118 protein-coding genes (2 of these 118 cut by a window edge) are annotated in these 110,783 nt (G+C 58.3%); 63 read left to right on the forward strand and 55 right to left on the reverse strand.

Features of this window, described 5'->3' with window-relative positions:
- From AC2FLE_RS08575 to yddG, 10 genes are all read left to right on the forward strand, one after another.
- Positions 1-43, forward strand: partial view of a hypothetical protein gene (locus tag AC2FLE_RS08575; protein ID WP_496696463.1) — the 3' end only. 323 nt of this gene lie to the left of the window's left edge; the window shows 43 of its 366 coding nt (coding positions 324-366); the start codon falls outside the window, past its left edge; it ends in the stop codon at positions 41-43.
- A gap of 117 nt (positions 44-160) precedes the next feature.
- A complete protein-coding gene (locus tag AC2FLE_RS08580; RefSeq protein ID WP_281995234.1) occupies positions 161-547 on the forward strand; it encodes a hypothetical protein in 387 nt (128 codons plus the stop codon).
- The gene (locus AC2FLE_RS08585) at positions 544-1,515 is read left to right on the forward strand and encodes a sterol desaturase family protein (RefSeq protein ID WP_496696465.1); all 972 of its coding nucleotides are present in this window, start codon (positions 544-546) and stop codon (positions 1,513-1,515) included. The genes AC2FLE_RS08580 and AC2FLE_RS08585 overlap by 4 nt, the downstream gene beginning before the upstream one ends.
- A gap of 88 nt (positions 1,516-1,603) precedes the next feature.
- Positions 1,604-1,792, forward strand: a complete 189-nt coding sequence (locus tag AC2FLE_RS08590; RefSeq protein WP_496691815.1) for a hypothetical protein — start codon at positions 1,604-1,606, stop codon at positions 1,790-1,792.
- A gap of 85 nt (positions 1,793-1,877) precedes the next feature.
- The gene (locus tag AC2FLE_RS08595) at positions 1,878-2,711 is read left to right on the forward strand and encodes an EAL domain-containing protein (protein ID WP_496696467.1); all 834 of its coding nucleotides are present in this window, start codon (positions 1,878-1,880) and stop codon (positions 2,709-2,711) included.
- A 179-nt stretch (positions 2,712-2,890) separates the two neighbouring features.
- On the forward strand, positions 2,891-4,066 hold the full coding sequence (locus tag AC2FLE_RS08600; RefSeq protein ID WP_142635424.1) for an acetyl-CoA C-acetyltransferase: 1,176 nt from the start codon (positions 2,891-2,893) through the stop codon (positions 4,064-4,066).
- Positions 4,067-4,073: 7 nt separating this feature from the next.
- On the forward strand, positions 4,074-4,460 hold the full coding sequence (locus tag AC2FLE_RS08605; RefSeq protein ID WP_496696469.1) for a hypothetical protein: 387 nt from the start codon (positions 4,074-4,076) through the stop codon (positions 4,458-4,460).
- A gap of 113 nt (positions 4,461-4,573) precedes the next feature.
- On the forward strand, positions 4,574-5,296 hold the full coding sequence (gene phbB, locus AC2FLE_RS08610; protein ID WP_271948478.1) for an acetoacetyl-CoA reductase: 723 nt from the start codon (positions 4,574-4,576) through the stop codon (positions 5,294-5,296).
- Positions 5,297-5,597: 301 nt separating this feature from the next.
- Positions 5,598-6,545: a transcriptional regulator GcvA gene (locus tag AC2FLE_RS08615; RefSeq protein WP_496696594.1), complete on the forward strand. Its 948-nt coding sequence runs from the start codon at positions 5,598-5,600 to the stop codon at positions 6,543-6,545.
- Positions 6,542-7,408, forward strand: coding sequence for an aromatic amino acid exporter YddG (gene yddG / locus AC2FLE_RS08620; protein ID WP_496696471.1), 867 nt, complete (start codon positions 6,542-6,544; stop codon positions 7,406-7,408). The genes AC2FLE_RS08615 and yddG overlap by 4 nt, the downstream gene beginning before the upstream one ends.
- Here the strand turns inward: yddG and AC2FLE_RS08625 are convergent.
- The 3 genes from AC2FLE_RS08625 to AC2FLE_RS08635 all read right to left on the reverse strand — a co-directional run bounded on the left by AC2FLE_RS08625 (position 7,405) and on the right by AC2FLE_RS08635 (position 8,676).
- The gene (locus AC2FLE_RS08625) at positions 7,405-7,569 is read right to left on the reverse strand and encodes a YdcH family protein (RefSeq protein WP_142635414.1); all 165 of its coding nucleotides are present in this window, start codon (positions 7,567-7,569) and stop codon (positions 7,405-7,407) included. The two genes, yddG and AC2FLE_RS08625, sit on opposite strands and share 4 nt — an antisense overlap.
- A 121-nt stretch (positions 7,570-7,690) precedes the next feature.
- On the reverse strand, positions 7,691-8,464 hold the full coding sequence (locus AC2FLE_RS08630) for a tRNA1(Val) (adenine(37)-N6)-methyltransferase (protein ID WP_496696473.1): 774 nt from the start codon (positions 8,462-8,464) through the stop codon (positions 7,691-7,693).
- Positions 8,461-8,676, reverse strand: coding sequence for a putative signal transducing protein (locus AC2FLE_RS08635; protein WP_496696474.1), 216 nt, complete (start codon positions 8,674-8,676; stop codon positions 8,461-8,463). The genes AC2FLE_RS08630 and AC2FLE_RS08635 overlap by 4 nt, the downstream gene beginning before the upstream one ends.
- 56 nt (positions 8,677-8,732) lie before the next feature.
- On the opposite strand from AC2FLE_RS08635, the gene AC2FLE_RS08640 reads away from it, so the two are divergent.
- On the forward strand, positions 8,733-9,731 hold the full coding sequence (locus AC2FLE_RS08640) for a polyprenyl synthetase family protein (RefSeq protein ID WP_496696476.1): 999 nt from the start codon (positions 8,733-8,735) through the stop codon (positions 9,729-9,731).
- Here AC2FLE_RS08640 and AC2FLE_RS08645 read toward each other — a convergent pair.
- The 4 genes from AC2FLE_RS08645 to soxR form a co-directional block, all read right to left on the reverse strand.
- The gene (locus AC2FLE_RS08645) at positions 9,724-10,545 is read right to left on the reverse strand and encodes a 4-(cytidine 5'-diphospho)-2-C-methyl-D-erythritol kinase (RefSeq protein ID WP_496696478.1); all 822 of its coding nucleotides are present in this window, start codon (positions 10,543-10,545) and stop codon (positions 9,724-9,726) included. The genes AC2FLE_RS08640 and AC2FLE_RS08645 overlap by 8 nt on opposite strands.
- Complete coding sequence (locus AC2FLE_RS08650; RefSeq protein ID WP_496696595.1) at positions 10,535-12,343, reverse strand: tetratricopeptide repeat protein; 1,809 nt, start codon at positions 12,341-12,343, stop codon at positions 10,535-10,537. The genes AC2FLE_RS08645 and AC2FLE_RS08650 overlap by 11 nt, the downstream gene beginning before the upstream one ends.
- Positions 12,344-12,350: 7 nt before the next feature.
- Entirely contained in the window at positions 12,351-13,997 is a 1,647-nt protein-coding gene (locus tag AC2FLE_RS08655; protein WP_271948491.1) for an electron transfer flavoprotein-ubiquinone oxidoreductase, read from the reverse strand.
- A 136-nt stretch (positions 13,998-14,133) separates the two neighbouring features.
- On the reverse strand, positions 14,134-14,589 hold the full coding sequence (gene soxR / locus AC2FLE_RS08660) for a redox-sensitive transcriptional activator SoxR (protein ID WP_142635400.1): 456 nt from the start codon (positions 14,587-14,589) through the stop codon (positions 14,134-14,136).
- A gap of 86 nt (positions 14,590-14,675) precedes the next feature.
- On the opposite strand from soxR, the gene AC2FLE_RS08665 reads away from it, so the two are divergent.
- The 3 genes from AC2FLE_RS08665 to AC2FLE_RS08675 all read left to right on the forward strand — a co-directional run bounded on the left by AC2FLE_RS08665 (position 14,676) and on the right by AC2FLE_RS08675 (position 16,775).
- On the forward strand, positions 14,676-15,056 hold the full coding sequence (locus AC2FLE_RS08665; RefSeq protein WP_142635398.1) for a VOC family protein: 381 nt from the start codon (positions 14,676-14,678) through the stop codon (positions 15,054-15,056).
- A gap of 238 nt (positions 15,057-15,294) precedes the next feature.
- A complete protein-coding gene (gene greA, locus AC2FLE_RS08670) occupies positions 15,295-15,765 on the forward strand; it encodes a transcription elongation factor GreA (RefSeq protein WP_142635396.1) in 471 nt (156 codons plus the stop codon).
- Positions 15,766-15,782: 17 nt separating this feature from the next.
- The gene (locus AC2FLE_RS08675) at positions 15,783-16,775 is read left to right on the forward strand and encodes a hypothetical protein (protein WP_496696480.1); all 993 of its coding nucleotides are present in this window, start codon (positions 15,783-15,785) and stop codon (positions 16,773-16,775) included.
- Here the strand turns inward: AC2FLE_RS08675 and AC2FLE_RS08680 are convergent.
- From AC2FLE_RS08680 to AC2FLE_RS08700, 5 genes are read right to left on the reverse strand one after another with little or no spacing between them, the layout of a single operon-like run.
- Positions 16,772-18,037 (reverse strand): molybdenum cofactor synthesis domain-containing protein, encoded by a 1,266-nt coding sequence (locus AC2FLE_RS08680; RefSeq protein ID WP_496696482.1) that lies wholly within the window; start codon positions 18,035-18,037, stop codon positions 16,772-16,774. The two genes, AC2FLE_RS08675 and AC2FLE_RS08680, sit on opposite strands and share 4 nt — an antisense overlap.
- Entirely contained in the window at positions 18,034-18,525 is a 492-nt protein-coding gene (mobB, locus tag AC2FLE_RS08685; RefSeq protein WP_142635390.1) for a molybdopterin-guanine dinucleotide biosynthesis protein B, read from the reverse strand. Before mobB ends, AC2FLE_RS08680 begins: the two co-directional genes overlap by 4 nt.
- On the reverse strand, positions 18,522-19,166 hold the full coding sequence (gene mobA, locus AC2FLE_RS08690; protein ID WP_496696484.1) for a molybdenum cofactor guanylyltransferase MobA: 645 nt from the start codon (positions 19,164-19,166) through the stop codon (positions 18,522-18,524). Before mobA ends, mobB begins: the two co-directional genes overlap by 4 nt.
- Positions 19,163-19,699 carry a hypothetical protein gene (locus AC2FLE_RS08695; protein WP_496696486.1) on the reverse strand — a complete coding sequence of 179 codons (537 nt, stop codon included), beginning with the start codon at positions 19,697-19,699 and terminating at the stop codon, positions 19,163-19,165. Before AC2FLE_RS08695 ends, mobA begins: the two co-directional genes overlap by 4 nt.
- Positions 19,696-20,583, reverse strand: a complete 888-nt coding sequence (locus AC2FLE_RS08700; protein ID WP_496676784.1) for a formate dehydrogenase accessory sulfurtransferase FdhD — start codon at positions 20,581-20,583, stop codon at positions 19,696-19,698. The genes AC2FLE_RS08695 and AC2FLE_RS08700 overlap by 4 nt, the downstream gene beginning before the upstream one ends.
- A gap of 49 nt (positions 20,584-20,632) precedes the next feature.
- Between AC2FLE_RS08700 and AC2FLE_RS08705 the strand changes: the two genes are divergently transcribed.
- Positions 20,633-21,343 carry an AzlC family ABC transporter permease gene (locus AC2FLE_RS08705; protein WP_282021650.1) on the forward strand — a complete coding sequence of 237 codons (711 nt, stop codon included), beginning with the start codon at positions 20,633-20,635 and terminating at the stop codon, positions 21,341-21,343.
- Positions 21,340-21,672 (forward strand): AzlD domain-containing protein, encoded by a 333-nt coding sequence (locus AC2FLE_RS08710; RefSeq protein ID WP_142635382.1) that lies wholly within the window; start codon positions 21,340-21,342, stop codon positions 21,670-21,672. Before AC2FLE_RS08705 ends, AC2FLE_RS08710 begins: the two co-directional genes overlap by 4 nt.
- Here AC2FLE_RS08710 and AC2FLE_RS08715 read toward each other — a convergent pair.
- The 7 genes from AC2FLE_RS08715 to AC2FLE_RS08745 all read right to left on the reverse strand — a co-directional run bounded on the left by AC2FLE_RS08715 (position 21,661) and on the right by AC2FLE_RS08745 (position 28,174).
- Entirely contained in the window at positions 21,661-22,293 is a 633-nt protein-coding gene (locus AC2FLE_RS08715; protein ID WP_271948503.1) for a hypothetical protein, read from the reverse strand. The genes AC2FLE_RS08710 and AC2FLE_RS08715 overlap by 12 nt on opposite strands.
- 21 nt (positions 22,294-22,314) lie before the next feature.
- On the reverse strand, positions 22,315-22,449 hold the full coding sequence (locus AC2FLE_RS08720) for an aa3-type cytochrome c oxidase subunit IV (RefSeq protein WP_142635378.1): 135 nt from the start codon (positions 22,447-22,449) through the stop codon (positions 22,315-22,317).
- Positions 22,450-22,517: 68 nt separating this feature from the next.
- Positions 22,518-23,078, reverse strand: a complete 561-nt coding sequence (locus AC2FLE_RS08725; protein WP_496696489.1) for a hypothetical protein — start codon at positions 23,076-23,078, stop codon at positions 22,518-22,520.
- Positions 23,065-24,903, reverse strand: coding sequence for a glycerophosphodiester phosphodiesterase family protein (locus AC2FLE_RS08730; protein WP_496696491.1), 1,839 nt, complete (start codon positions 24,901-24,903; stop codon positions 23,065-23,067). Before AC2FLE_RS08730 ends, AC2FLE_RS08725 begins: the two co-directional genes overlap by 14 nt.
- Positions 24,904-24,966: 63 nt before the next feature.
- Positions 24,967-25,416, reverse strand: a complete 450-nt coding sequence (locus AC2FLE_RS08735; protein WP_142635374.1) for a DUF6173 family protein — start codon at positions 25,414-25,416, stop codon at positions 24,967-24,969.
- Between the two features lie 5 nt (positions 25,417-25,421).
- Entirely contained in the window at positions 25,422-26,468 is a 1,047-nt protein-coding gene (locus AC2FLE_RS08740) for an MBL fold metallo-hydrolase (RefSeq protein WP_142635372.1), read from the reverse strand.
- Positions 26,468-28,174 (reverse strand): acyl-CoA dehydrogenase, encoded by a 1,707-nt coding sequence (locus AC2FLE_RS08745; protein ID WP_271948509.1) that lies wholly within the window; start codon positions 28,172-28,174, stop codon positions 26,468-26,470. Before AC2FLE_RS08745 ends, AC2FLE_RS08740 begins: the two co-directional genes overlap by 1 nt.
- Before the next feature lie 138 nt (positions 28,175-28,312).
- Here AC2FLE_RS08745 and AC2FLE_RS08750 point away from each other — a divergent pair, with 138 nt between their 5' ends.
- The gene (locus AC2FLE_RS08750) at positions 28,313-29,263 is read left to right on the forward strand and encodes an L-threonylcarbamoyladenylate synthase (protein ID WP_496696493.1); all 951 of its coding nucleotides are present in this window, start codon (positions 28,313-28,315) and stop codon (positions 29,261-29,263) included.
- Here the strand turns inward: AC2FLE_RS08750 and AC2FLE_RS08755 are convergent, their stop codons facing one another.
- On the reverse strand, positions 29,264-29,818 hold the full coding sequence (locus AC2FLE_RS08755) for a YqgE/AlgH family protein (protein ID WP_142635367.1): 555 nt from the start codon (positions 29,816-29,818) through the stop codon (positions 29,264-29,266). It abuts the gene before it with no gap.
- Between the two features lie 145 nt (positions 29,819-29,963).
- Here AC2FLE_RS08755 and AC2FLE_RS08760 point away from each other — a divergent pair, with 145 nt between their 5' ends.
- Positions 29,964-30,776, forward strand: a complete 813-nt coding sequence (locus tag AC2FLE_RS08760) for a protein-disulfide reductase DsbD domain-containing protein (protein ID WP_496696495.1) — start codon at positions 29,964-29,966, stop codon at positions 30,774-30,776.
- Between the two features lie 7 nt (positions 30,777-30,783).
- Complete coding sequence (locus AC2FLE_RS08765; RefSeq protein WP_496696497.1) at positions 30,784-31,200, forward strand: NUDIX hydrolase; 417 nt, start codon at positions 30,784-30,786, stop codon at positions 31,198-31,200.
- On the opposite strand, the gene AC2FLE_RS08770 is transcribed toward AC2FLE_RS08765, so the two are convergent.
- The 6 genes from AC2FLE_RS08770 to AC2FLE_RS08795 form a co-directional block, all read right to left on the reverse strand.
- Entirely contained in the window at positions 31,197-34,595 is a 3,399-nt protein-coding gene (locus AC2FLE_RS08770; protein ID WP_496696499.1) for an efflux RND transporter permease subunit, read from the reverse strand. The genes AC2FLE_RS08765 and AC2FLE_RS08770 overlap by 4 nt on opposite strands.
- A gap of 5 nt (positions 34,596-34,600) precedes the next feature.
- Positions 34,601-36,055, reverse strand: coding sequence for an efflux RND transporter periplasmic adaptor subunit (locus AC2FLE_RS08775; RefSeq protein WP_496696501.1), 1,455 nt, complete (start codon positions 36,053-36,055; stop codon positions 34,601-34,603).
- A 104-nt stretch (positions 36,056-36,159) separates the two neighbouring features.
- Entirely contained in the window at positions 36,160-36,702 is a 543-nt protein-coding gene (gene moaB, locus AC2FLE_RS08780) for a molybdenum cofactor biosynthesis protein B (protein WP_496696503.1), read from the reverse strand.
- 6 nt (positions 36,703-36,708) lie between these two features.
- Positions 36,709-37,329, reverse strand: coding sequence for a LysE family translocator (locus tag AC2FLE_RS08785; RefSeq protein WP_496696504.1), 621 nt, complete (start codon positions 37,327-37,329; stop codon positions 36,709-36,711).
- The gene (locus AC2FLE_RS08790) at positions 37,329-37,925 is read right to left on the reverse strand and encodes a metallophosphoesterase family protein (protein WP_496696506.1); all 597 of its coding nucleotides are present in this window, start codon (positions 37,923-37,925) and stop codon (positions 37,329-37,331) included. Before AC2FLE_RS08790 ends, AC2FLE_RS08785 begins: the two co-directional genes overlap by 1 nt.
- Entirely contained in the window at positions 37,925-38,689 is a 765-nt protein-coding gene (locus AC2FLE_RS08795) for a uracil-DNA glycosylase (protein WP_496696597.1), read from the reverse strand. The genes AC2FLE_RS08790 and AC2FLE_RS08795 overlap by 1 nt, the downstream gene beginning before the upstream one ends.
- A gap of 40 nt (positions 38,690-38,729) precedes the next feature.
- Here AC2FLE_RS08795 and AC2FLE_RS08800 point away from each other — a divergent pair, with 40 nt between their 5' ends.
- The 10 genes from AC2FLE_RS08800 to AC2FLE_RS08845 all read left to right on the forward strand — a co-directional run bounded on the left by AC2FLE_RS08800 (position 38,730) and on the right by AC2FLE_RS08845 (position 46,184).
- On the forward strand, positions 38,730-39,389 hold the full coding sequence (locus tag AC2FLE_RS08800; protein ID WP_496693551.1) for a scavenger receptor class F, member 2: 660 nt from the start codon (positions 38,730-38,732) through the stop codon (positions 39,387-39,389).
- Between the two features lie 74 nt (positions 39,390-39,463).
- Positions 39,464-40,399 carry an aspartate carbamoyltransferase catalytic subunit gene (locus AC2FLE_RS08805; protein WP_496696508.1) on the forward strand — a complete coding sequence of 312 codons (936 nt, stop codon included), beginning with the start codon at positions 39,464-39,466 and terminating at the stop codon, positions 40,397-40,399.
- Positions 40,396-40,914 (forward strand): hypothetical protein, encoded by a 519-nt coding sequence (locus AC2FLE_RS08810; RefSeq protein ID WP_496696510.1) that lies wholly within the window; start codon positions 40,396-40,398, stop codon positions 40,912-40,914. The genes AC2FLE_RS08805 and AC2FLE_RS08810 overlap by 4 nt, the downstream gene beginning before the upstream one ends.
- Positions 40,899-41,285 carry a hypothetical protein gene (locus AC2FLE_RS08815; RefSeq protein ID WP_496696511.1) on the forward strand — a complete coding sequence of 129 codons (387 nt, stop codon included), beginning with the start codon at positions 40,899-40,901 and terminating at the stop codon, positions 41,283-41,285. Before AC2FLE_RS08810 ends, AC2FLE_RS08815 begins: the two co-directional genes overlap by 16 nt.
- Positions 41,282-42,562 carry a dihydroorotase gene (pyrC, locus tag AC2FLE_RS08820; protein ID WP_496696513.1) on the forward strand — a complete coding sequence of 427 codons (1,281 nt, stop codon included), beginning with the start codon at positions 41,282-41,284 and terminating at the stop codon, positions 42,560-42,562. Before AC2FLE_RS08815 ends, pyrC begins: the two co-directional genes overlap by 4 nt.
- Positions 42,562-43,170, forward strand: coding sequence for a glycerol-3-phosphate 1-O-acyltransferase PlsY (gene plsY / locus AC2FLE_RS08825; RefSeq protein ID WP_142635346.1), 609 nt, complete (start codon positions 42,562-42,564; stop codon positions 43,168-43,170). The genes pyrC and plsY overlap by 1 nt, the downstream gene beginning before the upstream one ends.
- A gap of 81 nt (positions 43,171-43,251) precedes the next feature.
- Positions 43,252-43,794, forward strand: a complete 543-nt coding sequence (locus AC2FLE_RS08830) for a GbsR/MarR family transcriptional regulator (RefSeq protein WP_496676669.1) — start codon at positions 43,252-43,254, stop codon at positions 43,792-43,794.
- Positions 43,795-43,859: 65 nt separating this feature from the next.
- Positions 43,860-44,696 carry a fatty acid desaturase gene (locus AC2FLE_RS08835; protein ID WP_496696516.1) on the forward strand — a complete coding sequence of 279 codons (837 nt, stop codon included), beginning with the start codon at positions 43,860-43,862 and terminating at the stop codon, positions 44,694-44,696.
- A 216-nt stretch (positions 44,697-44,912) separates the two neighbouring features.
- The gene (locus AC2FLE_RS08840; RefSeq protein ID WP_496693544.1) at positions 44,913-45,389 is read left to right on the forward strand and encodes a YHS domain-containing (seleno)protein; all 477 of its coding nucleotides are present in this window, start codon (positions 44,913-44,915) and stop codon (positions 45,387-45,389) included.
- A 261-nt stretch (positions 45,390-45,650) separates the two neighbouring features.
- Positions 45,651-46,184, forward strand: a complete 534-nt coding sequence (locus AC2FLE_RS08845; protein ID WP_271948532.1) for an outer membrane protein — start codon at positions 45,651-45,653, stop codon at positions 46,182-46,184.
- Positions 46,185-46,228: 44 nt separating this feature from the next.
- Here AC2FLE_RS08845 and AC2FLE_RS08850 read toward each other — a convergent pair whose 3' ends face one another.
- Positions 46,229-47,212 (reverse strand): quinone oxidoreductase family protein, encoded by a 984-nt coding sequence (locus tag AC2FLE_RS08850; protein ID WP_496676674.1) that lies wholly within the window; start codon positions 47,210-47,212, stop codon positions 46,229-46,231.
- Positions 47,213-47,407: 195 nt separating this feature from the next.
- Between AC2FLE_RS08850 and AC2FLE_RS08855 the strand changes: the two genes are divergently transcribed.
- Complete coding sequence (locus AC2FLE_RS08855; protein WP_496696518.1) at positions 47,408-48,265, forward strand: DUF2189 domain-containing protein; 858 nt, start codon at positions 47,408-47,410, stop codon at positions 48,263-48,265.
- A gap of 9 nt (positions 48,266-48,274) precedes the next feature.
- Here AC2FLE_RS08855 and AC2FLE_RS08860 read toward each other — a convergent pair whose 3' ends face one another.
- Together AC2FLE_RS08860 and AC2FLE_RS08865 are read right to left on the reverse strand one after the other, a co-directional pair.
- The gene (locus AC2FLE_RS08860; RefSeq protein WP_496691843.1) at positions 48,275-49,261 is read right to left on the reverse strand and encodes an NAD(P)H-quinone oxidoreductase; all 987 of its coding nucleotides are present in this window, start codon (positions 49,259-49,261) and stop codon (positions 48,275-48,277) included.
- A gap of 62 nt (positions 49,262-49,323) precedes the next feature.
- Complete coding sequence (locus tag AC2FLE_RS08865; RefSeq protein WP_496696520.1) at positions 49,324-50,016, reverse strand: COQ9 family protein; 693 nt, start codon at positions 50,014-50,016, stop codon at positions 49,324-49,326.
- Positions 50,017-50,127: 111 nt separating this feature from the next.
- On the opposite strand from AC2FLE_RS08865, the gene rpsU reads away from it, so the two are divergent.
- Together rpsU and AC2FLE_RS08875 are read left to right on the forward strand one after the other, a co-directional pair.
- Positions 50,128-50,334, forward strand: coding sequence for a 30S ribosomal protein S21 (gene rpsU / locus AC2FLE_RS08870; RefSeq protein ID WP_005614280.1), 207 nt, complete (start codon positions 50,128-50,130; stop codon positions 50,332-50,334).
- Between the two features lie 267 nt (positions 50,335-50,601).
- Positions 50,602-51,729, forward strand: coding sequence for a CAP domain-containing protein (locus AC2FLE_RS08875; protein WP_282021660.1), 1,128 nt, complete (start codon positions 50,602-50,604; stop codon positions 51,727-51,729).
- 58 nt (positions 51,730-51,787) lie between these two features.
- Here the strand turns inward: AC2FLE_RS08875 and ppk2 are convergent, their stop codons facing one another.
- Positions 51,788-52,705 carry a polyphosphate kinase 2 gene (gene ppk2 / locus AC2FLE_RS08880; RefSeq protein ID WP_496689073.1) on the reverse strand — a complete coding sequence of 306 codons (918 nt, stop codon included), beginning with the start codon at positions 52,703-52,705 and terminating at the stop codon, positions 51,788-51,790.
- A gap of 276 nt (positions 52,706-52,981) precedes the next feature.
- Here ppk2 and AC2FLE_RS08885 point away from each other — a divergent pair, with 276 nt between their 5' ends.
- Positions 52,982-53,821, forward strand: coding sequence for a CPBP family intramembrane glutamic endopeptidase (locus AC2FLE_RS08885; protein ID WP_496696522.1), 840 nt, complete (start codon positions 52,982-52,984; stop codon positions 53,819-53,821).
- A gap of 1 nt (position 53,822) precedes the next feature.
- Here the strand turns inward: AC2FLE_RS08885 and AC2FLE_RS08890 are convergent, their stop codons facing one another.
- Positions 53,823-54,281 carry an Lrp/AsnC family transcriptional regulator gene (locus AC2FLE_RS08890; protein WP_142635322.1) on the reverse strand — a complete coding sequence of 153 codons (459 nt, stop codon included), beginning with the start codon at positions 54,279-54,281 and terminating at the stop codon, positions 53,823-53,825.
- 136 nt (positions 54,282-54,417) lie between these two features.
- On the opposite strand from AC2FLE_RS08890, the gene ald reads away from it, so the two are divergent.
- The gene (ald, locus tag AC2FLE_RS08895) at positions 54,418-55,536 is read left to right on the forward strand and encodes an alanine dehydrogenase (protein ID WP_496696524.1); all 1,119 of its coding nucleotides are present in this window, start codon (positions 54,418-54,420) and stop codon (positions 55,534-55,536) included.
- 194 nt (positions 55,537-55,730) lie between these two features.
- Here the strand turns inward: ald and AC2FLE_RS08900 are convergent, their stop codons facing one another.
- Both AC2FLE_RS08900 and mscL read right to left on the reverse strand, forming a co-directional pair.
- The gene (locus AC2FLE_RS08900; protein ID WP_496696599.1) at positions 55,731-56,540 is read right to left on the reverse strand and encodes a mechanosensitive ion channel family protein; all 810 of its coding nucleotides are present in this window, start codon (positions 56,538-56,540) and stop codon (positions 55,731-55,733) included.
- 98 nt (positions 56,541-56,638) lie between these two features.
- Entirely contained in the window at positions 56,639-57,067 is a 429-nt protein-coding gene (mscL, locus tag AC2FLE_RS08905; protein ID WP_142635318.1) for a large conductance mechanosensitive channel protein MscL, read from the reverse strand.
- 134 nt (positions 57,068-57,201) lie between these two features.
- Here mscL and AC2FLE_RS08910 point away from each other — a divergent pair, with 134 nt between their 5' ends.
- The gene (locus AC2FLE_RS08910) at positions 57,202-57,900 is read left to right on the forward strand and encodes a glutathione S-transferase family protein (RefSeq protein ID WP_142635316.1); all 699 of its coding nucleotides are present in this window, start codon (positions 57,202-57,204) and stop codon (positions 57,898-57,900) included.
- Between the two features lie 36 nt (positions 57,901-57,936).
- On the opposite strand, the gene AC2FLE_RS08915 is transcribed toward AC2FLE_RS08910, so the two are convergent.
- From AC2FLE_RS08915 to AC2FLE_RS08960, 10 genes are all read right to left on the reverse strand, one after another.
- On the reverse strand, positions 57,937-58,386 hold the full coding sequence (locus AC2FLE_RS08915; RefSeq protein ID WP_271948554.1) for a YtoQ family protein: 450 nt from the start codon (positions 58,384-58,386) through the stop codon (positions 57,937-57,939).
- 63 nt (positions 58,387-58,449) lie between these two features.
- Positions 58,450-59,409 carry a hypothetical protein gene (locus AC2FLE_RS08920; protein WP_496696525.1) on the reverse strand — a complete coding sequence of 320 codons (960 nt, stop codon included), beginning with the start codon at positions 59,407-59,409 and terminating at the stop codon, positions 58,450-58,452.
- Positions 59,410-59,672: 263 nt separating this feature from the next.
- The gene (gene pheT / locus AC2FLE_RS08925) at positions 59,673-62,069 is read right to left on the reverse strand and encodes a phenylalanine--tRNA ligase subunit beta (RefSeq protein WP_496696526.1); all 2,397 of its coding nucleotides are present in this window, start codon (positions 62,067-62,069) and stop codon (positions 59,673-59,675) included.
- An 85-nt stretch (positions 62,070-62,154) separates the two neighbouring features.
- Complete coding sequence (locus tag AC2FLE_RS08930; protein WP_496696527.1) at positions 62,155-62,562, reverse strand: cupin domain-containing protein; 408 nt, start codon at positions 62,560-62,562, stop codon at positions 62,155-62,157.
- A gap of 66 nt (positions 62,563-62,628) precedes the next feature.
- A complete protein-coding gene (locus AC2FLE_RS08935; RefSeq protein ID WP_496696528.1) occupies positions 62,629-63,420 on the reverse strand; it encodes a CE1 family esterase in 792 nt (263 codons plus the stop codon).
- Positions 63,421-64,012: 592 nt separating this feature from the next.
- Positions 64,013-65,086: a phenylalanine--tRNA ligase subunit alpha gene (pheS, locus tag AC2FLE_RS08940; protein WP_496696529.1), complete on the reverse strand. Its 1,074-nt coding sequence runs from the start codon at positions 65,084-65,086 to the stop codon at positions 64,013-64,015.
- A 70-nt stretch (positions 65,087-65,156) separates the two neighbouring features.
- Positions 65,157-66,527: a glutamate--cysteine ligase gene (locus tag AC2FLE_RS08945; protein WP_496696530.1), complete on the reverse strand. Its 1,371-nt coding sequence runs from the start codon at positions 66,525-66,527 to the stop codon at positions 65,157-65,159.
- A 65-nt stretch (positions 66,528-66,592) separates the two neighbouring features.
- Positions 66,593-67,120, reverse strand: coding sequence for a hypothetical protein (locus AC2FLE_RS08950; RefSeq protein ID WP_142635298.1), 528 nt, complete (start codon positions 67,118-67,120; stop codon positions 66,593-66,595).
- A complete protein-coding gene (locus AC2FLE_RS08955; RefSeq protein ID WP_496696531.1) occupies positions 67,117-67,965 on the reverse strand; it encodes a GNAT family N-acetyltransferase in 849 nt (282 codons plus the stop codon). Before AC2FLE_RS08955 ends, AC2FLE_RS08950 begins: the two co-directional genes overlap by 4 nt.
- Positions 67,962-68,687, reverse strand: coding sequence for a 16S rRNA (uracil(1498)-N(3))-methyltransferase (locus AC2FLE_RS08960; RefSeq protein ID WP_496696533.1), 726 nt, complete (start codon positions 68,685-68,687; stop codon positions 67,962-67,964). The genes AC2FLE_RS08955 and AC2FLE_RS08960 overlap by 4 nt, the downstream gene beginning before the upstream one ends.
- 12 nt (positions 68,688-68,699) lie before the next feature.
- Here AC2FLE_RS08960 and ubiA point away from each other — a divergent pair, with 12 nt between their 5' ends.
- The 3 genes from ubiA to AC2FLE_RS08975 all read left to right on the forward strand — a co-directional run bounded on the left by ubiA (position 68,700) and on the right by AC2FLE_RS08975 (position 71,948).
- Positions 68,700-69,662 carry a 4-hydroxybenzoate octaprenyltransferase gene (gene ubiA / locus AC2FLE_RS08965; RefSeq protein WP_496691859.1) on the forward strand — a complete coding sequence of 321 codons (963 nt, stop codon included), beginning with the start codon at positions 68,700-68,702 and terminating at the stop codon, positions 69,660-69,662.
- A 65-nt stretch (positions 69,663-69,727) separates the two neighbouring features.
- Positions 69,728-71,626 (forward strand): OmpA family protein, encoded by a 1,899-nt coding sequence (locus tag AC2FLE_RS08970; protein WP_496696535.1) that lies wholly within the window; start codon positions 69,728-69,730, stop codon positions 71,624-71,626.
- Position 71,627: 1 nt separating this feature from the next.
- Positions 71,628-71,948 (forward strand): hypothetical protein, encoded by a 321-nt coding sequence (locus tag AC2FLE_RS08975; protein WP_142635291.1) that lies wholly within the window; start codon positions 71,628-71,630, stop codon positions 71,946-71,948.
- 130 nt (positions 71,949-72,078) lie between these two features.
- Here AC2FLE_RS08975 and AC2FLE_RS08980 read toward each other — a convergent pair whose 3' ends face one another.
- Positions 72,079-72,480, reverse strand: coding sequence for a carboxymuconolactone decarboxylase family protein (locus AC2FLE_RS08980; protein WP_496696537.1), 402 nt, complete (start codon positions 72,478-72,480; stop codon positions 72,079-72,081).
- A 469-nt stretch (positions 72,481-72,949) separates the two neighbouring features.
- Entirely contained in the window at positions 72,950-73,909 is a 960-nt protein-coding gene (hemC, locus tag AC2FLE_RS08985) for a hydroxymethylbilane synthase (protein WP_271948580.1), read from the reverse strand.
- Between the two features lie 107 nt (positions 73,910-74,016).
- On the opposite strand from hemC, the gene hemE reads away from it, so the two are divergent.
- A complete protein-coding gene (gene hemE / locus AC2FLE_RS08990) occupies positions 74,017-75,051 on the forward strand; it encodes a uroporphyrinogen decarboxylase (RefSeq protein WP_496696539.1) in 1,035 nt (344 codons plus the stop codon).
- Here hemE and AC2FLE_RS08995 read toward each other — a convergent pair.
- Positions 75,048-76,142 carry a CaiB/BaiF CoA transferase family protein gene (locus AC2FLE_RS08995; RefSeq protein WP_496696540.1) on the reverse strand — a complete coding sequence of 365 codons (1,095 nt, stop codon included), beginning with the start codon at positions 76,140-76,142 and terminating at the stop codon, positions 75,048-75,050. The two genes, hemE and AC2FLE_RS08995, sit on opposite strands and share 4 nt — an antisense overlap.
- A gap of 154 nt (positions 76,143-76,296) precedes the next feature.
- Between AC2FLE_RS08995 and AC2FLE_RS09000 the strand changes: the two genes are divergently transcribed.
- From AC2FLE_RS09000 to uvrC, 6 genes are all read left to right on the forward strand, one after another.
- Positions 76,297-77,226 carry an ABC transporter ATP-binding protein gene (locus tag AC2FLE_RS09000; RefSeq protein ID WP_496696542.1) on the forward strand — a complete coding sequence of 310 codons (930 nt, stop codon included), beginning with the start codon at positions 76,297-76,299 and terminating at the stop codon, positions 77,224-77,226.
- Complete coding sequence (locus tag AC2FLE_RS09005; protein WP_142635283.1) at positions 77,223-77,984, forward strand: ABC transporter permease; 762 nt, start codon at positions 77,223-77,225, stop codon at positions 77,982-77,984. Before AC2FLE_RS09000 ends, AC2FLE_RS09005 begins: the two co-directional genes overlap by 4 nt.
- Before the next feature lie 113 nt (positions 77,985-78,097).
- Positions 78,098-78,895: a S49 family peptidase gene (locus AC2FLE_RS09010; RefSeq protein WP_496696544.1), complete on the forward strand. Its 798-nt coding sequence runs from the start codon at positions 78,098-78,100 to the stop codon at positions 78,893-78,895.
- A 168-nt stretch (positions 78,896-79,063) separates the two neighbouring features.
- On the forward strand, positions 79,064-80,026 hold the full coding sequence (locus AC2FLE_RS09015) for a calcium/sodium antiporter (RefSeq protein WP_142635277.1): 963 nt from the start codon (positions 79,064-79,066) through the stop codon (positions 80,024-80,026).
- 16 nt (positions 80,027-80,042) lie between these two features.
- Positions 80,043-80,822 (forward strand): SDR family oxidoreductase, encoded by a 780-nt coding sequence (locus tag AC2FLE_RS09020; protein ID WP_271948592.1) that lies wholly within the window; start codon positions 80,043-80,045, stop codon positions 80,820-80,822.
- Positions 80,823-81,112: 290 nt separating this feature from the next.
- On the forward strand, positions 81,113-83,008 hold the full coding sequence (gene uvrC / locus AC2FLE_RS09025; RefSeq protein WP_496696601.1) for an excinuclease ABC subunit UvrC: 1,896 nt from the start codon (positions 81,113-81,115) through the stop codon (positions 83,006-83,008).
- Here uvrC and AC2FLE_RS09030 read toward each other — a convergent pair.
- On the reverse strand, positions 83,005-83,889 hold the full coding sequence (locus tag AC2FLE_RS09030; protein ID WP_281995276.1) for a DMT family transporter: 885 nt from the start codon (positions 83,887-83,889) through the stop codon (positions 83,005-83,007). The genes uvrC and AC2FLE_RS09030 overlap by 4 nt on opposite strands.
- A gap of 175 nt (positions 83,890-84,064) precedes the next feature.
- Between AC2FLE_RS09030 and pgsA the strand changes: the two genes are divergently transcribed.
- Genes pgsA through AC2FLE_RS09045 form a run of 3 tightly spaced genes read left to right on the forward strand, consistent with a single transcriptional unit; the run spans position 84,065 to position 85,430 of the window.
- The gene (pgsA, locus tag AC2FLE_RS09035) at positions 84,065-84,733 is read left to right on the forward strand and encodes a CDP-diacylglycerol--glycerol-3-phosphate 3-phosphatidyltransferase (protein WP_142635269.1); all 669 of its coding nucleotides are present in this window, start codon (positions 84,065-84,067) and stop codon (positions 84,731-84,733) included.
- A 3-nt stretch (positions 84,734-84,736) separates the two neighbouring features.
- Complete coding sequence (moaD, locus tag AC2FLE_RS09040; RefSeq protein ID WP_142635267.1) at positions 84,737-84,982, forward strand: molybdopterin converting factor subunit 1; 246 nt, start codon at positions 84,737-84,739, stop codon at positions 84,980-84,982.
- A gap of 4 nt (positions 84,983-84,986) precedes the next feature.
- A complete protein-coding gene (locus AC2FLE_RS09045; RefSeq protein ID WP_281995277.1) occupies positions 84,987-85,430 on the forward strand; it encodes a molybdenum cofactor biosynthesis protein MoaE in 444 nt (147 codons plus the stop codon).
- Between the two features lie 590 nt (positions 85,431-86,020).
- Here the strand turns inward: AC2FLE_RS09045 and AC2FLE_RS09050 are convergent.
- Positions 86,021-86,713, reverse strand: coding sequence for a Crp/Fnr family transcriptional regulator (locus tag AC2FLE_RS09050; RefSeq protein ID WP_271948599.1), 693 nt, complete (start codon positions 86,711-86,713; stop codon positions 86,021-86,023).
- A 179-nt stretch (positions 86,714-86,892) separates the two neighbouring features.
- On the opposite strand from AC2FLE_RS09050, the gene hemA reads away from it, so the two are divergent.
- On the forward strand, positions 86,893-88,116 hold the full coding sequence (hemA, locus tag AC2FLE_RS09055; RefSeq protein ID WP_496696550.1) for a 5-aminolevulinate synthase: 1,224 nt from the start codon (positions 86,893-86,895) through the stop codon (positions 88,114-88,116).
- 56 nt (positions 88,117-88,172) lie between these two features.
- Here hemA and AC2FLE_RS09060 read toward each other — a convergent pair whose 3' ends face one another.
- From AC2FLE_RS09060 to AC2FLE_RS09090, 7 genes are all read right to left on the reverse strand, one after another.
- The gene (locus AC2FLE_RS09060) at positions 88,173-88,460 is read right to left on the reverse strand and encodes a nitric oxide reductase F protein (RefSeq protein WP_496696551.1); all 288 of its coding nucleotides are present in this window, start codon (positions 88,458-88,460) and stop codon (positions 88,173-88,175) included.
- Positions 88,461-88,465: 5 nt separating this feature from the next.
- Positions 88,466-89,014 (reverse strand): cytochrome c oxidase subunit 3, encoded by a 549-nt coding sequence (locus tag AC2FLE_RS09065; RefSeq protein WP_496696553.1) that lies wholly within the window; start codon positions 89,012-89,014, stop codon positions 88,466-88,468.
- Positions 89,011-90,933, reverse strand: a complete 1,923-nt coding sequence (locus AC2FLE_RS09070; protein WP_496696555.1) for a nitric oxide reductase activation protein NorD — start codon at positions 90,931-90,933, stop codon at positions 89,011-89,013. The genes AC2FLE_RS09065 and AC2FLE_RS09070 overlap by 4 nt, the downstream gene beginning before the upstream one ends.
- A gap of 9 nt (positions 90,934-90,942) precedes the next feature.
- On the reverse strand, positions 90,943-91,752 hold the full coding sequence (locus AC2FLE_RS09075; RefSeq protein ID WP_416383916.1) for a CbbQ/NirQ/NorQ/GpvN family protein: 810 nt from the start codon (positions 91,750-91,752) through the stop codon (positions 90,943-90,945).
- Between the two features lie 5 nt (positions 91,753-91,757).
- Positions 91,758-93,125 carry a cbb3-type cytochrome c oxidase subunit I gene (locus AC2FLE_RS09080; RefSeq protein ID WP_496676741.1) on the reverse strand — a complete coding sequence of 456 codons (1,368 nt, stop codon included), beginning with the start codon at positions 93,123-93,125 and terminating at the stop codon, positions 91,758-91,760.
- 15 nt (positions 93,126-93,140) lie between these two features.
- Positions 93,141-93,590: a c-type cytochrome gene (locus tag AC2FLE_RS09085; protein ID WP_142635251.1), complete on the reverse strand. Its 450-nt coding sequence runs from the start codon at positions 93,588-93,590 to the stop codon at positions 93,141-93,143.
- Positions 93,591-93,688: 98 nt separating this feature from the next.
- Positions 93,689-94,870, reverse strand: coding sequence for an NnrS family protein (locus AC2FLE_RS09090; protein ID WP_496696558.1), 1,182 nt, complete (start codon positions 94,868-94,870; stop codon positions 93,689-93,691).
- Between the two features lie 232 nt (positions 94,871-95,102).
- On the opposite strand from AC2FLE_RS09090, the gene AC2FLE_RS09095 reads away from it, so the two are divergent.
- The 14 genes from AC2FLE_RS09095 to nosZ form a co-directional block, all read left to right on the forward strand.
- Complete coding sequence (locus tag AC2FLE_RS09095) at positions 95,103-96,779, forward strand: cytochrome D1 domain-containing protein (protein ID WP_496691871.1); 1,677 nt, start codon at positions 95,103-95,105, stop codon at positions 96,777-96,779.
- Between the two features lie 123 nt (positions 96,780-96,902).
- Positions 96,903-98,687, forward strand: coding sequence for a NapC/NirT family cytochrome c (locus AC2FLE_RS09100; RefSeq protein WP_496691872.1), 1,785 nt, complete (start codon positions 96,903-96,905; stop codon positions 98,685-98,687).
- Positions 98,688-98,740: 53 nt separating this feature from the next.
- A complete protein-coding gene (locus tag AC2FLE_RS09105; RefSeq protein ID WP_281972618.1) occupies positions 98,741-99,148 on the forward strand; it encodes a cupredoxin domain-containing protein in 408 nt (135 codons plus the stop codon).
- 189 nt (positions 99,149-99,337) lie between these two features.
- Positions 99,338-100,099: a uroporphyrinogen-III C-methyltransferase gene (gene cobA / locus AC2FLE_RS09110; RefSeq protein ID WP_271948622.1), complete on the forward strand. Its 762-nt coding sequence runs from the start codon at positions 99,338-99,340 to the stop codon at positions 100,097-100,099.
- On the forward strand, positions 100,092-100,442 hold the full coding sequence (locus AC2FLE_RS09115; protein ID WP_496691873.1) for a c-type cytochrome: 351 nt from the start codon (positions 100,092-100,094) through the stop codon (positions 100,440-100,442). Before cobA ends, AC2FLE_RS09115 begins: the two co-directional genes overlap by 8 nt.
- Positions 100,439-101,584, forward strand: a complete 1,146-nt coding sequence (locus AC2FLE_RS09120) for a cytochrome D1 domain-containing protein (protein WP_496696561.1) — start codon at positions 100,439-100,441, stop codon at positions 101,582-101,584. The genes AC2FLE_RS09115 and AC2FLE_RS09120 overlap by 4 nt, the downstream gene beginning before the upstream one ends.
- A 3-nt stretch (positions 101,585-101,587) precedes the next feature.
- Positions 101,588-102,577: a siroheme decarboxylase subunit beta gene (ahbB, locus tag AC2FLE_RS09125; protein ID WP_496696563.1), complete on the forward strand. Its 990-nt coding sequence runs from the start codon at positions 101,588-101,590 to the stop codon at positions 102,575-102,577.
- Positions 102,574-103,023: an Lrp/AsnC family transcriptional regulator gene (locus AC2FLE_RS09130; protein ID WP_496696565.1), complete on the forward strand. Its 450-nt coding sequence runs from the start codon at positions 102,574-102,576 to the stop codon at positions 103,021-103,023. The genes ahbB (AC2FLE_RS09125) and AC2FLE_RS09130 overlap by 4 nt, the downstream gene beginning before the upstream one ends.
- Positions 103,020-103,520: a siroheme decarboxylase subunit beta gene (gene ahbB, locus AC2FLE_RS09135; RefSeq protein ID WP_496691876.1), complete on the forward strand. Its 501-nt coding sequence runs from the start codon at positions 103,020-103,022 to the stop codon at positions 103,518-103,520. The genes AC2FLE_RS09130 and ahbB (AC2FLE_RS09135) overlap by 4 nt, the downstream gene beginning before the upstream one ends.
- Positions 103,508-104,722: a heme d1 biosynthesis radical SAM protein NirJ gene (nirJ, locus tag AC2FLE_RS09140; protein WP_496691877.1), complete on the forward strand. Its 1,215-nt coding sequence runs from the start codon at positions 103,508-103,510 to the stop codon at positions 104,720-104,722. The genes ahbB (AC2FLE_RS09135) and nirJ overlap by 13 nt, the downstream gene beginning before the upstream one ends.
- A complete protein-coding gene (locus tag AC2FLE_RS09145; RefSeq protein ID WP_496696567.1) occupies positions 104,697-106,250 on the forward strand; it encodes a cytochrome D1 domain-containing protein in 1,554 nt (517 codons plus the stop codon). The genes nirJ and AC2FLE_RS09145 overlap by 26 nt, the downstream gene beginning before the upstream one ends.
- Entirely contained in the window at positions 106,207-106,470 is a 264-nt protein-coding gene (locus tag AC2FLE_RS09150; protein WP_496696569.1) for a hypothetical protein, read from the forward strand. Before AC2FLE_RS09145 ends, AC2FLE_RS09150 begins: the two co-directional genes overlap by 44 nt.
- A gap of 598 nt (positions 106,471-107,068) precedes the next feature.
- On the forward strand, positions 107,069-109,192 hold the full coding sequence (locus AC2FLE_RS09155) for a 4Fe-4S binding protein (RefSeq protein ID WP_496691895.1): 2,124 nt from the start codon (positions 107,069-107,071) through the stop codon (positions 109,190-109,192).
- Between the two features lie 14 nt (positions 109,193-109,206).
- Positions 109,207-110,783, forward strand: partial view of a TAT-dependent nitrous-oxide reductase gene (gene nosZ / locus AC2FLE_RS09160; protein ID WP_496696570.1) — the 5' portion only. 331 nt of this gene lie beyond the right edge of the window; 1,577 of the gene's 1,908 nt are visible here — the first part of the coding sequence; its start codon is at positions 109,207-109,209; the stop codon falls past the right edge of the window.

Genomic DNA, 110,783 nt, shown 5'->3' on the forward strand with positions numbered 1-110,783 from the left:
AGGCAAGGGTGATTCCGGGGGGACCTATACGATTACCAACTGACCTCTTTGCACGGGCACCGTGATCCCCAACCGGTGCTTCAGGTCGAATTTCAGCTTACGCGACGCCACCTTTGACAGCCAAGCCTCCGCTTTGCAGTTTGTGGGTCAGGAGGATGTCATGCCGCTGGAGATATTGTTAGTTCTGGTCATCGGGGGGATAGGCGGAATTACTATTCTGCTGCATCTGACTGGCCGTTCGCGGCAGTTTGCCCTGACACTTGATCTGGCGCGCGCGCAATGGTCGCGCCATTTTCCAGATGACGTGATCGCAGATGTAACCGTAGCGCATGACCAACGTTCCGCGCTGATCCGAACCACAACCGGTTCGGGCCTTTTGTGGTCGTTCGGCGCGGATACCGTGGCCCGCCACCTGCAGGATTATGACTGGATCGAGCATCCGGACGGATTCGAAGTTCAGTTTCATGATTTCGGAACCCCCTCAACCCGCATCCACCTCGATGACATCGAACGCGCCCACTGGCGACACCTGATGGAGCCCGCATGACCGACCAGATTTCTTTTCCCGATGCCGTGCAATGGGCAGTCCCGTTCTTTATCGCCGCAATTCTGGCCGAGTTCGTCTGGATCGCATTCAAAGGCCGGGGCGGGCGCTATGAAACGCGGGATGCGGTCACCTCGCTGATCATGGGCGCGGGCAATATTGCCTCGGGGTTTCTGCTCGGTTTCATCGCCTACGGGTTCTTTATGTGGTTGTGGCAGATTACTCCGCTGAACCTGGGCACCTCGATCCCAGTGATTATCCTGTGCTTTTTGCTGGACGATTTGCGTTACTATTGGGTGCATCGGTTCGGGCATCGCATCCGTTGGGTCTGGGCCAGCCATGTGAACCATCATAGCTCTCAGCATTACAACCTGACCACGGCGTTGCGTCAGACCTGGACTTATACATTCACCTTCATGATGGTCGTGCGCGCGCCGCTGATCCTGCTGGGGTTTCATCCGGCAATGGTTCTGTTTGTCGGCGGTCTGAACCTGATCTATCAGTTCTGGATTCACACCGAGGCCATCGGCAAGATGCCCCGCTGGTTCGAGGCGGTTATGAACACCCCCAGCCACCACCGCGCCCATCATGGCCGCAACGCGCGCTATCTGGATTGCAACTATGCCGGCGTGTTCATCATCTGGGACAAGATGTTCGGCACCTTTGTGCCAGAGCAGGTCGATGACAAGGTCGACTATGGGTTGGTTCACAATATCGGAACCTTCAACCCGTTGCGCGTCGCCTTTCACGAATGGGTCGGAATCTGGCAGGATGCCACGCAATCGGGGCTAACTTTGCGCCAGCGGTTGGCCTATTGCTTTGCCCCACCCGGTTACAGCCATGACGGCAGCCGGGATAGCTCGGAGCAGATCAAAGCCAAGCATATCTCACGCAACCCCAAGGATCGAGGGACGCCTGGATTTGAGCATTTTGAGACCGAAACGCACAAATCCGAAGCAAAACAAGCTTGAATCCGCCGGTCACGTGCTGATTTTCTTGAAAATTAGCTCAGCCTGCACATATCCAAACGATGTGCATTACGAGTGACCGGAGATTATCATGACCCGTTGGACAACATTTTCCACAGTTTTAGGACTGATAGGACTGCTTCTCGCAATGCTGACAGCGCTGGCCGCCGGGACCGCAACGCTGATCGCATTTGGACTGGCCATGATGGTGCTGGGATTTACAGGCGCAGTTATTGGTGCCGCGAGATCTCTGGGACGTGTTCTGGACGCAGCCCGCTGACATTTTCATTTCCATTAACCGCAGATTCACATCTTTGCCCTGAAATTGGATCCTGACCGACGACGGTAGGGAAGCGATTTCGATCATGCGGGGCAGGAAACTGGCAGATTTACCCGAAGGATCAGACAGCCCGTTAAACGCGGCTGTGCTGTCGCGCGACAACTCAACGATCCAGATGGCTACGGATGCTGTCAAACACAAACAGTGCAAACTGGCCTTTCAACCGGTCATGCAGGCTAACGCGCCACATGGTATCGCCTTCTACGAGGGCTTCATCCGGGTGCTGGACGAAACCGGTCGTGTCATCCCGGCACGCGAGTTTATGCCTCAGCTTGAAAACACCCCGATTGGCCGCGAATTGGACTGCATCGCGCTTGAAATGGGCCTGCGCACATTGGCGCGCACCCCGGACATCCGCATGTCGATCAATATGTCCGCACGGTCGATCGGATATGGACGTTGGTCGCGTGTTCTTGACCGGTTCATGAAAAAAGACGCCAGTATCGGTGAAAGGCTGATCCTTGAAATATCCGAAAGTTCGGCCATGACCGTGCCGGAACTCGTGGTCGATTTCATGGACCGGTTGCAACCACGTGGCGTTGCATTTGCGCTGGATGATTTTGGTGCCAGCAACTTCTGCTTCCGCCATTTCCGCGAGTTTCTTTTTGATGCCGCCAAGATTGATGGCCAGTTCATCCGCGGCATCAGTGAAAACCCGGATAATCAGGCGCTGGTTCGTGCCCTGATCGCAGTTGCAAGGGAATTTGAGATTCTGGTCACGGCCGAATCGGTCGAAACCAAAGCGGATGCTGAGTTTTTGGTGGCCAATGGTGTCGATTGTCTGCAAGGATTTCTGTTCGGCGCACCTACGGTTTCTGCGCCCTGGAAAACGGAAAACGAACAGAAATCGGCGGGTTAACCCCAAAAAACCAGGGACCTTGGGTCCTGAGACAAGCTGCCCGTTGCTGCAAATGCAGCATTGCGCTATTGCAGTGATACTTGAGCGGGGGATTACGGGGCGCTCTTGTTGCGGGGGGAACCTCTCGACCTGCGCCGTCAGACATTCCGCCGGACCATGTCGGTAAAGGACTGATCATAATGACCAATGTAGTTATCGCATCCGCCGCACGTACAGGCGTCGGCAGCTTTGGTGGTTCGTTTGCGAACACCGCAGCCCATGATTTGGGCACAGCCGTTCTTGAAGCCGTTGTAGAACGCGCCGGAATCGAAAAAGGCGAAGTCAGCGAGACAATTTTGGGTCAGGTTCTGACCGCAGCCCAGGGTCAGAACCCGGCGCGTCAGGCGCATATCAACGCCGGTCTGCCGCAGGAAAGCGCGGCCTGGGGCATCAACCAGGTCTGCGGATCCGGCCTGCGCGCCGTGGCACTGGGCGCACAGCATATCCAACTGGGTGATGCTGATATCGTCGCTGCTGGCGGGCAAGAGAACATGACCCTGTCGCCCCATGCCGCCGCTCTGCGCGCCGGCCAAAAGATGGGCGACATGAAGTATATCGACACAATGATCCGCGATGGATTGTGGGATGCGTTCAACGGGTATCACATGGGTCAAACCGCCGAAAACGTTGCTGAAAAGTGGCAGATCAGCCGCGATATGCAGGATGAATTCGCCGTCGCAAGCCAGAACAAGGCCGAAGCTGCGCAGAAGGCAGGCAAATTCGCCGATGAGATCACCCCCTTTACCATCAAGACCCGCAAGGGTGACATCGTGATGGACAAGGACGAATACATCCGCCACGGCGCAACCATGGAAGCCATGGCCAAACTGCGCCCGGCTTTTGCTAAGGACGGATCGGTCACCGCCGCCAATGCCTCGGGCCTGAACGACGGCGCGGCTGCGACCCTGCTGATGTCGGCGGCAAATGCCGAAAAGCGCGGGATTGAGCCCCTGGCGCGGATTGCATCTTATGCCACCGCTGGTCTGGACCCGTCGATCATGGGCGTCGGCCCGATCTATGCCTCGCGCAAGGCGCTGGAAAAGGCGGGCTGGTCGGTTGACGATCTGGATCTGATCGAAGCCAACGAAGCCTTTGCCGCACAAGCTTGTGCCGTGAACAAAGACATGGGCTGGGACCCGTCCATCGTGAACGTCAATGGCGGCGCCATTGCTATCGGTCACCCGATCGGCGCCTCGGGCTGCCGCGTTCTGAACACTCTGTTGTTCGAAATGAAGCGGCGGGACGCGAAAAAAGGTCTTGCGACTCTGTGCATCGGTGGCGGCATGGGCGTTGCCCTATGTGTCGAGCGCGACTGATCTAACAATGCCTTCTCGGCCCACTCTTATTTCGGCCCTTGTGATTTGCTTTGCAGGGGCCGCAGACGCACAGAACCGTCAACCGCTTTCGACCAGCCTGACGGAGTGCAGCATCATCTTTACAGAGCTGGCCGAGCCGAGAGCACGCCGGAACAACAACCAAACAACCACAGACGCCGCGCTTGCCAGCGCGGCGTTATTCGTTGTGGAAGCTCGTGATCAGGCCGCAAAGGAAGGCATTAAGAACCCCTACAAACACATCCAGTCCGCGCAGGTTCGATTGTCCGAGACATGGCAGGATCGCTTTGGCAAATTGGCTCTGCTGAACGAAAATAATGACTGGATCGACTATTGCCGTGCATTGGGTAAAGATCGTGGCCTCACACTACCCTGAGGCGAAACCAAAAACCTCAGCGCTGCGTCAACTTGCCTGCGCAATATTGTTGCGCTGGTTGGTTCGGAATAGTAACAGCATTACCAAGACGACTTAAATTGGAGGATTCCTAAATGGCACGAACAGCACTCGTCACCGGCGGTTCCCGCGGCATTGGCGCAGCAATTTCCAAGGCGCTTAAGGCCGAAGGGTACAATGTTGCAGCCACCTACGCGGGGAACGACGAAGCCGCCGCGAATTTCACCGACGAGACCGGAATCGCCACCTACAAATGGAACGTTGCGGATTATGACGAATCCAAAGCGGGCATCGAAAAGGTCGAAGCCGAGATTGGCCCGATCGACATCGTTGTTGCCAATGCCGGCATCACCAAGGACGCCCCATTCCACAAAATGACACCCGAGCAGTGGCATCAGGTGATCGACACCAACCTAACCGGCGTATTCAACACCGTTCACCCGGTTTGGCCTGGCATGCGTGAGCGCAAGTTTGGCCGTGTCATAGTCATCAGCTCGATCAACGGTCAAAAGGGTCAGTTCGCTCAGGTGAACTATGCCGCAACCAAGGCGGGTGATCTGGGAATCGTGAAGTCGCTGGCGCAGGAAGGCGCGCGCGCGGGCATCACCGCCAACGCTATCTGCCCCGGCTATATCGCAACCGAAATGGTCATGGCTGTCCCCGAGAAGGTTCGTGATTCCATCATCAGCCAGATTCCAGCGGGCCGACTAGGCGAACCGGAAGAGATCGCACGCTGCGTTGCTTTCCTGGCCTCTGAAGACTCGCAATTCATCAATGGATCGACCATCTCGGCCAATGGTGCTCAGTTCTTCGCCTAAGTTGGCTGTCAAAATGCAAGCGGGCCGGTTCTAAGCAGAACCGGCCCTTCTTTTATCCCGTAAGACCGCGCGCGCTGCGATCAGCGGGAACCGAAAATCCACTTCAACACATTCAGAACCGCTTTGCCCCGCGCCTCATGCGCGCGCAGAATCGCCGATTGTGCAGCTGGATTTGTTGTCATCTCAATCATGGCAGCCTCTCAACTCAAAACAGTTTTACTTGACTTGCAGCCAATATGATCCCTACCTGAAAAAGCTACAAACGAGCTTTTTTGAAGGGTCAGTTAAGAATTTCTATACTATGAGCGATTACCTGCCCCCATTGACCGCTTTGCGCGCCTTTGATGCAGCCGCCCGGCACATGTCTTTCGCCAAGGCCGCAGCAGAGCTGCATGTAACACCCGCGGCGCTGTCGTTTCAGATCAAATCTCTTGAGGAACACCTGGGTCGCCCCCTGTTTCACCGCCTTAATCGAGCGGTGGAGCTAACCGAAGCTGGGCGAAAGCTCGCACCAGGAGCCGCCGAAGGGTTTAGCACTTTGCTAGCTGCATGGAGTGCGACACGCAGACTTCAGGATGAAACCACGCTTACCGTTGCGGCGGGGCCGGCCCTGACAGCGAAATGGCTTGCCCCGAGACTCTATGATTTCGCCAAGGCTTATCCTGAGATTAATCTGCGCATCTCAACATCGCTCCAGATGGTTGATCTGCACCGTAATGAAGCCGACGTCGCAATCCGTTTCGGTTATGGGGAATATGGTGATCTTTATGCTGTTCATGCTCGCAAGGAATGGTTGACCCCTGCAATGACCCCCGCCCTTGCCGAGCAGTTTCCGACTCCAGAGAGCCTTGTCGATGCCCCGCTGGTTATCAATGAATATGACAGTTTTCTTCAACCACCTTGTGATTGGCCCGCTTGGTTCAAAGCTGTCGGAATCAATGGGTTTGAGCCACATGGCATGCAATTTTCGAATGTAGAGCATTCGATCGATGCGGCCTGCGCCGGGATCGGTGTTCTCCTTGGTCGACGACCGCTGCTCATCAAAGATGTGCTTGAGGGCAGGCTTGTAACCCCGTTCAAGATTGCGATCGAAACCGATGCCCGATTTTCGTTTGTTTGCCTGCCCGGTCGGGAAAACCTTGCGCAGATTGCTGCATTTCGGGACTGGTATTTGGCAGAGATCGAAAGAACCTCAAATATCTGGGGTGAGTTCAAAATTATCCCTGTCAAAGAGGTGACCGTTGAATGAGTAAAATGACCGCGACAGCAATCGGTTTTGTCGCTGTTTTGCTTTGGTCCCTTCTAGCCCTGTTCACCGTCGGTTCAGCACCGGTTCCTGCGCTGTTGCTGAATACGATCTGCTTCTCGATCGGGGGTACGCTGGGGCTGGTCTGGGCCTGGGCCAATGGTGGGCTGGGGCAGTTGCGGTCCGTGCGTTGGACCACCTATCTGTTTGGCACCATCGGGTTGTTTGGCTATCACGCACTCTACTTCTCGGCCCTGCGCATGGCCCCTGCAGCCGAGGCCGGGCTGATTGCCTATCTCTGGCCCCTGTTGATTGTGCTGTTCTCAGGTTTGCTACCGGGCGAGCATCTGCGTGCAGGGCACCTGATCGGAGCCTGCCTGGGCTTTGCTGGGGCCGCTGTGATCATCGCCGGGGGTGGTGGCGCAGGATTTCAGGCCAGCCACCTACCCGGTTACGGGCTGGCGCTGCTGTGTGCTCTGACCTGGTCGGGCTATTCCGTTATGTCCCGTCGTCTTGGGGATACCCCCACAAGCTCTGTCGCTGTGTTCTGCATCTTTACCGCCATCGCCTCGGGTGGTCTGCATCTAGCCATCGAAGAAACCGTTTGGCCGGACACGGCCTTTGGCTGGGCCTCGATCGCGGCACTTGGGTTGGGGCCTGTCGGTCTGGCGTTCTATGTCTGGGATATCGGGGTCAAACAAGGCGACATTCAGATTCTTGGCACCGCGTCTTATGCAGCGCCCCTGTTGTCTACCGTCGTTTTGGTGGTTGCCAGGATCGCAGCCCCATCCTGGGGCCTGGCAATCGCAGCCGTCCTGGTCACCGGCGGCGCGGCCATCGCCGCGCGCGCCAGCCTTAAAAGTTAACTGGAAAGTCGCTCTATCTCTTCCTTAAGCCTCAGCTTCTGTTTCTTGAGTTGAGCGATATGGAGATCGTCGATGCCTGGCGCGCGCTGGGCTTGTTCTACTTCGAGACCGAGAGTTTCGTGCTTCTTCTTCAGTTCCGTCAGATGTGCGCTCACGCTCATGGCGATACTCCTTCATTGGTGTCTCTGAATAACGTAGGAAGTTGAGCACATCGTTTCCAGCCTGTCACGCTGCAGACGCACAGATTCTATAATAAATCTGACAAATTCGGCTGGTTGGCGCCTATTGATCCGAAAACCCGTTCAGCGCAGCACCGTCGCGCAAAACGGACGATATCTGAGAGGTATAACTTTCGCCGTCTTTTTCGTGGCGCACACCCTTGTGCAAAATCAGCGGGGCATGCAGTTGAAACGCAGACCGACCGCCTTTTCTGGCCCTAATGATCCCCAATTCAGCCTTCCGACCTGCCCGCGCGGCCAGGGGCAGAACTTCGACTGAGCCAAGCCGCCCCTCACAGGCTGACAGCATGTCGGGCAACCGATCGGCCTTTTGGATCATGTGCAGATAGCCCCGCGGTGCAAGGCGCTTTGCCGCACAATCGAACCAATCGCACAACGGGGTATCCTCGCCCAAGGCAATTCCGCGACCTGAGTCCGCCGCAGGGCTGTGGGCACCGGCCAAGTAATAGGGTGGATTCGCAATCACATGATCGAACTGCTGTTGTTTCAGCTCAGTTGGCAGTTTGCTCAGATCGGCCTGCACCACTGTCAGCGCCTGCGCATTCTGATCCGCGTTGCGGGTGGCCAGATCGGCATAGGGCGATTGCAGCTCAACACCCGTGGCGTTCAATCCCGGCACGCGCGCCATCAGGCACAAGATGGCGGCACCAGCGCCACATCCCAGCTCCAGCACGGATTGCCCAGCCTTGGCCGGTACCGCTGCCGCCAGCAAGACAGGATCGACCCCGGCGCGATAGCCGGACAGGGGCTGCCAAAGCCGAACGCGCCCATTAAGAAAGTCGTTCAAACTTAGCTCTGGGTCAGTGAATTGCGTCATCGGCCCAGCGGGATCTCATTGTCGCGCATCACCCGTTCCGCGCGGGTCAAATCATCTGCCCGCACCATAAGGCGACGCGGGAAAATACCGATGCCACCTTCTAGGATGCTCATATTTACGTCCATCTGAAAGCAGTCTATATCCTCGCCCTGAAGTAGGGCGGATGCAAAGGCCAGGATCGTCGGATCAGTGCTGCGCAAAAGTTCTTTCATGGGGATGGATGTAAGGGCAAGGTGAGGCGGAAGTCGAGCCTTGTATCAGGAGTGTGATGAACATCAGCACAGTCTCAAAACCGCATGAGCGGCTGGCCGAGATTCTTTCGGGTGAAATGGACGCGGTCAATGACCTGATACGCACGCGCATGGCCTCAGAACACGCGCCCCGCATTCCCGAAGTCACCGCACATTTGGTCGAAGCGGGTGGCAAGCGCCTGCGTCCGATGCTGACACTGGCCGCGGCGCGGCTGTTCGACTATGCCGGGGACCATCATTTGCGTCTGGCGGCAACGGTTGAGTTCATCCACACCGCGACCCTGTTGCATGACGATGTTGTCGACGAAAGCGCACAAAGGCGCGGACGGCCAACAGCGAATCTGCTTTGGGACAACAAATCCAGCGTTCTGGTTGGGGATTACCTGTTCTCACGCAGCTTCCAGCTTATGGTCGAGACCGGGTCTCTTAGGGTTCTGGACATCCTTGCCAATGCGTCTGCCACGATCGCCGAGGGCGAAGTGCTACAGATGACTGCTGCAACCGATCTGGGCACGGATGAGGCCATCTATCTTCAGGTTGTGCGCGGCAAGACCGCAGCCTTGTTCTCAGCCGCAACCGAGGTGGGCGGGGTCATCGCCCAAGCGTCAGAGGCCCAGGTCAAGGCGCTCTTCGATTATGGCGATGCGCTGGGGATTGCCTTCCAGATCGCTGATGACCTGCTGGATTATCAGGGCGACAGCAAAGCGACCGGTAAGAATGTCGGCGACGACTTTCGCGAGCGTAAGCTGACGCTGCCAGTGATCAAGGCGGTGGCGCAGGCCACCCTCGAAGAACGCGCCTTCTGGCAGCGCACCATAGGCCGGGGCCGTCAAGAGAGCGGTGACCTCGAAACCGCTCTTGGTCTCATGGGTAAATACGGCACGCTTGCGGCGACGCGAAAAGATGCGCTTGGCTGGGCCAACAAGGCTAAGGCGTCGCTAGGCATCCTGCCCGACCATGAGATCCGCACCCTGCTGAGCGATTTGGCAGACTTCGTTGTCGCGCGCCTTAGTTAAGCTGAACCGCACGGCACCACCAGTTGGGGTGGGCTGCGCCAATCTCATAGGCGGCGAAATGGGCAGCTTTCATCGTCGGGTACAGCGCGAAACAGGTCGATCCTGACCCTGACATGCGCGACAACAGCGTCTCTTTTGTATCCTTTAGTGCGTCCAGCACCTGCGCGACGTCGCGAGCCAGAGATGTGGCCGGACTTTCCAGGTCGTTTCGCTGTTTTCCCAACCATTCGGCGCAATCCTGAGGCCCCTCAAATACCGGGATATCCTCTGCCATGGGCGGGTTTTCCCTGCATTCCAAAGCCGCGAATATCGCAGGCGTTGGAACCTCTACACCCGGGTTGACCAGCAAGGCTGGTAGATGTGGGAGGGTGACCGGGTTCAGACACTCTCCGATCCCACGCATACGGCTTGATCTGGCTGCCATGCAGACAGGGACATCCGCACCCAGGCGCAGTGCTGTTTCTGGCGGGACGTGCCCACCCTGGCCCTCGATCATCCGCAAAGTTGCGGCGGCATCGGAAGAACCGCCACCGATCCCGCCTCCATGCGGCAGCACTTTGTTCAGGTCAATATGCCCAGTCCAGCCTGCAGCCTCGGCGGCTTTCCACACCAGATTGCGACTATCGCTTGGCACACCCGCCGCATGTTCGCCGGTGATAGAGATCGACAGCGCCTCACCTGCGGTGAAATGCAGCGTATCGCCCAGATCGGCAAACACCACGAGCGAATCCAACAGGTGATAGCCGTCCACGCGCTGGCCGGTGACGTGCAAGGTAAGGTTGATCTTGGCGGGCGCGAAAGCCTTAGCCTTCATTGGCGACCTTCAGCGGCGCGGCACCTTCCTCGATCAGAACCTCGTCCAGCCCGACCTCGATCTTGCGGCGAATACGCTCGGGGTCGGCCTCACCATCGGCGTCTTCGAGGTCAATGAAAGACAATGCCCGCTTCCACTGGAACTCGGCTTCGCGTGCGCGGCCCACGGCCCAGTAAACGTCACCCAGGTGATCATTCACCACTGGGTCTACCGGCATCAACTCGACGGCACGCTCCATATGTTCGACCGCCTCTTCATAGCGGCCCAGTCGAAACAGAACCCATCCCAAGCTGTCGACGATATAGCCGCTACCAGGGCGTGCGGCGACGGCGCGTTCGATCATGCCAAGCGCTTCGTCCAGATTTTCGCGCCGTTCTACAAGCGAATAACCCAGATAATTCAGGACCTGCGGTTGGTCGGGGTTAAGTTCTAGCGCACGGCGGAAATCGGCCTCAGCATTGTCCCACTGCTTTAGTCGCTCGTACGAGATACCACGGGCGTAGTGCAGGAACCAGTTGCCGCCACCATCAGCATCAATCAATTCAATCGCTGTGCTATAGGTTTCGACAGCCGCAGCATAGTTTTCTTCACGTCTTTGCAAATCAGCCAGCGCCACGTGAACACTTGGCAGATCCGGTCTCTGCGTCGCAAGGGTCTGCAAGACTTCTTCCGCCGCATCGGTTTTGCCTGCCGTGACAAGCACCTCGGCCCGGCCCAGTTCAGCAGCGTGATAGTCACTGCTGCTCGCGGGCACTTTGCGATAGGCTTCGACGGCAAGATCGTATTGCTCCAACTCGTCCAAAAGTTCGGCACTCAACAAGATTGCGTCCACGTGATCCGGGCGCAGAAAGGCTGCGACCTGCGCATAAAGCAGGACGTAATTCTCAGCCGCCTCACTGCTGAGCGCGGCTCCCACGGAAAAGAACACTTCTGCGATACCGTCCTGCGATGTGCGGACATGAGTAAAGGGCAGCGTTTCGCCAGCGCTCAGACGCGATTCGTACCCTTCAATCGAGGGATCAGAGCCCGACTCGAACACGTCATCCAGAAACTGCAGCGCATCCTCATTGCGGTCCAGCTGCGACAGAACCTCGGTCCGTGCCAGCGCTGCGCGGCGGGTAAATCGCGCCACAACACCATTATCGGCCGCAAAGACTGCCTCGGCACCTTCAAAGTCTCCGACCGAGGCCAGTGCCAAAGCTTTGTGGTAAAGCGCGAACTCGCGCAGACCTTCCTGCGCTGCAACTTGGTCAAACTGCTCCAGCGCGCTGGTCATCGCACCCTGGCCCATATGGGCCCAGCCCAATATTAACCCGTCAACCAGCGGCCCGACGCCTTGCGTTTCGGGGTCGCGGGCAAGCAGTTCATCCAGCTTGCCTTCAGCCACCAGATTAGCGGCAATCGCCATTTTCGCGGGCTGGTTGGGCAGGCCTAACTCTTCGATGGTTTGGGCAATCGGCAAAGCGCGCTTAACCTCGCCCAGCGACAAGCGCGCAACGACGACATTCTCCAGCAACCGGTCGTTTTGAGGATCTGCGCGCAATGCTTGCGCAAAATATTTCTCAGCCGCCGTATAGTCGTCCTGAAAAATCGCCTGACGCCCGGCAAGATACGCACCGAACCCAGTGTCGGCATAAGCCGGAATGGCGAATGACGTGGTAAACAGCACAGCCAGCGCTGTGCGACGAATGAGAAAAGTCACCAAATTCCTGCCTTGCGATTGTCGGTTGCGCAATAAGCTAGGGCTTTGACCAGAAAGAGGCAATGGCAGAGCCTTCACGACGCCGCCATTGCCCATTTTTCGCTTACATATTGGGATAGTTCGGACCATCCCCTCCCTGCGGCGTGGTCCAGGTGATATTCTGGCTGGGATCTTTGATGTCGCAGGTCTTGCAGTGAACGCAGTTCTGAAAGTTGATCACGAATCGCGGACCATTTTCATCCTCGACCATCTCATACACGCCCGCCGGGCAATAGCGCTGCGCCGGTTCGTCGAATTCGGGCAGATTGACACTGACCGGAATCGCCGGGTCCGACAGTTTTAGATGGCAAGGCTGACTTTCCTCGTGGTTCGTCATCGCGAACGAGACGTTGGTCAGGCGGTCGAAGGACAGCGTGCCATCCGGCTTTGGATAGTCGATCGGTTTATGTTTACTGGCTTCTTCAGTCGATTCCGCGTCGTTCTTGCCGTGGCCCAGAGTGCCAAACAGCGAAAAGCCCAGAGTGTTTGTCCACATGTCCAAACCGCCCAGCGCCAGCGAGGGCATCAGACCCCACTTCGACCACATCGGTTTGACGTTGCGCACTTTCTTGAGGTCTTTTCCGATGGCACCTTCGCGAACATCTGCTTCATAGACAGTCAATTCATCGCCCGAACGCTCGGCTTTGATGGCATCAAATGCCGCCTCGGCCGCAGCTTTGCCAGACAGCATCGCGTTGTGGTTGCCCTTGATGCGCGGCACATTGACCATGCCCGCCGAACAGCCCAGCAGCGCCACGCCTGGCGCGACCAGCTTGGGCATCGATTGATATCCACCCTCAGTAATCGCACGAGCGCCATAAGCCACGCGCTTGCCGCCTTTCAGCAGCTCGGCCACCATCGGATGATGCTTAAAGCGCTGGAATTCCATATAGGGGTACAGGTGCGGGTTCTTGTAATTCAGGTGAACCACAAACCCGACATAGACCTGATTGTTTTCCAGGTGATAGATGAACGACCCGCCGCCCGCGTTGCTGCCCAGGGGCCAGCCCATCGTATGGGTGACGGTGCCTTCCTTGTGCTTGGCCGGGTCGATCTCCCAGATCTCTTTCATGCCGACGCCGTATTTCTGGACTTCTTTTCCGGCTTGCAGATCGTATTTCGCGATCACTTCCTTGGACAGCGACCCGCGCACACCTTCGGACAAGAAGACATATTTGCCGTGCAGCTCCATACCCGGCTCGGTGTTCGGGCCGTAGGAGCCATCGGCCTCAAGGCCGAAGACACCGGCAACAACGCCTTTGACTTCGCCATTGTCGCCATAGACCAGCTCGGAACAGGCCATGCCGGGGAAGATTTCCACGCCCAGCTCTTCGGCCTGTTCAGCCATCCAGCGGCAGACATTGCCCATCGACACGATATAGTTGCCGTGGTTGTTCATCAGCGGCGGCATCGGGAAGTTCGGAATGCGGATTTTTCCGGCCTCACCCAGCATATAGAAGTTATCTTCGGTGACCGGCGTGTTCAGCGGTGCACCTTTTTCCTTCCAGTCCGGTATCAGCGCATCCAGGCCGCACGGGTCCAGCACCGCACCTGACAAGATATGCGCACCCACCTCCGAGCCCTTTTCCAGAACGACGACGTTCAGATCGGCATCCAGCTGTTTCAGACGGATGGCCGCCGACAGTCCCGCGGGGCCGGCGCCCACGATCACCACGTCATATTCCATCGCTTCGCGTTCAATCTCGGCCATTGCGGGCTCCTTCGCTAACTTTCCGAATTGGCGCATCTAACGCACGGTCGGCGCAATTTTGTTTCACGGCTGATTACATGCTGGGAAAGCCACAGGTCAATCGAAACACGGCGTAACTATGCCGCTATGCGGCAGATCACGTGTCCGGAGTGTCACCCATCAGGTATCTGGGGCCACTTCCCTTGGATTTGGCACGGTCATCAGGATTGTAAAGAGCACATTTGGGCAAACTAAGGCACCCACAGCCAATGCATCCGTCCAGATTGTCACGCAGGCGCATCAACGTATCGATTCGCTGATCCAGATGCGACCGCAGATCCTTGCTGATGTTTTTCCAATCCTGCGGCGTTGGTGTACGATTTCCGGGCAAGCCGGACAGGACTTCTCGGATTTCGGGCAGGGTTAGTCCGAATTGCTGCGCTATCATCACAAAACTCAACCGCCTTATGTCGGCGCGCTGATATCGCCGCTGCCCACCCGCATTGCGCCATGGGGCGATCAGACCCTGCGCCTCGTAATATCGGATCGCTGAAACCGCCAGCCCGGTGCGCTGGGCCAAAGCGCCTATTGCCAGCCCCTCTGAAATCGCCATCTCGCCCTCAAAAAGTTCCTTGACCTAAAGTTAGGTTTAGAAATTACGGTGAGTCGGGACAAGCCTCAAATTGAATAGGAGATCCCATGATGGCGACACTTGAACACACCAATTTCACCGTCCGCGACCCGCAGGCTTCAGCCAAATGGATGCAGGACGTCTTCGGTTGGAAAACCCGCTGGGAAGGCCCTGCAATCGCGGGTGGCTATACCGTGCATGTCGGTAGCGCACATACCTACTTGGCGCTTTATGCACCCAGCGATCCCAAACCCTCGGGTGAAAGCAGCTATGACATCATCGGGGGGTTGAATCATGTCGGCGTTCTGGTCGAAGACATCGACGCAACCGAAGACAAGGTGGTCAAAGCAGGTTTCACCCCCAAGTCGCATGCAGATTACGAGCCCGGCAGGCGGTTCTATTTCGATGATGAGAACGGCATCGAGTTTGAGGTGGTGCAATATGCTTGAAACACTCTGGATGGCCTCAACCACCTGGAAATGGCAGCGCGGTCAGCTGTTTGGACAGCGTAACAGGTGCCCACGGCGCCCAATTCAACGGCGTTAAGTCGCAAATCCAGCTTGCTGTCTTCTTTGACCTCTTGCATTTCACGCATCATTTGGGTCAGGTATTTGCCAACCCATCAAATCGCCCCGACGCTGGTTCCATGCGGCGGGGCGTTACAATTTCAGCGTGGACGACAAGAATATGGAAAAAATTCCCATGACGCCTGCGGGCAATGCTGCGCTTCAGGCCGAACTCAAGAACCTAAAATCCGTCGAGCGGCCAGCTATTATCGAAGCCATCGCCTCGGCCAGGGAACTGGGTGACCTGAAAGAAAACGCCGAATATCATTCGGCCCGGGAAAAGCAGGGTTTTATCGAAGGCCGCATCAAAGAGTTGGAAGGCATCCTTTCACTGACCGATGTGATCGACCCTGCCAAACTGTCCGGTGCTATCAAATTTGGCGCCAAGGTCACGCTTGTTGACGAAGACACTGACGAGGAAAAGACTTGGCAGATTGTAGGGGAATATGAGGCCAATATCGAAGCCGGCCTGCTGAACATCAAATCCCCTATTGCCCGCGCCCTGATTGGAAAGGACGAAGGCGACAGTGTCGAGGTACGCACACCTGGCGGCGTACGTTCTTATGAAGTCCTGAGTATCACCTACGCCTGAGCCCCGGAGCGTTCCCAATGTCCGAGCCTACGCCAGAGCAGGAAGCCAATCGGCCAACCTCACTGGGCATATATGATAGGCCAACCAAGCCTTCGATAACCGAGATCGAAATTGCAGCCGTCGCCCTCAGCGTGATCTGGCTGATCGTCTCGGTTGTTTTTCTGGTGCTGCCCGACGAGGTCGACGGCGGAGGCTTTGTCGTGACCTTGCTGGCGGTCTTCATGCCGGTAGCGATGATCTGGGTCGCGGCAATGGCCATGCGCGCCAGCCGGATCATGCGCGAGGAAAGCGCGCGACTACAAACCTCGATTGACGCCATCCGAAACTCATATATCGCTCAGCAACAGCGATCTTCCAGCACCTATGAGCCAGCCGTATCCAAAAAGCTGGATCAGATCGCGGAAACGGCCAAGAAAGCCGAAAGCGCGCTGGCCACGTTTTCAACCAAGCGCAGGGAACCTGCACAGCAACCAACAGCCGTTGGGAACGGCGATCAGACTTCGCTGGAGCTGGGTACACAAGCCGGGGATATCGTGCCCCCGCTTGGCACCGACATCTTTATCCGTGCGCTGAATTTTCCGGAAACACAGGAAGATACCGAAGGCTTTGATGCCCTACGGCTGGCGCTCAAGGACCGCAAGACAGCCAAGCTTGTACAGGCCTCTCAGGACGTGCTGACCCTGCTCAGCCAAGAGGGCATCTATATGGATGACCTGCGCCCTGACATGGCCCGCCCCGAGATCTGGCGGCAATTTGCGCAGGGTGGGCGCGGACGGGCTGTCGCGGCCTTGGGCGGCATTCGCGACCGCTCCTCGCTGGCGCTGACTTCGGCCCGGATGAAGCAGGATCCCATTTTCCGGGACGCCGCCCATCACTTTCTGCGCCGGTTCGATCACATGATCATCGAGTTTGAACCCCGTGCCAGCGATGCAGAGTTGACCGCTTTGGGTGATACAAGAACCGCGCGGGCCTTCATGTTGCTGGGGCGTGTGGCCGGAACCTTCGACTAGATTCCGAAACTTCCATAGGGGATGAACCGGACAAGATCACCCGGTTGGATGTGGCGCGCGCCGTCTTCGATCTCGACCAGCCCTTCGGCCCAGCTTAGCCCGCTGATCCGCCCGGACCCTTCCGAGTTGAAAACTTCGGCTTTTCCGTCTCGGATACGGGCCCGCAGATATTCCCGCCGCCCGGGTTTCTTGCGCTTATCAAAGGCGGCTGGCAGATCGAACCCCTGCGGGTCCCGCCAGCCCTCGCCAGCCATCAGGCCCAGCGCCGGGCGGGCAAAGATTAGGGTGCAGACCAATGCCGCTACTGGATTGCCGGGCAGTCCGAAAACCGGCACTCCGTCCCAAATCCCCAAAGCCAGAGGTCGCCCCGGTTTCAGGGCAATACGCCATTCCTGCATCGCTCCGGCCTGCCGCAACAGCGCGGAGACATGGTCTTCGTCCCCTGCCGACGCGCCGCCGCTAGTCAGAACAACATCCGCCTCTTTCGCAGCTTCGTTCAGCCGCTCGCGCAGGGTTTCACGATCATCGGCAACGCGGCCCATATCCAGTGGCTGGAATCCCATCCGCTGGATCAGAGCCAGCAACATTGGGCGATTGGCATCGTAGATTTGCCCTGGCTCAGCAACCTCGCCGGCCTCGACTAGCTCATCCCCCGTTGACAGGACGGCTACCCGCAGAGCTTTGCGAACCAGCAGATCACCAGCACCCGTCGCGGAGAGAAGAGCCAGATCGGCAGGTGTCATCCGGCGTCCAGCGGGCAAAGCCAGATCACCTCCAACCACATCTTCGCCCGCATTGCGGGTATTGGCACCCTGTTTCAGGGGGCCGCGAAAGGCGATATGCCCGTCCTGAACTGTCACGTCCTCTTCCAGAATAACGGTGTCCACCCCAACGGGCAGGGCCGCACCAGTCAGAATCCGTATGGCGTGGCCGGGCGCAAGCTGACCATCAAAGGGAACACCAGCCGCAGCACGCCCGTCTTGCAGCGGCATCACCTGAGGCCCATCCGGAACCGGACCGGCAAAGCCATAGCCATCTACCGCCGTATTTGCCTGCGGCGGGTTCGAACGTTGGGCATATACATCGGCGGCCAAAATCCGACCTGCGGCTTGTGCCAACGGAACGGTTTCAGCCCCCATCACGACCGAAAGGCGGTCGCGCAGCAGGGCCAACGCTTCGTCAACCGGCGTCCAGCTCACGCCCGCAGGCAAGGCAAAACAATCGTTGCGCAAGGGCGGTGGGGCAATGTCCGGTTTGCTCATAATCCTACCTCTTGCAGAATGAACCCTGCGATGGCTGCGGTGTCGTCCAGATCAAAAACCGGACGGTCGAAGTTCAGCTCTGTGTCACTGGCAACCGCGCGCACAGTTTCGTTCTCGGCCGCAATCAACGGATTTCCAGCGGCCACCCGATACGCCTCGACCTTGGGGTGGGCTTCGCGTTTGAACCCCTCGATCAGCACAAGATCAACTGGAGCCAAGCGTGCCAGCAGATCAGAGAGAGGCGGCTCGGGTGCGCCGCGCAGTTCCTGCATCATCGCAATGCGCTTGCCGGACGCCAACAGCACCTCGGACGCACCGGCTTCTCGATGGCGGAAACTGTCCGTGCCGGGCTGGTCGACATCGGCGGCGTGATGGGCATGTTTGACGGTCGAAACCGAAAAGCCGCGCGCGGTGATCTCGGCCACCAAACGCTCCATCAGGCCGGTCTTGCCCGCGTTTTTCCAACCGGTGACGCCATAGACCTTCATGCCTGCTCCAGCAGCTTTTGCGCCCGCGCCAGATCGTCGGGCGTGTTGACATTGAAGAAGGGATCAAACGGCTCCGCCGGAAACAACGCCTCACGCCCATCATGTTTATCTGTCCACAGCACAACCTTGCGCAGCCCGTCATTCAAGGCATCTCGCAAATCATCTCGCAACGCGACAGGCCAGAGGCCAAATGTCGGATGCCGGTCGACCAGTTTGCCGCCGCCGGATTTCAGTGCTTCATTCCCGGTTCGAGGCGTAGTCGCCAGCACCAGCGGATGGGTTTGCCCTTGAGCAGCATCCGTTAGGCGCGCCACAAGATCGCGCGGAAAAAACGGCGTGTCGGCAGCGGCGGTGACGATACTGTCGGCGCCCTGTTCTGCTGCCCAATCGAGCCCCGCCAGCACACCCGCCAGAGGCCCGGCGAAACCTTCAATCGTGTCGGGAAGAACCGGCAGGTTCAGGTCGGCGAACCGTTCGGGATCACCATTGGCATTCAGCGCCAGACCGACCACCTGCGGGCCAAACCGGTCAATGACATGAGACAGCAGGCTCTGCCCACCGACGGTCAGCAAGCCTTTGTCGCCACCACCCATCCGAGTGGCAAGGCCTCCTGCGAGGATGATGCCGAGGGGGCGGGTCATTTGATCTCCTCAAGCGCGGGCCATTTCCTGAATTTCTGGGTGGGCAGGAAAAGCAATGGACAGACGGCCAATCCGAATGCTGTAAACCAAATAATTGCAGGCCACCCCGTCAATTCGGCCGCCTTGTGACTCAGGCTATAGTGGGCTGGCAAAAACACTAAGACGGCTCCAACAGCAAAGATAAGACCAAAACAACACCGATACGTGCGCACCGCCTTTCTGACCTCATCTGGTATCCCGGCAAACTCAGGCAGACCGTGCATCAAAACCCGCTGAAGCACGTGTGCTTGTTTTTGAGACAACTCCCCCCATGCCTGCCAACCAAGCCGAAAGGGGGCAGCGATGTTCCAAATGCTGATGTATTCCTCTGGCGCCCACCCCAGACGGTTACGCAGGTTGACGTCCAATTGCGCCATACCCTCAATGATCGCGCGTTTCGACCGCTCAAGGAGCCAGAACACATAGACCATCAATGGCAGCAAGCCCAATGTCGCGACGAATAAAATAAATAAACCAAAGACTTCCAAAATCATTCCGCACTCTTCCGTCTATGCTTTTTATCTTCGACCGCCACTGTCGACGGGTCCACATCCCGCACCAGTCGATCCTCGCCCGCAAGGCACACGAACCGCTGCCCCCGCATACGACCGATCAGCGTCAGGCCAACCTCACGCGCGATTTCGACACCCCAAGCGGTGAACCCTGATCGTGACGCCAGAACCGGGATGCCCATCATTGCAGTCTTGATGACCATTTCCGAGGTCAGACGGCCTGTAGTGTAGAGGATCTTGTCCTCGGCCCCCACATTTTCGGACAGCATCCAGCCGGCGATCTTGTCGACCGCGTTGTGACGTCCCACGTCCTCCATGTAGACCAACGGTCGGTTTTCCCGACACAGGACCGTGCCGTGAATTGCACCAGCCTCAAGATACAATGAAGGGGTTCGGTTGATCTTGGCTGCCAGATCATACAGCCATGAGGTGCGGACCTGAACCTGCGGCAGGCGCACGTCCTCCAGCCCTTCCATCATGTCACCAAACACAGTGCCGACCGCGCAGCCGCTGGTTCGAGTCTTTTTCTTCAGCTTATCCTCATATGAGGTTTCGCGCGCGGTGCGCACCACCACGGTTTCCAGATCGTCATCGTAATCCACGCCGGTAATGTCATCATCGGCTAACAGCATCCCCTGATTGCGCAGGAACCCCAGCGCCAGATATTCAGGGTAATCGCCGATTGTCATTGCAGTCACGATTTCCTGCGCGTTGAGGAAAATTGTCAGGGGGCGTTCCTCGACAACCGAGATCCGGCTGACCGCGCCATTCTGGTCGATGCCTTCGACCGCACGGGTCAGGCGGACCGCGCCAGGATCAGGGGCGATGATGTAGTCGGTGGCATCCGGTTTCGTGGCCAATTGCAACCCTTTCCCAAGATCGCTACTGCTGTTGGCGATACCATAGGAATTTGCCATGGCTTACACCACATCCAAGTCATACTTCTGGAAGGGTTTTCGTGATGGAGCGCCGTTTATCTTTGTGGCAATTCCGTTCGGCACCCTTTTCGGCGTATTTGCGACCGAGGCTGGGCTGGATATTGTCCAGACAATCGCCTTTTCGGCGGCTGTCTTTGCCGGGGCGGCCCAGTTCACCGCCCTGCAGCTGTTGCAGGACAACACACCCAGCCTGATCGTTCTGGCATCGGCCCTGGCGGTAAACCTACGCGTGGCAATGTATTCGGCCTCACTGACACCTTATCTTGGGGCGGCCCCCCTGTGGCAACGGGCCTGCGCCGCCTATCTGACGGTCGATCAGTCCTATGCCTGCTCCATTGTACAGTTCGAAAAAGAGCCGGATATGACCGTGCCGCAGCGCATGGCCTATTTCTTTGGCTCGGTCACACCGATCACGCCGCTTTGGATTTTGGCAACTTATCTGGGCGCAGTTTTGGGCGCACAGATTCCAGAAAGCTGGGCGCTGGATTTTGCACTTCCGATCACATTCCTGGCAATGATCGGGCCGATGATGAGGACGCTTGCCCATGTCATCGCCGCCTTAGTCGCCATAACCGTTGCTCTGTTGACCGTAGGCGTGCCGTTCAACCTGGGCCTGCTGATCGCCGGGACCGCCGGGATGATCGCAGGGGCGCAGGCCGAATTGATGTTAGAGCGGAATAGGTCATGACACAGATTGATCCGGTGACCATGTGGAGCATTATCGTTGGCTTGGCGATCGGCAGCTTTGCCCTACGCTTTACCTTTATCGGCATCGTCGGAGACCGCCCGATGCCACCCTGGTTGTTACGCCACCTGCGCTATACCGCCGTAGCCATCGTTCCGGCCCTGATTGCGCCGCTGGTGGTCTGGCCAACCGCAACGGATGGTCAGCCCGACGTGCCGCGCATGGCCGCCGCAGCGGTTGCTTTGGCGGTTGGTGTCATCACAAAAAACGTGGTCATTGCCATCTTTGCCGGGGCGGGCACGCTCTATGGCTTGCTATACCTATTGGGTTGAAGCCGCTTCCAACTGGTTCAGGCGCGCATTGTTCGAGGCCAAACCGGCCTGCAGGTCAGCATCGTCATTCTCGCGGTATTCGGTGGTCACGACTCCGGGGAGTTCACCGAACTGATCGGACAGCTTGACCGGGTAGAAGGTCGTATTGATCTGCTCGAAACCCGGCACCTGCTGCAAAAGCTGCGAGGTCGAGTTGGCGCAAAAAGCTTCGGAGACAGGGCCCATCTGCTTGGCCAGTTGCAGGGCAATTTCGGCCTGCTGTGGTGTCACCTGAATCGTCTGGATACGCGCATAATGCGTTTCGCGCGCGTGGCTGCTGCGATAAGCGCGTTCGACATTCGGCGTGATGCCATACAGAACATCGTTCCGGATCGGCACTACATCGGCGCGAAACGAGCCTGCGGGGTCAAAGATCACCCTCTCGCTGCCGCTTATCATCAGCGAGGTATGCGCCCCCGAACCGGTCCGGGTGCTGATCATGGTATAGAGCGTCAGTGTTGATGGTCCCGGATCACGATAGGAACGGGCCACAACTTCGGTCTGATCGGCCTGCGGACGCTGCGAACCGGCACAGCCAGCCACTGTTGCTGCCAGCAGGCAGGCAATCACAAATCTGATCACGGCGGTCAGCCTCGCCCGGGATTAAGCGGCGAAAACCGCCAGAAACAGGCAAAGGAAAGCAATCGCCACCACGCACCATGTGGTCGCTTTTACGAAACCGTTGAAGGTTTTGGTTTGAACGGTGATGTCCATTTCGCCGTGCTTATGTTCAGCCATGATTTTCAGAATCCTAATTCGCGTGTTTGATACGTTGGATAATCGAAAATCCCGGGCCTGTCACCACGTCATTCGGGCGCAGGTGACACGGAATCAAAGACCGAACACCCGCGATATCCGAACCCCCACCGCCAGGGCAGGCCCGAACAGGGCGCCCCGCCCAATCGCACCGCGCCATACATGGCCTCGGCGGTTATGGCATGGGCGGATCGTATCTGATCCGAAGTCATGTCATAGCGTTCGGCGTAAATTTCGGCGTTCTCATCCCCGTGTTGCCGCACGCAGGCCCTCAGGCTGTCATCGGCTGACAGGCGCGCGTCATAACTGTCTTCGGGGCGCAGGCCTCCGCCCGCGTGGTGATAGGCCCGGTCATGGCTGACACAGCAACTCTCCCATGGGGGATGCGCCTCGAACAAGGCCTGAAAGCTGGGAAACCTGTCGGCCACAAAGCGCCAACTGGCTGACAACCCGCCCGAGCAGCCATCCGTTTCAAACGGCGTCAATTCCGCAGCGCCCCGCTGTGCGATCAGCGCGCGATGGGCGGGCATCTCAAGACTGCGCATAAAGTCCTGCGCGCCGACTGGCGCCGCGATCAGCGCCAGAGAAACGGCCAGTTTACGGGCTTTCATCGCGCATCGCATCGGTATCAACGGCCATGCCGAGCACCGTTGCCAGCCACAGCATCAGACGTTCAGCCGGCCCCATTTCAGCGCGGATACGCAAGACTTCTTTGGCCATTGCCGGTCGGTCCGTGATCAGCCCATCCACCTCCATCGAGGCCATGGCCGACATCTGCAACGGGTCATTCACCGTCCAGACATAGATATCCTTGCCCGCGGCCTGCACCGAACGTACCAGCCCCGGCGTGGCCATGGCGGCGCTGACAGCCACAAAATCCCCTTCGAGACCCGACAGATCACCCACAGCGGTTGCCGCCAAAACCCCCGCGCGCCATTCAGGGCGCAGTGCCTTCATCTTTTGCACGGCGGGGTATTTCAGCGACATGGTAGCGATGTCATCCTGCATGCCGAATTCCTCGACCAAGGCTACCACGCGGTTTTCCAGATCGACGTCATGACCGTAATATTTCAACTCGATGATCACCTTGGCCCTGTCTTTGGCCGCAGCCAGTACGTCGCGCAGTGTTGGCGTGCGTTCATCTGCGTATTCCGGGCCATACCAACTGCCGATATCGATCTCGGCCACGTCTTCCATCGTGGCATCCCAGACCTTAAGGTTCACCCCGGCCAGCTTCATGAAATCGCTATCATGGGCGACGATTATCTCATCATCCGCCGTTTCCTGCACGTCGATTTCAACCCAGTCCGCCCCGTCCTCAATCGCCTTCAGAACCGAGGCCATGGTGTTTTCCGGCCGCAAAGCAGCGGCACCACGGTGGCCGATCACCTCGGCCCTGTCAGGGGCCTGAACGCGTTCCAGCAGGGATTGACCAAACCAGAGCCCGACCAATACCGCCACCGCCGCAATGCCAACAGCACTCAGCAGACCAATGCGCAAATTGCCTGGCGCGGGATGTGGTGGTTCAGAGGTCCGGATCTCGAAAAAACCGTCCAGCAAAACCGCCAGTGCTCCCAGCGCGGTGGCTGCCAAAACCAGCCCAGCCAACGACCAGAGCCCGGCGACCAGAAGGCTGTAGACTAGCGCCAGCCGCAGATGCTCTGCCCCCTGCAGGGGCACCAACGCGAATAATGATCCCGCGCCCCAAGCGATCAGCGCGGCAAGAACTGCCCTCAGCCCCAGCCAAAACACCAGTGCGATCTTGAGCCGCCCGCGCTTGCCCTCCATCCGATCCGCGCTGACCTGGAAAGCATCAGCCGGTGGCAGGTTTTCGAACAGAACCAGATGCAGTCCCAGCGCCCATGCGGACAGCTTGCGGATCAGCACCCATGCCATGACCAGCACCACAACTCCGATCAGCGCAACGGCGATCCAGAAAGACGGCGGATGGAAGGTCAGGTAATAGTTGATGTCATACTCGGTCAGCGTCCACCAGGCGATCAGAGCAGCGATAGCGGCGAAAGGCAGGATCAACAGGATGATCCGCAGAACCAGGCGTGCAGCAAATCCAAACAGCGCAGGCAGGCGCGACAGGATCAACTTGATCGCCGCGCTCCCCGCGCGCCACGGATCGCTTTCACCCATCCTCAGCGACCCGGCCATGACCGAGAAGACAAAGACCTCGGCCAGCAGGAACAGGCTGAGCATTGCGATTGCGACCGCAAACCCCAGCGGAGACAGGATGAACGCGGCAATATCCTGATCCGTCAGGGCGGTCTGGCTGGAGAGCGAAACTGCTAGGTTCACCGCAATCGCCACGCCCGGCGCAATCAGCGCAATCAGCAACAGGCGCACGGCGACATAGATCGGCACAAAGACCCGGCGGCGTGCCCACGCGCCCTTGTATGCTTTTGTAACGGCAGAGAAAGTGGCCACGTTGCGCCCCCCAAATGATTGATTCATTCAAGGCTGCGCAGACGTGAATTGCAAGTCAGGCTATCAGTTTTCTTCCAGATCAGCCGCCAGCCGGAATCCGATGCGATTGGCGGGCTTATCCTCGACCGATTTGGGCAGCGCTCGCAGCATCACATTCAACTGGCTGACATGCTGCACGAGCTGGGTTCGCGCCCCGGACCCATCTGCACCGTAAAAAGTGATGATATCAGGGTCGAAATAGCCCATCCCTTCGATCCGCATTACCCCGGCATCACCGCCAGTAAATCCCATGGCGACCTCATGATCCGCATCCAGCGTATTCTCGAAATTCTGGATATACAGGATCAACCGTTCATAGGCCCATTGCGCCGAGCTTTTGGTGGCTACGGGCTTTTGCAACTGGCCGGGCAGGTCCTTGGCGCCGGATTTCGCATCCGGGTTGGCATGCACCTCGTAACATCGGGGCAATGCTGCTGATTCCGCTGCCTCGGCTGAGGTTTCGATCTTGTCCATGCCTTCTACCCTTTGCGCTGAAACTCCCACGCCCCGTCCGCGCGCCGCGTTCGGGTAACAGCACCAATGTGGTAGAGATGGTTCAGATGTGCAACTGCTTCGACCAGAGCAAGCCCATACTCTCCTTCACCGATCTGGCGTTTGAACAAGGGCACAAAGCACTCAGCAGCGGTTTTGGGCTGGTCCAGATAATTCTGCAGACGGTCCAGCGCGCTGTGGTGATTGTCGATCAACTGCCTCATCCTGACCGGCAGGCCGGTAAAGGGCAGTTTGTGCCCGCCCAGCGCCATATGATCCGGGCGCGCCAGGTCTTGCAGGCGCTCGCAGGCTTCCATCCACTCCGCCACGGGATCCGCCATGGGCTCGGTAACATAGACGCCCAGATTGGGGCTGATCGAGCTGAGAACCTGGTCGCCCGTGATCACCAGATTATCGTCACGGCTCCAAAAAGTTGCATGTTCGGGAGCGTGGCCATTGCCCATATGAACATCCCAGTCGCGCCCACCCATACGAATGACGCTGCCCTGTTTGATCCGGGTAAAGCCCAGCGGCATCGGATAGACCGTGTCGCAGAAATTGAAGGGCCGTTCTGTCATCCTTTTGGCAAGGAAATCGGCATCCATCCCGGCGCTTCGGTAGTAATCCAGCGTTTCCTGCGGCCAGTTTTCCTGCACATCCAGCGTCAGCATCCGTGCAAACAGCCATGCGGTACGCGACGTGACCAGCTCGGCCCCGTGTTCAGATTGAAACCAACCAGCATTGCCAACGTGATCGGGATGGTGATGTGTCACCACCACGCGCGTCACGGGTTTGCCCCCCAACGGTCCCGCCATCAGGTCCGCCCAAATACGGCGCGTCTTGTTCGAGGACATGCCAGTGTCGATCACCGTCCATCCGTCACCATCATCCAGCGCATAGATATTGACGTGATCCAGCGCCATAGGCAGCGGCAACCGCATCCAAAGCACGCCTTCGGCAATTTCAACGGCCTCGCCCAGGGCCGGAGCCTCGGGCCAAGGATAGCGGATCGTCAAATGTGTATCACCGTCCATCAGGCAGCTACCATTTCCTCGGCGCTGAGAGCAAAGACGTCATCTGCACCGTTCTGCGCCTGAACCAAAAGCCCCGAAAACTCAGGCAACAGCGCATTGATATAAAAGCGTGCCAGCTTGAAACGGGTGCCGTTTGGCTCGGCCAGGGCCGCCTTGAGGTGATAGTGACCGCCCAGAACGCGGGCGAATGCCTTCAGATAGGGCACGGCGCCGGCAAATCGCGTGTTCATGTCGGACTGCGATATCAGCCACTCGGTCGTTTCACGCAGGCTTTCCGTGGCCTCCCAGACAGGACCCGCCAGTTCCGGCATCGACCCACGCGCGCGTTCGGCGTGATCCTCGATTTCGTCCAGCAAACGGGACGCCGCTTCGCCGCCATCCATCATCTTGCGTGCGACAAGGTCCATGGCCTGAATGCCGTTGGTGCCCTCGTAAATCGCGGTCACACGGACGTCGCGATAGAACTGTGCCGCGCCGGTCTCCTCGATAAAGCCCATACCGCCATGGACCTGCACGCCTTCTTCCGAAACCCGCATACCGGTTTCGGTACCGAAGGCCTTGTTTATCGGCGTCAACAAGGCCGCGCGCGAAACCCAGTCCGCGTCGCCTGTTGCATTGGCCATATCAATCGCGGCTGCGTTTGCAAGCATGATCGCGCGCGCAGCAAAAGTATCCGCACGCATACTCATTAGCATCCGGCGTACATCGGCGTGATCGAGGATTGTGCCCGAAGGTGTCTTGCCTTGCTTCCGCTCAAGCGCATATTCCAGGGCCTGCTGATAGGCGCCTTCGGCGGCACCGATACCCTGTCCGCCGACGCCTAGTCGCGCGTTGTTCATCATGGTGAACATCGCAGCCATTCCGCCATGTTCCTTACCCACAAGCCAGCCTTTGGCACCATCATACTGCATCACGCAAGTTGGCGAACCATGCAGGCCCATCTTGTGCTCGAGCGAAACCACTTTCAGGTCATTTGCCACACCCGGATTGCCATTCTCGTCCGGCAAGTATTTGGGCACCAGAAACAGCGATATTCCCTTGGTTCCGGGAACAGCATCGGGCAGGCGTGCCAACACCAGATGGCACACGTTTTCAGCAAAATCGTTATCACCCCAGGAAATGAAGATCTTCTGACCAGACACCGAATAGGTGCCATCTCCATTCGGTTCTGCCTTCGACGTCAGCGCACCCACATCCGATCCCGCCTGCGGCTCGGTCAGGTTCATCGTGCCCGACCATTCACCAGCGATCATTTTGGGCAGGTACAGGTTTTTCAGCTCATCACTTGCGTGGTGCTCTAGTGCTTCGATCTGGCCCTGCGTCATGAGCGGCGCCAGTTGCAGTGACAGGCAGGCCGCAGACATCATCTCGTTGACGGCAGTGGTCAAGGTCATCGGCAGCCCCATACCGCCATACTCGGGATCGGCACTCATGCCGATCCAGCCCCCCTCGGCAATAGCGTTCCAACCGTCGCTAAATCCTGGCGAGGTACGCAACACGCCGTTTTCCAGACGCGCGGGCTCCAGGTCTCCGTTTCGCTGAAGCGGCGCCATAACCTCTTCGCAGAGCTTTCCAGCCTCGGTCAGGATCGCGCTTACGACGTCTTCGCTTGCTTCCGCGAACTTGTCGGTCGCTGCAATACGATCAAAATCAACCGCATGACGGAACAGAAATTCGTAATCTGCAACTGGTGCGCGATAGGGCATAATATTACCTCGGGGCTGTCTTGAACGGTCCGCGACGCCGGGGTTGGAAATCCGCTGACTCGCCGTTATTCATCTGGGTTTGAACGATTACGTACCCATCCTTATGCTACAAGCAATCAAAACGCGGCGTCACTCACAATGATCTCTAACGGTACACTCGAACTGTCAGCCGACCCGGCGGGAATTGCTCAGGCTGCGGATCTTTTGAGGCAGGGACAGCTGGTCGCTTTCCCGACTGAAACGGTCTATGGGCTGGGTGGGGATGCCCGCAACGGAGAGGCTGTCGCCAGCATCTATGCCGCCAAGGGCCGGCCCAGTTTCAACCCTCTGATTGCGCATGTCGCATCGGTAGAGTCCGCGCGCAGGTTTGTTGAATGGTCAGATCAGGCCGAGGCTTTGGCACATGCGTTCTGGCCCGGCCCGCTGACTCTGGTTCTGCCGCTGCGGGAAGGGCACGGTGTATCGTCGCTTGTCACTGCCGGGCTGGATACATTGGCGGTTCGGGTGCCTGCGCATCCTTCTGCCCGGGCTATTCTCGAGATGTTCGACGGGCCGGTCGCTGCGCCCTCGGCCAACCCTTCGGGACAGATCAGCCCGACAACAGCCGCGCATGTCCGCGCCGGTCTGGACGGGCGCATCGCTGCCATTCTGGATGACGGTCCCTGTGGTGTCGGGCTGGAATCCACCATTGTCGGCCTCGCTGGAGAACCTGCTCTGCTACGCCCCGGAGGGGTGGCTTTGGACCAGATCGAGGCAGCTCTCGGCTCGGCATTGCATCTACACCAATCGGGCGACACGCTAACAGCACCCGGACAGATGCTGTCGCATTACGCCCCGGACGTGGCGGTCCGGTTGCACGCGCAGACTACATATGGTGACGAGATTCTCTTGGGATTTGGGCCGGTCGAATGCGACCTCAACCTGTCCGCTGATGGCAACCTGACCGAGGCGGCGGCCAATCTGTTTGCGGCTTTGCACAAGCTCAACAGCACTGGACGCCCGATTGCCGTGTCCCCTATTCCGGACCACGGATTGGGTGCCGCTATCAACGACCGGTTGCGCCGGGCTGCAGCACCGCGTGACAGTTGATCAGGCGCGCCCTGCACTGGCCGACAGAGTCAGAGGATCGACGCCCAGCGTTGCCAGCGCCGCCTCCCATTTCTGATCATCGGGGACATCGAACACCAGCTTCGAATCCGCCTCGGTTGTGAGCCATCCGTTCATCGCGATCTCATCCTCAAGCTGCCCGGGTCCCCAGCCTGAATACCCTAGCGTCAGCATAGAATTCAGCGGCCCTTGCCCCGAGGCCAGGTCTTCAAGCACGTCCAACGTTGCTGTCATGCTGAAATCGTCCGAAATCTGCAGGGAATGGAGGTTCGCGTCATAATCGGCGCTGTGCAGGACGAATCCGCGCGACATCTCGACCGGGCCGCCGAAATGCACCAGACGCTCACCCACGATCGGGATACGGCAAGCGATGTTCAACTGACCCAGCAGCGTCTTTATGCGTAAATCCGAAGGTTTGTTGATGATCAGACCCATCGCGCCATCGTCGCCATGGCTGCAAATATAGACAACCGAATGATCGAAACGCGGATCGCCCATCCCAGGCATCGCAATCAACAGTTTACCGGTCAGATCCATAAGACGACATCTCTTGCTGAGCTCCCATCAACAATGCCCCCGCAGTCCCGGTATTGGCAAGGGACCAGCGGCGATTTCGCTAGATTTCATTCGAGTGACCCGAACGTGACTTGGAATTCGCCTCGAGACCACGCATTTATAGGGTATGAACATTCACAAGACATTTCTGGCAGCCGCCCTTGCCGTGACCGTTAGCGCGATTGGACCGGCATCTGCACAAGTGGTCGGCTCAGTGGCCGAATTGGATATCCTGGACGGCGGGCGCACAGCAAATGGAGCCTATCTTGGGGCGCTGCGGGTGACCCTGCAGGACGGCTGGAAGACCTATTGGCGGGCGCCGGGCGATGCGGGTATTCCGCCACAGTTCGACTGGAAAAGATCAACCAATGTCGGCAGCGTGTCGATCACATGGCCCGCGCCGGATGTCTTTGATCAGAATGGCCTGCAGTCGATTGGATACCAAAATCAAATGGTCCTCCCTGTCGAAATTTTGCCGAAGAATCCGACAAAACCGGTCCGGCTGAAAGGCACGGTGGACTTGGGGGTCTGCAAAGACGTCTGCATACCAGAACGTCTGGGGTTCGATCACATCCTGAACGCTGAGGCAGAGCGCAACCCGACGATCGCGGCGGCACTGGCCAAGCGTCCCTATTCCGCCAAAGAAGCCCGGGTCGCCAACGCGCGGTGCCACCTGACCCCGACGTCTGACGGAATGCAGATCGAGGCGCGCGTCACCATGCCTTCCGCCGGTGGCCGCGAGGTTGCCGTGATCGAGCCCGGCAACCCGGAGCTGTGGGCCTCGCAAACCGACGCCAAACGGCAGGGCGGTACTCTGGTCGCCACATCCGAGGTGATCAACGCCTCGGGCGGTCCGTTTGCGCTGGATCGCTCAAAGATCCGGATCACTGTTCTGGGTGCCAATCACGCGGTGGACATTCTGGGGTGCAGCGCTGGCTGACCCCATGATGCAAACTCCGAAAATCGGTGCGCTTGCGGTCGTCATTCATGACGGGCACGTCCTTCTGGTTCAGCGTAGCAAGCAACCGGATAAGGGGCTATGGGGCTTTCCCGGCGGCCATGTGGAATGGGGCGAAACCGTCCTGCAGGCAGCACAGCGGGAACTGCGCGAAGAAACCTCGGTGATTGCCGAGCCGTTGCGGTATCTGGACAATCTGGACCTGTTGCGCCGCGACGCTCATGGCGCGGTTCTGTCTCATTACCTGTTGGTTGGCGTGGCCTGCCAGTATCAGACCGGGCAACCGGTTGCGGGGGATGACGCAATGGATGCACGCTGGTTCCCACTGGACTTGATCCGACAAGGCGCACTGCCCATGAGTGACCGGGTCACAAACCTGTTGGAAACCGCACTACGTCAGGGCTAGGCGGTGCGTCCTTTGAGACGGGCGTACAACAGGCCCGACAAAACAATGCTCACCACCAGAATCACCGTGGCGCCGGCAGTAAAAGCTCCAAACCCCATCCGCAGGATTGAGGGGCCCTCTGGCCCGGCATAAAGCCCCGAAACAAGGCCCGGTGGAGACCCGGTCACCGCAGGCCAGATCATCGTCAACGCAAACCAGAGCATCAAGGCAAACCCGGTGACAACAAGCGCCCCCTGCACCACACGATCCGGCGCCCGAATTGCGCGACGCATGGCCGTCATTGGCCGCGACAGATCGTTCAGGATCCCCAGCAGGGCAGGAACGAGTAGCAATACCAGTACCATCCCAAACGCCAACCCATAGACCAGCGTGATCACAGTCGGTTTGAGGAACTGTGCCTGCTGCGATCCTTCGTACAACAGTGGTGTCAGGCCCAGAACCGTGGTCAGCGTCGTCAGCATCACTGGCCGCAATCTGTCCGATGTCCCCTCGACGATGGAGGGCATCAGCCCACGAGTCTGCTGATACTCGTCAATCGTCGTCACCAGAACAATCGAGTCGTTGATGATGATTCCGGTCATCCCAAGCAGGCCAACGACCGTGAACATGCTGAGCGGGACCTCCCAGATATAATGACCCCAAATGGTTCCGACCAAACCAAACGGAATGATCGCCATCACCACCAATGGTCGGGTCCAACTGGCAAAGACCCAGGCCAGCACCAGATAGATGCCCGTCAGGCACAGGATCAGACCGGTACGGGCTTCGGACAGAAACTCTTCTTCCTGCTCGCTCAGACCTGCCATGGTCCACTCGACCTGACGTGTGGCTGCGATATTGGGCAGAATTTCCTCGCTCATCGCACGGGCGATCTCGGCCGCGCGTGTTGGATCATCCTCGGAGATATCGCCATAGACCGAAATCACCCGCAGTCCGTTTTCCCGCCGCACGGTCGAGAATCCGGATTTGCGCTGAACCGAAACGATATCGGCCAACGGGACATAGACTCCATCGGGCGTGCGCATCAGTGTGCGTTCCAGGAAATCGGCGGTCAGTTCTCCTTCAGGCAATTCAACCCGGATCTCGGCACTGCGCGGGCCATCCGGGAAGGTCGCGGCCTCGATCCCGTTCAGACGGTCCCGCAGCACCCGGCCCAATGTCTCGATCCGAAAGCCCAGCGCCTGTCCCTGCGCGGTCAGATCCAAAATGTATTCTTCCTTGTCATAGGCCAGATTGTCTTCCAGCGCTGAAACCTCAGGGTATTTCGAAAGCGCGACCTGCAAGTCCTCGGAAGCCGTTTTAAGCGTGTTCACATCGGCGCCGTAGAGCTGCACGTCAATCGCATCTCCTCCCGGACCAGACCGCCAGCCCCTGAAGCTGAGCAGCTCAAGTTTGGGATGGCTTGGCGCCATTTCTTGCAACTCTCCGACAAACTCGAAGCTCGAATAGGGGCGCAGGTCGGCATCTATCAACTCGATCGAAATCCCGCCCAGCAAATCCGTGTCCTTGCCATCCGCGGCCGAAAGTGCACGGCCCGCGGATCCCCCAATCTCGGCCAGCACGTAATCAATGGGGTTGCGCCCGTGCCGCTCTTCATAGCGTTGGCCAAGCGCCTCTACCGAGGCCTGTAGTTGGTGCATCATGGCCAACGTATCCGCGCGGCCTGCGCCCTCGGCCATGATAAAATTGCCTGTAACCGATCCACGCTCGGGCGCATTGAAGAACCGCCAGTTCACGTCCCCGCGGATGAACAGGGAAATCTGGCTGGCCAGAATGACGATCATCGCCGACACCACCACATAGCGTGCCCAGATTACCCAGGCGATCAGCGGTCGGAACAGCGTATCGCGCACCCAGCGAAACCCCTTGTTCACCACACGGTTCGGCAGGTCATACCAATGTTCCTTGGCAGAGTGCGCAATCGCGTGGGCCATATGGTTGGGCAGGATCAGAAAGCATTCGATCAGCGAGGCGATCAGCACCGCAATCACGGTGAAGGGGATGTCGCGGATCAACTCTCCGAAACGGCCACCAATCACAGTCAGGCCGAAAAAGGCGATAACCGTGGTCAGCGTCGCAGCAAAGACCGGCATCGCCATGCGACGTGCGGCGCGTTCGGCGGCCACCATTGGTGGCTCACCCAGCCGTCGCGCGCGAAAATCGGCATGTTCACCCACAACGATGGCGTCATCCACGACGATACCCAGAGTGATAATCAAGCCGAACAACGACACCATGTTGATCGACAGGCCGCCAATATACATGAACGCAATCGCCGCCGACATTGCCACCGGGATACCCGCGGCAACCCAAAAGGCAATCCGCGCATTCAGAAACAGAAACAGAAGGCAGACCACAAGACCCAGCCCAACCAGCCCGTTATCGACCAGAATATCCAGCCGGTCGGTGATCGCTTGTGCCCGTGTCCGGATCAGCTCGGCCTTTACGCCCTCGGGCAGGCTGGCTTGCATCTGCGAGACGACATCTTCGACCGTGTGTTGAATTTCAATCGCGTCCCCCAGATTTGACCGGTCCACGCGGACGGACATTGCCGGGTTCTTGCCAACAAAATAGCTGCGGTTTCGGGTAACCCCCTCGATCCGGATCTGCGCCACATCACCGATCAGCAGTTTTGAGCCATCCGCGAAATTGCGCAGCGTGATCCCCTCGATCTCTTCCGGGCTGCGCTTTTCGGTGCCGGTGCGAATGCGCGCATTGGCCCCTGTCACATCCCCTGCCGGATTGGCGTTGACCTCGGCAGCGATGGCTAAGGCGATCTCGGATAGGGTGATGTCGTTGGCGATCAGCTGTGCTGTGGGCACCTCGACTACAACGCGCGGCGCGGCGAGGCCCCGGATCGTGGTGCGGGTCACGCCAACAGCGAACAAACGGTTGATCAGCTCATCGGTGAACTTGGCCAGCTGTTCAGGATCGACAGGGCCGGTGACGACAACATCCGTGACGCGATCGCGCCAGGCACCGCGTCGGATGGTCGGCTCATCAGCGTCGTCTGGCAGGTTGGTGACACTGTCGACCGCTGTTCTGACCTCTTCGACCGCGCGAGACATATCCCAGTTCGGCTCGAACTCCATCCGGATCTGGGCTGTGCCCTCGCGCGAGGTCGAAGAGGTGCTGGACACACCTTCAACGGCCAGAAGGGCCGGTTCCAACAACTGAACGATGCCATTATCGACATCTTCGGGGCCAGCTCCATCCCAGCTAACGCTGACATCCACCCGTTCAAGGATCACATCGGGAAAGAACTGCGCCCGCATATTCGGGATGGCCGCCGCGCCCAACACCAGCATAACTAGCAGCAGCAGGTTGGCGACCGTCCTGTGGCGCGTGAAATAGCTGAGTATCCCCCCAGCCGCGCCGGGAATTTCGCGCATCATCGCGCCTAACCTCCGGCTCGGTTTTCGATGCTGCGCACCAACGACGCGGGAACCTTGGCTTCGCCCAGTTGGCCCAGCACGCGGGCTTTGACGTCTTGAGGCAATGCATCACTGGCTTCGACCTGCGCCACCAGCTGGGCACGCTGTTCCTCGGACAGCTCGACCATATCCGTCTGGCCCCCTGCGTTGGCCTCATCCCGCAGCGGCCTGACCCGGACACCGGCCCCAAGCAGAGGCGTTCGACCAATGACAACCTCGCGACTTTCCAACCCCCGCCCGCGTAGCAGCACCTCATCCCCCTGACGGCGGATCAACTGCACTGGTAGAACCTCAAGCCGGTCATCCTTGCCCAGAATCAGAACCGTCCCTGCTGAATCCAGAACCGAAGACGGCAGGCGCACCACGTTCTCAAGCGGCTGTTCCTGAACCGAGACTGTCACGAAATCACCGGGCTTGAATCCCGAAGTATCCTCGAGCAAGGCATAAAGCAGGCGACCGGTTTGCCCTTCTCCGGCCGAGCCGCTATCGCGGCTTATGCGGCCCTGCGCCGCAAGATCTGCTCCTGTAACCTCTAGCGATACAGTGACCGGGGAATTGATCAGATCCCCTTCAGCATCCAGCAGGCGCACGAATTGCGCGGTCGAGACGCGAAAGGCCACCTCAAGTGCTTTGGGATCAACCAATTCGGCCAGTTTTTCGTTGGCTGACACCAGGCGACCCTCAACCAAAGTCACGTCGGTCAATGTTCCCCCAAACCGAGCATGGATGGTCATGTCTTCCAAATCACGTTCGGCAGCCGCAAGCGCGATACGGGCACGGGCCAGCAACGTCGTCGCCTGATCGACGCGCGATTCCGCCTGTGCCAGCGCGATCCTCCGGGCCAAAACAGATTGCTGTGCCGATGCCTCGGCCAGTTCCGCCTCTTCCACGGATGCCGCCGCGCCCACTCCCCGGCTTTTCAAGTCTTTTTGACGCTGCAGGGCACGGCCCCGCAATTCGGCCTGCGCCTCGGCCGAGTTCAGCTCATCCTGCGCCAGCAGCAGCGACCGTTCGGCATCGCGTTCCTCAAACTGGGCATCCAGCAGGTCCGACTTGGCGCGGTCCAGCGCCGATTGTGCATCCGCCGGATCAAGCTCGACCAGAACCTCTCCTGCAGTGACAGCACCGCCATCTTCGAAATCTTCGGACAAGGAAATCACACGGCCACCAAGCGCTGCACGCAGTTCCAGGCGGCGGCGGCTTTGCACCTCGCCAAATGCTTCAAGATAAGGCGTTACGGTTTCCACTTCGGCATGCCGGACAGTAACCGCAAAAATGCGCTCCCGCGCCTGCGGAGCGGCATCCTCGCGCGTCAGAACATCCTGCACTGCACCCGCGATCATCTGAACCGCCACAAACAAGAGTGCCAACGTCAAGGACGTCAGGAAAACTCCGGCAAGGCTCTGCCTCAGAAAGCGCATTTACTATCACCCCGTTCGCATCAGGCTGGCATTTCAGAAGGTAGCTTTGCCCCGAAAAATGCCAAGCCACAAAGCGGTAATACACATTTGAACGTGTAACCAGCTTACTTCCGTCGCAGATGTTCGTCCAATCTGGGCATAATTTCCACGAAATTGCAGGGCCGGTGACGATAATCGAACTGTTTTAGCAATATTCCATCCCAGGCATCCTTGCAGGCACCGGGGCTGCCGGGCAATGCAAACAGATAGGTGCCCCCGGCGACGCCACCTGTGGCACGCGACTGGACGGCAGAGGTGCCGATCTTTTGCATCGACAGGATTGTAAAAACCGTGCCGAATGCGTCGATTTCCTTCTCGTAGACATCCCGATGCGCCTCGACTGTAACGTCGCGCCCTGTCAGGCCGGTACCCCCGGTCGAGATGACGGCATCTATTTCAGGATCTGCGATCCACACGCGCAGCTGTTCTGCAATCTGGGCGCGCTCATCCGGAAGGATCTTGCGGTCCGCGACCAAATGGCCCGCCGCCTGAATCCGATCCACCAAAGTCTGTCCCGATCTGTCCTCGGGCAGCGTCCGCGTATCCGAGACAGTGAGGACGGCGATCCGAACTGGAATGAATTCTTTGCTTTCGTCGATGCGTGACATATGACGTCAGGCCCTTTCCATAATCGCAAGCCGAATGGCGAGCGCCGTAAAAATCCCTCCGGTCACCCAGCCCATGAAACGCGACGCACGCGGGTTCGAGACCAAGACTCGGCCCGTGCCACCGGCAAACATGCCGACCATCCCGTTCACCACAAAGCCGCCCAGCGCGATGATAAGGCCAAGGGTCAGGAACTGCGGCAAGATTGGCCCCAAGGCCGGGTCCACAAATTGCGGGATGAAGGCCAGCACGAACAGGATGACCTTTGGATTGGTGAGATTGACCAGCAGCCCATCACGAAACGCAAGTTTCCCGCTATGTGCCGGTGCCTCGGTCGGTGCAGCACCGTTTTTGATCGAACGCCAGGCCAGATACAGCAGATAGGCCACCCCCAACCAACGGATCACATCAAACAGCCAGGGCAGCGTGGATACCGCCGCGCCAAACCCAAGCCCAGCCAGCAGGACATGCACCATCGACCCTGCAGAAATACCGGCGCTGGCCGCGAGCGCGGGCCGTGCGCCTTTGCGCAGGCCCTGCCCAAAGCAGAACATCATATCAGCGCCTGGGGTAAGGTTCAGAGCGAGCGCAGCCGGGATAAACGCCAGAAGGGTTACAGTTTCGATCATCAATGCAGCTCAAACCAATTTGGTCTGGGCCCCAGATTGGCCACCTGGGTGCGCCCGATTGCCCCGCGATACCCCCAGCTGTCATGGATATGGCCATGCAGAGAAAGCTGCGGCTGCACCCGCTCGATCGCGTCGCGCACCGCGACCGAACCGACGGCGCCGCCCATCGACGTGACATCGCCATGCCCTTTGGGCGGAGAATGCGTAATCAGAATATCGGCAGCGTCGCACCGATCCAGCAACTCGGCGGCCTCGGCCTCGGTCAGATCGCAGGACCAACCGCCAAAAGGCGTCACGGGCACACCATATCCCAGACCAAACAGGCGCACCCCGTCCACAGTCATCCCGGTACCGTGCAGCACGTGGACACCTTCGGGCACAGCCACTGTCAGCTCTTGGACGCTTTCGGCATTGCCGGGGGTTAGGACCAGAGGGGCCGAAATGCCCGCAAGCATCTCCATCGCCTGATCCAGCCCTTGCCGCATATTGCAGAAATCACCAGCACCGATCACCAGATCCGCCTCGGCGCTGGCGGCAACCAATTCTACCGCCCGACTGCGCGCCATATGCAGGTCGGAAAAGGCCAGGATGCGCATCACTTGCCCTCCAGCCGGGCCTTCAACTCCAACAGATCTGCCCAGGCCTGCCGTTTCATTGGCGGTTGCCGCAGCAAGTAAGCAGGGTGAAACATCGGGATGACCGGCAGCCCCCAAGCCTGATCCCACTGGCCGCGCAACCGAGTTATACCGCGTTTGCCCAGCACCGCCTGACAGCTGATATTGCCCATCACGACCAGAACCTCGGGCTTGGCCAATGCGACGTGGCGCTCCAGAAACGGCTTCATCATGCCGATCTCTTCGGGCTTGGGATCCCGGTTCTGTGGGGGCCGCCAGGGCAGAACATTGGTGATATAGACGTTTTCGGCACGGTTCAGCTCAATCGCGGACAACATCCTGTCCAGCAACTGCCCGGCCCGGCCAACAAAGGGCTTGCCCTCGCGATCTTCATCCCGGCCCGGAGCCTCGCCTATAATCATCACCCGAGCACCCGGCGTCCCGTCGGCAAACACCAACTGGCGCGCACCACGTTTCAAATCGCAATGATCAAACGCATCCATCGCAGCGCGCAACTGGTCCAGCGATCCAGCAGTCTTGGCGACTGAATCGGCAATCGCCAACGCATCGACCGGCTTGGGCTTTTCCGGCGCCGTTTGTACCGCTGTGGGCTTTTTGGATTTCGGCGTAGTGTCTGGCAACGCATAGCGGTTCACCGGGATATCCCCGATCGCATCCGTCGCGCCCAGTTCAATCTGCCAGTCCAGCAGAGCCCGCGCTGTGTGAAAGTCCAAAGCCGATTCCATAACACTCAATCTAACCTCCTTTTGACCGAGGGAAAGCGAATTGGCCTTGATTGCGCGCTCGGTCGCACCGACCATTGGGGCAATCATGCTGATCCTGTTTCGAATCCTCTCAATTTGGGCGCTGCTGGCCTTGGCCAGTGGGCCGGTTTCGGCGCAGCTGTTTGACCGTAACGACCAGTGCCGCGCGGGGCAGTTCGCCTGTGGCAGTCGGTGCTGTTCCGGTGGGCAAAGATGCAGTTTCGACAATCATTGCATCCCGCTGGGCGGCACCTATTGCGGCGGCGGCCGCAGCTGCGGGCCGTTCGAGCGCTGCGTGGCAGGCGGGTTGCGCTGCGCACCCAAAGGGGCCAACGCATGCACCACGCGTCTGGACTGCCCCGGCGACAGCTTTTGCAACGCGCGCGGGGAATGCCAGCGAAACACCCCCGAATTCGACCCGGATTCAGCCACCAGCGGCAGCCCCATCACCTGTGACGACGGCTTGACCTGTGCGGCCGGATCATCCTGCCTGCCAGGCGGAGGATGCGCACAGCCCGGTTGGTTCTTGTGCGAGAAAACCGGATCACAATGCCGCCCTGGATTCAAATGTTCGAACCACCAAGGATGTGTGCCGGTTAAGGCGATCGACTGCGGCTATGGCAAATGGTGCAAACCCGGCGAACAGTGCTTGCCCGAGGGTGGGTGTGAGAAACTGCCCTAACGCCTTGATCCCAAGGTTGCCTTGCGCGGCGCGGCTTTCTATAAGCGGGCCGATTGTCAGACAGGAGTCCGCCCATGCGTTTCGCCCATCGTCACCTTCTTGGCATCGAGCACCTGTCCCAATCCGATATTACTGCCATTCTTGATCTGGCCGAGACCTATGTCGAGATGAACCGGCAACCGAACAAGCACTCGGATGTGCTGGCGGGGCTGACGCAAATCAACATGTTCTTTGAAAACTCGACCCGCACGCAGGCCAGTTTCGAACTGGCCGGCAAGCGGCTGGGTGCGGATGTGATGAATATGGCAATGCAGGCCAGCTCGATCAAAAAGGGTGAGACGCTGATCGACACGGCGATGACGCTGAACGCAATGCATCCCGACCTTCTGGTGGTGCGGCACCCGCATTCCGGCGCGGTTGATCTGTTGGCGCAGAAGGTGAATTGCGCCGTACTGAACGCAGGCGACGGGCGGCATGAGCACCCGACACAGGCGCTGCTGGATGCGTTGACCATTCGCCGCGCCAAGGGTCGCCTGCACCGGTTGAACATCGCGATCTGCGGCGACGTCGCCCATTCCCGCGTGGCGCGGTCGAACTTGATCCTGCTCGGCAAGATGGAAAACCGCATTCGCCTGATCGGCCCGCCAACGCTGGTCCCCAGCCAATTTGCCGAGTTTGGAGCCGAGATCTATGACGATATGAACGAAGGCCTTCAAGACGTCGATGTCGTGATGATGCTGCGCCTTCAGAGAGAGCGGATGGATGGCGGGTTCATCCCCTCGGAACGTGAATACTATCATCGCTACGGGCTGGATGCCGCCAAACTGGCGCAGGCCAAACCCAATGCCATTGTAATGCATCCCGGCCCAATGAACCGCGGGGTCGAGATTGACGGAACGCTAGCCGATGATATCAACCGCTCGGTCATTCAGGAGCAGGTTGAGATGGGTGTCGCCGTCCGCATGGCTGCGATGGAACTGCTGGCCCGCAATCTGCGCGAGGCCGCATGAGCAATCTGGCCGTCGCATCCCATGAACACGGCGTTATCCGCCTGTTCGCGCTCGACATGCGCCCGGAAGAGGCCAAGTTTCTGCGCGAACCCGGAGCCGTCGATCAGATTCTAGGGGTAGCGGGGCTGGATCCCGAACAGGTTGACATCTTTCCGGTCTCGGATCTCGAAGACCTTGGCCTCTATGGCTATCTGACCGAGGGCTGCGACGTGTCCGCAGATCAGCTGGACCACACAGCGCTGGATGCGATTGACGGCTGGGTTCTGGTGGTCCGCAGCGCCGCATTTCGCGGTCGTGCAGCCGCTTTGCGCCCCGACCGCAGGCTGCGCCTGATCGGCCTGTACACCGAAGAAGCAACAAGCTGGGCAGGTGGCCGAATTGAGACGGAAAGCGCGAAACCGTATTCGGCGCCGCAATCCGCACCGCAAAATGACAGACCGCGTCGCATGGGCTCTGCGGTTCTGGCGCTGCTGATCCTTCTGGTTATCGGAGGTGCCCTATGGCTGATCCTGTGACTTTCCCGCCCGACAGAGGGGCCTATATCCGCACCAACACGTGGATGGCAGCCGCGGCTATGGCAGGGGCCATGATCATCCTTTGGCTGATCGGTAATCCCTATGTGTGGACCGGCGCGCCAGCGGGCCTTGCTGCAATCGGCATTCGTGCGTGGTATCTGGCCTCAGAAGAGCTGACGGCCGCATGGGAAATGACAGACACTACTCTGACCGGCCCTGGCCCGCGCAAAGTGGCGCTGAACCAGATCGAGGCTGTTAAAACCATGGGTAGCTTTGTTCAAATCGTCACAAAAGGCGGGGACAAGCACCTGATCAAGTATCAGGCAGATCCCGCCGCTACCAAAGCCGCTATTGAAAGGGCCATGGCATGAGCAATCTGATCTTCACCAACGCCCGCCTGATCGACCCCGAAACTGGCGCGGACGCACCGGGATGGGTGCATGTGGCTGATGGCCGTATCGTGGCCAAGGGCGAAGGTGCGGCCCCGTCGATTGACGCGCAGGTCATCGACTGCGGCGGGCATTGCCTGGCACCGGGCATCGTCGATCTCGGCGTCAAGGTTTGCGAGCCGGGCGAGCGGCACAAGGAAAGCTATAAATCCGCAGGCCTGGCGGCGGCGGCAGGGGGTGTGACCACGATCGTGACGCGCCCCGATACCTTACCCGCCGTGGACACGCCGGAAACGCTGGAATTTGCGACCCGGCGCGCACAGGCGGATGCCCCGGTCAACGTGCTGCCCATGGCGGCCCTGACCAAAGGGCGCGAGGGGCGCGAGATGACCGAAATCGGATTTCTGCTGGATGCCGGTGCCGTCGCCTTTACCGACTGTGATCATGTCATTGCAGATACCAAAGTGTTCACCCGCGCGCTGACCTATGCGAAATCCTGTGGTGCGCTGGTGATCGCCCACCCTCAGGAACCGGGGCTGAGCGCTGGCGCCGCCGCCACCAGCGGCAAATTCGCCGCCTTGCGCGGATTGCCCGCCGTTTCCCCAATGGCCGAGCGTATGGGGCTGGACCGCGACATTGCGTTGCTGGAAATGACCGGTGCGGCCTATCACGCCGATCAGATTACCACCGCCCGCGCCCTGCCCGCGCTGGAGCGGGCCAAGCGGAACGGGCTGGACATCACTGCTGGAACCTCGATCCACCATCTGACGCTGAATGAGCTGGACGTGGCCGACTATCGCACCTTCTTCAAGGTCAAACCTCCGCTGCGGTCGGAAGATGACCGGCAGGCTGTCATCGAAGCGGTGCGGGCAGGTCTGATCGACACGATCAGTTCCATGCACACGCCACAGGACGAAGAAAGCAAACGCCTCCCGTTTGAAGAGGCGGCCTCGGGCGCGGTGGCGCTGGAGACGTTGCTGCCTGCGGCTTTGCGCCTGTACCATGCTGATCAACTGGACTTGCCGACTCTGTTCCGCGCGATGGCTCTGAACCCGGCTAAACGACTGGGCCTGGACAGCGGTCGCCTGTCTGAGGGCGCGCCGGCCGACCTGGTTCTGTTCGACCCGGATGTGCCCTTTGTGCTGGACCGGTTCACGCTTAGATCCAAATCGCAGAATACGCCATTTGACGGCCAGAGGATGCAAGGTAAGGTCACCGCAACCTATGTGGCAGGCCAAGAAGTTTACCGGAGACCCTGATGCCCCTGATCGACAGTACGATGACCCAGCTGATCCTCTGGGCCGCGATTGGATACCTGATGGGGTCGATCCCCTTTGGCATGATCATCGCCAAGGTGATGGGACTGGGAAATCTGCGCGATATCGGGTCGGGCAATATTGGGGCGACCAATGTACTTCGCACCGGCAACAAGGCCGCCGCCGCGCTGACTCTGATCTTTGACGCCGGGAAAGGGGCCGCTGCCGTCTTGCTCGCCCGTGCCATGGCCGGGGAAGACGCCGTACAGGTCGCCGCATTGGCCGCGTTTCTGGGCCACTGTTTTCCAGTTTGGTTGGGCTTCAAAGGTGGCAAGGGTGTCGCGACCTTTCTGGGCCTCTGGCTAGCGCTTGACTGGGGCGTGGGCATTGCCTGCTGCATAACTTGGCTGGTGGCCGCTGCCATCTGGCGGATTTCGTCGCTTGGGGCCCTTGCAGCAGCGTCCCTGTCTACAACCTGGGTCATGGTTTTGAGTGACGGGTCGACGTTTATTCTGGGAATCGTCCTGACATTGCTTGTGTACTGGCGCCATGCCGCCAATATCTCGCGCATCAAAGCTGGCACCGAACCCAGGATCGGGTCCAAGACCTGATATCCGCCCGAGTTAATTGGTTCTTGATCGAATCATTTCTATCTGTAATTTCTGTCATTACAGAAATTACTGGATACAATCATGCACCTTACTGAATCCATGCGCGACTTTATCCTCCATTGGGGGGAAATGGGTACCAAGTGGGGTGTGAACCGCTCGGTCGCGCAAATCCACGCGCTATTGCACATCTCGCCCGAACCGATGACTGCAGATGAGATCTGTGAAACGCTCGGGCTGGCCCGCTCGAACGTCTCGACCGGGCTGAAGGAACTGCAAGGCTGGAAGCTGATCAAAGCCAGCCGAAACCTGGGTGACCGGCGCGATCACTTTCATTCGATCCGGGACATGTTTGACCTGACCAAAGCTGTGGTCGAAGGCCGCCGCGAACGTGAATATGCGCCCACTCTGGCCGCGCTGCGTATCGTTGCCCAAGAGGCTCAGAATGACGGCACCTCGCCCAAAGTGCGCCAGCGGATTGATGAGACGCTAGAGACCATGCAAATGTTCGACGACTGGTATGTCGATGTGAACCGTCTACCTCGCCGCGTTCAACTGGCAATCGTCAAACTTGGCGGACGCATCGCCCGGCTGCTGCCCAAGGGACAAGGGGACAAGTCACCCTAAAAATTTTACCCTCAAAATTCTCTCAATACAGAAATCTCAGAATATGATGTAAGAAGGAGCATGACATGATCCAGCCCAAACGCCCGCCCGAACGCGCCCCGAAAGGCATCCAATGGGCCGACCTGGTTCCCCTGAACCGCTGGGACAAGATCAAGGAACTGATGCTGCCGCTGCCCTGGCTGCTGCTGTCTCTGACGCTCTACAGTACTGCCCTCTGGCCACTTGGTGCTATGGCCAGCTTTCTGTTCTTTCTGTGCGCCCTGCGCCTGAACCACGAAGCGATCCATGGCAATCTCGGGCTGTCGCGGCGGCAGGATTCCTTGGTGATGCATGTGCTCAGCGCGCTTATGTTGGGTTCTAATCACGCTTTCTGCCAATGCCACCTGCTGCATCACAAACACGCCATGGGTCCGGGCGATTGCGAGGGGAATTGCGGGCACATGACCCTGGCGCAGGTCTTGGTATACGGACCCCGGTTTCCCTTCGACATCAACCGTGCGGCCTGGCGGGTCGCCAACGTCAAGGCCCGTCGCCGCATCCTGATCGACTGGGGGCTGGTGCTTGCCGTGATCGCCACTGCTGTGCTGAGCGGATCGCAAACCTTGCTGCTGCACGTGGCTGCGATGAGCACAGCCCAATGCCTTGCCGCCCTGTTTGCGGTCTGGATAACCCATCAGGGCACGCATGACAGTGGCGTTGCCGCGCGCAGTCAGCGCGGGGTGCTGGCGCGGCTGGCCTATCTGATGTTCTACCACCGCGAACATCATCTGTTCCCGAAGGTTCCTGTCAGCCGGTTGCCCGTTCTTGCGGATCGGCTGGAACGTTCGGTTGCGGGATATGCCGCAAGTCGCAAGCCGGTCATCGGCTGGCTGGAACCCCGCCGGTTCCGGGTTGAACCCTAATCCTTGCTGGTACGCGCACCCAAGGATCCTGAGCGGAAACGCACAGGATCCGTTTGCCAGCACACAATCACCTTTAGTTGTTTTGAACGTGATCAATACGCTGCCCACTTCGGGGTCGTGGCGGCCAATTACCGACCGCACGGAACAAAACAATCAGGGTTGCCCAGACTCAATTACAGAATCCCCCGGCAGTCCGATTCACGAAAGGTGAAAACAATGAACAAGATCAAATCCCTTATCGGCGGCGTCGCGCTGTCTGTTGCCATCGCAAGCTCAACCCTCGCTGCAGGCGTCGAACTGAACGCAAGTTCGACCGGTCTGGCGCTGCAGGGCTATGACCCGGTCGCTTACTTCACCGCTGGCGAAGCCACCAAGGGCGATTACCGCATCACTGCGCTGCACAACGAAGCCTTGTACCGCTTTGCCTCGGAAGAAAACAAAGTCGCGTTTGAAGAAAACCCCGAAGCCTACCTGCCCGCCTATGGTGGCTATTGCGCATTCGGCACCGCGATGGGCTTCAAGTTTGACGGCGACCCGAACTACTGGAGAATCGTCGACAACAAGCTGTACCTGAATCTGTCCGCAGATATTCAGGAACGCTGGGAAGGCGACATCCCCGGCTTTAACAAGAGCGCCGACACCAACTGGAAAGATATCGCCGACAAGAGCCCGGCCGAGTTGCAGGCGCAATAATCCGCCTAAGAAAAACACCGGATCGGCGGCAGTTCACCCTGCCGCCGATTGTCATTTGAAACCGCCATTTTTCACCCTAGTTGTTCAAGCAGGAACGAGCCCAAAAAACGTGGGCCAGTGCCCCGAAGCGGCGGCACAGAAATCAGGTACGGAAACAGCCAAAAGACAGCGATCCGGTCGTCAGACCGGGCCCTGGCAATACCACGTACAAATGAGCAGCACAGGTTTGCTGAAGACCAATTCGAAAGAAAGGTTAACAGAATGACAGGTAGATTTTTTATTGCGGCCTTTATCGCCTCTATTGCGGCCGGAGGCGCCTCGGCGCAATCCTCGGGCAACTGGACGGGCTTTTACGGCGGCCTTCAGGTCGGCTATGCCGATATCGACACCAATGTTTCGGGCGTCGACGGTGATGGCGCGATTGGCGGTATCGTGTTGGGATATGATTATGATCTGGGGGATTGGGTTGTCGGTGGCGGCTTTGACTATGACTGGACCAGCATTGAACTGACCCCCGGCGTCGAGGTCGAAGACGTTTGGCGCCTGAAAGCACGCGCCGGATACAAAGTGACTCCGGTGGGGCTGCTATATGGTATCGGGGGCTATGCCGAGGCGAGCACGGACAATCTTGGCAGTGACGATGGTTGGTTCATCGGCGCTGGGTATGAACAGATTGTCGCCCCCAATGTCAGCGTTGGAGGCGAAATCCTGTATCACGAATTCAACGATTTCGATTCGACCGGAATTGATGTGGACGCGACCACAATCCAGGCCCGTGCAACCTACCGGTTCTAAGGAAACAGTGACGGAACCCGGCACAAACGCCGGGTTCCTTTCATTTACAGTTCAAGAACTGTGCTGCCTGTGGTTTGGCGCGCCTCAAGTGCGCGATGGGCCTCGGCCACCTGATCCAGCGGGAACCTCTGATCAATGTGGATTTTGACCTCGCCGCCTTCGACCTTGTTGAACAGGCGCCGCGCCATGGCCTGACAGACCGCGTGGTCCGAAATATGTGTGAAGAGCGTTGGCCGCGTTATCTTGAGCGATCCTTTCTTGGCCAGAATGCCAATGTCGATCAGAGGCACCGGGCCAGAGGCATTGCCGAACGAGATCATCATGCCAAGCGGTTTCAGGCTGTCGAGCGATCCGTCAAACGTGTCCGACCCGATGGAATCCATCACCGCGTCTACGCCTTTGCCCTTGGTGATCTGCGCGACGCGCTCGGCAAAGTTCTCGGTCCGGTAATTGATGCAATGCGCGGCACCATTGAACTGCGCCAAACTGCATTTTTCATCGGTTCCGGCAGTACCGATCAACGTGATCCCCTCGGATTTGGCCCATTGGCAGGCAATCAAGCCAACACCTCCGGCAGCTGCATGAAACAGCACGGTATCCCCGCGTTTCAGCGGTGTGGTGCGATGAAACAGATATTCGACTGTCATCCCCTTGAGCATCATCGCGGCCGCCGCATCAAAAGAAATTCCATCCGGAAGCGGGCACACCTGTGCGGCGGGCATGACCCGTGCCTCGCAATAGGCTCCGGGCGGAGAGGCAGCATAGGCCGCGCGCTGCCCGGGTTCCAGATGCGTTACACCTTCCCCGACGGCTTCGATCACGCCAGCGGCCTCCATGCCCAAAGCCTGAGGCAGATCCAGCGGATACAGCCCAGTGCGCTGATATACATCAATGAAATTCAGCCCGCAGGCATGATGACGAATACGAACCTCACCGGGGCCGGGTTCACCAAGTGGGCGATCTTCGATCTTCAGAACCTCGGGGCCGCCGTGTTCATGGATGACGACGGTTCGTGCCGTTTTCTGCATGTTGTCCTCCTCTAGCCTCAGGCCAAGCTAACATGCCTGTGACGCAGGGCAATCGACACGATTACGCGAGGCGCAACCCAAACGCGAAAATTTGTGCTATACTATGCCCAAGGCGTTGCTGGCTGGTCCGGCCAAAAGCAACAAGTCGCCGGATTGACCCCGCTGCGCAACATCGCAATGCAGGAGGGGACGGCAATGGACAAAACGATTGGCAATCCGATCACCTGGGCGGCACGGAACATAGGTGCAACCGGGGATCACCTAGCTGAAAATATCAGCCATATCGGCAGCGCGGATACACGACACCTGCCAGTGGTTCGTACGCTGACGATGGATGATCTTTGGGCCTGCCTGAGGGCAGGATACAGCGATTTTCTGGATACAAGGGCCGATGCGATATTCGTGGTGCTCATCTATCCGATCGCAGGTTTTCTGATGTTCGGAATTGGGCTGGACACAAACATGGTTCCACTGCTGGCACCGCTGGTTGGTGGTTTTGCGCTTGTGGGTCCGGTAGCCGCCCTTGGCCTGTACGAAATCAGCCGCAAACGAGAACAAGGTGGCGAGGCTGGATGGCTGGATGCGTTTGGCGTGTTCCGGTCCCCTTCCCTGGGTGCGATTCTGGCTTTGGCGTTTTACATGGTCATGCTGTTTCTGGTCTGGCTGATGGTCGCGCAGAGCATCTATGTTCAGACACTCGGCCCTGACCTGCCCGCGTCGCTGGGTGCCTTTCTAACCCAAGTGTTCACCACCGCCGCTGGATGGACCATGATCTTGTTCGGGAACGCTGTTGGGTTTCTGTTTGCCCTCGTCGCCCTGGCAATCAGCGTCGTCAGCTTTCCGCTGCTGCTGGACCGCAAAGTGGGCGTTCCGGTCGCCGTGGTGACATCCGTACGGGTGTTGCGTCGCAATCCGGGCGTCATCCTGAGCTGGGGATTCATCGTTGCCGCGCTGCTGGTCATCGGAGCGATCCCGATGTTGCTGGGCCTGATCGTCGTGATGCCGGTACTGGGCCACGCCACCTGGCATCTCTATCGGCGTGCTGTGGCCTGAAACATAGCTTTATCCCGCAACTTTCAGAACAATCTTGCCAATATGGCCAGAGCTTTCCATCCGGGCATGGGCCGCCGCCGCATCAGCCAGATCAAACTCACTATCCATGACAGGGGCAACTTTTCCCGCCTCGAGCAAAGGCCAGACCGCTTCGTGCAGATCCGAAGCGATTTTTGCCTTGGCCAGATCGCTTTGCGGGCGCAGGGTACTGCCAGTCAAGGTCAGGCGTTTGACCATCATAAGCGCAAAATTCAGCTCGACCACGGGCCCCTGAAGGAAGGCTATCTGCACCAGCCGCCCATCCTCGGCCAGCGCCTTGACGTTGCGTGGGATATAGTCGCCGCCCACCATGTCCAGTATCAGGTTCGCCCCGCCCTCGGCCCGCATCGCGGCTACGAAATCCGCGTCACGGTAGTTGATCGCCTGTTCGGCACCCAGCTTTTCACAGGCCTCACATTTTTCAGCCGAGCCTGCAGTGGCAAAAACCCGCGCTCCAAAGGCGTTCGCCAGCTGAATCGCCGTTGTGCCGATACCACTGGAACCACCATGCACCAGAAACCGCTCACCGGCCTTCAGGCTGCCGCGCATAAAGACGTTGGACCAGACGGTAAAGAAGGTCTCGGGCAGGCAGGCGGCTTCTTTCAGGCCCATCCCCGCTGGCACCGGCAAACAATGTGCCGCAGGTGTGGCCACATATTCGGCATAGCCGCCGCCCGGCAGCAAAGCACAGACCTGATCGCCAACGGATAGGTCTTCGACCCCCGTCCCGACGGCCACGACCTCACCCGCGGCCTCAAGACCCGGCAGATCACTGGCACCCGGAGGTGGATTATAGGCACCGGCGCGCTGCAGAGCATCCGGGCGGTTCACCCCCGCATAGGCGACTTTGAGGACCACTTGACCGGCCAAAGCTTGGGGCATCGGGCGTTCTGTCAGTTGCAGAACATCCGGACCGCCGGGTTCGGTGATTTCAACGGCGCGCATCATCTGAGTCATGGGTAGATCTCCTTTGGCCAATGCCTAGCAGGCTGAAACGTCAAGGCCCAGTAGCAAGAGGACTACTTGCGCGGTGTCAGGAATCCGGGAAGCGTGCCGTGGGTTTTAGCCGGAGCCTTAACCTGCCCGGCCAACCAATTCGGAACGGCAAGAAACGGTCTGAACAGAGGATTGTCCCTCACCTGCCCCTTAAGCTTTTCGAACTGCATGACATTGTCGATACGACGGTCCAGAAACTCCCACGTTTTCTGACTCCCGGGCGAATCGTCCCCCAACCAGAACAACAGGGTCGAGGAATAGACCCCCGACAATGTCGCCCGCTTGGTGTACCAGTTCACGTCGTCCGACGTATCTCCCAACGTGTCCCAGATCAGATCACAGGTTTGCCATACTGCCCTTGCGCCATCAGCCGCGTGGCTTGGCAGCGAAAACATGGTCATACCCCGGCGCACGAGTTCCTTATCCGGCACGGCCTGTAGCCGGAACCGGACGGCAGCGGCGATCCGGTCACGGAATTTGATATCGCCCAAATCCTCAGTTTTAAGGCGATCTGCCATCACTGCGTCCCCGCGCGCATGAAATGCCAACGCTAGGTCAACGGCACCACGCGGACAAATCGCCCGCACCAGAACGTCATCCATTCCACATTCTTCAATCGCCGCGCGAAAGCTGGTTTCCGACCAGCCATCGAAGGGAACATGTGTCAGCATCGCATCCAAAAGCTGCTGCTTGGCGTCTTCATAGGTGGTTGTCATGGCGGTTCTCCGGTTATCAGGACCAGTACTAGACAAGATAGAGGCGCTTTGCTATACGGCCAATTCCTGCAATTTCCTTGCAACTCTATCTAGAAAGGTGGTGACAACCACATGCAGGTTAGTGTTCGCGACAATAACGTCGATCAGGCGCTTCGGGCCCTGAAGAAAAAGCTGCAGCGCGAAGGCGTGTTCCGCGAAATGAAGCTTAAGCAACATTTCGAGAAACCGTCCGAGAAAAAAGCGCGCGAGAAAGCTGAAGCGATCCGCCGTGCCCGTAAACTGGCACGTAAGAAAGCACAGCGCGAAGGTTTGCTCTAAGCACCTTCCTCGTCCAGTTTTGGATGACACTATTTGACGACCCCCGAGGCATCGCCCGGGGGTTTGTCGTTTTCAGGGTGACGTTGCGCGCTTTTTCGCGACTGGCTGACGCAACCCAGCGTCAATGCGCGATAAATCGCGAACTCAGATTCAACTTCCGGTGGCGATCTGCCCACCAACCGCGAGCGGCACGATTGTGTCTTCTCGTCGCCAAGTTCTCGCCACTAATGTCCCGCCAAAATAACGCAATCTATTGGAGGCAGAATCATGTCAACGGCCAGCGATCTAGAACGGCAGATGCTCGCATTGATCAATGCAGAGCGGGCGAAGGCGGGCTTACAACCGGTCAAGCTTGAGCTGCGGCTGAACGCAGCGGCGGAAGATCACAGCGAGTGGATGCTGAACGTCGATAAGTTCAGCCATACCGGCGCCGGAGGTTCGCGACCATCGGACAGAATGGAAGATGCGGGCTTCGAATTCTCCGGAAGCTGGCGTGCGACTGAAAACATCGCATGGCAGAGTGTCCGCGGTGCGCCGGGGCTGTCGGATGACGTTCAGGATCTGCACAACAGCCTGATGAACAGTTCCGGCCATCGCGCGAATATTCTGGACGCCAACGTGACCGTTATCGGAATTGGGATTGAGGTCGGAAACTATGACGGCTGGAACGCCATCATGGTGACTCAGAACTTTGCACGGACCTCTGCGCCTTTGCAGCTTGATACCAGCAGTTCGGGTGGTTCCGGTGGTTCCACACCTCCACCGCCCTCGGGGCAGTTGGACGTCAGGGCTGGCAAGATCGGCACTGCTGCGGATGACTGGTTCGTTTTGAAATCCGGACAGGCTGGCCTTTTGGATGGGCGCGGCGGTGATGATATCCTGGTTGGCGGCGGCGGCCGAGATAAGCTGCTTGGCCGCTCCGGCGACGACACCCTGAACGGCGAAGGCGGAAATGACACTCTGGTTGGCGGTGCTGATAATGACGACCTGAATGGGGGGGATGGCAAAGACCTTCTGAAAGGCGGCTATGGCATTGACCAGCTGGACGGTGGCGGCGGAAAAGATGTGCTTAAAGGCGGAGGGGGCAACGACATTCTTGTCGGCGGCGCGGGCAACGACAAACTGATTGGCGGCAATGGCGCAGATGTCATGACCGGTGGCACCGGAGTGGATCAATTCTACTTCACCAAGGGCGCGGATACTGTAACGGATTTCACTGACGAGGATATCGTCAACCTCCGGCAGGCCAAGTCTATCGTTGGGTATAACGATCTGATGAAGAACCACATTTCGCAATCCGGAAATGACGTCATCATCGATGCCGGTAACGGCCACACCCTGACACTAGAAGATACCTTGTTATCAGACCTGGCCAGAGACGACTTTGTGTTCTGAAGGCCGGACAAGCGAAAACTAAAGCCACGCCCCCGGAATCCGGGGGCGTTTATCGTGATCAGTAAATCTTGGGCACGTACAGCTCGTCCGGCAAAACACGCCGTTCGTATTCCGGATTATACTTGCGATCCGGGAGGTCGACTTTTTCCTGCGGTACATCCGTATAGGGGATCTTGGTCAGAAGATGCTCAATACAGTTCAGGCGCTCACGCTTTTTGTCGTTGCCTTCGACGATGTACCAGGGCGCCTCGCGGATGTTGGTACGGAACAGCATGTCCTCTTTGGCTTTGGTATAGGCCTCCCAGCGGATACGGGATTCCAGATCCATGGGGGACAGTTTCCACTGTTTCATAGGATCGTGAATCCGCATAAGGAATCGCAGCTGCTGTTCCTCATCCGTGATCGAGAACCAGTATTTCAGCAAGATGATCCCGGATCGAACCAACATCCGTTCGAATTCGGGAACGTCCTGAAAGAACTGATCAACCTGATCTTTGCTGGCAAACCCCATCACCCTTTCGACCCCGGCACGGTTATACCAGGACCGATCGAACAGAACGATTTCACCGGCGGCGGGCAGATGCGGGACGTAACGCTGGAAATACCACTGGCTCTGCTCACGACGACTGGGCGCCGGCAGAGCAACCACCCGGGCAACACGCGGATTCAGGCGCTGCGTAATCCGCTTAATCACCCCACCCTTGCCAGCACTGTCCCGGCCTTCAAACAGGATACAGACCTTGGCACCGGTATGTTGCACCCAGTCCTGCACCTTGATCAGTTCAGCCTGAAGTCGCAGCAAGTTACGGAAATAGACCTTGCGATCCAGCATGTCGGGATGCTGATCCTTGTAGATCTTCCGCACTTCCACCGACAGCATGGGCTCGCTGAATTCGATCTCAAAATCTTCGTCCAGCGCGTCTTCCAACTCGGCTTCGAGCCAGTCTTTTGGTGCATGATTAAACTCGTCGGTCAAGGTCTGCTCCTTATCAATTATCGGGTCAGGACCCTATCAGGCGCGTGTAACCGCCTGATGTCATCACAGAGGTAGATGAAAGCCTTTTTCTAAGCTTATCTGCCGGGGTCAGCAAGATCACTGCCCCAGGAATTCGGAAACTTGGCATTTCCGCTCGGCTGGATCATTCAACCGCCAGAACCACCCCTACTTCAGTTTGTATGAAGCCTGTTAACACGACTTGCCAGCCCGAGTGTTCTGAGGGCATCAAAGCACAGGTCATTTCAGAGAGGGGCCGTGGCGCATTTCATATCTGTTCTGCCGGTTGTTTGGCCCTGGTTTATCCTGATCGCCGCACAGATATGCGCTGTTCCGGGGAAATGGTCTTTGGGGTTCGTTCTGCTGACCTGTTTTGGCCTGATTGCTCTGACCTTGGGTCTGGTCACGCCCTTTGCCGCAGCTATTGCGTCAGCAGGTCTTGCCGGAGCGTTGATGCTACGCGGTTTGAACGGTGCGTTTTCCTTTGTTGGACATATCGCCTTGATCCTGTGGTGCTTGGCCATGGGTGCACATCTGGTTCCGGGCTTTCATAACCTTCTGGTACTGGACCGGGTTCAAGCTGGACCGGGCAGCACCGATTTCACGATGTACCTGAACCTGGACAAGCCTCTGATCCTGTTCGCCGTCCTTCTGGCCTGGCCACGCATGAATGATGGGTTGGCGTATATACGCAAATCGCCGCTGGCGGTCGGGCTGGTCGCATTGCCGGCCCTGTTTCTACTGGGCCTCTCAGTTGGTGCCATCCGGCCAGAGTTCACCCTTCCCCATTGGTGGATGATCTTTGCACTTTCCAACCTGTTTCTGACCTGCCTCACGGAAGAGGCCTTTTTCCGTGGCTATCTGCAATCAGCACTTTCCAAACGCCTGGGGGCTGCTGCGGGGATTGCTGCGGCCAGCCTGCTTTTCGGGCTTGCACATTTTGCAGGTGGACCTGCATTGGTTTTCTTTGCAGCCCTTCTTGGCGCGGCATGTGGCCTGGGATATTACGCGACAGGACGTCTTTGGGTTCCGGTTCTGATGCATTTCGCCTTTAACGCGGCGCATCTGGTGATTTTCACCTATCCCGGCCCAGCCTAGGTTAAACCGGCAACGCCGTCGTCTTGAACACAGTCCGAAGCGCGAATGAGCTTTGCATCTGCGCCACGCCTGGAAGTCGAGACAGATATTGGCGATGGATGCGGGCGAAATCCTCGGTGTTTTCGGCAACGACCTTCAGTATGTAGTCCGCAGTTCCTGCCATCAGGTGGCATTCCAAAACATCCGGGATCCGCGCAACGGCTTTCTCAAAAGCCTCCAGTACTTCCTCGGCCTGGCCCTGCAAGGTGATCTCGACAAACACCGTTGTTGGCACATTCATCTTGCGCGCGTCCAACAAGGCAACGTAGTTGCGGATATAGCCATCGGCCTCAAGCCTCTGTACCCGCCTGTGGCAGGCCGAAGGCGACAAATTCACCTGCTCGGACAATTCGGCATTCGACATACGACCATTCCGCTGCAAGGCCGCCAGAATCTTTCTATCTGTCGTATCAAGGCTCATCCACGCAATTCCTTTGCGGGTTTTACCCATTGTAGCGAAGATTTTCCCGAAGAAAAGCCGGAATGCGGGCAGAGTTTCACAGAAATTGCACCCGAAACCGCCCATTATTTAGGCAGTTTAGGAACGGAGAGACCTAATGAAAATCGGTTGCCCCAAAGAAATCAAGCCGCAGGAATTCCGTGTCGGCATGACGCCCAACGCCGCACAAGAGGCGGTGTCTCGTGGCCATGAAGTGATAATCGAAAACGGAGCTGGCATTGGCGCCGGGTTTGACAACGATGATTACGTCGCCGCAGGTGCCCGCATCGTGGACAGTGCAGAAGAAGTTTTTGCCACCGCAGAGATGATTGTCAAAGTCAAAGAACCCCAGGCGGGCGAACGCAAGATGCTGCGTGAAGGGCAGCTTTTGTTCACCTACCTGCATCTGGCCCCGGATCCGGATCAGACCCATGACCTGCTGGAATCGGGCTGTACGGCTATCGCCTATGAGACAGTGACCGATGCAAATGGAGGTCTGCCCCTGCTTGCACCCATGTCCGAGGTTGCGGGCCGTCTGGCACCACAGGTCGGATCTTGGACGCTGCAAAAGGCCAATGGCGGCCGCGGAGTGCTGATGGGTGGCGTCCCCGGCGTTGGTCCAGCAAAAGTTGTGGTTATCGGTGGAGGCGTCGTCGGCACCCATGCCGCCAAGATCGCCGCAGGTATGGGCGCGGATGTGACGGTACTGGACCGGTCCCTGCCCCGGTTGCGTTATCTGGACGACGTGTTCGGCGGTCAGTTCAAGAACCAGTATTCAACTGCAGGTGCGACCGCGGAGCTGATCCAGACAGCCGACATGGTGATTGGCGCTGTGCTGATCCCGGGTGCGGCAGCGCCGAAACTGGTGACGCGCGCGCAGCTGTCCACCATGAAACCCGGCGCGGTTCTGGTGGATGTTGCCATCGACCAGGGCGGCTGTTTTGAAACCTCAAAGGCCACAACCCATGCGGACCCGATCTATGAAGTTGACGGCGTCATGCATTACTGCGTGGCCAACATGCCCGGCGCGGTTGCAAGAACGTCAACAATAGCACTGGGCAACGCCACAATGCCGTTCATGCTGGCGCTGGCGGATAAAGGATGGAAACAGGCCTGTCAGGATGATCCGCACCTGCTGGCTGGCTTGAACGTTCACGCCGGCCAACTCACCTATTATGCGGTTGGCAAAGCGCTTGGGATTGACGTGGTATCCCCCAACGTCGTCATCAAATCCTGACGAAAGCCTCCAGCCCCTGAAGCGCCCTCTCCCGAGGGCGTTTGCAGCGTTGGGCATAGCGCCGCCTTTTCGAAGCGGCGTGACCTGTTTACAGCGTTGAACGGGGCACCAAAAACAACGACGCCGCGCGATTAGCGCGGCGCCGGGCCCAACCGGAGGAGGGTATTTCAATGCCCGAGCGACGGGCGGGAGCATCATCCCTGTTTCTGGATCTCGACCGAATGCGGGTATGGAATCGAAACGCCTTTTGCATCAAACGCTTCTTTGACTGCTTTGGTCATTTCAAATTTGACATCCCAATAATCGACAGCAGCACACCACAAGCGCGCCGTCAGATCGACCGAGCTGTCCCCCAGATTTGTGACCCGCACCCAGGGCTCGGGATCGCCGTGGATGCGCCCATCAGCCATTGCGAGGTCCAGAATGATTTTCATCGCCGCATCCGCGCTATCGCCATAGTCGATACCAAACACCAAATCTACACGACGCGTCTCGTGTGCCGAGTAGTTGGTGATAACTGACCCCCAAGCCTGGCCATTGGGTACAATGATCTGCACATTGTCGGGGGTCACGAGTTCGGTCGTGAACAGATTCAGATCTTTGACAGTTCCGGCTGTTCCGCCGATGTCGACATATTGGCCAAGCTTATACGGCCGGAAGACAACCAACATCACGCCTGCCGCCAGATCACTAAGTGTACCCTGCAGCGCCAGGCCTATGGCCAGCGAAGCAGCACCCAAAATGGCAACGATACTGGTTGCTTCGATCCCGAAGATGCCCAGAACAGCCACAATTACCATGGCCAGAATGGCCCATTTGATCATGCTGGCGGCAAAATTGCCCAGCGTCGGATCAATATGGGGCGTTTTGTTGATACGGCGGCGAACAACCCCAGCGATCATACCTGCCGCAATCCAGCCCAATATCAGAACAATCAGAGCCTTGCCCGCACTCATCAAGATTGGCACATAGCCATTTGCCATATCCATGGCTTGATTTGCCATTTCCATCGTCTGCTCCAATTCGGGTTTCCTTCTGCTTTCAGATCGTTAATTGAATCCCACCTATCTGGTGGGGTCCTCTTCTGCCGTAACTGCAGGAGTCACTTTTTCAGTGCGTCGCGGATTTCCATCAGGATGTCCAGCTCGCTTGGCCCGGCTGGCGCTTCTTCTTCCGCCGGTGCTTCCTCTTCTGCCGCCTCTTTGACCCGGTTCACCATTTTGACCAGCATGAAAACCACCCAGGCGATGATCAGAAAGTTGATGATCGCCATGATGAACGCACCATATGCAAAAACAGAAGCACCGGTTTCCCGCGCCGCTTCCAAGCTCGCCCCTTCGGCGACATCACCGGCCAGAACGGAGTAGTTGTTGGTGAAATCAACCCCACCCGTGAACAGGCCAATCAATGGATTGATCAGATCGCCAACAAGAGACGTAACAATTGCGGTAAATGCGGCTCCAATGATGATACCCACCGCCATATCCATAACATTGCCTTTGGCAATGAATGTCTTGAACTCCTGGAACATAACTTCCCTCTTTCCCTGTTGTCATTTTTATGCGCCTAAACGCACGGCAACTGTGCGCTAATTGCACTATAAAATGTATGTTTTTATGGGAAATCGTGACTATTTTTCCCCAATCGGCTTATTCAGGAGACCCCATGACACATTTTGCGTCTTATTCCATTACAGACAAATGGCCCGCCAAAGACCCTTCGGTCATTCAGCTCTATTCTTATCCGACACCTAATGGCGTCAAAGCCTCGATCATGCTTGAGGAAACCGGCCTGCCCTACGAGGCGCATCTGGTCACGCTTGCGGATGCGGATGTCAAAAGCTCCGAGTTCCTGTCGCTGAACCCCAACAACAAAATCCCTGCAATCATTGACCCGAACGGTCCTGATGGACATCCCCTGGGCCTGTTCGAAAGCGGTGCGATCCTGTTGTATCTGGCCGAGAAGTCAGGGAAATTCATGGGCCAGACACAAAGCGACAGACATCGCATTACCCAATGGCTCATGTTCCAGATGGGTGGAATTGGTCCCATGCTTGGGCAACTTGGCTTTTTCCACAAATTCGCCGGGAAAGAGATCGAAGATCCGCGCCCACGTGAGCGTTATCTCAACGAGGCAAAGCGGCTGTTAAATGTCGTGAACAATCAACTTGATGGCCAGGAATGGATCGCCGGGGATTACTCGATCGCCGACATTGCAATCGTCCCCTGGCTGCGCGGGTTGGATTTTTATGGTGCCCGAGACATTGTTGGCTGGGATGAGTACGCAAATCTCCAACCTTATCTTGATCGGTTTCTTGCGCGTCCCGCCGTTCAGCGCGGGCTGCAGATTCCTTCCCCAGGTTAACACGTGTGGGGTGAGGCAATACCTCACCCCATCCATTTAACTTGGAAGCTTACCCGTCAGAACATACCGCAGCACATCCACCACCTGCGAGGGATGTTCAGCAACAGCCAGGGCGGCTGCATCAACCTCTTTCAACGCGTGCTGATGATCTGGCCCGTGCACTACGATGATCGACTTGCCCAAAGCCGCCGCATATCCCGCGTCAAAGGCTGCGTTCCATTGCTTGTATTGATCGCCAAAGCGGACGACCACGACATCCGCGTCTGAAATGCCCTTGCGGGTTCGGATCGCATTGACCATCGCACCCTTGTGGTCATGCCAATACTTGTTTGGCTCGGACCCCAAAATTGCAACGCCGCAATCGTCGCTGGCTTCGTGAACCGTGACAGGGCTGTTGAACGAAATGTCCAACCCTTTCGCCCCGTCAATGATCTGCTCGCGCCAGTCGGTGTGTATCTCTCCGGACAGGTAGACGTTCAGGCCCATTGATTTCTCCTTTGATTTTATTGGCGACCCTAAAGACAAAATGGACCTGACCCAAGGGGGAGCTCAGAAAGCCAGCCGCCAAAACACCGGCTGCCCGTTGGGAACTGCCTTACGGGCCGCGCTGCGCTGCTTGCTTCCCAGAAACCCCGGCATCTCGGATGTTGGCTCGAACCCGAAACTGCGGGGCAAACGGGTATAGATCGACCGAGGCGGCAACCGCCCCCAGGTGATCCCTTTCAGCTGCGCGCCCGGTTCTGGCTGGTGCATCCAGACTTCGCGAATGGCGAATTCGTCGCGCAGCAGCACCAACACTGCCAACATCATGACCTCGGCCCATATTTTCGCGTATTTCTGCTGCAGCGCCTGCTCGTATTCACGCGTCAAACGCAACTCACGCGACCGGGGCGCCCGGCATTGCAGTCGACGCCGGGCATGGCCGACAAAGCGCAACCAGTCGGACTGAATTTCTTCAATCAGACAATAGCCACTTGTTAAATCTATATCCAAGCGGCACCAGGCCAGAGTCGGACGGCCATGCGTGCGTACCGGGTGCCAACAGCTTTGGAACGCACCCACCGCCGCGCGCTGTTCGAATTTCCACAACAGCTCGGCGTGCTCGGTCGGGAAGCCCAACTGCACCACAATGTTATGCGCCTTGCGCGTGGATTGTTCACCAGACCAGCGCTCAAAGCTCAGGCAGAAATCCAGCCATTCGGACTGATAGACCGCTTCTAAACCATGGAACGCCGCAGGGCTTAGCCCCTTCAGACGCACGGCGCGATCCGCATGGGCCACGGCCAGCACATCGTGCCTCCGCAAAACCCCACCGCACCGCGCGATCATGGGTTTCAGCAAAGGACGCGCCAGCAAACGGGACAGCCCCGATTGCTTTAGATCCGAAACCGACATTTCGGCCTCCATTGACTGGCACAGCAACCAGGGGCTTTGCCGGTCGGTATAATAGTAGAATGGCATCTCTTCCGGCAGAATCTGCCGGATCATCGAGATGTCTTGGCGTTTCATGACAACTCTCCAACGGGAAACAGGCCCGCCGGTCAGTTGGCGGGCAATCAGGATTTGGGCATTGCTTTTGCGAGGCTGGGATCTGGCATTGGGCCGACTCCGGATTGTGATTGCGTTAGGGGGCTGGACTTACGGCCAGGGGGTGATTCCACTCAACCCCTGGATATTCAGGACGCAGGGACGTTGCAGCACGGCAACACTGGCGTCTGAGAAACGAGAAAAGCGCGCCGATTGGCGCGCTTTGCATTTGGATTACGGTCGCGTTAGCCGCGCAGAACGCCGCCCGTTGCCTTGGAAACCTTGGCGATGATCTTCTCGGCCACCGCTTCGATGTCTTTTTCTTTCAGGGTCACATCTGTTGGCTGCAGCCGAACGGTGATGGCCAGAGATTTCTTGCCCTCACCCAGGCTTCCGCCAATAAACTCATCAAAGACGCGCACATCTTCGATCAGCGCCTTGTCGGCACCGGCAGCGGCATTCACCAGCGTCAGTGCCTCGACGCCTTCATCGACGACAAAAGCAAAGTCACGCTCGACCGCCTGCAGATCGCGCAGCTCCAGCGCCGCGCGGGTCGCCCCGGATTTACGCGGTAGAGGCACCTCATCCGGCCAGATAGCGAAAGCCACCGCCGGGCCCTTGATGTCCATCGCCTGCAACACACGCGGATGCAACTCGCCGAAAACGCCCAGTACCTTTTTCGGACCCAGACAAATTTTGCCGTGCCGGCCCGGATGCCACCAGGCGTCGCCCTCGCGTAGGATCTGAACCTTGGCGGGTGCGCCGATGGCGGCCAAAACGGCCTCGGCATCTGCCTTGGCGTCGAACACATCCGCCGGGCGTGTGGCGCTATGCACATCCTTGGGGCCGTCGCGACCGACCAGCAGGCCGGTAATCTGGATTTTCTGATCGCCTGGCTCGCCGTCGTGAAAAACTGGGCCAACTTCAAACAGCGCCACATCCGCATAGCCGCGCGCCTGATTGCGGGCCGCCGCTTGCAACAGCCCCGGCAGCAGATCGGGGCGCATATGACTCATCTCGGACGAAATCGGGTTTTCCAACTGCGTCGCTTCATCGCCACCGCCAAACAGCGCTGCGGATGTCTGATCAATGAATGTATAGCTGACGCATTCGTTATAACCCAATGCGGCACAGGTGCGGCGCGCCATCGACTGGCGGCGCTGAGTGGCAGTCATAACCGGTTTCGGAATGCCATCAGTGACCCTCGGCAGCGGCTTGCCCTGAAGCTTGGTCAGGGAGGCAATTCGTGCGACCTCTTCCACCAGATCAGCCTCGCCCATGACATCGGGGCGCCAGCTGGGGACATGGGCCATCTCGCCTTCAAGGCGGAAACCCAGACGGGTCAGGGTCTGGCGCTGCTCGCTTTCGGGAATGACCATCCCGACCAGCGATTGCACCCGGGCCGAGTCCAACTTGTAGGATCGCGCATGGTTTGGTGCTTTGCCTGCCTCAACCACTTTAGAGACCTCGCCACCGCAGATATCCAGGATCATCTGCGTTGCATGTTCCAATCCTTCCAGCGTGTATTCCGGGTCGACGCCGCGCTCGAATCGGTACCGCGCATCCGAGTTGATTTTCAACGCCCGGCCTGTCAGTGCAATTTGCACATGATCCCAGAACGCGCTTTCGAGGAAGACGTTCACGGTATCCTCGGTACAGCCGGTTTCTTCGCCGCCCATGATCCCTGCAATGGATTCCGGGCCGTTGTCGTCCGAAATCACCATCATGCCGGGTTGCAGCGTGTATTCCTTTTCGTCCAGCGCCACCAGCTTTTCGCCGCCCTTGGCCCTATGTACGCGCAGGTTGCCCTGAACCTTGTCCGCATCAAAGACATGCAGCGGACGGTTCTGGTCGAAGGTCATATAGTTGGTGATATCCACCAAGGCCGAGATCGGACGCAGGCCGATCGCCTTCAACTGATTCTGCAGCCACTGCGGGCTGGGGCCGTTCTTGACACCCTTGATCAGACGCCCGGTGAAATGCGGTGCTCCGTCCAGCGTGTCATCATCAATCGTCACCTTGATCGGGCTGACGAAATCGCCCGGCACCGGCACATAGTCGCGCTCTTTCAGCGTGCCGACCCCGCGTGCCGCCAGATCGCGCGCGATCCCGGCGACGCCCAACGCATCGGGGCGGTTCGGGGTGATCGCAATCTCGATCATCGGATCGACCTTTGCGGGATCATTCTCGGCCAGCCAGTCAACGAACTGATCGCCGACCTCACCCGAGGGCAGCTCGATGATGCCGTCATGCTCTTCCGACAGCTCCAGCTCGCGCTCCGAGGCCATCATGCCAAAGCTTTCGACACCGCGGATCTTGCCGACGCTGATGGTGATGTCCAGGCCCGGAATATACATGCCCGGTTTGCAGACCACGACGGTGATGCCTTCGCGCGCATTGGGCGCGCCGCAGATGATCTGCAGATCTCCCTCATCCGTCGCAACCGTACAGACCCGCAGCTTGTCGGCATCAGGGTGCTGTTCGGCATGGGTCACTTTTCCCAGCGTAAAGCCCGCCAATCGGTCCGCCGGATTGACGATCTCTTCGACTTCGAGCCCCAGATCGGTCAGCGTTTCGGCGATCTCATCGACCGACGCGTCAGTGTCCAGGTGATCCTTGAGCCAGGAAAGGGTGAATTTCATCGGTCGTATTCCGCATAATCTTGGGTCAGCCCGCGTGTAACGGATATTCAGACAAGGGGAAAGAGGCCGTGTGCCACATGATCGCCTACTGTTCGGCAACTGTGTTGGCGACGCTATCCGATCCGGCAAACACCGCCAAAATCCGCGCGATGCTTTCGCCCGTATTCGCCCCCACATGCGGGGATCGGAACGCTTCGACAAAGGCATCACCGGTTTTGTAGGTCTTTGTCCCCGCCGCGCCGTAATCGACAGTGATTTCCCCTTCCAGCACATAGGCCATCAGCGGAGCATTATGCCGGTGACTACCGGTCACCTGACCCGGCTGCATGGTGATGATGGCCATGGTGATCTGCGGCGTGCCGTCCGGGTATTCCAGCGGCTCTCCGATCACGGACCTGTCCGTTTGCACCAACACATCAACAGGCGGATAGGCGTCGCGCGCCAGGGCAGAGGTTGCGGTCAGGATCGCGGCGGTCACCAGCAGGGGTTTCATCGGGCAAGGCTCCTTGGTCAGATGGCCTGCGCAGATGACCCCGGATGTAGGGGGCTGTCAAACGGGTCAGGGATAGACCGGCGCTCGTCCGGCCAGCTCATCCAACTGCCAGCCGATCCAGCCATGAGGGATGAAATGCCCGCCCGGATGCGTGTCCAACGTAACCTGCCCCTGCGCGCAATCGGTCCACTCCACACGGCTGAGGGTCAGGAAAGGCTTCACGCTCCAATCGCCACGCGGGGTTGCACCGTTGCAATCGAACTTCGCCTTCCACAACGCCACCGGATAGGTCGTGTCCCCGCCCGGACCCAAGGGAAATTCCATCACCGTGTCGTCCAACCCATGCACATGGCGCACCTGGCGCGGAGCCTGCGGGCAATCTTCGGTCTGGCGAATGCTGCCAGCCACAGCCAGCAGGGCCGCAACGTCATCGCCGGACTGACAGACATAGCGCCACGCCATCGCGCCGCCATAGGAATAGCCCGAGACATAGATGCGGTCCGGATCGATCGGATAGCGCGCCGCCACATCCTCTAGCACGCGATCTGCAAAGGGGACGTCATCAGTGTCGGACGTCCAGAAATCCCAGCTTTTGCCGCGCCCGTTCGGGGCCACCAGTAGCACGCCGCGCAGTTTCGTGGCCCCGGCGATCCGTTCGTGGTTGACCACCACATCCCCCTGCCGCGCCCAACCGTGGAAGTGCAGCAATACCGGCAGAGGGCTTTTTCCGTCCCAGCCATCAGGCTCCAGCACATGGTATGAGCGGTCGCCCAGCGGGCAGGCCGTGTCGCCATGGCAGCCATTTGCTGCAGCTTGGAGCGGGAGAAGGAAAAACAGGCAGGTCAGAATCCGGAACATAACTCGGAGCCTACCCGCCCCGCGCACGAAGTCACGTCACAACCCCGTGGGAGGCTGAAACAAGCCGCGCTATCGCCAGACCGTGGGGTGGCGATCCTTGGGCTGTGGAGGGCAGTATATGCTGGCCAAATCCGTGCACTGTTCGAGCGTTGCGCTAATGGAGACAAATCGCCAGCCCGTGCCGGCGGTCTGGCGATAGCGCGGCGGCCTATCGGCCTTTGCTCCGCGCAGTATTCGATCAATCCACTTTGTTTATGGACTTTATCGCGCGCACGATTATCGAAGACTATTTCGATCTATCTTTTGCATATTGATCGATTAGCTTTTTAACCATCGTTTGTCGGTCCTTCGCCTCTTTTCTTTGGTCTGCCCGATGTGAAAGAGCATCCATCGCCGCCCATAATCCTGGAATTACAGCGACTAACAGGAGAGGCCAAACCCAAACGACGGCAGATGCGAACAACGTTACCGTTAGAAACTGAATTGCTATCGTTGCTGAAAGAATACCGGTCAACCAAAGGAAAGGTGCCCTAGCCACACGGCGGCGCCACCAGTCGATGTATCGAGCCAGATATACAGCCAGCGAATACACTTACCGCGACAAACCACCATGCAGGTTCGGCATATCCAGCGCCGCAAACCCGTAGTGGCGCAACCACCGCAGATCGGAATCAAAGAAGGCCCGCAGATCAGGAATGCCGTATTTCAGCATCGCCAGACGGTCGATGCCAATGCCAAAGGCAAAGCCCTGATAGACCTCGGGATCAATCCCACCGGCGGCGATCACTTTGGGGTGGACCATGCCCGAGCCCAGAATCTCCATCCAGTCGTCACCCTCGCCGATCTTCAGCTGGCCGTTATCCCAAGAACAACGGATATCGACCTCAGCCGAGGGCTCGGTGAAGGGGAAGTGCGAGGCGCGGAAGCGCAGTTCGACATTGTCGACCTCGAAGAACGCCTTCACGAACTCTTCCAGAACCCATTTCAGGTTCGCCATCGAGATGTCCTTGTCGATGGCAAGACCTTCGACCTGATGGAACATCGGCGTGTGGGTCTGATCATAATCAGCGCGATAAACGCCGCCCGGACAAATGATGCGGATCGGCGCGCCCTGCAGCTCCATTGAGCGGATCTGGACCGGCGAAGTATGGGTGCGCAGCACGTGCGGCGGGCGCTCGTCGCCCTCGGCACGGTGCATATAGAACGTGTCCATCTCGGCCCGCGCGGGGTGGTGGCCGGGGATGTTCAGCGCGTCGAAATTGTGCCAATCGGTCTCAATCCGCGGCCCTTCGGCCACCGAGAAACCCAGTTCGGCAAAGATCGCAGTCAATTCCTCGGTCGCCTGGCTGACCGGGTGGATCGAGCCCTGACGGCGCGCGCGGGTCGGCAGGGTAACGTCCAGCCATTCGGTGCGTAGACGTTCGTCCAGCGCGGCATCGGCAAGACCGGCTTTCTTGGCGGCTAGGGCCGAGTTGATCTCATCCTTCAGGGCGTTCAGCGCGGGGCCTGCGACCTGACGTTCCTCGGGGGTCATCTTGCCCAGCTCGCGCATCTTCAGCGCAACTTCACCTTTTTTGCCCACGGCGGCGACGCGGATCGCCTCAAGCGCGTTCTCATCGCCCGCCTCGGCGATCTGCCCCAGATATTTTGCCTTAAGATCGTCCATGACGCCCTCTGAATTTGGTCGCCAACCTGCTATCGGCCCCGCCCCGCGAATGCAAGCGGGACGCGGTGGGTCAATAGCTGTATTCGGGATAAATTCGGGTCAGATCGCCGTTCCAGTCACCATTGTAGTGTTCCAGCAACTCATCCGCCGGAACCTTGCCGGTATCGAGGCTTTCCTTCAGCGCGTTCAGGAAATGCGTCTCATCGGGAACCAGACCACCTGCGCCGGGATAGGCCCGGGCCTTGAGACCACTTTCCGAGATCGCAACCACTTCGCGGGCAAGATCATGCATGTTGATGTCGCCAACCCGCGCCTGCAGGCCATTGACGGCTGCCTGAACGCGCAGTTCCTCGCGCGTTTCGGCATCCCAGCCCTTGACCAGATCCCAGGCCGCATCCAGCGCGCCCTGATCATAGGTCAGGCCAACCCAGAAGGCAGGCAGCGCACACAGACGCCGCCACGGGCCACCATCCGCGCCGCGCATCTCCATGAATTTCTTGATCCGCGCCTCGGGGAAGGCGGTGGTCAGGTGATCGGCCCAATCAGACAGGGTAGGTGTTTCACCCGGCAGCGCGGGCAGTTTGCCCTGCAGGAAATCGCGGAAGGACATGCCCAGCGCGTTGATATACTGGCCATCGCGATAGACAAAGTACATCGGCACATCCAACGCGTATTGCACGTAGCGCTCGAACCCAAAGCCCTCTTCGAACACGAAGGGCAGCATGCCGGTGCGCGCATCGTCCAGGTGCCGCCAGATATGGCTGCGCCAGCTTTTCTGGCCGTTGGGCTTGCCCTCAAAGAAGGGCGAATTGGCAAACAGCGCGGTGGCCACCGGCTGCAAAGCCAGCGCGACGCGCAGTTTCTGCACCATGTCGGCCTCGGACCCAAAGTCGATATTGACCTGAACCGTGCAAGTGCGCCGCATCATGGCGCGGCCCATGGAGCCTACTTTTTCCATGTAATCGTTCATCAGCCGATAACGGCCTTTGGGCATCAGAGGCATCTGCTCATGGGTCCAGATCGGGGCCGCGCCCAGACCGATAAAGCCCACGCCGATTTCATCAGCGATATCCTTAACCTCGCGCAGGTGGGTGTTCACCTCGTCGCAGGTCTCGTGGATCGTCTCCAACGGCGCACCCGACAGCTCTAGTGCACCGCCCGGTTCAAGGCTGACATTGGCCCCGTCTTTTTCCAGACCGATCAGGTGGCCCGCTTCGCGCACCTCGGCCCAGCCGTGCCGGTCACGCAGCCCTTCAAGCACCGCCACAATCGACCGCGTGCCTTCGAATGGCAGCGGTTTCAGTGAGTCTTTACAATAGCCGAACTTTTCATGTTCGGTTCCGATGCGCCAATCGGCTTTGGGCTTGCAGCCCGCTTCCAGATATTCGGCAAGTTGCTCGTGGCGTTCGATCGGTCCGCCGCCGGACTGGGGGATGGACATGAACCGTGCTCCGATCCTGATGTGTCTGTCTTGTTGGTCAGTCGTGGTCGCAAACGACGGCGGTGTCAATGCAACCGCATATGCGCAGGGCGCATCGGCTGACGCTCCCAAATTACTACGGGATGGACGGCCCCACCGTTCAATTCCGACAACATATGTTCTGTTTTCAACCCCGGTAGCGCCGAGAACACGTCAAACAGCGCTTCGGCCCCTTCGGCATTCACAGGAATGTGAAGTGTCGGCTGGCCAGGCTGTTCCAACACCCAATGCGCCGGGTTCGAGGATGGGTCCAACGCCAACCGCTCGATTTCCCGTGTCGCGACCATGCCACCGTCCAGCGGGCCAAAATAGGATATCTGGCCTTCGTCGATGGTCACAACTCCGGGGCCACCGACGCCGGTGCGAAACCTGGCGCGCTGAACCCCGATCACGGCCAGTGCAAGCGACACCGCCACCAAAACCCAGCCCAACCAGCCCAGCAACCCACCCGGGCCGCTGATCCAGCTGAGGCCAACCAACAGAATGACACCGGCAACCAGCACTTCGCGCCAGCGCCACAGGGCCAGTTTCGCTTCGGGTCGGATGAAACTCATGCGGTATCCTCTGGGTTTATGAACAGGATGAGCGAGTACTGCCCCGCGGATTGAAAACCGATACCGATATAAGCACGCGCAGCGGAATCGGAAGCCGCAAACAAAACCGCGCGTTTCGCACCCGTACGGCGCGCCTCCTCCAGATGCAGCGCGACGGCCAGACGCGCATATCCACGGCCGCGCATTTCACGAGGTGTAAAGACCCCACCAATCTGCACGACTTCTTGCAAGCGCGCATTAAAACCAGTCATGGCGACAGGCCAATCGTCGACCAGCAACACACGATGAGAATCACGTGCGGTATAGGCGTCGCAATCCAAGCCAGCCTGTTTTTGCGCTCGTGACGAATTGAATTCCATTGCTTCGATCAGGTAGTCAGACCGCCACCTTTCGACGATTTCACGATCAAACGCACCCAAAGGCACCAATTCTGCGCTTGTAGCATCCGGAATAGTAAGCTGTTCCAAATCCAGCGTGAAACCCGGTTCATCGCTGTTCAGCGTTGCCGGCCGTTCCTCCCACCCCGCAAGACGCATGATCCGGCGGGCCTGTGTTGCCTCAGCCGCCATTCCAAACAAGGCACGCCCCCGGATCAGATCAATCGCAGCGGCCAATTCTTCATCTGTGCAATCGGGGCATTGCGGTAAAACCATGCCCTCATTCGTGATGGAGAACGCCGCACGGGGTTCGTCGCCCAACACCCAGATATTAACGGCACGTCGGTCCGTGCCCCGCAATCCAAAATCACGCAGATTGGCCAAGGGGAACATCGACGTCTGAATGTGGCGCATTAGAAACTGGTCGATCTTCGGTAGATCCGCCTCCTGCGCGAGACGCCAAATCATGACCAGTCCCCCAACGCCTGCTGCCACATGGTCAGAGCCGCAACGGCTGCTGTATCCGCGCGCAGGATACGCGGGCCAAGACTGACGACATGGGCATAGGGTAAGGCGGTCAGCCGGGCGCGTTCACGTTGGGAAAAGCCGCCCTCGGGTCCGATAAGGATCGCCCATGGCAACCCCTTTTCATTCGCCGCCAGGCGCAGGGCCGAGCCGACCTCGGCCTCGTTACAGAACATCAGTTGACGCCCCTCGGGCCAGCTATCCAGAACTCGGTCCAGCCGCTGCAGATCGGCGACCTCGGGCACAAAGGTACCGCCGCATTGCTCGGCGGCCTCGACCGCGTGGGCTTGCAAGCGGTCCTGGCGGATACGTTCGGAATTGGTGAATTCTGTCTGCACCGGCATGATCCGCGCCGCACCCATTTCCGCCGCCTTTTCAACGATGAAATCGGTGCGTGCCTTTTTGATCGGGGCGAACAGGAACCACAGGTCAGGTGGCCGTTGCAGCGGTTTGGTCTGTTCGACACAGGTCAGTACACCGCCACGCTTTCCCGCTTCGGCCACTTCGGCCTGCCATTCTCCGTCCTGTCCGTTAAACAAGGCAACCTGCCCCCCCACAGCCAGGCGCATGACACCGAACAGGTAATGTGCCTGCTCGCGCGTCAATTCTACCGATTGCCCCGGACCCAAAGGGTGCTCTACATACAGTCTGATCTTTGCACTCATGAGACCTTACATATGCAAGGCAATGCGCCAACACCAGACGGTCAGGTCGCTGATGCGGTCAGCGGCAACTGGGTCGACACCTATGCGCCGGAATTCTCGCGCCCTTACCTGCGGCTGAGCCGGGCCGATCGGCCTATCGGCACATGGCTGCTGCTGATCCCCTGCTGGTGGGGGCTGGCGCTGGCCATCCTCAGCGACGGCACCCCGCGGTGGGAGGACCTCTGGATCGCCATCGGTTGTGCCATCGGTGCCTTTTTGATGCGCGGCGCGGGCTGCACTTGGAATGACATTTCGGACCGCGACTTTGATGCAAAAGTGGAACGGACCCGGTCGCGCCCGATCCCTTCTGGGCAGGTCAGTGTTCGGCAGGCCGCGATCTGGATGGTGCTGCAATGCCTGCTGGCATTGTTGGTTCTGCTGAGCTTCAACCAGGCCGCCATCGCCATGGGCGTGCTGTCCCTGTTGCCCGTCGCTGTCTACCCCTTCGCCAAAAGGTTCACCTGGTGGCCACAGGTATTTCTGGGACTGGCCTTCAACTGGGGCATCCTGCTGACCTGGGCCGCGCATACCGGAACGGTCGGCGGCCCGGCTATCACTCTGTACCTGGCCGGCATCGCCTGGACGCTGTTCTACGACACGATCTATGCGCATCAGGACGCCGAGGATGACGAGCTGATCGGTATCAAATCCACCGCCCGCCTGTTCGGGACAAATACTGCGCATTGGTTAAAGTATTTCCTGGTCGCCACTGTATCCCTAATGGCGCTGGCCATTATAGACACCATGACGCGGCAGGCCCCAATTACAGCCATGTTCGTTGCACTTGCCGGACCTTGGGCGATGGGATGGCACATGACGTGGCAACTGCGTGGGCTGGACACTGAAGACAACGCCAAATTACTGCAGCTTTTCCGCGCCAATCGTGACACCGGCCTTATTCCGCTGATCTTCCTTTGCATTGCTGTGCTGCTCTGATTGCACCTCGGCGCGGGCCTCTGTAAGAGTCCTGCTCAATAACTTCAGGAGTCGTCTGCCCGCACATGCGCCTGCCCTATTTCCTAGCTGCCTCCCTGATATTCCTCGTTTCGGCCAGCCTGTCGCTTGTGGCCGCAGGATATGCGGTAACCAAAGTCGAAGAAGCGTCGGAACTCGCCGTGCGGCGTGCGCTTGACCTAAAAGGGCATGACTGGGCCGAAGTCGAATCCGATGGCCTGCGCGTTGTCCTGACCGGCACAGCCATTGACGAAGCAACGCGATTCAATGCGCTGACCGCAGCCGGGACCGAGGTTGATACCTCACGCGTTATTGACGACATGCAGGTCGCCCCCACCCGGCAACTGGCAGCACCGCGCTTTTCCGCTGAAATTTTGCGAAACGACAGCGGTATTTCGATTATTGGTCTGATACCCGCAAGCCAAGACCGCAGCGAGCTGATCGAAAGGTTGCGCCGGATGGACGGCGACACCGTTTCGGATCTGATGGAAACTGCGGATTACCCTATACCCGAAGGCTGGGACGACGCGTTGAACTATGCGCTCGAAGCGTTGACCCGCCTGCCGCGCGCCAAAATATCGGCCAGCCCCGGTTTGGTGAAAATCACCGCCATTGCAGACAGCCTGCGAGAAAAAGAACGACTGGAACAGAGCCTGACCCGCGCAGCACCTCCCAGTTTGCGAATCGGGTTGTCGATCTCGGCTCCGCGCCCCGTAATCACCCCCTTTACACTGCGCTACCTGATTGATGCCAACGGCGGCCAGTTCGATGCCTGCTCGGCCCAGAATGAAAAAGCGCGGGATGCCATCGTCGCTGCTGCCAAAGAGGCAGGCCTTGCCGGCCCGTTTAACTGTACAATCGGTTTGGGCGTGCCCTCACCCCGTTGGCCCGAAGCGGCAACGCTCAGCATTCGCGCCCTGTCCGAGATTGGTCAGGGTTCGGTCACGATTTCGGATGCGGATATCACGCTGGTGGCGGCGCAGGGAACAGAGGCTGGGGTCTTTGACCGTGTGGTGGGCGAGCTGGAAAATGCGCTGCCCGAGGTTTTCGCCCTGCACGCCGTCCTGCCCAAAGCCGAAACCGACGACTCCACCGGCCCCCCCGAGTTCTCGACCACGCGCAGCCCCGAAGGGCTGGTCCAAATGCGCGGTCGTCTGAGCAATGAGACATCGCGCGACATGGCCGACAGTTTTGCCCGCGCGGCATTTGGATCGGAACAGGTTTATACCGCCACCCGCATCGCCTCCGACTTACCCGCTGACTGGCCGGTGCGTGTTCTGGCGGGGCTGGAAGCGTTGTCTCTGCTGCATAACGGCGCTCTGACTGTTACCCCTGACGACGTTTCTCTCAGCGGGGTCAGCTACGACCCGGACGCCAAAGCCCGTATCGCCGGATTGCTGTCGGAAAAGCTTGGGGATGCCAAAGGTTTCACCCTTTCGATCACCTATCAAGAGCCGCCGAAACCCGCAGATAGCCTGCCCGACCCGGAGCTGTGCGAAGACCAGCTTGCCGAAGTTCAGGCCAGCAGCAAAATCGCATTCGAACCGGGATCGGCCACGGTTGCCGCGGATTCTCGCGATACAGTGAATCAGATCGCCGAGATTCTGCGCGAATGCGGCCCCATCCGGATCGAAATTCAAGGCCATACAGACAGTCAGGGCCGCGAAGAGATGAACCAGCAGCTTAGCCAGGCGCGGGCTCAGTCGATCCTGAACGAGCTGCGCGGACGCCGCATTCCGACCTCAAGCTATTCGGCCGTGGGATATGGCGAAACGGAACCGATCGCAGACAACGATACCGAGGCTGGCCGAGAAGAAAACCGTCGCATTGAATTCCGCCTGATCCGGCCCGAGCCCATTGCCAATTCCGAGACCGGGCTTGAGGCGCTGGAGGCCGAGACAGAGACGCCAGAAGACGCCGCAGATACCGGCGCAGAGGATCAGTAAGTTGAACAGAATAGAATTCATCATTGCCACCGCCATCATCCTGTTCGCAGCCTTCTGCATGGGGTGGTTCGCCAACTGGCTGGCCCATCGTCTGTCTCGTGTTCGCCAAAGCGACGTCGCCGATCTGGATCGCATGAGCCAGGAATTGCATGAGGCCGAAGAAACCCGCGATCAGGCCATCACCTATCTGCAACAGCGTGAGGCCGAGCTAACCAATCAGCTGACCCAGACCGAGGCAGAACTGGGCGCTGCCATGGACGGGTTGCGCGCCGCGCGGCAGGAGGCCGAAGAATTACGCGGCCGGATCAACAACGCGGACTAAGAGAACTAGAGGAATCGGCAACTTGCGACACCCGCAAATATAGGGCGCCGTTGTGTGTTTCAGACACCTGCCAAACCGGGCCCGAAAATCCCCTCAGCTTGATGAAGCTTGGGCACAGCTCAATTCATGATCATGTCTCAGAGGTTGTCTCTGCCTCGTCCAGAACCATGCGCGCGACACGAAAGCATTCCAGCGCCTGCGGCACGCCACAATAGATGCCGATCACGTGAATAATGGCCCGGATTTCTTCTTTGCTGACGCCGTTGCTGATGGCGCCGCGACAGTGGAGTTCCCATTCGTGCATCTTGCCCAGCGCGCCGATCATGGACAGGTTCATCATTGACCGGGTCTTGGCGTCAATCACATCGTCGCCCCAGCCGAAACCCCAGCACCAAGCGGTCATTGCCTCTTGAAACGGTCGGGTAAAATCGTCGGCGGCGGCCAGGTTTTTCTCAACATATTCCGCGCCCAGGGTGCTTTTGCGTTGCTCCAGCCCTCTGAGGAACAGATCTTCGTCGAAAGTCTCGGCCATTTTGGTCTCCGGTAATCGTCACAATGAAGCGGTGCGCTGAAACACTCTACGCCTCTTACAGGTACTATCAACGCTTGCACTTTACGCCGGTTAAGAAAATGTGACGAATTTTCTAGCCCCTTGGCACGAGGATCATTCCACTGCCCCGCGCATCCAGTCTTGAAGCCAGGCAATTATATGTACTGACATCGCTTCACCAGCGGGCTGCGATTGTGCAAGCGGTTCAAGACGTCGCGGCGATTTAAGACACCCAAAAGTAAACGGGCCGCCGTCTTAATGAGACAGCGGCCCTTACTGACTGAATGTCGGGGTTTGGTCTCGCCCCCTCGAATACCACTTAAAAATGGACAGACTAACAAAAACTTTCGACTTCTTCGAGACCAACCCGATTTCTCAATCGGTGTGCATCCTTAATGCCTGATCTTTGAAAGCGCGACAGTGAACTAGTTCACATTAAATAAATTTTTCTTCAATTCTTCCAATCAAAGAACCCGGGGCCGGCCTTTGTCAGTAGTTTTTCGGCCATTGCGCGCGCCATTTCTGCACCATCACCAATCACGCCAGTGGCGTCTTCGGCGATAGAATCAGACCCGTCCGGGCGCAGGACTTCTCCGCGCAGGCGCAGAATGCCACCGCTGATATCAGCCAGCCCGGCAATCGGAGTCTCGCAGGACCCGTCAAGCGCGGCCAGCAAGGCGCGCTCGGCCAAAAGTCGATACCCGGTTTCGCTATGATGAATTGCCTCCAACATCCCTGCAGCACGGGGATCGTCACTGCGGCGTTCGATACCGATTGTACCTTGTGCAATAGCGGGCAGCATATCCTCGGGCGAGATAGCAGTTGCGGGAACGTCGTCCATATTCAGCCGCCGGATACCTGCCATCGCCAGAAACGTGCAATCCGCTACGCCATCGGTCAGTTTCTTCAGGCGCGTTTGCACGTTGCCTCGGAACTCGACCACATTCAGGTCAGGGCGCCGGTTCAACAGCTGAGCCCGGCGGCGCAAAGACGAGGTGCCAACCACCGCGCCATTGGGCAGGTCATGAATAGAGTTCAGGCTGGGCGAAATAAAAGCGTCGCGCACATCTTCGCGCGGCAGGAACGTGTCCAACACAAGACCCGCGGGCTGTTCGACCGGCATGTCCTTGGTCGAATGCACAGCGATGTCGATATCACCTCGCAGCATCGCTTCTTCGATTTCCTTGGTGAACAGGCCTTTGTTGCCGATCTCTTTCAGCGGGCGGTCCGCGTCGATCATCGCGCGATTGTCGCCGGTGGTCTTGATCACCACGATTTCGAATGCATCTTCGGGCAGATCAAAGGCTGTGCCTAACCGCTGCCGGGTTTCATAGGCTTGCGCCAGCGCCAGGGGCGAACCACGGGTGCCGATTTTCAGCGGTGAGGCGGGTGAAGGCAGGGTCAATGTCATGGACACAGCTTTAGTCGCGTCACATTGCCCTGACAATGGGGGCAGAGCTTGACAAATTGCCGCCGAAGGAAGACCCGTTGCCACAAACCAGACGATTGGGGGCACAGATGGCCGAAACAAAGAAACTGCTGCGGGCATTGGCAGGACAGGTGCAGGATGTGCCTCCGATCTGGATGATGCGCCAGGCCGGGCGGTATCTGCCAGAATATCGTGCAACGCGCGCGCAGGCCGGGGATTTCCTGTCGCTGTGCTACAATCCCGAGCTTGCGGCCGAGGTCACATTGCAGCCGATCCGTCGCTATGGGTTCGATGCAGCTATCCTGTTTGCGGATATCCTGCTGGTACCACAGGCGCTGGGTGCGGACCTTTGGTTTGTCACCGGTGAAGGCCCGCGTTTGTCGACTATCACGCAGCAATCCGAGTTTGATGCGCTGAAATCGGTCGAGGATATCCACGAAACACTCTCGCCAGTCTATGAGACAGTGCGCATCCTGTCACAGGAGTTGCCGTCCGAGACAACCTTGATCGGTTTTGCTGGCGCGCCGTGGACAGTGGCGACCTACATGATCGCCGGACGCGGCACCCCGGATCAAGGCCCCGCCCATGCGCTGCGCGAGGTGAATACTGCGCTGTTCGAAGCGCTGCTGGACCGGATCACGCTGGCCACGATCGAATATCTTTCAGCCCAGATCGAGGCCGGCGCCGAGGTAGTCAAGATATTCGACAGCTGGGCCGGATCGCTGAAGGGTGAGGCGTTCCGCAAATATGCGGTCGAGCCGTGCCGCGTAATCACCCAGGCCATCAAGGAACGTCACCCCGGCATCCCGGTGATCGGATTCCCGCGAGAGGCCGGAGATGGCTATATCGGGTTCGCCAAAACCACGGGGGTTGATTGCGTCGCGCTGGACAATTCGGTCTCGCCGGAATGGGGCGCCGAGCATGTCCAGGTGGATGGTTGCGTACAGGGCAATCTGGCGTCGTCGCATATGGTGACCGGCGGTCAAGCGCTGGTGGACGAGACCCGGCGGATTGTCGATGCATTCTCCAAAGGGCCGCATATCTTCAATCTGGGTCATGGCATCACGCCCGATGCCGATCCCGACAATGTTCAGCGTATGATCGACGCAGTGCGCAACCGCTAGGCTTTGGGTCGGGCGTCCAGCTCGGCCAGTATGTCTTGTGTATGATCTCCGCGGCGCGGGCTGGGTCTGGGCTTCCACTCCCGCTCGGAAAACCGCGGCGCGGCGGCGGCCTGTAGCATACCGTCGGGGGCAAGCCAGGTCTGGCGTGCAGTGTTCATGGCATGGTTCTGCGCCTCGGACGGGTTGAGCACCGGTGCAACACAGGCGTCACTTGCTGCAAACAGCGCCGCCCAATGATCACGTGGTTTGCCAGCAAAGATTTCAGCCAGTCGCCGGGTCAGCGCGGACCAGGTGGAAGCATCATATTGCTGCCGAAATTCGGGATCGCCAGACAGGTCCAATATCTGCAGGAACTCGGCATAGAATTTCGGCTCCAGGCACTGCACCGCCACAAATCCACCATCAGAGCAGGCATAGGTTCGGCTCCAATGGGGACCGTCCAGAAGGCTGTGTCCGCGAGTATCTGACAGGTTTCCGGTTTGGCGCAGGCTCATCAGCAGGTTCATCATATGGGCCGAGCCATCATAGATGGCGGCGTCCACGACCGAGCCCTTTCCTGTGCGTGCCGCATTCAGCAATCCGGCCAGAATGCCCGCGACCAGATACATGGCACCGCCACCGATATCACCCACCAAAGTGGCCGGGGTTTGCGGCGGTTGGTCCGGTTGCGACGCGTACCAGAGCGCCCCGGACAGGGCGATGTAGTTCAGATCGTGCCCGGCATTCTTGGACAAGGAGCTGTTCTGTCCCCAACCCGTCATACGGCCATAAATCAGCTTTGGGTTCAGATCGCGACAGATATCAGGGCCAAGGCCCAGCTTTTCCATCACACCGGGTCGAAACCCTTCGATCAGTGCATCAGCCGTGGCGATCAGGCGCCGGGCCACATCCAGATCGGCCGGGTCTTTGAGGTTCAGGCTGATCGAGCGCTTACCCCGATCCAGAATTGACTGTTCGGGCATGCCCGGAGTCGCGGCCTGACCCTTGCGGTGGATGGTGATCACATCTGCACCAAGATCGGCCAACAGCATGGCGGCAAAGGGACCGGGGCCCAAGCCCTCGATTTCGATGATCCGAATTCCACTTAACATACCAGTCCTCCTGCCCGCGCAGGGTTTCGGGGCCAGCCAGGAAATGCAAGCCCGGACTGGAAAGGCCAATTGGAAAGCTGAGCAAAATGTGTGAATTGGGCCTGTTCTGTGGCTAACTCGCAGGGTAGTGTCGCCGCCAGAACGGGGGAGGCGCATGACAACAATTCTGTCCATCAGGGATTTGCGAAAGTCCTATGCCGGAGGTTTTGAGGCGCTAAAGGGCGTGTCTCTGGACATCGAGCAGGGAGAAATCCTGGCTCTTCTGGGTCCCAACGGTGCAGGCAAGACCACGCTGATTTCGACGGTGTGTGGAATAACGACGCCAACCTCAGGAAACGTGACCGTCGGCGGCCACGATATCCAGACTGATTTTCGCGCAGCCCGCCGGATGATCGGTTTGGTTCCGCAGGAAATCGCGCTCGAACCCTTTGAAAAGGTCTGGAACACTGTGCGATTGTCGCGCGGGCTGTTCGGGCTTGGGCAGAACAACGCACGTATCGAAGAAATTCTGCGCAAATTGTCTTTGTGGGAAAAACGCAAAAACGCGATCAAAGAACTATCGGGCGGTATGAAACGTCGGGTTCTGATCGCAAAAGCGCTGGCACACGAGCCGCGTGTTCTGTTTCTGGACGAGCCGACCGCAGGTGTTGATGTCGAACTGCGCAAAGACATGTGGGAAATCGTGGCCGAGTTGAAGCAGGCCGGTGTCACCATCATTCTAACCACCCACTATATCGAAGAGGCCGAGGCCATTGCCGACCGTGTCGGCGTCATCGACAAGGGTGAACTGCTACTGGTTCAGGACAAAGACACTTTGATGGCGCAGATGGGAAAGAAGCAGATCGAAGTCATGCTGACCCAGCCCATTCAAACCGTCCCCGACAGTCTGGCCGCACACAATCTCAAACTGAATGGCAAGGGTGACGCGCTGGTTTATACCTACGACACAAACGCCGACCGCACTGGCATCACCACCCTGTTGAACGATGTGGCCGAGGCCGGGCTGATTTTACGCGATGTACAAACGCGTCAGTCCAGCCTTGAAGAGATCTTTGTCAATATGGTGTCGGGAGAAGCCACATGAACTGGTCCGCCATTACTGCCATCTACCGGTTCGAAATGGCCCGGTTCTTCCGCACCCTTGCGCAAAGCTTCATATCTCCGGTCCTGTCGACATCGCTGTATTTCGTTGTCTTTGGCACGGCGATTGGCAGCCGCATACAAGAGGTCGAAGGCGTATCCTATGGGGCGTTCATCGTTCCGGGGCTGGTCATGTTATCTGTTGTGACGCTGTCGATCTCGAACGCCTCTTTCGGGATCTATTTCCCAAAGTTTCTGGGAACGATATATGAGCTTCTTTCGGCGCCGGTGAATTTCATCGAGATCGTCATCGGCTATGTCGGAGCGGCAGCGACAAAATCGCTGTTTGTGGGTGTCGTGATCCTTGTGACCTCTGCATTCTTTGTGGATTTGCGTATTGAACACCCGCTTGCCATGGCGACATTTCTAGTCCTGACCTGCCTCAGCTTTTCCTTGCTGGGCTTCATCATCGGCATCTGGGCCAGCAATTTCGAGCAGATGTCTTTGGTTCCGCAACTCGTGGTGACACCGCTGATCTTTCTGGGCGGTACCTTTTATTCGATTTCGATGCTGCCCCCGCTGTGGCAGACCATCACCCTGTTCAACCCGGTCGTCTATCTGATCTCAGGCTTTCGCTGGTCGTTTTACGGCCTGGCCGATGTGCCGATCATGTTCAGCCTTTTGGCCATACTGGCGTTTACCGGCGTGTGTCTGGGCATCATCGGATGGATCTTCAAAACTGGCTGGCGCATCCGGAGTTAGGCCATGGACGGCGTTGCATTTTTGCCCATCACCTTCAGTAAATACGTTCACGCGACCGATAACGGTCAGCCGCTCCCTTGTTTACCGCGTGGGCGCACTCTACATCGGCACCCATGAAGGTCAGCCTGCCGTTTCTCAAAAAACAACCAACCGTTTCGGTCGTGCGCTTGTCGGGTGCAATCGGCATGTCCGGGCGCGGGTCGATGTCTGACACAACTCTGGCACCGGTTCTCGAAAAAGCATTTCGCAAAGGCAAACCTGCCGCCGTCGCGCTTGAGGTCAACTCGCCCGGCGGATCCCCGGTCCAAAGTTCATTGATCGGTGCGCGCATTCAGCGTCTGTCGAAAGAACTGGATGTTCCCGTCTTCGCATTTGTCGAGGATGTGGCAGCTTCGGGTGGCTATTGGTTGGCAGCGGCAGCTGATGAGATTTACGCCGATGACAGTTCGGTACTGGGTTCGATTGGCGTGATCTCTTCGGGGTTCGGCGCACATCTTTTCCTTGAGAGGCAGGGTTTCGAACGGCGAGTGCACACGGCGGGTCATTCGAAATCCATGTTGGATCCCTTTGCCCCGGAAAAACCCGAAGATGTCGCAAGGCTTGAAGGCCTGCTACGCGATATCCACGAAAACTTCACTGCTCATGTCAAAGCACGACGCGGGGCAAAGCTTGAAACGGGTGCTGATCTGTTCACTGGCGAAGTCTGGCTGGCACGCCGCGCGCATGAACTTGGCCTGATCGACGGCATCGCGCATCTCAAACCCAAAATGCAGGACCGGTTTGGCGATAAAGTAAAATTCCGCCGTTACGGGCTGCGCAAGCCATTCTGGTCACGGTTAGGCGCCTCCTTGGCACAGGACGCGGTTGCCGGACTTGAGGAGCGTGCCGCATACGCACGTTTCGGTTTGTAACGTGATTATCAAGATCGTGACCCTCTTTTTGATTGCCATGGGCGTCCTGGCAATGTTCGGCAAACTGCGGTTCCCGGGGCAGAAAAAACTGCAATCCGCAAGATGCCCGCGCTGTCATCGGTTCAGGATCGGTAAAGGTCCCTGTGCCTGCGAAAAAGGAGGCCGCGCATGACGGCATGGCTGTTATCCGGTCTCGGTTTGTTGATCCTGTTGCTGGCGGGTGATGCGCTGGTACGCGGTGCCGTGAACCTCAGCCTGCGGATTGGAGTACCGGCGTTGATCGTTAGTTTGACGATCGTGGCATTCGGCACCTCGGCGCCAGAACTTCTGATTGCAATCAGTGCAATTAAGGAAAACGCACCAGGCATCGCCCTGGGTAACGTTGTGGGGTCGAACACGGCCAATATTCTGCTGGTGCTGGGCCTGCCTGCGCTGCTTGCCACGCTGCACACCAGCGAATGCGACAGCCGCAAGAACTATGTGTTCATGTTGCTGGCAACCGTTCTGTTCATCGGCCTTGCCTTCTGCGGCGTGTTCAACCTGTTCAGCGGCGCGATTTTGCTGGCTGCTCTCAGCTTTGTTCTATGGACCGCTTTCCGAGAAGCCCATGCCCATCGTAAGGCCTGTGGCAAAGCCTGCGCTGAGGATGACGATTTTGATGGCCTCGAAGAAGCCGATCCAGACATGCCCTATTGGAAGATTTCAGTCTACCTGGTGCTCGGACTGATAGGCCTGCCGATGGGCGCACATCTTCTGGTCGACAACGCTACAATCATTGCCCGCACTTACGGCGTCAGCGAGACTGTAATCGGACTGACACTTATAGCGGTGGGAACTTCCCTGCCGGAACTGGCGACCACAGTTATGGCAGCACTGCGCCGACAAGCCGATGTCGCATTGGGCAATGTTATCGGGTCCAACATGTTCAATCTGTTGGCCATCGTCGGCATTGCAACCCTGTTTGGGCGCATTCCTGTTGATCCAGAATTCCTGCGATTTGATCTTTGGGTCATGCTGGGCGCATCACTCCTTTTGGTCCCCTTTGTATTTTTCAAACGGGATATCACCCGCGGATGGGGAATTCTGTTGACAAGCCTTTACGCGGTTTACGTTATTTCCTTGTTGGTGTGACACAAAGAGAGGCCGCATGACCCGAGCCCTAGTTACCGGTGCCGGAATTCGCCTTGGTAGGGCAATGGCCCTTTATCTGGCCGGGCGTGGGTACGACGTGGCGGTCCATTACGCCTCCTCTGAACAAGAGGCATCTAAGGTTGTCGCTGAAATCAGGGCCCTAGGCCGCAATGCGGTAGCTCTGCAGGCCGACCTGTTAGAAGAAGCAAGCGTGGCTGCCCTGCTGCCACGCGCATCCGAGGCGCTGGGCGGACCCATTACCTGCCTGGTCAACAACGCTTCGATATTTGAATACGACAACATCCACACGGCCACACGGCAAAGCTGGGACCGCCACATGAACAGCAACCTGCGGGCGCCATTCGTTTTGACTCAGGCGATGGCTGAACAGGGTCTGGAACCTGAAACCGATGATGCAGGAGAGCCGCTGGCAACGGGCCTGATTGTTAATATGGTCGACATGCGGGTTCGCAAACTGACGCCCGAATTCATGTCCTACACCGTCGCCAAAATGGGGCTATGGGCGTTGACCCGTACTGCAGCTCAGGCGCTAACCCCGGCGATCCGCGTCAATGCCATCGGACCGGGACCGACGATGCAGGGTCACAGGCAATCCGAAGATCACTTCAAAGCACAGCGCGCCAACACCATTCTGGAACGTGGGTCAAACCCCTCTGACATCACCGCTGCACTTGGGTATTTCCTGGATGCTCATGCGGTCACCGGCCAGATTCTCTGCGTGGATGGCGGACAGCATTTGGGGTGGCAGACACCGGATGTTCTGGGCGTGGAATAACGTTTGGTGCTGGAAGTTTTGCACCGCTCTCATTTCTGTTATCAATCCGTTACAAAAATGTCTTTTTTTTCATACACTTGCCATGTGTAGAAATTTTTACTGTTTAAATTCAATAGATTACATATGTGCCTATTTTTTAAGCAAATCAAGGAATCCTTAATGAAACAAGGGAAAATTCAAGCCCCACAAAAGTTATCTGCACAGTTATCCACAGAATACGTGGATTTGTTTTCCCTTGATCTGAAGTGCTCAAGATTGCAGCCATGGTCAAAGAATCACATATTTTGGCCATGACCTCTCAAGACGACACCAACAGCTCTCAGAATGACGCCCATTCGACGGCCCAGTCGACAGGATACGCCTGCATCCAGCGATATGCGAAAACGCTCGACAGTTCACCTGGCGTGTACAGGATGCTGGATGCGGACAGCCGAGTTCTTTACGTCGGCAAGGCGCGCAATCTGAAGGCACGGGTGTCGAACTATACAAGACCGGGACACTCTGGCCGGATCGAGCGGATGATTGCGGCCACGGCCTCGATGATGTTCCTGACGACCCGGACCGAGACCGAGGCGCTGCTGCTTGAACAGAACCTGATTAAGCAGCTCAAACCGAAATACAACGTGCTGCTGCGCGACGACAAAAGCTTTCCCAATATTCTGGTGGCAAAGGACCATGTCTTTCCACAGATCAAAAAGCATCGGGGAGCAAAAAAGGAAAAGGGCGCGTATTTCGGCCCCTTCGCCAGCGCGGGTGCCGTGAACCGAACCCTGAACCAGCTGCAAAAGGCCTTCCTGCTGCGCAACTGTTCTGACTCGATGTTCGAAAGCCGCACCCGTCCCTGCCTGCTCTATCAGATCAAGCGGTGTTCTGGGCCTTGTGTCGGGTTGATCTCGGATCAGGATTACCGTGAAAGCGTCAAGGATGCGGAAAGATTCCTGTCAGGCCGGTCGACCAAAGTGCAAGAGGAGCTGGCCGAACAGATGATGGCCGCGTCTGAGGCGATGGAGTTTGAACGCGCCGCTGGCCTACGCGATCGCATCCGGGCGCTGACGCAGGTGCAGACCTCGCAAGGCATTAACCCGCGCGGTGTGGCCGAGGCGGATGTGATCGGCCTGTATATGGACAGTGGGCAGGCTTGCGTTCAGGTGTTCTTCATCCGCGCCAACCAGAACTGGGGCAACAAGGACTTCTATCCCCGCGTCGGGGCAGATGTGTCAGCCGCCGAGGTGATGGAGGCGTTTCTGGGTCAGTTCTACGACAACAAGGAACCACCCCGTCAGTTGATCCTGTCAGATGCCATTGAAAACGCCGATCTGATGCAGGAGGCGCTGACCGAAAAAGCCGGTCGCAAGGTAGAAATCCTTGTACCCCAGCGTGGTGAGAAACAAGAACTTGTCGCAGGGGCCATACGCAACGCGCGTGAATCCCTGGCCCGGCGGATGTCGGAAAGTGCCACCCAGGCCAAACTATTGCGCGGGATCGCCGAGGCATTTGATCTGGATGCCCCGCCAAACCGGATCGAAGTCTACGACAACTCCCATATTCAAGGCACCAATGCCGTGGGCGGCATGATCGTGGCCGGCCCCGACGGTTTCATGAAAAATGCCTACCGCAAGTTCAACATTCGTGGAGATGACCTGACCCCCGGTGACGACTTTGGCATGATGAAAGAGGTGCTGACCCGCCGCTTTACCCGCCTGCAAAAAGAAGATCCCGACCGTGACAAGGGAATGTGGCCCGATCTGCTGCTGATTGACGGTGGCGCCGGGCAAGTGAGCGCCGTCCATGAGATTATGGCGCAGCACGGGGTCGAGGAGATCCCCATGATAGGTGTCGCCAAAGGCGTTGACCGCGACCATGGTAAGGAAGAATTTCACCGCACTGGCCAAAGGCCCTTTGCGCTGAAACGCAACGACCCGGTGCTCTATTTCATTCAGCGCCTAAGAGACGAGGCCCACCGGTTTGCCATCGGCACCCATCGAGCCAAGCGTGCCAAGGCCGTGGGGGCCACACCGCTGGATGAAATCCCCGGCGTGGGGGCCGCGCGCAAACGTGCCCTGTTGGCTCATTTCGGCAGCGCCAAAGCAGTTGGCCGGGCCAACCTGGCCGATCTGAAAGCGGTCGAAGGGATTTCGGCCGGCTTGGCGCAAAAGGTCTATGATTTCTTCCACGACAAGGGCTAGGCCCGCCGCCCGCGCCACAGGATGTACAGCCCCGAGGCCACAATCAGCGCGCTGCCGATCCACATAGTCTGGTCTAGTTGCTCGCCGAACAGGAACACGCCCAGACCGATACCGAACAGCAGACGCGTATAGCGGAACGGCGTCACGGCCGAGACCTCTCCGATCCGCATCGCCTTCATAAGCGAGGCATATGCCATCACACCCATAAGCACCGCACCGGTCAGAAACAGACCGTTGTACAGATCGAGCGGGACGATTGGCACGTCCTCCCACAGGCGATAGGCCAAACCGGCAACGATGATGCTGAGGAAGCCGTAAAAGCCCAAAACCTCGGTCCCCAGTGTCGCCGGGGCTGCGCGGCTGGCCAGATCGCGACCGGCAAAGCCCAACATGCCCAGCACCGCCAGAATGGACAGCGCCGAAAAGCTGTCTCCGGTCGGTTGCAGGATGACTACAACGCCAATCAGACCGATCAGAATCGCGCTCCACCGTCGCCAGCCAACTGTTTCACCAAAGATCAGCGCAGCGCCAGCGACAACGACCAACGGAGTGGCCTGCAAAATCACAGTAGCTGAGGACAAAGGCGTCAACACAATGGCCAAGACATAGAATAACCGTCCGAATACCTCGAAGAGCACGCGCACTTTCATCGGGCGCGACAGGACATCCGGCTGAAACAGTTGCGTGCCGCGCGCCAGTGCAACCGCCGCAAAGACCAGCGCCCCACCCACCCCGAACAGAACCATCACCTGCCAGATCGGTACGGCACCCGAAGCCGCTTTCAACAGCGCGTCTTCCAGCGCAAACCCCGCCATTGCGGCGATCATCCACAGGCTGCCGGTCAGATTTGACCGGGCATCGGTTTGTATATGAGCTGTCATGATGTGCCTTCTGTCCCGGATACGTGCGGTGAACCTGACCGCAAAAAGAACAAACTCCAAGGGGCATGGACGCACCACGCCCTGCCTGCGGCGCTTTGACCAAGTTCATGGGACAAGTACGGTTTTTTGACTGTCTATCTTTTCTGTTGGATTTTAGCGATGTAGGGTCCGCTGCATGAAGTGGAACCTACCCAATATTCTGACCGTCCTGCGTCTGCTGGCAGCCCCGGGGCTGGCCGTGATGTTTTTATATTTCACCCGGCCCTATGCCGACTGGTTCGCGTTGATCCTGTTTCTGACAGCCGCCTTAACCGACTGGTTCGATGGCTATCTGGCACGAGCGTGGAAGCAGGAAACAAAAATTGGCGCCATGCTGGACCCGATTGCCGATAAGGCGATGGTGGTGATCGCGCTGATGATCTTGGTCGGGTATTCGGCCGAACACTGGACGCCGTGGCTGGTCCTGCCTGCCACTGTGATCCTGTTCCGAGAGGTCTTTGTGTCAGGCCTGCGCGAATATCTGGGTGATACGGCTGGGACGCTGAAAGTTACCAAACTTGCCAAATGGAAAACCACGGCCCAGATGGTGGCGATAGCCGTCTTGTTTTCACAGGGCATCTTCGAGCATTACTTTGTGATGGCCAGCTTCGGCATGGACCCAACGCTGATCGACCAGATTCTGACCGGGCAAGAAGACGACCTGAACGGCCTGCGCTGGCATCTTGAAGGGATGTTCTGGTCCAGTCGGATCGGCCTGTGGCTGCTGTGGATCGCAGCAGCGCTGACATTGATCACCGGCTATGACTACCTACGTAAAGCCATGCCACACCTGAAGGAGAACTAAGGGATGGATGTGCTGTATTTCGCATGGGTCCGCGAACGGATTGGCCTGCCGAAAGAACGGGTTGAAACCGAGGCCGCCACCGTATCCGATCTGGTCGCAGAACTTAGCGCGCGCGAGGATCGCTATGCAGCGGCCTTTGCGGATCTGTCGGCCTTACGTGTTGCGCTGGATCAGGAATTGTCGGATTTTGACGCCCCGTTGGCGGGCGTTCGTGAGGTTGCCTTTTTCCCACCAATGACAGGTGGCTGAGGTCATGCGCATCGTGGTGCAGGAAGACCCGTTTGACCTAGGTACCGAGGCAAATGACTTTGCGGCGGGCGATGCTGCAAATGGCGCAATCGTGACCTTTACCGGTGTTGTGCGTGATCTGGCCACGGGCGATTTGGACGTGATGGAGATTGAGCATTATCCGGGCATGACGGAACGGGCCTTGACCCAGATTGCGCAAGAAGCAATGGACCGCTGGTCGCTGGGCAATGTGCTGGTGATCCATCGGCATGGCAGGCTCGCTCCGGGGGATCGGATCATGATGGTGGCCACTGCCGCACCGCATCGCAAGGATGCGTTCGAGGCGGCCGAATATCTGATGGACTACCTAAAATCCCGCGCCCCCTTCTGGAAGAAAGAAATCACCACCGCTGGTGCGGAGTGGGTTTCGGCCAAGGACGAAGACGAAGATGCGCTGACCCGGTGGTAAACACGGGTCCCTGGATATAAGCCTTTGCACCATGCTGTTCGTATCCGGTGCTCACATGCTTATCATCGTGTGCTGCAAATTTGGATCCGCCAAAACTATGCTGGATAAAGGTGTTGGTTTCAGGCAGCCGCTCAGTTTCGATCAACTCTAGAACCGAAAGCAAAACATCCCGCATGTGGGCAAAGATGTTGAGACAATCTTCCTCCGCCGAAGCCGCAAAAGAAATGACTATCGACAGGAAAGCGATAGTCAGCTCTGTCAGAATGCCGGTTCCAATTAGATAGTCGTTGAACAGATTTCTGACATCGTAGTAGCCCCTAAAGGTTAGAGTTTCCCATTCGATTTCGACCCTAAGTACAGGCGGAAGATGCCGACTGGAACTTGACGGCATATCACTCAGCTGCGTGGATCCAGGAAGCACCAAAACCAGCTTGTTTTGGAGTTCTGGACTACCTGACGTTGCACAAGGCCCTTATCCGGAAACAGGGAATCGCGTTCACGGGATCGATGCGCATGTCCTAGCCTGAACAAAGAAGCACGTTCTCGGGGCTCTTTGGCGCACCCGGCAAAGCACCGGCCAATAAATTCGGTCACTTTTCGGAGGGGTCACTTTCTGCATAGTCTCGCAGTACTTGAATGTCCGAGAGCAGGGCATGTGTCCGGTCAATTTTAACGCCAAACGGCTTTAGCCGGGAAAAGGCGCGGCTCAGGCTTTCGGGCTTCATGCCCAGGCGCCCGGCAATCAACATCTTGTCATAGGGCAGCTCAACAATGCAGTCCCCCATCTCGGCTTCGCAGAGAGTCAGAAGAAATTCTGCCACCCGCTGTGCGCCGGTCTGGGCCTTAAGCTGCTCAAGCTGGGCGACCAGAGAATGCAGATGGGTAAAGGTAGCTGCCAGAATTGACACCCCAATTTCCGGGTCCTCTCGCATAAGGGACAAAAGGACCGGACTTGGAATGTGCATGATCTCACAGGCCGAAACTGCCTCGGCCGAAACCGGATAGGGAACGTTACGCAAGGCGACCGCTTCGCCAAAGCTTTCGCCGCGGGTGAAAACGCTGACAACTGCTTCGGCACCGGTAGGGGACATGCGAAACAGCTTTACCCAGCCCGACAGAACCACATGAATGGCCTGGGCTTTTTCTTCCTGTAGAAAAATCGTCTCTCCGCGATCATATTTCCGCCAGATCGCGTGGCTTAACAGCGTGTCGATATGATGCTCGGGAAAGCTCTTGAGCAATAGTGACTGCTTGGCGATCGCTTTTAGTGCCTCATGCGCCACGAAGCTTTCCCCTCTTTTCTAGTTGCGTACCCGATCAGTACGTCCATCCTCTTAAGGCTATGCCAAACCTTCGGCTTCCAAGCCAGCCTTTCCTTTCTGCGGCTTGACATTTGTCATGTTGCGTAGCGGGTCCGGCACATAGTCTTGCTGGAAAGCCAGTATTCTCAGGAGTGTTCGAGATGGACTACGAGCGTTTTTTCAGCGAAAGCCTTGAGCATCTGCGCGACGAAGGCAACTACCGCATCTTCATTGATCTACAGCGCCGCTGTGGCGCGTTCCCGAATGCACGCCAGACGGACGGCGCTTTACAGCGCGACGTACGAATTTGGTGTTCCAACGACTATCTGGGAATGGGCCAGCATCCTGATGTAGTCGGGGCAATGCACAATGCACTCGACCGTTGCGGCGCGGGCTCAGGGGGCACACGCAATATCTCGGGCACGACACATGACCACGTTTTGCTGGAACAGGAACTGGCCGACCTCCACGGGAAAGAAGCCGCCCTTCTGTTCACCTCGGGCTATGTGTCGAACTGGGCCGCACTTGGGACGCTGGCTGCGAAGATCCCAAGTCTGATCGTATTCTCGGACGCTTTGAACCATGCCTCCATGATTGAAGGCATCCGCCATTCGCGGGCACAAAAAGTGATCTGGAAGCACAATGATCTGGCGGACCTCGAGGCAAAGCTGGCCGCAGCCGATCCAGATGCGCCCAAGATGATCGCCTTCGAATCTGTCTATTCGATGGATGGGGATATCGCTCCGATCAAAGAGATTTGCGACCTGGCAGATAGATATGGTGCGATGACCTATCTGGACGAGGTCCACGCCGTTGGCCTTTATGGCTCGCGCGGTGGTGGCATCGCCGAACGCGAAGGGTTGATGGATCGCCTGACCGTCATAGAAGGGACGCTGGGCAAGGCCTTCGGCGTGGTTGGCGGTTACATCGCGGCATCCGCTGCCTTGTGTGACTTTGTCCGCAGCTTTGCCAGCGGGTTCATATTTACCACCGCCCTCCCACCCGCAATAGCAGCAGGCGCTGCCGCCTCGATCCGACACCTCAAGCAATCCAATACCGAGCGTGATCTGCAGAAAACCCGCGTTGCGCAGGTGCGCGCCAAACTGGACGCCGAAGGCATCCCGCATTTGCCCAATCCCAGCCACATCATCCCGGTGATGGTAGGTGACCCGGTGAAATGCAAATTCATCTCGGATACGCTGCTGGAAGAATTCGGGATCTATATTCAGCCGATCAACTATCCGACCGTTCCCAAAGGCACCGAACGCCTGAGAATTACCCCCTCTCCGGTTCATACAAACGAAGATATCGACCATCTGGTCGGTGCCTTATCGGCCCTGTGGCAACGGTGTCAGATCGCGAGAATGCCGATGGCCGCACAATAACCGAGGCGTCCCAGCGCTTGGAGAACTGCCGCCCCACGGGGGCGGCTTTTTTCATGTCAAAACAGTGAGAGGCCGAAGATCACCATCGCAAATCCGGTCAGCACCATGGTGAAACCGCTCAGCCAGGCCAGGCTGTGCGTCAGGTCCAGATATCGTGCAAGGATAATGCGGGCTTTAGACAGGGCCAGGATCAAAATGCCTGCGCTCAACACCGGTGCGGACAGAGGGAGTATCGTCAGCAGGGCCGAAGCGGTGCTCAGAACCAACAGGCTGAGCCATGCGCGGGTGAGCGGGTTTGAGAGCATCCAGCGGGAGCTTTTTGGATCCGATGAGGTTTGGGTCATGTCCGTCATCCCAACAGGTAGATCACGGGGAACAGCATGATCCAGACGAGATCGACCATGTGCCAAAACTGGGCGCCGGCCTCGATGTTGCGGGGATTGTCCCGCCAGGCGACCAGCAGCAGGATAACAACCCCAGCCAACACATGTGCCGCGTGGAAGCCGGTGAGCAGATAGTAGAACAGGAAGAACGGATGGGTCTCGTAGGTAATTCCTTGTGCAGCCTTGTCCGCGTATTCCATGCCTTTGATAATCAGGAATATAACGCCCAGCGCGGCAGCTGCGATTAACGCCAGGCGGGCAGCAGTCCGACGCGCAATCTGCCGCCAATGCAAGGCTTGCGCGGCCAGATAGCCGGAGGTGACCAGAACCGCAGTGTTCAGCGCGGCTCCGGTGCGGTGCAGATGCGATTGCGCCTCGGCAAAGCCCGCCGGATCGGTCAGGCGCACGCCCATGAAAGCGATCAGGCCCGCACCAAAGACCAGCAGTTCCGAAATGATCAGAACCCACATCAGTAATTCGCCGGGCAACTCGTCGATAAGGGACGCGTCGCTCATGCGCCGACCAGTTGGCGGTAGATTTGCGGCAGCGCCATAGTCAGGCGATGCGGGTCCGGGATGACGGCAAAGCCGCCCTGCCCGAACATCCGCGGGAACCAGCTTTTACCTGTCTTGTCGATGGTGACGCCAAAGACCGATTGCCCGGCTCGGCGCGCCTCGCGCACGGCCATGTGGGTGTCTTCGATTCCGTGGCGGCCTTCGTAGTGGTCAAGATCATTGGGTTTGCCATCGGTGATCACCAGTAACAACCGGCGCTTACGCGTTTGGGTGGCCAGATCGGCCGAGCAATGGCGGATCGCGGCACCCAGCCTTGTATAGTGCCCTGGGCGTAACGATGCGATGCGCTGTTCAACCTGGCTGCCCATCACCTCATCAAACCGTTTGCAGCGTTGCACATAGACCCGCTGTCGTTTCAGTGAACTGAAGGCGTGAATAGCGAAATCGTCACCACAGGCGTTCAGGCCCCAGGCCAGCGCTGCCAGCGCCTCGCGTTCGATGTCGATCACGGCGCGTCCAGTCACGGCACTTTCGGTCGAGCGGCTGACATCCAGCAGGATAGAAACCGCCAGATCGCGTGCCTCGGGGCGGGATTGTTGCCAGATGCGTTCGGTACCTTCCCCGTTTGCACAGTGGTCAACTTGCGCCCGAACGGCGGCCTCGATATCCAGCTGATCGCCGTCCAGATGGCCTCGGGTCATCACGCGGCCCGGGCGCAGCGCTTCGAACTGGCGTTTGACGGCGCGGATACGGCGGGCGGTGGCGAGGTCTTTTCCAAACTCGGCGGCATCCTCACGAATATCGGCGTCCGAGGTTAGAACGTTGACGTGATCGGGCAGGTATTGCCCGGTGCGCACGTCCCATTCCGGATAGAGAATACGGCCCGACAGACGTTCGCGATTCACATCCTCGGGTGCCAGGTCCAGATGCAATTTCAGCTTGGTCGGCGGCGCCTTGGAAATCTGGCCCAAACCGATCTCATCCTGATCATCGGCGGCCTTTTTGGCATTGTCGGGATCATCGTCATCAATGCGACGGTTGATGTTCAGAAACTCGGCCCAGCTGAGGATCGCTTCGAATTTATGAAGGATGAAACTGTCACTGCGTTCAGCCTGGTCGGATTTGCGCCGCCGGGCACGGTGGGTTTTTTCACCCGATTCCTCGGGCGGGCCTTCGGTATCGGGGTTTTCGACATCGTTATGCTCTGAAAAACCAACAGCGCGCAATTCAGGCCACAGAGGGACAGGGCGGAAATGTTGATATCCGCGTGGGGCAGTCAGGTCATCGTCAAATGACATGAATTGCCTGGCCTTCGGGGATAAAGACGCGGGGTCGCCCAGCCGATGGCGGATCAGTTCTTCAACCGCTGTTTCCACAGGCGGGAGGCCGAATTTGTTGCGGTCATGCAGAACACCTTTGCAAAGCTCGGTGTAAAGCGGTCGCAAGCCGGGGGCGTTGTCCAAGGTTGCATTAACCATCGTTTGTGCGGCGCTCAGCGCGTGCAGATCGGCGCGCAACGGATCATCTTCGACGATCCGGGTTCCCGCATGGGCCGCTGCGGCGGCCAGCCAAACATACAGCGCTCCGTTCGCCTCGCGCGCGGGAAACACCGCCAGACGGTCCGGGAGGCGCAGCACTTCGCCATCGAACGAAGCGCGCGGCATCAGTTCAACTTCGGTACCCAACCGACGGCGCCAGCTTAGGCGATGGTGTGAAACTTCGGGCGAGACCGGGCGCAATTCAACACCCGGACTGCCCCCAAGCCCGCGAAAAAGGACTGCCAGCCGCCCCGCGACCTCAGAAAGGTCGACCGCGGCTCCAACATGCACCTGGGGTGCATCGAGACGGCTGGCAAGGGAGTGCCACAGTTTCCCGATCGTTTCTTCGGGTTCCCATGGCTCAAAATCGATCCTGACCATCGGCCGGCCTCACCCAAAGACAGCCGTGACAAGATCGAGGAGCCCGCGTTTGATGTCCTCGTCATCTGTCAGAGGTTCGATCATGGCGGCAAGGATCGCGCGGTCGGTGGACATGCCCTGCGCGATCAGCGTGGCGGCATAGACGACCAGACGGGTGGAAACGCCCTCTTCAAGATCCTGCCCCCTGAGCCCGCGCAGTTTACCTGCCAAGCGGATCAGCGGTTTGCAGCGTTCCAGCGCCAGCCCGCTTTCTTTAGCGACCACCTTTGCCTCCATCTCGGGCGACGGAAAGTCGAACTCCAGTGAGATGAACCGCTGCCGGGTCGAGGGTTTCAAGGTTTTCAGGATATTCTGATATCCCGGGTTATATGAGGCGACCAGCATGAAACCGGGCGCGGCCACAAGCTCCTCACCGGTGCGGTCGATCGGTAGGATGCGCCTGTCGTCAGTCAGCGGGTGCAGCACGACGGTCACGTCCTTGCGCGCCTCGACCACTTCATCCAGATAGCAGATCGCGCCTTCGCGCACCGCGCGGGTCAGGGGCCCATCGACCCAGATCGTTTCCCCGCCTTTCAGCAGGTAGCGCCCGATCAGGTCCGCAGCGGCAAGGTCATCGTGACAGGCCACTGTGTAAAGCGGGCGGCCAAGACTGGCGGCCATATGCGCCACAAACCGGGTCTTGCCGCAACCTGTCGGGCCTTTCAGCAGGACCGGCAGGTTGTTGGTATAGGCAGCAGCGAACACGTCACATTCATCACCCTGTGGCAGGTAGAAGGGGGCGTCAGCCGCCCCCGTTCTCAGTTTCATGGAGCCATCCATATCCATCACTCCGCTGGGGTTTCGGCCGCGCCGGCTTCAATGATCTCTTTCCGGGGAACCCAGATCGAGTAGATGAACAGCAGCGCACCCAAGACCACGACGATGCCAGAGCCAAGGCGCATCCAATAGAAGATCGCGACCTGATCCTGCACATCCATGAAGTAGTCTCCGACCACCCGCTGCATGTGCGTCTGCACTGTTCCAGCAAAGGTCAGCACAAAGGTCATGAAAACCATACCGCTGGACATCAGCCAGAAGCTGCCCATGTTCAGAACCTGATTATAAGGATCGCGGTTCTTCAGGATCGGCATTGCATAGCTGAAGATTGCCAGGTTGAGGCAGACATACGCTCCATAGAACGCCAGGTGACCGTGAGCCGCAGTGATCTGCGTACCGTGGGTATAGTAGTTCACCCCGTGCAGCGTGTGCAGGAAGCCCCAGACACCGGCACCGAAGAAAGCCAATGTGGCACAGCCCAGCGACCACAGCAGCGCCGCTTTGTTCGGGTGGTCCCGACGGCCCTTCCAGACCATCACAAAGGCAAAGGCCATCATCGCAAAGAAGGGGATCACTTCGAGGCTTGAGAAGATCGAGCCGATCCACTGCCAGTACCCTGGTGTGCCTATCCAATAGTAATGGTGACCTGTACCAAGGATACCCGAAAACAACGCGGCGGCGACAATGACATAGAGCCATTTCTCGACAACCTCACGGTCTACCCCGGTCAGCTTCAGCATTAGATAGGCCAAGATCGAGGCCATGATCAGTTCCCAGACACCTTCGACCCACAGGTGGACAACATACCACCAGTATTGCTTGTCCAAGGACAGGTTGCCCGGGTTGTAGAAGGCAAACAGGAACAGCAGCGCCAGACCCCAAAGGCCCAGCAACAAGATGTTGGTGATCGCGGTCTTCTTGCCCTTCAGAACGGTCATCGACACGTTGTACAGGAAGATCAGTGCGGCCACGACGATGCCGGCCTTGACCCATTTGGGTTGCTCTAGGAACTCGCGCCCTTCTTTACCCAGCAGCCAGTTGCCTTCAAACAGGTTGAACGTATAGGTCAAGACCACGCCCAGTGTACCGACCACCAGAATGATCAGCTGCAGATAGGCCAGCATGGGCGAATGGATCTCACGCTCGGCCTCTTCCGGGATCAGAAAATAGGCCGCACCAAAGAACCCGAGGATCAGCCACACGATCAGCGAGTTGGTGTGCAGCATCCGCACGATGTTGAACGGCAAAAGCTCGCTCAGGAAATTAGGTGATACATAGATAAAGCCGGCCAGAAGGCCGCCCAGAACCTGTATCGCGAACAGGGCCATTGCCACCGCAAAGTAGGCATAGGCGATTTTTTGGGATTCGTATTTCATTGCTCCGTTCCCTTCTCAGCCCGCCTCGTTGGGCGGCCAGTCCTGAGCGTCGATATTGTCCGTCCAGATCAAAAAGTTGGTCAGATCACGGATGTCTTCGTCGCTGAGGTTGAAATTGGGCATCTGACGACGACCGGGAATGTCTGTCGGCTGCGCCTCCATCCAGCCTTTGAGGGCTTCAAAGGCCGATTCCGGGTCGTCCAGCACGCCCCAACGCGTCATCACATTGCCAACCTCGGGTGCAAAGTATGCACCTTCGCCAAGGATGGTATGACAGTTGATGCAGGCGTGTTTTTCCCAGACGTGCTTGCCCCTGATCACACTTTCATCGAGCTTTGCTGCGTTCTCAGAGTTCACGATATACCAGTGAGAATGGGCCGACAGAGCCAGAAAGATGAGGATAAAGAACAGTGACCCGCCATAGAATATATTGCGTGCCATGCTCTTGGTCATGACTTCTCGCATTGCGCTCTCCTTTGCGCAGATTAGCTAGTCTGGTTAAAATGACGGGATGGGCACGGTATATCCTTAACGAAAGTCAAGACTTGCAAAAGGAAATGAAATCACGCTGACCGTTGCACCTTGGGACCCGTCAGCGCAGGCCACATCGCGATCAAGAAAAGCGCAAAGGCGCTGACCCACAACCCGTCCGACAGCAGCATCGCAACCATGTAACCTGCATTCAGATCTGCCCCAATCCACCGCGACAGGGCCGCCACCGCCATCAGACCATAGGCCACCGCCATTGGGCCGGGTGCCACCAGCGCGCGACCACTGTGGCCAAGCGCGGCGCGGCTCATGACCGCCAGGGTCATGCCGCCGACGCATCCGATGCCCAGAATGTGTAGGGCTGCGATCTCGTTTCCGAAACCCAGCACTGACAGCCCCCAGAGGATCAGTCCCAGCGCCAGCATTGCAAGCCCAAGATACAGTGCCAATAGAATCGGCTCCCGCGCAGCCCAGCCCGCGCGCCAGCGGGCCATGCGCGAAACCTGCGCCACCCCTAGAACCAGCGCCATCGATCCAGCCACAGCACCTGACCCCAGCACCAGAACGATTGGTGGCAGGGTCAGGGCAACCGCCATCGCTGATTTGTCCAGAATTGGCACAGATATTGGCCAGTTCGCCTCGGGAACGCCCGCGCGTCTCATGGCGTTTCGGGTAAAGGCCGGGGTGATCCGTCCGCCAAGAATGGCAATCATCGCGCAGAGCGCCAGCAACCCCGCGCGCAGCCCGGTATGCAATGTGTCATCCGTCATCCCGGTCCATTCAAGATGCGTGAACAGATCAGCAATCCAGATAAAGCTGAGCAACAGCAGAAAGAGCATGTTCTGAGGTTTCGGCCTCCGGATGAGCTGGGTTGCAATCTTGGCCGCCAGAATCGGTATAAAGGCCAGGTCGACCACCGCCACAAGCGCCGCAGGCAGCATCCCCGAAAACCACATCGCCATCCGACCAGCCAACCACAATCCGGCGGCCAACGTTATGAACTGCGCACGCGCATCTGGTGCGCCGGTCCAATTTGGCACTGCGGTCAGAAAGAACCCGCCCAGCGCGGCTGTTGCATAGCCGAAGATCATCTCATGCGCGTGCCACATGGGCGGGGCCATGCCATAATCCGGCACTGCATATGGCACCGTCAGCCACAGCCCCCAAACCACTCCGACAAAGAGGCCATAGAGGCCGGCGGACAGAAAGAATACACGAAACCCTTCACCAAACACGCGGGTGATGATTGCGGGCATGGCTGCTCTCCTTGGTGTTTTCCAAGCCCTAGCAAGCCGCCCGGCTGCGCGACTTAACAAAAATCAAACCGGCCGAAAAAGTGTGCCAAAGATACAGATTTTCCCAGCCGGAAAATTGACGTTTTTCCCTGCCCGCCACCTGAATTGCGCGACTGGTGTTGACTTTCGTCAAGGAGCACCCTTGCGCGATGCCCCACGCTTGGACCGCCTCACCAGCAAATGGAGAGTGATCATGTCACTTGGAATCAGCTATACCAAAACGGGCCGCGTCTTCGGGGTCGGTTTGGCGATGTTGCTGGGCAGTGTCGCTGCACCAGCTTTCGCCGAAGAGCCAACTTTGAACGAAGAAGCGTTTGAAGCGTCCAAACAACTTTACTTTGAACAATGCGCGGGGTGCCACGGTGTCTTGCGTAAAGGCGCCACTGGCAAGAACCTTGAACCGCATTGGAAGAAAACCGCAGCTGACGGCGCCGTGACCGAAGGCGGTACACTTGCGCTTGGGCAAGAGCGGCTTGAGAAGATCATCGCCTGGGGCACCGAAGGCGGGATGAACAACTTCTCGGACATCATGTCCGAGCAGGAAATCAAAGACATGGCGACTTACATCATGATGGAGCCGCCCAAACCACCTGAAATGTCGCTGGACCAGATGATGGCGACCCGCAAGATATATGTTGAAGAAGAGGACTACCCAACCGAGCCGATGCATGGCCGCAACTGGGAAAACTTCTTTGTTGTTATCGAGCGCGACGTCGGCAAAGTCGCTGTTATCGATGGCGACACCAAAGAGGTGCTGACACATATTCCGACCGGCTATGCGGTGCACGTTCTGAAAGCATCCGAACACCATTCGCTGGAAGAGCCGGAACAGCCCGGTCGTTTCTGGTACACCATGGGCCGCGACGGCAAGATGACCAAGATCGACCTCTGGCAGACGCCGGACAAGATGTTGGTGTCTGAGGTAAAGATTGCCTATGATGCCCGCGACGTTGCTGTTTCCGGCGATGGCAAATACGTCATCGGCGGGGGCTATTGGCCGCCGCACTTTGCAATCGTTGACGCCCAAACGATGGAGCCGGTCAAGGTTGTATCGACCCGCGGCGTGAACGTGGACGGGGACTATGTGGAAGAGGCTCGCGTGGCCGCTATCTACACAACTCCAAATGAGCCGACCTGGATCGTTGCCGTCAAAGAGCTGGGGCAACTGTGGCAAGTAGATTATACTGATCTAGACAATCTGCGGATCGACAAGATCGACAGCGCCAAATTCCTGCATGACGGGTTCTTCGATCCGACGGGCCGGTATTTCCAGATCGCTGCAAACGCATCGAACAAGATGGTGGTTGTAGATACCGAGACCCACAAGCTTGAGGCGATGATCGACACGGCCGCGTTGCCGCATCCCGGTCCGGGCGCAAACTGGATTGACCCGAATTGCGGGCCGGTAGCTGGCACAACCCACCTCGGGGTTGGCACCGTGACGGTCTGGGGCAACGACCCCGAAAACCGACCCGATGACGCCTGGAAGATCTGCTACGAAGTGGAAACAGACGGCCCGGGCCTGTTCGTCCGTACGCATCCGGAATCGGACTATATTTGGGCTGACCAGACCAAACACCCGGAACCGGAAGTGCAGCAATCTGTGCAGGTCATCTCGAAAGAGACCGGCGAGATCGTGAAAACCATCCAGATCACCGAAGACGAAGGCAGCGCCGCTGTTCACTTTGAATTCAACGCGGATGGAACCGAGGTCTGGGTGTCCAAGTGGAACCTGTCGGATTCAAAAGAACCCAACGGTCAGATCGTGATCTTTGACGCCAAGACTTTGGAAGAGATCGGTCGCATCGAAGGGCTGTACGCCCCGACCGGCAAGTTCAACGTCTACAACCGGTCGAACCACGTCACCTGACGGGTTTCGATCAACTCGGAGCAGGGCGGGCCCCTCGCCCGCCCTGTCCTTGTTTCATCCATCAGCCGAATGCGCAGGCCTGACACGCCGCGCCAGTCAACACAGCCAAAACGGAGCCCGGACATGACCTCCGATCCAGATAAGAAACCACCGATCTGGCGTCGGTATTTCCTGTGGGGAATGCCTGTGGCCGGTATTGCCGCTGCCTTTGCCGCCGGGATCGTCTTTTGGGGTGGGTTCAACACCGCCATGGAAGCCACCAACACCAAAGAGTTCTGTATCTCGTGCCATGAGATGCGCGATTTCGTCTATGAAGAATACACCGGGACCATCCACGATGTGAACCGATCGGGGGTCGGGGCGGTCTGTTCCGACTGTCACGTACCCAAGGACTGGACCCACAAGATGATCCGCAAGATCAAGGCGTCCAAAGAACTGTATGGCAAGGTGGTTGGCTCGATCAGTACACCCGAGAAGTTCGAAGCTAAGCGTATCCATCTGGCGATGAATGAATGGGAAAGGATGAAGGCAACAGATTCGCGCGAGTGCCGCAACTGCCACGACTTTGAATCGATGATGCCCGAGTTCCAGCGCCCCCGCGCGCGCCAGCAACATTTGAACGCAATGGAGACAGGCCAGACCTGTATCGACTGCCACAAAGGGATTGCGCATTCGAACATCCGCGACAGGGCCACAGATGAATATCTGGAACAGATTGAAGCCCCGAATCCTGATTTCATTCGTGCAATTCCGCCAGAATACCTGGCCAGTCTCGACCGTGTAGAAGCCAAGGAGGCGGCTGAGGCCGAAGCCGAAAAATCGGCCAAGACAGCACAACAAGAGGCGGTGCAAGCCCAGATCGCAGCCGCTGTGGACGCTGCAGTCGCCGAAGAGCGCGCCAAATCAAGCGGTGAAGAATCTACAGCCCCGGCAGGCGGTGGCAGCGATATCGGAGGCGATATCGACTGGACCAGCATCGCAAGCGCGGATCTGAAGCTGTTTTATCCCGGTCAGGCTTCGTTTGAATGGGTTCAGAATGGCAAGTTCCACGGCGGCGCCCGGCCACTGACCAAAGGTGGCGACCAATGTTCGACTTGTCATGCCAAGGAATTGGACATGATTGGAAACAAGATCGTCGCAGGCGGCGAGCTGGAACCAACCCCGATCCCTGGAAAACGTGGTGTGATCGACGCAACTGTTCAGGCGGCCCATGATGCCGAAAACCTCTATATCCGCCTGCAATGGCCGGATGCAGGTCACAATCCTGCACCATTTGTGGATGGCGGGAAGATGGACCCGGACAACCAGATCAAGGTCGCCATGATGATCACCGGAACCGGGATCGAAATGGGGGATCAGGTGGGCTGCTGGGCCTCGTGCCACGCGGACAACACCTATATGCCGTTTGATCCGGGTGCAGATGCGATTGTCGCCAATGGCGATGTTGCAGGCCGCCTGGCCGCTCAGGACACTGTGACCAAATATATCAGCGAAAGCCGCACCGAGGTCGAAGTCAAAGGCCGGCGCGGGAAAGCTCTGGGTGGCTGGGACAAATTGCAGGCCGAAGCGCAGATCGCGCAATATCTGGATGACGGTACCTATCTGGATCTGATGCGCGTCTATGCCGATGGCAGCGCCAGCAACGGCTATCTTCTGGAACAACGCATAGTCAATGATGGCGAAATCGCCGCCTCGGCCAACTTGTCGGGTGGTATTTGGACCGTCACGTTCTCGCGGCCCCTAAACTCGGGCGCACCGGGTGATGTGCCATTGGAACCGGGCAAGACCTATACGGTCGGCTTTGCAATCCACGATGACTTTGCCGCGGCACGATTCCACCACGTAACGCTGAACACAAGCTTCGCGCTGGACGACGACAGTGCCAATATCAACGTGGTCGGGCAATGACTGATGGGGCCGGGTAAACCGGCCCCGAAGTATTAGGTATGGAGACTTGGACGATGAAGATCCGCCTACTTCTTCCTGCATTTCTGGCTTTGGCGTCACCTGCGGTGGCCGCTGACGAAGACACAGCTGAGATCTGCGCCGAGGCAGAAACCCGCTACGTGGACCTGTTCGGTCAGCCGTCTTCAGATGTGGAAGATGCAGAGGTTGTGCTGATGTACAAATACAATTTCTGCCCAGCCCAACTGACGGTCAAAGCGGGGACCACAGTGCGTTGGGTGAACGTAGACAAACGCACCAGCCATAGCGTCCTGCTGAAAGATGGCAGCAAAGCCGAGAGTGACCGCCTGTTCCCCGAGGAATTTGTTGATCTGACATTTCTCGTTCCCGGCGCCCAGGATTACCTGTGCGGACCACATTGGGAGACACAGAACATGTTCGGAATGGTCACCGTAGAGCCCTGATAAGCGGCAGGCTGAAAGATGCGCGGGCGCAATTCCCGTGCTCCTTAACTTAAGTCAAGGAGGTCGGTTTACCTGTGCGCCAACTTGTTTCCATGACACGCCCGGTTCCCCCAGCAACGTCCCATATTCGCGCATGGAAACGAGCAAAACACCGGGTTCCGAAGACATTCAGAACAAGCGAGTTTGCACATGAGCGGTAAGGTTTTTCTGATTGGTGCCGGCCCTGGTGATCCCGAACTGATCACCATGCGCGCCCTGCGTATGCTGCAGGAGGCGGACGTGGTGGTCTATGACCGCCTTGTTTCGGATGAAATTCTGGCCATGCACACCGAGGGCGCGCGGCTGATCGCCGTCGGCAAGGCCCCCAAGTGCCACACTGTTCCTCAGGATCGCATCAACGAAATCCTGCTGGAACACGCACGCGCAGGTCACGTTGTGGCCCGGCTGAAAGGCGGGGATCCGATGATCTTTGGTCGCGGCTCGGAAGAGGCCGCTTTTCTGATGGCACACGGTGTTACGGTCGAATACGCACCGGGCATCACGGCGGCACAAGGCGCATCCTGTTCGACCGGCGTGCCCCTGACCCATCGCGGACTGGCGACCTCGGTTCAATATGTCACCGGGCACAGGCAGTCCGACAAAGTTCTTGATCTGGATTGGAAACGACTGGCGGACCCGGATACGACGCTGGTCGTCTATATGGGCGTGGCCAACATCGGCCAGATCGCCATCGGCTTGATGACCGAGAACCTACCCGGATCCACCCCGGTCCTGGCTGTTGGGCAGGCCACCAGTGCCTCTGAACGCCGCCTTGTATCCCGACTGGACCAGATTGCCGCGGATGCGCGCAAGGCGGATCTGAAGGCCCCTACCTTATTCATTATCGGAAAGGTCGTTTCGCTTTATGCCAATCAGGCCCTGACCGAGATTTTGGAGCGGGCGCATGGGTAGCCTGGCGAATATGGACCGCAAGCAGCCGGGTTGGGCCGCGCATACTGTTCTGACTGCCGTCGTTCTGGTTGCCACTTCCGCTCTGGCCGCTGACGCCATCGACCCAACCGCCCTGAAACGGTTGGTCCACCAGGATTGCGGCTCGTGCCACGGATTGTCCCTGAAAGGCGGGCTTGGTCCTGATCTGCGACCGGAAACTCTGGAACATTACGAGGCGGACGTCCTGACGGGGGTCATACTGGACGGCATCCCCGACACGGCTATGCCCCCCTGGCGCCCCCTGATCAGCGAAGAAGAGGCCGAATGGATCGCCCGATACCTGCTGGAACAGGAGGCAAAATGAAACAACTTGCCCTTGGCATCGTTGCCCTAATGATGATGACACCTGCCAATGCAGACCCCACCGCCACCGGAGATCTGGGCCTTGTGATCGAACGGGCAAAAGGGTCGGTCTTATTGGTGGACCAGTCGGACCGGGCCGCATTGGCACGGATCGAAGGGTTGGGCGATCTGTCCCACGCCTCCCTGGTCTATTCACCCGACGAACGCTTTGCCTATGTTTTTGGCCGCGATGGCGGGCTGACCAAGGTTGATATAGTGACCCGTCAGATTGCAAATCGGGTCGTGCAGGCTGGCAATGCCATTGGCGGCGCGATTTCGGATGACGGCCAACTGGTTGCGGTGTCGAACTATGAGCCGGGTGGCGTACGCGTGTTCGACGCGGATACGCTGGAACTGGTTGCCGACATTCCCACCGACAGCAAAACCATAGGTCTTGTCGATGCGCCGGGCCGTCGGTTCGTGTTTTCCATGTGGGACACGGGCGAGACCTGGATTGCTGATTTCGCAAATGGCACGCCCGAGATCACCAAGATCACCGATATGGGTAAGAACCCCTATGACGCGCTGATCACCGCCAATGGTCGCACTTATATCACCGGTCTGTTTGGTGAGGACGGGCTGACCGCGCTGGACCTATGGGCAGACAATCCAAAACCGATCCGCGTGCTTCCGGGCTATGGGCGCGGACAGGAAGAGATGCCGGTATACAAGATGCCTCATCTTGAGGGCTGGGCACTGACGGATCGCGAATTTGTCCTGCCCGCGGTCGGCCACCATGAGGTTCTTTGGATTGACGCCGAAACCTTGACAGAAACAGGCCGCACCCAAACCCATGGTCAGCCGGTCTTTGCCATGGCGCGCCCTGACGGGCGACAGGTCTGGGTGAATTTTGCCCATCCATTGAACGATACAATTCAGGTCATCGACAGCGTCAGCAAACAGGTCATCCACGAATTCTCTCCGGGCCCTGCCGTCCTGCATATGGAGTTCACGGCACGCGGGCATGAGGTCTGGATCAGTGTCCGCGACGCCAACAAGGTCGTGGTCTACGACACGCATAGTTTTGAAAAGCTGCGCGAGATCGCGGCGGACAGCCCCTCGGGTATCTTTTTCACCGCCCGCGCGCACAGAACAGGGTTGTAACCCATGCAACATATCACTGACCCGATCGACCGTCGCCTGCTAGACGATTTTCAGCGCGAATTTCCGATTGTCGACCGCCCGTTTCAGCCAGTGGCCAAGGCGCTGGGGCTGGACGAAGCTGAAGTGCTGAACCGTCTGGCGCGAATGCGTTCGACCGGCCGGATCACCCGGGTCGGGGCCACTATCACTCCGGGCGCGGTGACGGCCAGTACTCTGGCCGCGGTGGCCGCACCCGAGGAGCATCTGGAGGACATTGCCGCCCTGATCGACGCAGAGCCCGGTGTGAACCACAATTATCAACGCGAGGACAAATGGAACCTCTGGTTTGTAGCGACCGGCCCTGATCGTGCGCATGTGGACGCCACTCTGGCCCGGATTGGCCTGCAAACCGGTTTGCAGGTTTTGGACTTGCGTCTGGTTCGGCCGTTCAATGTTGATTTGGGCTTTCGAATGACAGGCAAGCAACGCAACGTACCGGCACCGCGCAAGGTGGACTGTTCCGTTCTGCAAAAGGGTGATCGCTCATTGATGCAGGCGCTTAGTTCCGGCTTACCGCTGGTTTGCGAACCTTACGCAGCACTGGCCGCCTCTTTGGACCGTAAACCAGAGGACGCCATGACGCGGATCCGGATCTTACACGAGGCTGGAATTGTCTCGCGTCTTGGCGTGATCGTAAGACACCGGGCACTGGGCTGGTCGGCCAATGCGATGGTGGTCTGGGATATGCCAACTGATCAGGTCGATCGTGCCGGACCTGCGCTGGCAAAATACCCTGGCGTGACACTGTGTTATGAGCGTCGACCCGTTGAAAACATCTGGCCCTACCGCCTGTATTCCATGATCCACGCCCGCTCGCGCAGCGAAGCGCGAAACGTCCTGGCCGGGGCTGCGGCATTGCCTGAGCTGTTTGGCGCGCAGCACAAGGTGTTGTTTTCGACGCGCTGTTTCAAACAGACCGGCGCGCTGATCCAACCCAAGGAGACAGCGGCATGACCCTGGACGAAACTGATCGGGCAATCCTGAACCGAATGCAGGACGACTTACCTCTGACCTCACAACCCTATGCGATGGTGGCCCAAGAACTGGGGATTTCTGAACAGGATCTGTTGGTTCGCCTATCACGGATGAAGGATGAACGGGTCATCACGCGCTTTGGCCCGTTCTTTGACGCGGCCGCGATGGGCGGGGCTTTTTGCCTATGTGCCATGGCCATACCGACAGAGGCATTTGAATCCGTCCTGACCAAAGTCAATGCGCATCCCGAAGTTGCCCATAATTATGAACGTACGCACCGGCTGAACATGTGGTTCGTGTTGGCCACCGAAACGCCCCAAGGGATTGAGGCCTGCGCCGATGCGATCGAACAAGAGACGGGGATCGAAGTTCTCAGATTTCCCAAGTTGCAGGAATTCTTCATCGGCTTCCGGGTGGCGGCATGATCGACGCAAAAGACAGACTGATTATCGAGGTTCTGCAGGGCGGATTGCCCCTGGTGCCTTCGCCCTACGCTCGGGTCGCTGAAAGCCTTGGGATGGACGAACAAGCGCTGCTGTATCGCCTCGCAGAACTTAAGGCGCGCGGCGTTATACGTCGTATCGCCGCAGCCCCGAACCACTACAAACTGGGCATGACTTCGAACGGCATGACAGTCTGGGACGTCGATGACAGTCAAATCGCTGATTTGGGGGCACATATTGGCGGTCTGCCTTTTGTCACCCATTGCTATGAACGTCCACGTGCCCTGCCCGACTGGCCTTACAACCTGTTCGCCATGGTGCATGGCAAAGACAGGGGTGAAGTCGAAGAAAAACGGGCCGAGATTGCCGGTATTCTGGGCAGTGCCTGCCGGGCCAAGGACATCCTGTATTCAACGCGCATCCTGAAAAAGACCGGGCTGCGCCTGAAACCGAAAGGCCAAACGCCATGTTCCGCCTGACTGAATACATGCAGCAACTGGTCACCCCGACCCCCGTGCGCAAGCGCCGCCCCGGCCCGGTTAAGCCGGTGGTCATCTGGAATCTGACCCGGCGCTGCAACCTGAAATGCCGCCATTGCTATACTGTTTCGGCGGATGTCGCGTTCCCGGGTGAGCTCAGCCACGAGCAAGCCATGGTAACCCTTGAGGATCTCGGCCAATTTCGCGTCCCGGCCCTGATCCTCTCGGGGGGGGAACCGCTGGATCGGTTCGATTTCTTTGATATCGCCAACCGGGCGCGCAAGTTGGTGCCGATGCTGGCGCTGTCGACGAATGGCACGCGGATTTACGATGAAACCGCCGATATGATCGCTGATGTCGGCTTTAACTATGTCGGCATATCACTTGACGGAATCGGGGCCACAAACGACTGGTTCCGAGGTGTCGAGGGCGCCTTTTCAGATGCCCTGCGCGGCGTGCGCGAGTGCAAGAAACGCGGCATCAAGGTCGGTTTGCGATTCTGTTTGACCGAGGGCACGCAGCACCATCTGCCCGATCTCCTGCAGTTGTGTGATGATGAGGGGGTCGACAAATTCTACCTGTCTCATCTGGTTTACGCCGGTCGCGGCGACAAGAACAGGGGCGAAGATGCCGAACACCTGCGCACGCGCAAAGGTCTGGATCTGTTATTGGACCGTGCGTGGGAGGCAGCCTCGGGCGGGCGCCCGCTGGATATCGTCACCGGCAATAACGATGCCGACGCCGGATATTTTCTGAACTGGGTCAGGACGCATTTTGATGCCGAAAAGACCTCGCATATACGTGCGCATTTGGCGGCCTGGGGCGGGAACTCCAGCGGGTTGGGGGTGGCCAATATCGACAATCTTGGTCGGGTCCATCCCGACACCTACTGGTCAGATTACACGGTCGGGAATGTGAAAACGACGCCGTTTTCCGAGTTGTGGACCGGGGACGACAAGATGCTGGCCATGCTGCGCACTCGCCCGCGTCCGTTGAAAGGGCGCTGTGGAGTTTGTCAGCTCAGGGATGTTTGCGGTGGCAACACGCGCATCCGGGCCCTGCAACTGACGGGCGATCCCTGGGCCGAGGACCCGGCCTGTTACCTGTCAAACGATGAAATTGGCGTGGATAAAGCGGGCAAACGCCTGCAGGTCACACCTTTCCGGGGGAAAAGCCATGATCCGGCGCATCAGTTCTTTTAGGGCTCGGACGCTTGGAACACTGTGTGCGCTTCTGCTGACCAGCGCCGCATGGGCCGACGCCCAGTCCGACTATGCCGAACATTGCGCGTCCTGCCATGGTGACACCCGGCTGGGCGGAGTTGGTCCGGCCTTGATACCCGAAACGCTAAAACGCATGCGCGGGCCGCGGGTTGCCGCCGTGATCGCCGAAGGGCGCACCGCCACCCAGATGCCCGCCTTTGCGCATAATCTGAACACCCTGCAGATCGAGGAGTTGGCAGGTTGGTTGAAATCCCCGCTCGAGACCGTCCCGGACTGGGCCGAGGCGGACATCATGGCCAGCCGTACGCTGGACGCAGACTATGTCGAGATTGATGCGCCCGTTTGGTCCAGTGATCCGATGAACATCACGTTGGTGGTGGAAACCGGAGACCACCATGTCAGCGTTCTGGACGGTGACACATTTGAGGTTTTGGACAGATTTGAAACTCCTTTTGCCGTTCATGGCGGCCCAAAGTTCAGCCCCGATGGGCGTTACGTGTTCATCATGTCCCGCGATGGCTGGGTCCAGAAATATGACATCTGGGCGTTGCAACAAGTGGGTCGCGTGCGGGCGGGACTAAACAGCCGCAACATTGCCATGTCAGGCGATGGCAAATGGCTGGCGGTGGCGAATTACCTACCCAACAGCCTGACCCTTTTGTCCACCCGGGATCTTTCGGTGGCAAAAGTGATCGAGATTAAAAGCAGGAAAGGTAATCCCAGCCGCGTTTCGGCCGTTTATCAAGCTCCGCCACGGGAAAGCTTTGTCCTGGCCTTGAAGGATGTGCCAGAGATTTGGGAGGTCTTCTATGGCGCTAATCCACCCCAATCCGGGCTGGGACACGATTTTCGTATCGAAGGGCAGTTCAAGAACCCTAACCCTTTCCCAGTACGCAAGATCACTACGCCCGACTATCTGGACGATTTCTTTTTCGACCAGACTTATGAATACGTCATGGGCGCATCTCGCGACGGGAACGGCGGTCAGGTGATTGATCTGGTCATTGGCCAAAAAGTGGCTGACCTGGATCTGCCCGGCATGCCGCATCTGGGTTCCGGGATTACCTGGCGGCGCGGCGATACAACTGTGATGGCAACGCCGCACCTGACTGATGGCACCGTCTCGGTGATCGACATGGAGACATGGGAAACGGTCAAGCGGCTCAAGACCGAAGGGCCGGGGTTTTTCATGCGCAGCCATGAAAACTCGCCATATGTCTGGGCGGATGTTTTCTTTGGGCCCAACAAGGATGTGATGCATGTGATCGACAAGCAAAGCCTTGAGATCGTACGGACCCTGCGCCCAGCGCCGGGCAAAACCGTGGCCCATGTGGAATTCACCAAGGACGGAAGCCATGCGTTGGTTTCGATCTGGGAAGATGACGGCGCGGTGATCATCTATGATGCAAAAACACTGGAAGAGGTCCGCCGTCTGCCGATGCGCAAACCTTCGGGAAAGTACAATGTCTGGAACAAAATCACCTTCTCGGAAGGAACCAGCCACTGAGGGCAAGTGGCCAATCTGGAAGCTGGCCATATTGCTGTATCCAGCGTCTGCGCTGACCGTGGCCATAAACCTTTTTCTGGCTGGCCTGATCGCCAACAGCGCCGGATTCGGAGTGATTGAGCCTGTCACCGCCATCCTGTGGTCAATCCCATTGGGTGTACCTGCCTGCTGGTTTGCAGGGCGCTGGGTACGCAGTTTGATGGACGAAGCAGACGGCTAGGTCGGATTCTCCAAAGGCCTAACCGAAGTCAAGTATCTGCTTTCGGGAATCTCTTAGGACTTGGGAAAGATCACCGAGTTGGATTCTCCATGCCCGCCCATAATCCTTTGCACATTTCAGCTGTTTGCGCGTCCCGCGCAGCTTGTGCGGTGGCAGGTATAATCCTTCTGCTTTTGCAGTTGCTTAGCCCGGCGCTGGCGAGTCCCGGACAAAGCATGTGGGTTGAGATCTGCTCGGAGGGCGGCGCGGTCTGGGTCGAGGTTGATCTTGAAAAAGGCGATGCAGACCCGACCGCACCTTGCCCCAAATGCGCCGATTGCACGCTGTGCGCCGTGACCGGTGCCGCACCTCTGCCCATGCCGCTGGAAGTGACGCAACGGGGAAGGGTTCAATTCTTATCTTGCCAAAGCAACAGGTCCTTCGAGCTAAATGGCTCTGACCGGCTGTGGCCAGAAACCCGGGGTCCTCCCCCTGCACCAGAATTTAAAACCGAACGCGCACCGCGCGCGTCCATGGCGTCCACCCCAATCATTGGAGGTGCGCCGTGGTCGTAAGTCGCGCAATCCATTTCCTGCTGGCCTTTTTCCTGTCCTGCCTGATGGCGATCAGCGCACATGCCGACAGCCTTGCCAGCTTTCTGCCAGAACTTGAGCCCGCGGACCTGATCCCCGGCGCCGAGGCATTTGGCCCGATCAGAAAAGACATTCCGGTTGCGCCGATCCTGAAAGGGGGCAAAACGATTGCCTGGGCCTTTCTGACCTCGGATTTCGTAGGCACCACAGGCTATTCCGGCAAACCCATTCACGTCGTTGCAGCGATCGACAATGATGCGGTGCTTACTGGCGTTAAGTTGGTCAAGCATTCGGAACCCATCGTACTGATCGGGATTCCGAACGCGCGCATGGTCGAACTGACCGAAGGCTACGCCGGCCTGGACCTTAGGGTTGAGGCTGAAACAGGCGGTGAGGGCCATGACCTCGACATTATCTCGGGCGCGACTGTCACAATCATGGTGATCGACGACAGTCTCGTGCGTGGCGGCATCAAGGTAGCGCGGGCGCTGGGGCTGGGTGGCTTGTCACCGCTGCAGGCCGACGGGCCGAAGCGCGAAGTCGATATGGCACAAGACGCCACTTATGACTGGACAACGCTTTCGGGTGACGGCTCGGTCCGACGCCTGACACTGGATGTCGGTCAGGTCAACGCTGCGTTCGAGGCCACCGGCGACCAGCGCGCCATCAGGCGCCGTGAACGGGGCGCGCCCGACGACACCTTCATCGACATGCATCTGGCGTTGGTTTCAGTCCCGTCGATCGGCAAGTCGCTGCTGGGCGAGGCCGAGTATCAAAACCTGACCGAGTGGCTGGGCGAGGGCGAGCAAGCCATCCTGGTGCTGGGTCGTGGCGCCTATAGCTTCAAGGGGTCAGGCTATGTGCGTGGCGGGATTTTCGACCGTATTCAGCTGATTCAAGGTGATAATTCGGTACGCTTCTTTGATAAACAGCAAGAGCGTCTGGGCAGAGTTGCGGCCGCCGATGCGCCCAGTTTCACCGAGCTGGATATCTTCAAAATCCCCGCTGAGGCAGAGTTTGATCCGGCCGAACCGTTCCGCCTGCAACTGTTGGTGCAACGCGCCGTCGGTGCGGTTGAAAAGACGTTCCTGACCTTCGATTTGGGCTACAAACTGCCTGAGCAGTACCTGTTGCCAGTCGTAGCCCCCACCGTTGTGGATGACGCCACAGGTGAAGCGGCCGCCAAAGCCGCTCTTTGGAAACGTATCTGGAAGGATCGCACAGTCGAGATTGCCGGTCTGGGCGTCATGCTGCTGATACTGACGGCGACCTTCTTTTTCCAGTTCCATGCCACGATGAACGCGCGGGTCTTTTACTGGTTCCGCATCGGCTATCTGACAATGACCCTGTTCTTCATCGGCTGGTACGCGAATGCCCAGTTGAGCGTGGTGAACCTGATGGCGCTGGCGGGCAGTTTGCGCACGGGTTTCTCATGGGATGCCTTCCTACTGGACCCGCTGGTGTTCATCCAATGGTTCGCCGTGGCAGCCGCCCTGTTGTTCTGGGGACGTGGTGCCTATTGCGGCTGGCTGTGCCCGTTTGGTGCGCTGCAAGAACTGACCAACAAGATCGCGCGGGCTTTTCGCGTGCCGCAATGGACCCTGCCCTGGGGCCTGAATGAACGGCTGTGGCCCGCGAAATACATGATCTTCTTGGGTCTCTTCGGCCTCAGCTTTGTCTCCATCCCGCTGGCCGAGAAGTATGCCGAGATCGAGCCTTTCAAGACCGCGATCATTCTGAAATTCATGCGCGACTGGCCGTTTGTGGTTTTTGCGCTGGCCCTGTTGGGGATCGGCCTGTTCGTTGAGCGGTTCTACTGCCGCTATCTCTGCCCGTTGGGCGGAGCACTGGCGATCCCGGCCCGCATGCGCATGTTCGACTGGCTACGCCGTTACAAGGACTGCGGCACCCCCTGTCAGACCTGTGCCAATGAATGCCCCGTTCAGGCGATCCACCCCACAGGTGAGATCAATCCGAACGAGTGCGTCACCTGCCTGCATTGTCAGGTGCTCTACCAGTCCGAGGACAAATGTCCCGTCGTTATCCGTCAACTGAAACGGCGGGCCAAGACAGGGTCGGTCGATCTCAAGACCCCACTCGGACAACCACCGGCGAACCATCCAAACGCCAAACCGAAAACCGTTTCCTAAAAGGAGGAACGATCATGTCGGAACATGACAACAAACTAACCGTCACACGCCGCGGTATGCTGGGGGCGACCGCCACTGGCGCCGTGCTGGCCGGAACCGGTCTGGGGTCAACCCTGATGACCGCGAAACAGGCCAGCGCTGCGGCCAATGCCAGTCTGGAACCCGGTGAGCTGGACGAATATTACGGCTTCTGGTCCTCGGGTCAGACCGGCGAATTGCGCATTCTCGGCTTTCCGTCCATGCGCGAACTGATGCGGGTGCCGGTGTTCAACCGCTGCTCGGCCACCGGCTGGGGCCAGACCAATGAATCGCTGAAGATTATGACCGACGGCCTGCTGCCGGAAACCAAAGAGTTTCTCGCCAAGCGCGGCATGAAAACCTACGATAACGGTGACCTGCACCACCCGCATATGTCGTTCACCGACGGCACCTACGATGGCCGTTACCTGTTCATGAACGACAAGGCCAACACGCGCGTTGCTCGCGTACGCTGCGACGTAATGAAGTGCGACAAGATCACCGAAATCCCGAACGCCAAGGCGATCCATGGTCTGCGTCCGCAGAAATTCCCGCGCACTGGTTATGTCTTTGCCAATGGCGAAGATGAAACTCCATTGGTCAATGACGGCACTGTGCTGGACGATCCGTCGCAATACGTGAACATCTTCACCGCGCTGGACGGCGACACCATGGAAGTGGCATGGCAGGTGATCGTGTCGGGCAACCTCGACAACACTGACTGCGACTATCAGGGCAAATACGCCTATTCGACCTCGTACAACTCGGAAATGGGGATGAACCTGGCCGAGATGACCGAGAACGAGATGGACCATGTTGTTGTCTTCAACCTCGCGGAAATCGAAGCGGGGATTGAGGCGGGCGACTATCAGGAACTGAAAGGCGTCAAGGTTCTGGACGGCCGTAAGGGTCAGAACAAGAAATACACCCGTTACATCCCGATCCCGAACTCACCGCACGGCATCAACACTGCGCCTGACGGCAAGCATGTCTGCATCAACGGTAAACTGTCGCCGACCGTATCGATCATGGATGTCACCAAACTGGACGCCCTGTTCGAAAGTGATGCCGATCCACGGTCCTGCATCGTGGGTGAGCCGCAGCTGGGTCTTGGCCCGCTTCACACTGCTTATGACGGCCAGGGCAACGCGTTCACCACGCTATTCCTGGACAGTCAGATCGTGAAGTGGAACCTCGACAAGGCAATCGAGGCTTACGGCGGCGCCGATGTAGATCCGATCATCTCGAAGGTCGATGTGCATTATCAGCCGGGCCATAACTCGACCACCATGGGTGAAACCAAGGAGGCTGATGGCAAGTGGCTGATTTCGATGAACAAGTTCTCGAAAGACAGGTTCTTGAACACGGGTCCGCTTAAGCCTGAGAACGAGCAACTGATCGATATCTCAACCAACGAGATGAAGGTGGTTCACGACGGACCGACCTTTGCGGAGCCGCATGACTCGATCATGGTGCGCGCTGACATCGTCAACCCGGTCAACGTCTGGGACCGTAACGACATCACCTGGGAGGACGCCCGCAAACAGGCTGAGGCCGATGGCATCGATCTGGA

The sequence above is a fragment of the Ruegeria sp. CDSA077 genome (assembly GCF_059612265.1).

What these genes read in the sequence shown, in the direction of transcription:
- AC2FLE_RS08580 (WP_281995234.1), top strand. Translation starts at nt 161, where the DNA reads ATGCCGCTGGAGATATTGTTAGTTCTGGTCATCGGGGGGATAGGCGGA.
- AC2FLE_RS08585 (WP_496696465.1), top strand. Translation starts at nt 544, where the DNA reads ATGACCGACCAGATTTCTTTTCCCGATGCCGTGCAATGGGCAGTCCCG.
- AC2FLE_RS08590 (WP_496691815.1), top strand. Translation starts at nt 1,604, where the DNA reads ATGACCCGTTGGACAACATTTTCCACAGTTTTAGGACTGATAGGACTG.
- AC2FLE_RS08595 (WP_496696467.1), top strand. Translation starts at nt 1,878, where the DNA reads ATGCGGGGCAGGAAACTGGCAGATTTACCCGAAGGATCAGACAGCCCG.
- AC2FLE_RS08600 (WP_142635424.1), top strand. Translation starts at nt 2,891, where the DNA reads ATGACCAATGTAGTTATCGCATCCGCCGCACGTACAGGCGTCGGCAGC.
- AC2FLE_RS08605 (WP_496696469.1), top strand. Translation starts at nt 4,074, where the DNA reads ATGCCTTCTCGGCCCACTCTTATTTCGGCCCTTGTGATTTGCTTTGCA.
- phbB (WP_271948478.1), top strand. Translation starts at nt 4,574, where the DNA reads ATGGCACGAACAGCACTCGTCACCGGCGGTTCCCGCGGCATTGGCGCA.
- AC2FLE_RS08615 (WP_496696594.1), top strand. Translation starts at nt 5,598, where the DNA reads ATGAGCGATTACCTGCCCCCATTGACCGCTTTGCGCGCCTTTGATGCA.
- yddG (WP_496696471.1), top strand. Translation starts at nt 6,542, where the DNA reads ATGAGTAAAATGACCGCGACAGCAATCGGTTTTGTCGCTGTTTTGCTT.
- AC2FLE_RS08625 (WP_142635414.1), bottom strand. Translation starts at nt 7,569, where the DNA reads ATGAGCGTGAGCGCACATCTGACGGAACTGAAGAAGAAGCACGAAACT.
- AC2FLE_RS08630 (WP_496696473.1), bottom strand. Translation starts at nt 8,464, where the DNA reads ATGACGCAATTCACTGACCCAGAGCTAAGTTTGAACGACTTTCTTAAT.
- AC2FLE_RS08635 (WP_496696474.1), bottom strand. Translation starts at nt 8,676, where the DNA reads ATGAAAGAACTTTTGCGCAGCACTGATCCGACGATCCTGGCCTTTGCA.
- AC2FLE_RS08640 (WP_496696476.1), top strand. Translation starts at nt 8,733, where the DNA reads ATGAACATCAGCACAGTCTCAAAACCGCATGAGCGGCTGGCCGAGATT.
- AC2FLE_RS08645 (WP_496696478.1), bottom strand. Translation starts at nt 10,545, where the DNA reads ATGAAGGCTAAGGCTTTCGCGCCCGCCAAGATCAACCTTACCTTGCAC.
- AC2FLE_RS08650 (WP_496696595.1), bottom strand. Translation starts at nt 12,343, where the DNA reads ATGGGCAATGGCGGCGTCGTGAAGGCTCTGCCATTGCCTCTTTCTGGT.
- AC2FLE_RS08655 (WP_271948491.1), bottom strand. Translation starts at nt 13,997, where the DNA reads ATGGCCGAGATTGAACGCGAAGCGATGGAATATGACGTGGTGATCGTG.
- soxR (WP_142635400.1), bottom strand. Translation starts at nt 14,589, where the DNA reads ATGGCGATTTCAGAGGGGCTGGCAATAGGCGCTTTGGCCCAGCGCACC.
- AC2FLE_RS08665 (WP_142635398.1), top strand. Translation starts at nt 14,676, where the DNA reads ATGATGGCGACACTTGAACACACCAATTTCACCGTCCGCGACCCGCAG.
- greA (WP_142635396.1), top strand. Translation starts at nt 15,295, where the DNA reads ATGGAAAAAATTCCCATGACGCCTGCGGGCAATGCTGCGCTTCAGGCC.
- AC2FLE_RS08675 (WP_496696480.1), top strand. Translation starts at nt 15,783, where the DNA reads ATGTCCGAGCCTACGCCAGAGCAGGAAGCCAATCGGCCAACCTCACTG.
- AC2FLE_RS08680 (WP_496696482.1), bottom strand. Translation starts at nt 18,037, where the DNA reads ATGAGCAAACCGGACATTGCCCCACCGCCCTTGCGCAACGATTGTTTT.
- mobB (WP_142635390.1), bottom strand. Translation starts at nt 18,525, where the DNA reads ATGAAGGTCTATGGCGTCACCGGTTGGAAAAACGCGGGCAAGACCGGC.
- mobA (WP_496696484.1), bottom strand. Translation starts at nt 19,166, where the DNA reads ATGACCCGCCCCCTCGGCATCATCCTCGCAGGAGGCCTTGCCACTCGG.
- AC2FLE_RS08695 (WP_496696486.1), bottom strand. Translation starts at nt 19,699, where the DNA reads ATGATTTTGGAAGTCTTTGGTTTATTTATTTTATTCGTCGCGACATTG.
- AC2FLE_RS08705 (WP_282021650.1), top strand. Translation starts at nt 20,633, where the DNA reads ATGGCTTACACCACATCCAAGTCATACTTCTGGAAGGGTTTTCGTGAT.
- AC2FLE_RS08710 (WP_142635382.1), top strand. Translation starts at nt 21,340, where the DNA reads ATGACACAGATTGATCCGGTGACCATGTGGAGCATTATCGTTGGCTTG.
- AC2FLE_RS08720 (WP_142635378.1), bottom strand. Translation starts at nt 22,449, where the DNA reads ATGGCTGAACATAAGCACGGCGAAATGGACATCACCGTTCAAACCAAA.
- AC2FLE_RS08725 (WP_496696489.1), bottom strand. Translation starts at nt 23,078, where the DNA reads ATGAAAGCCCGTAAACTGGCCGTTTCTCTGGCGCTGATCGCGGCGCCA.
- AC2FLE_RS08735 (WP_142635374.1), bottom strand. Translation starts at nt 25,416, where the DNA reads ATGGACAAGATCGAAACCTCAGCCGAGGCAGCGGAATCAGCAGCATTG.
- AC2FLE_RS08740 (WP_142635372.1), bottom strand. Translation starts at nt 26,468, where the DNA reads ATGGACGGTGATACACATTTGACGATCCGCTATCCTTGGCCCGAGGCT.
- AC2FLE_RS08745 (WP_271948509.1), bottom strand. Translation starts at nt 28,174, where the DNA reads ATGCCCTATCGCGCACCAGTTGCAGATTACGAATTTCTGTTCCGTCAT.
- AC2FLE_RS08750 (WP_496696493.1), top strand. Translation starts at nt 28,313, where the DNA reads ATGATCTCTAACGGTACACTCGAACTGTCAGCCGACCCGGCGGGAATT.
- AC2FLE_RS08755 (WP_142635367.1), bottom strand. Translation starts at nt 29,818, where the DNA reads ATGGATCTGACCGGTAAACTGTTGATTGCGATGCCTGGGATGGGCGAT.
- AC2FLE_RS08760 (WP_496696495.1), top strand. Translation starts at nt 29,964, where the DNA reads ATGAACATTCACAAGACATTTCTGGCAGCCGCCCTTGCCGTGACCGTT.
- AC2FLE_RS08765 (WP_496696497.1), top strand. Translation starts at nt 30,784, where the DNA reads ATGCAAACTCCGAAAATCGGTGCGCTTGCGGTCGTCATTCATGACGGG.
- AC2FLE_RS08770 (WP_496696499.1), bottom strand. Translation starts at nt 34,595, where the DNA reads ATGATGCGCGAAATTCCCGGCGCGGCTGGGGGGATACTCAGCTATTTC.
- AC2FLE_RS08775 (WP_496696501.1), bottom strand. Translation starts at nt 36,055, where the DNA reads ATGCGCTTTCTGAGGCAGAGCCTTGCCGGAGTTTTCCTGACGTCCTTG.
- moaB (WP_496696503.1), bottom strand. Translation starts at nt 36,702, where the DNA reads ATGTCACGCATCGACGAAAGCAAAGAATTCATTCCAGTTCGGATCGCC.
- AC2FLE_RS08785 (WP_496696504.1), bottom strand. Translation starts at nt 37,329, where the DNA reads ATGATCGAAACTGTAACCCTTCTGGCGTTTATCCCGGCTGCGCTCGCT.
- AC2FLE_RS08790 (WP_496696506.1), bottom strand. Translation starts at nt 37,925, where the DNA reads ATGCGCATCCTGGCCTTTTCCGACCTGCATATGGCGCGCAGTCGGGCG.
- AC2FLE_RS08795 (WP_496696597.1), bottom strand. Translation starts at nt 38,689, where the DNA reads ATGGAATCGGCTTTGGACTTTCACACAGCGCGGGCTCTGCTGGACTGG.
- AC2FLE_RS08805 (WP_496696508.1), top strand. Translation starts at nt 39,464, where the DNA reads ATGCGTTTCGCCCATCGTCACCTTCTTGGCATCGAGCACCTGTCCCAA.
- AC2FLE_RS08810 (WP_496696510.1), top strand. Translation starts at nt 40,396, where the DNA reads ATGAGCAATCTGGCCGTCGCATCCCATGAACACGGCGTTATCCGCCTG.
- AC2FLE_RS08815 (WP_496696511.1), top strand. Translation starts at nt 40,899, where the DNA reads ATGGCTGATCCTGTGACTTTCCCGCCCGACAGAGGGGCCTATATCCGC.
- pyrC (WP_496696513.1), top strand. Translation starts at nt 41,282, where the DNA reads ATGAGCAATCTGATCTTCACCAACGCCCGCCTGATCGACCCCGAAACT.
- plsY (WP_142635346.1), top strand. Translation starts at nt 42,562, where the DNA reads ATGCCCCTGATCGACAGTACGATGACCCAGCTGATCCTCTGGGCCGCG.
- AC2FLE_RS08830 (WP_496676669.1), top strand. Translation starts at nt 43,252, where the DNA reads ATGCACCTTACTGAATCCATGCGCGACTTTATCCTCCATTGGGGGGAA.
- AC2FLE_RS08835 (WP_496696516.1), top strand. Translation starts at nt 43,860, where the DNA reads ATGATCCAGCCCAAACGCCCGCCCGAACGCGCCCCGAAAGGCATCCAA.
- AC2FLE_RS08840 (WP_496693544.1), top strand. Translation starts at nt 44,913, where the DNA reads ATGAACAAGATCAAATCCCTTATCGGCGGCGTCGCGCTGTCTGTTGCC.
- AC2FLE_RS08845 (WP_271948532.1), top strand. Translation starts at nt 45,651, where the DNA reads ATGACAGGTAGATTTTTTATTGCGGCCTTTATCGCCTCTATTGCGGCC.
- AC2FLE_RS08850 (WP_496676674.1), bottom strand. Translation starts at nt 47,212, where the DNA reads ATGCAGAAAACGGCACGAACCGTCGTCATCCATGAACACGGCGGCCCC.
- AC2FLE_RS08855 (WP_496696518.1), top strand. Translation starts at nt 47,408, where the DNA reads ATGGACAAAACGATTGGCAATCCGATCACCTGGGCGGCACGGAACATA.
- AC2FLE_RS08860 (WP_496691843.1), bottom strand. Translation starts at nt 49,261, where the DNA reads ATGACTCAGATGATGCGCGCCGTTGAAATCACCGAACCCGGCGGTCCG.
- AC2FLE_RS08865 (WP_496696520.1), bottom strand. Translation starts at nt 50,016, where the DNA reads ATGACAACCACCTATGAAGACGCCAAGCAGCAGCTTTTGGATGCGATG.
- rpsU (WP_005614280.1), top strand. Translation starts at nt 50,128, where the DNA reads ATGCAGGTTAGTGTTCGCGACAATAACGTCGATCAGGCGCTTCGGGCC.
- AC2FLE_RS08875 (WP_282021660.1), top strand. Translation starts at nt 50,602, where the DNA reads ATGTCAACGGCCAGCGATCTAGAACGGCAGATGCTCGCATTGATCAAT.
- AC2FLE_RS08890 (WP_142635322.1), bottom strand. Translation starts at nt 54,281, where the DNA reads ATGAGCCTTGATACGACAGATAGAAAGATTCTGGCGGCCTTGCAGCGG.
- ald (WP_496696524.1), top strand. Translation starts at nt 54,418, where the DNA reads ATGAAAATCGGTTGCCCCAAAGAAATCAAGCCGCAGGAATTCCGTGTC.
- AC2FLE_RS08900 (WP_496696599.1), bottom strand. Translation starts at nt 56,540, where the DNA reads ATGGCAAATCAAGCCATGGATATGGCAAATGGCTATGTGCCAATCTTG.
- mscL (WP_142635318.1), bottom strand. Translation starts at nt 57,067, where the DNA reads ATGTTCCAGGAGTTCAAGACATTCATTGCCAAAGGCAATGTTATGGAT.
- AC2FLE_RS08910 (WP_142635316.1), top strand. Translation starts at nt 57,202, where the DNA reads ATGACACATTTTGCGTCTTATTCCATTACAGACAAATGGCCCGCCAAA.
- AC2FLE_RS08915 (WP_271948554.1), bottom strand. Translation starts at nt 58,386, where the DNA reads ATGGGCCTGAACGTCTACCTGTCCGGAGAGATACACACCGACTGGCGC.
- AC2FLE_RS08920 (WP_496696525.1), bottom strand. Translation starts at nt 59,409, where the DNA reads ATGAAACGCCAAGACATCTCGATGATCCGGCAGATTCTGCCGGAAGAG.
- pheT (WP_496696526.1), bottom strand. Translation starts at nt 62,069, where the DNA reads ATGAAATTCACCCTTTCCTGGCTCAAGGATCACCTGGACACTGACGCG.
- AC2FLE_RS08930 (WP_496696527.1), bottom strand. Translation starts at nt 62,562, where the DNA reads ATGAAACCCCTGCTGGTGACCGCCGCGATCCTGACCGCAACCTCTGCC.
- AC2FLE_RS08935 (WP_496696528.1), bottom strand. Translation starts at nt 63,420, where the DNA reads ATGTTCCGGATTCTGACCTGCCTGTTTTTCCTTCTCCCGCTCCAAGCT.
- pheS (WP_496696529.1), bottom strand. Translation starts at nt 65,086, where the DNA reads ATGGACGATCTTAAGGCAAAATATCTGGGGCAGATCGCCGAGGCGGGC.
- AC2FLE_RS08945 (WP_496696530.1), bottom strand. Translation starts at nt 66,527, where the DNA reads ATGTCCATCCCCCAGTCCGGCGGCGGACCGATCGAACGCCACGAGCAA.
- AC2FLE_RS08950 (WP_142635298.1), bottom strand. Translation starts at nt 67,120, where the DNA reads ATGAGTTTCATCCGACCCGAAGCGAAACTGGCCCTGTGGCGCTGGCGC.
- AC2FLE_RS08955 (WP_496696531.1), bottom strand. Translation starts at nt 67,965, where the DNA reads ATGATTTGGCGTCTCGCGCAGGAGGCGGATCTACCGAAGATCGACCAG.
- AC2FLE_RS08960 (WP_496696533.1), bottom strand. Translation starts at nt 68,687, where the DNA reads ATGAGTGCAAAGATCAGACTGTATGTAGAGCACCCTTTGGGTCCGGGG.
- ubiA (WP_496691859.1), top strand. Translation starts at nt 68,700, where the DNA reads ATGCAAGGCAATGCGCCAACACCAGACGGTCAGGTCGCTGATGCGGTC.
- AC2FLE_RS08970 (WP_496696535.1), top strand. Translation starts at nt 69,728, where the DNA reads ATGCGCCTGCCCTATTTCCTAGCTGCCTCCCTGATATTCCTCGTTTCG.
- AC2FLE_RS08980 (WP_496696537.1), bottom strand. Translation starts at nt 72,480, where the DNA reads ATGGCCGAGACTTTCGACGAAGATCTGTTCCTCAGAGGGCTGGAGCAA.
- hemC (WP_271948580.1), bottom strand. Translation starts at nt 73,909, where the DNA reads ATGACATTGACCCTGCCTTCACCCGCCTCACCGCTGAAAATCGGCACC.
- hemE (WP_496696539.1), top strand. Translation starts at nt 74,017, where the DNA reads ATGGCCGAAACAAAGAAACTGCTGCGGGCATTGGCAGGACAGGTGCAG.
- AC2FLE_RS08995 (WP_496696540.1), bottom strand. Translation starts at nt 76,142, where the DNA reads ATGTTAAGTGGAATTCGGATCATCGAAATCGAGGGCTTGGGCCCCGGT.
- AC2FLE_RS09000 (WP_496696542.1), top strand. Translation starts at nt 76,297, where the DNA reads ATGACAACAATTCTGTCCATCAGGGATTTGCGAAAGTCCTATGCCGGA.
- AC2FLE_RS09005 (WP_142635283.1), top strand. Translation starts at nt 77,223, where the DNA reads ATGAACTGGTCCGCCATTACTGCCATCTACCGGTTCGAAATGGCCCGG.
- AC2FLE_RS09010 (WP_496696544.1), top strand. Translation starts at nt 78,098, where the DNA reads ATGAAGGTCAGCCTGCCGTTTCTCAAAAAACAACCAACCGTTTCGGTC.
- AC2FLE_RS09015 (WP_142635277.1), top strand. Translation starts at nt 79,064, where the DNA reads ATGACGGCATGGCTGTTATCCGGTCTCGGTTTGTTGATCCTGTTGCTG.
- AC2FLE_RS09020 (WP_271948592.1), top strand. Translation starts at nt 80,043, where the DNA reads ATGACCCGAGCCCTAGTTACCGGTGCCGGAATTCGCCTTGGTAGGGCA.
- uvrC (WP_496696601.1), top strand. Translation starts at nt 81,113, where the DNA reads ATGACCTCTCAAGACGACACCAACAGCTCTCAGAATGACGCCCATTCG.
- AC2FLE_RS09030 (WP_281995276.1), bottom strand. Translation starts at nt 83,889, where the DNA reads ATGACAGCTCATATACAAACCGATGCCCGGTCAAATCTGACCGGCAGC.
- pgsA (WP_142635269.1), top strand. Translation starts at nt 84,065, where the DNA reads ATGAAGTGGAACCTACCCAATATTCTGACCGTCCTGCGTCTGCTGGCA.
- moaD (WP_142635267.1), top strand. Translation starts at nt 84,737, where the DNA reads ATGGATGTGCTGTATTTCGCATGGGTCCGCGAACGGATTGGCCTGCCG.
- AC2FLE_RS09045 (WP_281995277.1), top strand. Translation starts at nt 84,987, where the DNA reads ATGCGCATCGTGGTGCAGGAAGACCCGTTTGACCTAGGTACCGAGGCA.
- hemA (WP_496696550.1), top strand. Translation starts at nt 86,893, where the DNA reads ATGGACTACGAGCGTTTTTTCAGCGAAAGCCTTGAGCATCTGCGCGAC.
- AC2FLE_RS09060 (WP_496696551.1), bottom strand. Translation starts at nt 88,460, where the DNA reads ATGACCCAAACCTCATCGGATCCAAAAAGCTCCCGCTGGATGCTCTCA.
- AC2FLE_RS09065 (WP_496696553.1), bottom strand. Translation starts at nt 89,014, where the DNA reads ATGAGCGACGCGTCCCTTATCGACGAGTTGCCCGGCGAATTACTGATG.
- AC2FLE_RS09070 (WP_496696555.1), bottom strand. Translation starts at nt 90,933, where the DNA reads ATGGTCAGGATCGATTTTGAGCCATGGGAACCCGAAGAAACGATCGGG.
- AC2FLE_RS09075 (WP_416383916.1), bottom strand. Translation starts at nt 91,752, where the DNA reads ATGGATGGCTCCATGAAACTGAGAACGGGGGCGGCTGACGCCCCCTTC.
- AC2FLE_RS09080 (WP_496676741.1), bottom strand. Translation starts at nt 93,125, where the DNA reads ATGAAATACGAATCCCAAAAAATCGCCTATGCCTACTTTGCGGTGGCA.
- AC2FLE_RS09085 (WP_142635251.1), bottom strand. Translation starts at nt 93,590, where the DNA reads ATGCGAGAAGTCATGACCAAGAGCATGGCACGCAATATATTCTATGGC.
- AC2FLE_RS09090 (WP_496696558.1), bottom strand. Translation starts at nt 94,870, where the DNA reads ATGCCCGCAATCATCACCCGCGTGTTTGGTGAAGGGTTTCGTGTATTC.
- AC2FLE_RS09095 (WP_496691871.1), top strand. Translation starts at nt 95,103, where the DNA reads ATGTCACTTGGAATCAGCTATACCAAAACGGGCCGCGTCTTCGGGGTC.
- AC2FLE_RS09100 (WP_496691872.1), top strand. Translation starts at nt 96,903, where the DNA reads ATGACCTCCGATCCAGATAAGAAACCACCGATCTGGCGTCGGTATTTC.
- AC2FLE_RS09105 (WP_281972618.1), top strand. Translation starts at nt 98,741, where the DNA reads ATGAAGATCCGCCTACTTCTTCCTGCATTTCTGGCTTTGGCGTCACCT.
- cobA (WP_271948622.1), top strand. Translation starts at nt 99,338, where the DNA reads ATGAGCGGTAAGGTTTTTCTGATTGGTGCCGGCCCTGGTGATCCCGAA.
- AC2FLE_RS09115 (WP_496691873.1), top strand. Translation starts at nt 100,092, where the DNA reads ATGGGTAGCCTGGCGAATATGGACCGCAAGCAGCCGGGTTGGGCCGCG.
- AC2FLE_RS09120 (WP_496696561.1), top strand. Translation starts at nt 100,439, where the DNA reads ATGAAACAACTTGCCCTTGGCATCGTTGCCCTAATGATGATGACACCT.
- ahbB (WP_496696563.1), top strand. Translation starts at nt 101,588, where the DNA reads ATGCAACATATCACTGACCCGATCGACCGTCGCCTGCTAGACGATTTT.
- AC2FLE_RS09130 (WP_496696565.1), top strand. Translation starts at nt 102,574, where the DNA reads ATGACCCTGGACGAAACTGATCGGGCAATCCTGAACCGAATGCAGGAC.
- ahbB (WP_496691876.1), top strand. Translation starts at nt 103,020, where the DNA reads ATGATCGACGCAAAAGACAGACTGATTATCGAGGTTCTGCAGGGCGGA.
- nirJ (WP_496691877.1), top strand. Translation starts at nt 103,508, where the DNA reads ATGTTCCGCCTGACTGAATACATGCAGCAACTGGTCACCCCGACCCCC.
- AC2FLE_RS09145 (WP_496696567.1), top strand. Translation starts at nt 104,697, where the DNA reads ATGATCCGGCGCATCAGTTCTTTTAGGGCTCGGACGCTTGGAACACTG.
- AC2FLE_RS09150 (WP_496696569.1), top strand. Translation starts at nt 106,207, where the DNA reads ATGTCTGGAACAAAATCACCTTCTCGGAAGGAACCAGCCACTGAGGGC.
- AC2FLE_RS09155 (WP_496691895.1), top strand. Translation starts at nt 107,069, where the DNA reads ATGGCGATCAGCGCACATGCCGACAGCCTTGCCAGCTTTCTGCCAGAA.